This window comes from Tepidibacillus fermentans (assembly GCF_004342885.1).
In the GTDB taxonomy this organism is placed as follows: domain Bacteria; phylum Bacillota; class Bacilli; order Tepidibacillales; family Tepidibacillaceae; genus Tepidibacillus; species Tepidibacillus fermentans.
The window spans coordinates 1-93,971 of sequence record NZ_SMAB01000008.1; the positions used below are offsets into that span (position 1 = coordinate 1).

Here is a 93,971-nt window from a genome sequence, read left to right on the forward strand (position 1 = left end):
TCGTAAGACGTGTAGGGAAAGTGCAAGCACAGGCCGATAAAGAAATGGTGATGGAATTAGAGGAAGCCGCATCTTTACCTGACGGCAAAAAAGTGGACTATCTATATGTCGAAGCTGATGTGATTGACAAAATTTTATAGCTGGAGTATTATAACATTAACAGAGCTCACCACGCCTCTTAACAATGCGTACCAAGGTGGGACTTTTTATTTTGTGAGGGTTTTTTATGGTGACTGATTTGTCAGCAAATAATAATATAAAAAAACCTACCACATTTGAGGAACAAATTGAAATATTAAAAGCGCGAAACATGGTTATTTCAGATGTGGAGAAGGCAAAAAATATCTTAAAAAGAATAAGCTATTATCGCTTAAGTGCATATATGCTGACACTAAAAGAAAATGACAGGTTTTATGACGGTATTTCTCTTGAAGATGTTTATAACCTTTACGAATTTGATAAGAAATTAAGAAATTTGTTGTTGGGTATGCTCGAAAGCATAGAAATAACTTTCAGGACTCATATAGCATATTTACTTGCGCATAAATATGGACCTATAGGATATCTAGACAAAAACAATTTCCAAAATGATCAATATCACAATGACATGATTTTACAAATTAACAAAGAAATAGACAGAAGTGATGAATTGTTTATCAAGCACTATAAGGATAAGTATAAAGGAATATTTCCAATATGGGTTGCAATTGAAGTTACATCCTTTGGATTATTGTCAAAGATTTTTTCAAATATGAAAAATGTAGACAAAAAAGAAATAGCCGAAAGTTATTATAATATTCCCTATAGGTATATAGAAAGTTGGTTATATGTCTTTTCTACTATTAGAAATATTTGTGCCCATTATGGTAGGCTTTATAATCGTAAACTGACAATTACACCTCGTTTAGATAAAAAAGATAAAATGAAAGGCATTAACAATAATAGTATTTTTTCAGTTTTATATATAATGGGAAAGGTCTATTTAAACAAGCCCGCATGGGAGTCTTTTGTAACTAACATTAAGGCATTAATCGAAGAATATGAAAATGTAGATATAAAGCTGATGGGTTTTCCAGCAAAATGGGAAATGTTATTAAGACAGGTACAGTAAAAGTACAGTAAAGTGCCAGTGAGATGTCGTTTTTTTAGTGTTAAAATTTAAACTGAAAAAATATAGCTGTAGCTCTCGGAAGCCATCCGGGAGTTTTTTATTGCTCAAAAACGGAGAGATACATATGTGCAAGTGCAAAGGCTGTATTTGGGGAACATGGCTGACACGCCGGAAGGTGTTGTGCATGTTCCCCGTTTGTTTCAAAAAAAGGATAAGCTGGTGAAGCCTGATGCCAAGAAGACCTAAACGAACCTGCAGCCACCCTGGTTGCCCAGCCTTGACCGATGGACAGTATTGTGACCGACACAGCAGGGAGGAATATAAAAAATATAACCGTTTCAAAAGGGACAATTTCAGCAAGCGGTTCTATAACTCACACCAATGGCAGCGGCTTCGAAAACAGAAGATTGCCATAAACCCCCTGTGCGAGCACTGCGAAAGAGAAGGCAAGATAACGCCTGCAACGGTTGTGGACCATATTGTACCTATCAAGGAAGGTGGTGCTGCCTTGGATATAAATAACTTGCAGAGCCTGTGCAAACGCTGCCATGATTCAAAAACGGCGCGGGAGGACAGACGCTGGGGAAAAAACAGGTGAGCTTCTACAGCTCACCTAGGGATATAGCTATTAAATTTTGATCCCATGCTTTCTTAGTAAGTCATCTGTTGCCTTTCTCACTTTGAGATAATCGTGGTAGAAGAAAACCAGGATAGTTGTCAGTATACTCATTCATTTTAGGCCTGAGTTACCAAACAGAGTGCGTAGTTTCCAACAAGAATATGTTTATAAAGCCTTGCGCAGTAAGGCTTTATGAGCTTTTGGGAGGCTTCAATTCGCGGTGATAAAGCTAAACCGACTATGTTTCCATGGACGAAGAAAGATGTACTAATAGCATCAACAGACTAAAAAATATAAAAATAATATTTTAGTATATACATACTAAAATATTTATGATACACTACTATCAATGGAAGAATTTACACGTTTGGATGGGAAAGGAGGAAAATCGTGAACCCATCAATAGATATTTTTATTAATTCGTTTGCTGTGCGCGGTATTACCTCCCGAGAGCAATTATTGAACGAAATGTTACGCGTCAAACTTACAGCGCGAGCCGTGAAATCACAGAAAAAATCTCTACAGGATGGAGAGCAGCTTTTCGAATTAATGAAGCATTCTACCGAAAGTACAATCCTGGGATACTTTCCGGGCGACAGGGATTTCTTTTCTTCTATTTATAAGGTTGCACAAGAAATTGATCTGATTGAGTATACACTTAAACTATACCAAAACGACCGTTTCGGACAAATATTCTCTCCAGCTTATTTGACGGAATATGTCTGTAGCCTGATAGATGATGCAAGATCACAGTCAATACTTATTGCTGAAGCAGAAAAAAGCCTATCAGGTCTTAAAGGCTTGGTGGAGAAGCATCAGTCAAGCAATATAACCTTTACCACATCTAATGTACTTATGTTTATGCTGCTTAAGCTTGTATTTGAAGAATATGAGAACGTCAGTATTCTTAATCAGTCGATATACCAAGAGCTCCTTGTTGACGCACGTTTTGACTTTATCTATTCACTGCCTGACTTTGGTGGCAAGATTGAAGGCGTTAACAATAAATTTATGTCCTCAAGACCAGATGTTGTGGCAACGCAGAATTTACTTCGACACTTATCTGACAGAGGCAAGCTGGTGACTGTACTCCCTGCTAAGATTACATTTGCAAGTGGTTCTGAAGCAAAGCTGCGTGAGCATATCATGACCCACTATCAATTGGAGGGTCTTTATAGTCTTCCCGAAGGTACTTTTAAGCCCTACGCTGCTATAAAAACCTATATGCTAACTATAGGCGCTGTAAAAAAGGAAAATGTGAGCGTGGGATATTTAGGTTATGATAATGGTCTTTATGTCGATAAAGTGAAGGTGGTGTCTAACGAAGATTTTGCCGCTCATGAGGATTGGCGAATTGAGCTTATACTCGCGGATGATGACGAGAATATCAGAAAGTATAAGACATCAACTCTTGAAAGAGTGAAACTTCATGAAGTTGCAGAGGTTTTTAGGGGAAAATCAATCCTGAAAAAGGATGTTAAGCCTGGAAAAATTCTGGTGCTAAATATTTCAAACATTACCGATACCGGCATTGATTATTCCAATATGGACAGTATTGATGAAGAAGAACGAAAAATTAAAAGATATGAGCTGATAGACGGAGACATAGTCTTGTCCAGTAGAGGGTCGGCAATTAAAACAGGTGTATACCGTAAACAAAAAAATATCGTTATCGCCTCGGCCAATGTTATCGTTATCAGACCCAATAACAGGGTACTGAGCGATTACCTTAAGATATTCTTTGAGAGTCCTGTCGGAATAACGATTATAAAAAGTTTTCAACGAGGAACGTCCATTGTAAATATAAATCACACTGACATTGCGGAAATGGAAATACCGCTGTTGAGTATAGAGGAGCAGAAAGAGCTGGCAGCTCACTATGAAGCTGAAAGCACCCTGTATCGAGAAACTATCAGCAAGGCTGAGGAACGCTTTGCTGCTGAAAAAGAAAAAATCTATGAGAGACTATTATAAGAAAGGGGATAAAAAATATGGCGATTAAAGAATTTGAGTTTATGCATGGTGGAGTTATAACTAGATTATTAAGAAAAGATGTACCGATGCAGTTAACCCTAGTAGAAACAAATTCAAATGATAGCAAAGCAGTTTATAAACTTTTAACGCAAAAAAATAATGAGCTGATCTTATACATAAAATATCGATCTAAACCAGAGCAAAGGAAAAAAGAAGGGTATACATGGATCTTTAATTTTACACAAAACAATCTAAAAGAGTTGTGCTCGTATAAAGATGGTAATTTTATGGTTGCGCTCGTATGTGGCAAAGAAGAACAGTTAAATAATAGCGAAGTATGCTTATTAGATAAACAGCAGGTTACAAGTAGCATTGATATCCATTCTAAATCTAGTCAAACAATAACTGTTAAGCTTCAGGCCCGTAAAGGTTTCAGGGTTTACGGTACGATGACAGTAGGTGAGTCAATAATCGTTCCAAGAAATAAAATAAATACAATTGAAGTTTAAAGGAGGATGAAAAATGGCAACAGTAAATTTGGGGTTTGAAAATAATCTATGGGAAATGGCAGATAAACTGCGCGGCAACATTGAGGCTTCAGAATACAAGCATGTAGTACTGGGACTTATTTTCCTTAAATACATTTCCGATGCTTTTGAAGAGAGATATAACGAATTAGTCGCAGAAGGCGAAGGTTTTGAGGAAGACATAGACGCCTATACCGAGGAGAATATATTTTTTGTTCCAAAAGAAGCCCGTTGGGATTACATAAAAGCCAATGCCAAGCAGCCTACTATCGGACAGATTATCGATGAAGCAATGATAGCTATTGAAAAGGAAAACGCCTCTCTAAAAGGCGTACTGCCGAAAAACTATGCCCGTCCCGAAATAGATAAAACAAAACTTGGTGAGCTTATTGACCTCTTTTCCTTTAAGGTTGGCGATAAAGAGGCAAGAGCAAAAGATGTGCTCGGCAGGGTCTATGAATACTTCCTTGGCAAGTTTGGTTCGTCGGAAGGCGAATTTTACACTCCGCCATCCATCGTGAAACTGCTTGTTGAAATGATTGAGCCCTATAAAGGCAGGGTTTATGACCCATGCTGCGGGTCCGGCGGTATGTTTGTGCAGAGCCAAAGATTCGTTGAAGAACACAGCGGAAGAAAGGACGACATCTATATCTTTGGACAGGAATACACTGCTACCACCTGGAGGCTTTGCAAAATGAACCTTGCGATCAGGGGTATTGACGGAAACCTTGGTGAGCGGGATGCGGATACCTTTTCCAATGATCTCCACAAGATGCTGAAGGCGGACTATATACTTGCCAATCCACCCTTTAATATCAAGGACTGGGGAGCTAACAGGCTTGTCGATGATGTCCGTTGGAAGTATGGCATGCCTCCAGCGGGGAATGCCAACTATGCATGGATACAGCATATTATTTCCAAGCTCTCGCCAAATGGTGTAGCGGGCTTTGTCATGGCAAACGGCGCTTTGTCTACCAATACAACCAGTGAAGCCGAGATAAGGAAGAATATTATCGAAGACAAACTAGTGGACTGCATCATCACCCTGCCGCCCAACCTTTTCTATAATGTAACTATTCCTGCTTCTCTATGGTTTTTAACAAGGAATAAGAAATCGGCAGGCAGGGATCGCAGCAACGAAATCCTCTTTATTGATGCCCGTAAGATGGGTACGATGGTTGACCGCAAGCACAGGGAACTTGACTATGAGACAGAGATAAAATATATCGCCGATATCTACCACAAATGGAAAAAGGGCGAAGGTTACGAGGACATCAAAGGATTCTGCAAATCTGCCACTTTGGATGAAGTGCGCTCCCATGAATATATTCTCACCCCCGGCAGGTACGTGGGCATTGAAGAACGGGTCGATGACGGGGAGCCTTTTGACGAAAAGATGACAAGGCTTACCGGTGAGCTTGCCGAGATGTTTGCAAAGCGCAAGTCTCTGGAGGAGGAAATCCGCAAAAGACTGGGGGCAATTGGGTATGAGTTTTGAAAATAATTCCGAAATATTAATGTACCAGACTGAAGATGGGAAAACAAAGATTGAAGTGAGAATGGAAGATGAAACGGTCTGGTTGACTCAGGCTCAAATGGCTGAACTTTTTCAGACCAGTAAACAGAATGTTAGTCTGCATATCAATAATGTATTTAAAGAAGGCGAACTTGATGAAATTTCAGTTGTCAAGGAATACTTGACAACTGCTGCTGACGGTAAGAAATACAAGACGAAATTTTATAACTTGGATGTTATTATCTCCGTCGGCTACCGCGTTAAATCCCACAGAGGTACGCAGTTCAGGATTTGGGCAACCCAAAGGCTTAAGGAATACATCATCAAAGGATTTACAATGAATGATGACTTGCTGAAAAAAGCAGGCGGAGGCAATTATTTTGAGGAATTGTTGGAGCGTATCCGGGATATTCGCTCCAGTGAAAAAGTCTTTTATCGTAAGATTTTAGATATTTATGCCACCAGTATTGATTATTCACCGGATGCGGCCATTTCACAACAGTTTTTTCAAACGGTCCAGAACAAAATGCACTGGGCGGCCCATGGGCATACTGCGGCAGAAATAGTGTATCTGAGAGCTGATAGTACAAAGCCTTTTATGGGAATGACCAACTTTACCGGTTCTAAGCCTACCAGGTCAGAATCCCAGATAGCCAAAAACTATCTTACAGAGGATGAACTGGCTGTACTAAACCGCATCGTCAATGCTTATATCGAATTTGCCGAGCTTCAGGCAATGCGCAGAAAACCCATGTACATGGCCGACTGGATAGAAAAATTGGATGATTTCCTTAAAATGAGCGACAGTGAGATTCTTACGCATGCAGGCAAAATCAGCCACCAACAAGCCACTCAAAAGGCAATAGAAGAGTATGAGAAGTATAGGGAACAGATCAAAAATGAGCTTTCAGAGGTCGAGAAGCACTTTTTAGAAAGCATTGACAAGACGGCTAAGGCGCTGAAAGGAAAAAAGGATAGTGCTGGAGGTGATGGGGTGTGAGTTTTAGTGAGTGGAGAGAAACGAAATTAGATGAAGTCCTTAATTTTTACAACGGTAAGAAAAGACCAACGGAAACAGGATGAAATTGGAAGATTGGCAAAGGCCATGAATGAAGAAACATGCACTAAAACAAGCGGAAGAAGACGAAAAAAAATTTTTACAAAGTATCTCGCATGACTTGAAGACCCCGGTAATGGTGATTATGAGTTATGCACAAGCGATTATTGATGGCATGTATGTAGATTCTACAGAAAATACGGCAATGATTATAAAAAATGAAGCGGTTCGGTTAGAGAAAAAAATAAAACAAATTTTATATCTAAATACGCTTGATTATATTTTAGAGCATGATCAGGAACAGGATGAAGTGTATCTGGACAAATTATTGACTTATCTTGTTCATAATTTTCAACAAGTAAATCTTGATTTATCATGGGAGTTGAATATAGAAACAAAACCAGCCATCGTCATAGGCAACCCGGATAGTATAAGAGTTTCGATTGAAAATATTTTGGAAAATCAACTTAGATATGCAGCTAAGAGTATCCGAGTTTCTTTGCGTGAAAATGGGCCATATTGGGCAATCGAAATAGGCAATGATGGACCTCCGATTCCAGAAAAAGATCTAGAGCAGATTTTTGAAAATCTTTATAAAGGAGATAATGGAAAATTCGGACTCGGTTTAGCGATCTCTAAAAAAATTATTCATTATTATCATGGCAAAGTACATGCGGAAAATAAAAATGGTCAGGTCCGCTTTACGATTAGTTATCCAAAAAAATAAATATCTATTTTTCTGTACTTAGGCTTAAATTAAGAATGAAAAAAGTGAATATTTCGGTTCATCAAGCATTAAAGGCATTAAGAGCTTTTTAAATTTGCACGATAAGTAATACAATAAATATTGTTTTTACTTTGTGAGGTGAAAAAAATGGAACAAAAGTTTTATAAAAAAATATACTCAGTTCAAGAATTTTATGTAATCCTATATAAAGGGTTAAGAACAATCAAGTATATGATAAAAAGTAAGAAGAGCAAGGAACTGACTCCCGATTTTATTGAAAGGATTATGTTGGCTGTTACTGAGGTTAATGGCTGTGAAGTATGTACGTATGGGCATACAAAAATGGCTCTAGAGCAGGGAATGAGCAATGAAGAAGTACAGATGCTTTTATCAGGTATTACCGATGGCATTCCAAATGAGGAAGTCAAGGCTATACTTTTTGCCCAGCATTATGCTGATAGCAGAGGGAATCCTACGGTGGATTCCTGGAAACGAATCGTTGAAGCTTACGGAACAACAAAAGCTTTGGGGATTTTAGGTGCGATACGGGCTATTATGATTGGAAATGCTTATGGTATCGCTTTGAGTGCATTTCGTAGCCGCCTGAGAGGTAAGCCTATTCAAAAAAGCAACTTGCTATACGAAATTAGTATGATTTTGAGCATCATGGTGTTCTTGCCGGTTGCTTTTATACATGGTCTCATCTCTGATATATTGAGAATTCCGATTATTCGGGTTGAATAAATAGGCAAATAAGCAAGAAAGACAAAGAGGATTCTAGATATGGGAAAAAGTAGAGTTGAACTTAAAAAGAAAATTTTTCAGAGGATAAGGCTGTTCCAAAAAGTCATAAATGAATGACTTTTTGGCGACAGCCTTTTTGCGAAAGATAAATAATAAAAGAATTGCCCTTTTTGGTATAATTAAGTTGCTAGACCAAACTTAAAATTTATCTTTTTCATGCGCTCAAGGCATGTGGAGAGTGTCTCACGACTAGTGTTAAAAAATGATTGAGCGTGTTTTTCAAATAATATTCTTATATGAAAGGGAGAGGGTTATGGAGGTATATAATTATATGGAAGAATTAGTTTATCGGTATATTGATGAAGTATTGAAAAAGTATAACAATGTGTGTAAATGTGAAAAATGCAGGCTAGATATGGCTGCATACGCATTAAATAATTTACCACCGCAATATACTGTAACAGAAAAAGGTAAATTATTTACTAAGGTTAAGGAAATGGAATCTCAATATGGAGTAGACATTATTAGAGAAGTAACGAAAGCAATAGAAGTAGTGTCTGAAGAACCACGACATGAAACTCACTAGCGTTGCATTATTACATCATGAACTGGATAATGTGCAGAACCACAATTGGAATAAACAAATTATGCTCCTCTTTTTCTTCTCTTAAAAAAATAATTTTGTTAACTAGAAATGAAAAATATCATGAAAAACAAAGAAATTTGTTGAAATATGTTGACAAAAATATAGTAAAAATTTAGATTAATATTAACATATATTAGAAATGCGTGTATAACAACAACGTATATATAAACAGATATACTAAGGGCAAACCTGCCGAAAGACGGGGACGCAAAGCCAAGGGCCTAAGGAGTAACATAATTCTATGGCAGCCGGTTGCATGAAAGCCTCTATGCAATTCGTGCACAGGGGCTTTTAGTGTATGCAGATGATTTGATTAAAGCTTAAAGTGAAATTTAGCCTAGATGGTGAAACATAAGATATTGACAGTGGAATTTGCGGAGCATAAGACCAAATGGAAGGACTGATTTGGCAATGAAAACGATTGAATACATAAATAGAACATACAGAACACTCGTTCCCTTGCGGGGGAGGGGGTAATACCTGTATTAATTTCAAAAAATCGGAAATCTATTTTTTGTTATGCAAATGTAAAACATAAACTCAAATATAAGGAAGGCCTATTTTCTCCAGCTGGAAAAATATGTAAATTTCAGCAGTGTAAAATAGGTCTTTTGATTTTTATTTAATTAATCTGTTGGGAAACATCATCCCCGTAATCAACCTCAAAATAGATTTAACCTAGTGATCGTAAATAAAAAGATTCGGACGCTAACCTTCTGAAAAGAAAGGGGTGGACAGGATGAATGAAAAGATGATGCAGATGAAAACCATGGAGAAAAAGGAAAAAGAATTGTATAAAACTATCTTTCTTTCCATCGGCGAAAGGGTGGTCACCACCGACCAGACAGGCTGGATAACGGCCCTTAACTGGGTAGCGGAGGAAATAACTGGCTGGAGTGAGGAGAAGGTAAAAGGCAGTCGCTTTGCTGAGGTTTTTAAACTTGTCAACGAGACCACAGACGAAGAAGCAAAAGCCATGGGCGATACAGCAAATAGAAAAGTCTCAGAAAGTCTTGAGCAAGTCATTAAAGAAGCCGAGGAATGGATGTACAGGCGAAAATTAATAGAGGAAAAAGGCTACCGCAAGGCTTTGATTAATACCCTACTTGTCACCCTATATGTTAAAAGTACGGAAACGATGGAGCATTCTCAGCGCATGAAAAATGATTGCCTGATGATAGGAAAAAGAATGAACCTTTCCGCAAAAGAGCTGGATGAACTGGCTCTTCTGACAGTGCTGCACGACATCGGCAAAGTGGGTATCAGGGGAAGTATCTTGCATAAGCCCGGTCCTTTGACAGCGGAAGAATGGGTAGAAATGAAAAAACATCCCGAAATCGGTTACCGCATTGCTCAAAATACCCCGGAACTGGCGGCTATTGCCGAATACATTTTGTATCACCATGAACGCTGGGACGGCAAAGGCTATCCCCGGGGCTTAAAAGGGGAAGAGATACCTTTATTCTGCCGTATTTTGGCTGTGGCAGACGCCTATGATGCCATGACCAATGACAGGACATACCGAAAAGCGCTGAGTAAGGAGGAAGCAATTGCTGAAATAAGAAGGAATGCAGGGACGCAGTTTGATCCGCAAGTAGTAGAAATATTTTTGCGCATAATGGTACAAGAACATAATATGAAAAAGAGGCAAAGCAGAGAAAAATAAGGGATTTATTTTTATCTTTATTAAAAGAAGTGGTTGCCTCTGTTGCGAAAACCAGCGCTTCCAGCCAAGAACTCTCCGCCACGGTGTAAGAAGCCAGCGCCTAGGTACAGAACGTCAATGCTTCGGTGGAACAGATTGCTTCAAGCATATTATCATGATGAATTGTAAAGGAGGGTGTGTTAACATGCCATTTTTTATATGGAAAACAACCCAAAGTTCAGCCGACCATTTTGATTATCATTCCGATTACGACAAACTCTATCAGTGTTTGACTAAATGTGATTTCACCAAGCCAATTGAAGTGGACATTCCCTCATCCAGTCCCCTCTATTTCGTAGTCGATATCTTAAACCGTGTTATCAACGAACGACAAGCTTCAGCCTCTACTACCTTAGCAGATTTAGACGTGATAGTCCAGCGACTGACCAATATGACATCTATTCGGCAGATGATTGTGAAAATTGGCGAGCAGACGAGCCAGCTTGCCAGCATGTCGGCTCAGACTGAGGAATTGAGAGCCGCCACTAATCAGGTCGCTGATTCTGCAACCAACTCCGCCACCTTCGTAGAACAGGCGGCATCAGTGGCGGCTTCTGGGGGAGAAAAAATTCAACAGGCGATTCAATTTGTCGAGCATTCCTTTGATGAATTTGCCAAGGTCAGCCAGCAGGTTCAAGACGTGCTTCACTCTATGAAGGAGATTGAACAGATCGTGGGGGTTATTGCAGAGGTGGCTGACCAGACGAATCTTCTTGCTCTCAATGCTGCCATTGAAGCGGCTCGTGCGGGCGAGCAGGGTCGAGGGTTTGCTGTCGTGGCGGATGAAGTCCGTAAACTGGCGGAACACACTAAAATATCCGTGACGGATATTCGTCAAAAGATAGCTGGACTGAGTCAGAATTCCGTGGTAACCGCCAACAATATCGTATCTCTCTCTCAAACGATGCAAAGCGGAAAAAGCATCATGCAGGAAGCGGCAGAATCGTTGCAGGAGATTATTCATAATTTTAGTTCCATTACTGAGGATATTCAGAATATTGCCGCCAGCAGTGAAGAACTAAGTGCCGCCATTCAGGAATCAGCCAGCAGTGTCTCCGCGATTGCGATGGCGGCGGAAGAACTTAACCGCACTGCCAAAGTGACAGGGCAGGGCATCTATGACATCAGTCAATCTTTACAAAAGATACGGGCAGAACAAATTGAACGGAAGCCTAAACTGAAAACGCACCAAGTCTTGGAACTTTATAAGACCGACCACCTGCTCTGGACTTGGCGAATTTACAACATGATTTTAGGGTTTGAACACTTGAAATCCAGTGAAGTTGGCAATCACCACGAATGCCGCTTAGGGCGCTGGGTGGATAGTCAGGATGCTGCACAGTGTCGTTTGTTACCTGCGTTTAAACAATTGGAGGCTCCGCATAAACAGGTCCATGAGTTGGCACGGGAGGCAGCGGTTGCTTATGAACAGGGGAATATTACCAAGGCTGAACAGATCCTAGAAAGGATGTCTCAGGCTTCTGCCGAGGTCGTCCAGATCTTGAATGAGTTGCAGCAGCAATGCTAAGCCTAAGCATGTAGTTTAAGGGATATAAAATCGAAAAAATTAAGCTATAATGGTGAAATTCCTGAATCCATAGGTGAGGTCAATACGGCCATGGAAGGCGTGGCGGCAGCCATTGAAGAAGCCACAGCTTCTTCCCAGAAAATCAGCAACAATACTACAGAAACGGCAAAAGCCTTGGAAGAGGTAGCCAAAACTGCTCAAGCCCAGGCGGAAATGGCAGAGAAGCTGAGTTCCCTAGTGGCGAGGTTTAAAGTATAATATGCTAAGATATTAACGTAAAGGGATAATTGCAGGTGATAAGAAATGCGTAAAAATATACGCGAGAAAAAGAAAAAGATACTGCTGGTGGAAGATAGTCGCTTAACTGCCTTGGTCGTCGCTGAGTATCTAAACAAAAACGGCTATGAGACGGAAATCGTCACGACAGGGGAAGAAGCGGTGCAAAAGATAAGTGGCGGCTTTCCACCAGACCTAGTTCTGATGGATATCGAATTGGCAGGGGAAATGGACGGGATAGAGGCTGCGCGAAAAATAATTAAATTAAGGAATATCCCCGTGGTATTTCTTACTGCCAACACATCCGAGGAAATTATTGAGAAAATAAAAGAGGTTAGGGCTTATGGGTTCGTGTTAAAAAATACGGACAAGGCTGTCTTGCTGTCAACTGTGGAAATGGCTATAAAACTACATGAAGCAAATACCCATGCTAGGATGTTTGAGTGGCTTTTTGAAAACTCCCTGAATGAACTCTATGTTTTTCATCCGAAGTCCCTAAAATTCGTAACAGTAAACCGCGCTGCAAGAAGAAATCTTGGATATACAATCGAAGAGCTGAAGACCATGACTCCCCTTGATCTTAAGCCCGAGCTTGACCTGCAGAGCTTCAGAGAACTACTTAATCCGCTGGTCAGCGGGGAGCAGGAGCAGATCCAATTTAACACAGTACATCGTCGAAAGGACGGTTCCCTGTATCCTGTGGAAATAAATTTACAGCTTTTCGATTACGAAGGAGAAAAATTATGCATGGCACTTGTGGTTGATCTAACCGAAAGGAAACAATTAGAAGAGGAAAAAAGACGCAAAGAGGATCAGCAACGCTTGATGCTGGAGGCTATCCCCAGTCCGGCTTGGCTGGTTTCAAGGGAGCGGCGCATATTGGCACAGAATAAAGCGGCAGTATCATTATTTGAGACAAAAGTTGGTGATTATTGCTGGAAAAGAGTCCTTAGCGGGGGAAATCTTCCGGATAAATACAGGGAGGCAATTGAAAAATCAGGTTCACCACTGCCCGGAACAAAATGCTATTTCTGTCGTGCAGACGAAGCCTTTGATAGAAACGAACCGTTAAACAGCGAAGTCGAATTGTCAGGTACAATCTGGGATACTTGGTGGATCCCGCTGGGGGAAGATATTTTTCTTCATTATGCTAATGATGTTACAAAATATAAAAAAATGGAAGAGGAGTTGCGTTCGTTATCTGTTACCGATGTTTTGACAAATGCCTATAACCGCCGCTATTTTATACAAAAACTAGAAGAAGAAATTGAGCGCGCTAGACGGAACGGAAACAAGTTTTCCTTGGTCATGTTGGATATAGATCGATTCAAAAGCATTAATGACCGCTTCGGCCATAACGCCGGTGATTTGGTCCTTAAACGCATAGCTGAAATGATTAAAAATCGGATCCGCAAAATTGATATCCTGGTTCGCTGGGGCGGAGAGGAATTTATTATACTTCTGCCGGATACAACGGTAAAAAATGCGGCACGTTTAGCGGAAGAACTTCGGGTAAATTTAAGCCGTATGGACATACCGGGTGTGGGCAGAGTTACTGCCAGCTTCGGAGTGGTTAGTTACTGCTTGGGAGATACGGTTGACTCATTGGTGAATAAGGTAGACAACATGATGTATGAGGCAAAGGCTGCTGGCAGGAATTCTGTACGTGAGTTGATTGAATGTGAGTAGGCGGTTGCCTAACTTTGAATGCAAATGATAATAGCTTTATTTTGTTGATGCAATCCACTGGGCACACATACAAGAGCCTTTCCAATACTGGAAGGGCTCTAATTTTGCTCTTGTCTTGATCTCCTATTAGCTTTGGAAAACAATGTATTTTTTCCTTTTAAAAAAGATCAATCTGCGTTAGAATGAATTTATACTATGTTACTTTAAAGCTGTTTAGTTTAAAAGCTGAAAATCGCAAAAGCAACTAAAAATAAAGAAATGGGAGTGGAAGCAAATGTTGAATATTAAGTTTTATAATGAAGAAAAGATTCCGTTAGAGATGCATAAGGTTCGAATTGTACAGAAGTTAAATTTACCCCCAATCGAGCAACGAGTAAAAGCAATAGAAGAAGCAGGATATAATACATTTCTTTTAAAAAACCGCGATGTTTATCTAGATATGCTTACAGATAGCGGTGTCAATGCCATGAGTGATAAGCAACAAGCGGCTATGATGGAAGCGGATGATAGTTATGCCGGTTCTGAAACTTTTACGAGGTTAGAGAATAAAATTAAAGAAATATTTGGGAAAGAGTATTTCTTACCTGCTCATCAAGGGAGGGCTTGTGAGAATATTATTGCTCAAACCTTTGTTGAAAAAGGTTCAATCATTCCAATGAATTATCATTTTACCACAACCCTAGCACATATTGTGTTAAATGGTGGTTCTGTTAAAGAACTATTTACGAATGAGGCGTTAAAGGTTCGAAGTGATTATCCTTTTAAAGGAAATATGGATATTGCTAAACTAAGAGATTTGATAGAAACATATGGTGCTGAAAAAATTCCATTTGTTCGCTTAGAAGCGGGTACGAATTTAATTGGTGGCCAGCCTTTTTCGCTTGAAAATATGCATGAAGTTCGTAAAGTCTGTGATGAGTTTGGCATTTTGCTCGTATTAGATGCGAGCTTGTTAGCAGATAATCTTTATTTTATTAAGGAAAGAGAAGAAAAATACAAAACAAAAAGCATTCGGGAAATTACACGGGAAATAGCAGATCTCTCAGATATCATCTACTTCTCTGGAAGAAAACTCGGATCTGCACGAGGTGGGGGGATCTGCACCAATAGTAAAGAGATCTATATGAAAATGCGTGAGTACGTCACCCTTTACGAAGGGTTCCTCACTTATGGTGGAATGTCTGTTCGTGAGATGGAGGCTATAGCGGTAGGGCTTGAAGAAACGATGGATGAAAATATGATCAATCAAGGTCCACAATTTATTGCATATATGGTGGAAGAGCTTCAGAAAAAAGGGGTACCTGTTGTCACACCGGCAGGAGGATTGGGATGTCATATTGACGCAATGGAGTTTGTCGATCATCTTCCGCAAACCGAATATCCCGCTGGTGCGCTTGCTGCTGCACTATATATTGTTAGCGGTATTCGTGGAATGGAAAGAGGAACTCTATCGGAACAAAGAGACGAAAACGGAAATGAAACATTGGCCAATATGGAACTCTTACGTCTTGCCATGCCTAGACGGGTTTTTACATTATCCCAAGTGAAATATGCCATCGACCGTATCTTATGGCTTTATGAAAATCGGAATCTAATTGGGGGCTTAAAGTTTGTCGATGAGCCAAAGGTTTTACGTTTCTTCTTTGGAAGATTGACTGCGACTTCTGATTGGCCATCTAAATTAGTAAATAAATTTAAAGCGGATTTTGGAGATAGTTTGTAAGTTAAATGACAATCCTTAGACAGTTTCTCTTAAAGAAGAGAAGCTGTTTTAATGTGTTCATAACCTACTAAGCATCATCGTTTTCTTACCTATAGCATTGATTCATGGCTTAATTTCGGACTTGCTTAAAGTTCCTATTATTCATTTTGATGGGAAAAAATTGAACTCCATTATATGCTTTTTTATCTCTTGTATTAACCCATCTCACCGAGGACACTGCAATAGCTGAATTCTCCCGTGTCAGGAAGCTTTACAGCAATGATTTGATTGGCTGACAACCATTTCTACGGCTTCAACTTCTTGAATTGAATCGCGTAGTCGAAGAGCTGCTGACCCACACATCATGGGTGTGGGTCTAATTAACTTATTTTAGATGATTCCTTCTGCCATCATCGCATTAGCCACTTTTAGAAATCCGGCAATATTAGCACCTACGACAAGGTTATCAGGATGGCCATATTCTTCAGCTGCCTTAACACTATTCTTATAGATATTGGTCATAATTTCCTTTAATTTCGCGTCGACTTCTTCAAAAGACCAAGCATATCTCATGCTGTTTTGTGCCATTTCTAAAGCGGATACGGCTACACCACCTGCATTAGCAGCTTTTGCTGGAGCAAAGAGTATTTTATTATTTAGAAATACATCGATGGCTTCTAATGTGGAAGGCATATTGGCACCTTCACCAATTGCTTTTACTCCATTCTTGACAAGGATTAATGCAGCTTCTTCGTTGATTTCATTTTGTGTTGCACATGGTAACGCAATATCACAGGGCACGTTCCAGATACCTGAACAACCTTCATGATATTCTGCATGTGGATGTTCTTTGACATACTCACTAATTCTTTTTCGTTCGACTTCTTTTAGTTTTTTCACCGTTTCTAAATCAATTCCATTGGGATCATAAATATAACCATCCGAATCGCTACAAGCGACCACTTTTGCGCCTAATTGTTGGGCTTTCTCAATGGCATAGATGGCCACATTTCCAGAGCCAGATACAACGACTGTGCTTCCTTCAAAGCTTAATCCTTTTGACTTTAACATTTCTTCAACAAAATAGACAGTGCCATAACCTGTAGCTTCTTTTCTTGTTAGACTACCACCATATTCTAGACCTTTACCAGTTAAGACACCTGCTTCAAACCCTCCTCGAATTCGTTTATATTGGCCAAATAGATAACCAATTTCTCTCGTACCAACACCTATATCTCCAGCAGGAACATCTGTGTCTGGTCCGATGTATTTATAAAGCTCCGTCATAAAGCTTTGAGCAAATCTCATAATCTCTTGATCAGATTTTCCCTTAGGGTCGAAGTCTGAACCACCTTTTGCACCACCAATAGGTTGCCCTGTCAATGAATTTTTAAATATTTGCTCAAAACCTAAGAATTTAATGATACTGGCGTTTACGGATGGATGGAATCGAAGGCCGCCTTTATAAGGCCCAATTGCACTGTTGAATTGTACACGGAATCCGCGGTTCACTCTCACTTTTCCTTGATCATCGACCCATGGTACACGAAAGATAATCATTCTTTCAGGTTCTACAATTCTTTCAAGAATACCGTTTTCCATATATTGAGGATGTTTTTCAAATACAGGTACTAGCGAATCTAGAATTTCTTTTACAGCTTGGTGAAACTCACTTTCATTGGGGTTACGCCTTTTTACAGTCTCAAACACATGATTGACATACATCCTAGCTCGTGTAAGGTTTTTATTTTCGTTTTGTTCAATATTTTTATAAGTCATTACCATAACATCATCTCCCCAATCCATTTTATTTACTTGAAAATCCTTCATAAGTTCAAACTTTCACAAATTTTACTTTTATACGGTATAGCTTTAATTTAAGAATATATCTTTCATAGTTGAATTTTATATTTTCAAATTTATCGAAACAATATAAAATTTAGATAACATTTATGCCGAATTGAGATGAATGCGGAAGGTGAGGAAGAAGATGGAGTTAAGACAGATCGAATATTTCATAGAAGTTGCAAAACGGGAACATGTAACAGAAGCTTCTTATCATTTAAACGTTGCTCAATCAGCTGTTAGCCGTCAAATCGCTAATTTAGAAGAAGAATTAGGGGTTAAGTTATTTATCCGTGAAGGACGGAACGTGAAGCTTACATATATCGGGAAAATATTTCTTGAATATATGCAACAAGCGATAAAAGTGATCGAAAAGGGTAAATTAGAAATCGAAGAATTTCTCGATCCGGAGCGAGGAACAATACGTGTGGGTTTTCCTAGTAGTCTTGCTAACTATATGTTGCCAACGGTCATCTCTGAATTCCGAGAGAGATTTCCACATGTTCAATTTCAACTCCGCCAAGGTTCTTATCGCAATCTAATCGATTCGGTGATAAAAGGAGAGATTGAATTAGCATTACTAGGACCTGTTCCAAGAAATGAAAAGCAATTAAAAACTCACATCCTTTTTTTAGAGAGTATGGTTGCACTTCTTCCATCTGGTCATCCTTTGGCGAATAATTCCTCTATCCAGTTAAGTCAGTTACGTCATGATTCGTTTGTATTGTTTCCAGAGGGATTTATATTACGAAAGATTGTTGTAAATGCTTGTCAACAAATCGGATTTGAACCTAAGGTATCTGTTGAAGGAGATGATACGGATACGATTAAAGGTTTAGTCGCAGCAGGGCTAGGTGTTACTATTTTGCCAGAGATAACCCTTTATGATAATATTCCTAGAACAACGGTTAAGATCCCTATTAGTGAACCAAAGGTAACACGTACGGTAGGTATGATTATTTCTAAAGAACGAAAGCTTTCGCCGTCAGAACAACTATTTTATGATTTTTTAAAAAGATATTACGCTGATTTAAGTAGATTTGAGTAGTAGAATATGACTTGAATAAAATTGACAATCAGTTTGGATTCGATTAATATTTTAACGAAGTATATTTTGGTTTTTTGGGGTGAGATGAAATGATTTTGTCTGGACGCCGCAAGCAATTTCTGCAAAAAATAATCGATCTGTACAAAAAAACAAATGTACCAGTTCATTATGAGACATTAGCAAAAGTGATAGGCGTCAGTAAATGGACAGCATACGATATGATGATGGAACTCGAAAAAAATGGCTATCTCATCCGTGGTTACTCAGTGAATCCTGGTGAAAAAGGGCGATCCCAAGTTGTTTTTCAACCATCAACAAAGGCTACAAACCTATTTGATTTTAAGCATTCTGATAACATATCTCAAGAGGAATGGAATAAAATAAAAAAGAACATTTATGAATTTTTGAATAATAAACACCATTATAGTTTTCGGACTACGATTGAAAAGATGTTAGAAGAAATTTCAAAAGTTCAGGTTCAAATATCATTTAGTGCATATATTATTGGACTTTTTCTTGTTTATCTTAAAAATATTGGAGGAGAAATCGAGTCATTAATCAAACGCATGGTTCATAATGCTCCAACAAATGAAATGGGAGTCACTATGTTTGTAGGGACGGTGGTTGGTACAATCATCCAAACAATGAATCATGAAATAGGCATTGAAACCACTGATTTGGTCGTAAAGTTTCTAAAAACGATCAATGACCTTTCTGAGGATGAGAGGAGAATGCTCTCTCATTTTCTAAATGAAGCTCTTGCTTAATGGTCAAGGTATATTACTTGACCATTTGTTAGATTATTTTTTGGGTCTTTTGTGTTATTTTTGTTTTTATTGAAAGATCAATCAGAGGAGGTGGTATACGTTTAGTGGTTTGAAAAAGCTAAAAATTTTATTTCTTTGGGTAGGTGATTTCTATGCTTGAAGCTTTTGGAAAATTCGTAGTGAAAAGTAAACTATTTATTATTCTCTTTTCTATCATCCTTGTATTTCCTGCCTTGATTGGAATGATGAGAACACCAATCAATTATGATATTTTTGCTTATCTTCCAGAAAACCTTCCTTCTGTACAAGGCCAAAACATTATGAATAAAACGTTTGGATATGGCGGTACAGGTATATTGATGGTGAAAAATAAAACAGATGTAGAAGTGGAAAATTTAAAAGAAAAAATAGAAAAAGTAGATGGCGTGGAAACGGTCAACTGGATTACCGATTTGGCTGATCTTACTTTACCTCGTGAATTTTTACCAGAAGATTTGGTTAATCAATTTTACGCTAATGATAGCACAATGATGCAGATTCAATTTCAAGAAGAAGCTGCGTCGGAAAAAACCTATCATTCTGTACAAGAAATTAAAAAAATTCTAGGGCCAAATGTATACTTTGCGGGTACTCCACCTATGCTAACCGAACTACGCCAACTGCTTGAAAGTGAAATGTTTGTTTATTCGGCATCAGGAATTGGATTTATTTTGGTGCTTTTGGGATTGACCTTGCCGTCGTTTATCATCCCTATTCTTTTCTCAATTGGGGTTTCCATCATCTACAACTTAGGCTTCCCATATTATATTGGTAGTTCAATGTCATATATCACTGCGGCGATTGCTGGAGCCTTGCAACTAGGGGTGACAATGGATTTTTCCATTTTTCTCGTTCATCGATATGAAGAAGAACGCAAGAATAAAGAAAAGAATGAAGCGATGATCGTTGCGATTAAACGTACAGCATTGGCTATTTTGGCGAGTTCGGCAACAGCAGTAGCTGGTTTCCTTGCCATGGTTCCAATGGCATTAGGGATTGGTCAAGATTTAGGGATTACAATGGCAAGAGGTGTAATATTTAGCGTTTTATTGATTTTGACATTATTGCCGTCATTAATCTTAGTATTTGATAAGTGGATTCAAAAAGTGCAACATCCTGTGTTTATCCCTAGTTTTCAACGATTGGCCCAAGTGGTGACTCGTAAATATAAAGTGATATTTGTCGTCTTTTTGCTATTGTTTATTCCAGCAGTCATTGGGTTGAAAAACGTCAATGTTATTTATGATATCGATCAACTTATGCCAAAGAGTTTAGATTCAATTAAGAATCTGGATGTTATTAAAAAAGATTTCCCATCTACTGATTCGGCTTTCTTGGTTATGGATCAGACTCTTTCTGATCAAGATCGGATCACTATAAAAAAACAAGTTGAGAATATGGATGGGATCAAGAAGGTAATTAGCTATGATACGTTTGCAGATCCAACGATTCCTACAGAATTTATTCCTGAAAATTTAAAAACGATGTTTATGAGGGACAATTACATTTATATGTTGGTACAAATGGAGTATGGATCGTATGACGAACGAACCACTCAGGCGATTCAACAGATCAATAACATGATTAAACCCTATGAAGGTCATATCTATCTCACAGGTCAATCGGTGTTACAAAACGATCTAACAAAAACTGTACAAGATGACATTAAAAAAGTAGATTTGATTTCTATAGTGGCCGTATTATTAATCATTGCTTTAGCCCTTCGCTCGATTGCATTGCCGGTGATATTGGTGGGTGGAATTGAGTTAGCCATCTATTTTAACCAAGGACTTGATTTTTACCTTGGACGCTCGATGCCGTTTATCGGTTCATTCGCCATCGGTGCGATTCAACTTGGAAGTACGATCAACTATGCCATTTTGCTAGTGACCCGTTATAAAGAGGAATTAGAAAATTTATCAAAGGTAGAAGCGATGTATCGGGCTTTAAAAGCGAGTGGAAAAGCAATCTTAAGTAGCGCTCTTGCTTTATTTGCTGCAGTGATTGGAATTTATATATTCTCTGACATTAGTTTACTGAGGGACTTAACATTTATGATTGCTCGTGGTGCGATTATTTCTTTAGCTGTCATTCTTATCTTGTTACCAGCCGTATTGCTTACATTAGAAACATTTACATCAAAACTAACGCTTGGCTGGCCAAAAAAAACAATTAAAAAGCAACAAAAGAGGACAATAGAATCTATTGATTTAGCAAAATAATGATTTGAATCGGCAACGGTTTTTGTGAAATCAACATATATGGAGAGGAGAAATGAACATGAAAGTGATAAAAAAAGCAATCCCTGTATTAACGGCTTCTATCATTTTCTTAACGCCCGTAACTGGAACTTTTGCTGCATCTTCTACAGATGTGACCGATCGAGAAACCGTTTATAGTTTGCTTAATCCTGATGGTACAGTGAAGAAATCGATTGTTGTCGATTGGTTGCAAATAAGGGGAAATGGAAATGTAACCGTGAAGGATATTGGACAGTTAAAAAATCTCAAAAATGTGAGTGGTACAGAGAAACCTACGGTAAAGGATGGACAAATTATCTGGAATACTCAAGTTAATGGCGAAAAGTCTATTTATTATTCTGGTGAAACCAACCAACAACTCCCGGTTGATGTATCCATTAGCTATTATCTAGATGGGCAAAAAATGGATGCTGCCTCCATCGCGGGGAAAAACGGTACGGTTAAAATTGAAGTAAAGTTAAAAAATCATCTTAATCAAAATAAAACGATAACTTATCAAGGATACAATGGAGCAAAGCAAAGCATAAAGACAGATCTAGTGACACCAATGTTGTCCCTTGTATCGATTAATATTCCAAGTGATCATTTTACAGATATGAAACTTGGGGATGCCATCACAGTGATGACAGGAAAACAGATAAATGCGACCTGGATGGTTGTACCTAATCCTGAAGAAACGATAACCTTTGAAATGAAGGGGACAGATATTGAACTTGAACCTATAACGATTACTATTATTCCAAAACTCCCTTCAGTACCAGAAGTGCCAGTAAAAGGACAATTGGAACAATTAACTAGTGGTGTTCAACAAATTTCTACCGCGTTAGAGCAATTTGGCAATGGGGCGACTCAATTAGCAAATGGTCATCGTCAGTTAAAGAATGGTTTAAATGGACTATCACAAGGGATTAATCAGCTGATTCAAGTAAATCAGGCGCAAACTGCCCTTTTGAAGCAGTCGCTCGATACGAATCAGCAAATTCTTGCTATAGCACAACAATTAGCTGCACAAAAACCAGAAGATCAAAGTTTACAGATGCTTCTTCAAGCGGTTCAAGGAGAGCAACAAATGTTAACGGTACTAGCTAATGGAGGAATGTTGCAAGGACAACCATTTCCTGGTTTAAATACGATGAATGAAGGATTAAATCAATCGAAAAATGGAGTGGATCAGTTAGCGACTGGTGCAGATCAATTGGAGAAAGGGATTCTTGATTTTGGAACTGGAATCACGAAATTGTCGGGTGGAGTCGCTGAAATGAAGAGTGGATTGATCACTGGATTGGATAAACTATATGAAGGAGAAGCAATTTTGGATCAATCCAAAGCAGCTGCTGAACAATATAATACATTTCTTGGTAAACCAGAGGGAGCAAATGGTGAAGTACGTTTCATCTTAAAAACAGATGCGATAAAGAAAGAACAAGCAAAAGGATTACCAGAGCAAAAAAAAATTGGAACAACGGAGAATAAGAAAGTGGAAAGTACCTCATTCTTAGGTAAAATCATTAAATTTTTTACAAATTTATTTTAAGCATTTTGCATAATTATAAAAGATCTACAAATTTTTAGTAACGAAAGGAAAGAATCAGCATGAAAGTGGGAATCGCATTAGGGGGTGGAGCGGTACGCGGCTTATCTCATATAGGCGTGTTAAAAGTGTTTAAACAGTATCAAATTCCCCTTGATTTTATTGTTGGTACCAGTATGGGTGGTGCCATAGGTGGATTGGTTGCCGCGGGAATCGATATTGAAGAAATTGAGGAATTTGTTCTTTCAACTCCATCCTATCGGTTAATCGATATTGGCATTTTAAAGCGTGGAATTTTTGCCGGAAACAAAATTTACTCAACACTCATTCAATTATTGGAACAAAAAGGACTTGGAGATCTTAAAATCGAAGACCTGAAGATTCCCTTTCGTGCTGTATCTGTGGATTTGATTAAAGGAAATATTTTTATTTTTGAAAAAGATAGTCTTGTTTTAGCAATACGGGCGACTACATCAGTGCCAGGCATTTTTGCCCCTGTTCATTATAAAGATATGGTGTTGGTAGACGGGGGAGTTTTGAATAACCTCCCAGCAGATTTATTGCGTGCAGCTGGTGTAGACATAGTTGTCGCCGTTGATGTTGAAAAAGAACATGAAGAACAAGAACCTCGTAATCTTTTGGAAGTCATTTATCGGTCATATACGATCATGACAACAGAACAACGACGAACAAATCTTAAATATGCGGATGTAGTGATTCGACCAGAAGTTGGACATATTTTAGCGTTTGACATTGGAAAAATTCGTGAATGTATAGAAGCAGGAGAACGAGCAGCTCAAAATAAAATTCATGAAGTGATCTCATTGTTAAAATAAATCTTAACTTGACTATTATACTTCAAAAGGAATGGGTTCGATTCCAAAATCCTTGTAATACGTCTCCGCTGTACTTGTAATATTCCCTTCTAGTAACATCGTAAGTTGATCATTGGTAATCGGAAATTGTGGTATCTTTTCCATGATTGGAACAATATATTTCATTAGCGTAATAGGAACATGAATTTTTCTAAGTCTTTTATCTAGTGAATCCGCAATCAAGCTTAGGATTTTCAAATAAGAGATTTGCTCTGGTCCTCCAAGCTCATAGGTTTTGCCTATTGTTTGCTTTAGTTCTACCCCCTTTGCAAATCCGTCAGCTACATTCTTGATTGATACTGGTTGAAGTAAAGAAGAACCATCCCCGATGACAGGTACAATTGGGGCATTTTTGACTAAATCACGTAATTGGTTAACAAAGTTTGGACCTGGTCCACCCTCACCGAAAATCACCGATGGTCGAAAAATCGTATATGATAGTCCTGATTCTCTCACGATTTGTTCAGCTTCCCACTTTGATTGATGGTAGGCTGTATGTGAGTTTTGCTTAGCACCTAGTGCACTCATGTGCAAGAAACGATTGATTCCAGCTTTTTTGGCCTCAGTAACAATATTTCTTGTTCCCTCTACATGTATCCTATTCATCGTGATCCCTTTTTTAGAGACCTCACGAATAATTCCAACTAAATGAATGACAACATCGTAACCATCCATTACACCTGAAAGAGATTGAGGATCAGTAATATCACCATAGACATAAGTGACTCGTGGTTCATATAGTAGCTGCCCTTCGACTGAACGGATTAAAGCAACAACTTCATGTCCATGTTCAAGAACTGATTGCATGACTTTATAGCCGACATAACCAGAAGAACCTGTAATAAACACTTTCATAATAAGTCCTCCAGAATCCAATTCATACTTTTAAACAAATCGTACTATATTTCTGAATATTTTGCCAACAGTTTGTATTACCTCAACATTTTTTACATTGGGCCATCTTCATTTAAAATATCCTTGATTTTAATCTAATAATTCGAAATAATAGCAATATTCAAAAACGATGTGTCAGATTATAAGGATATGATCTTTCATAAATATTTTCATCATATTGATTTGATGTTAGTATAGTTTCATGGGCATAGATAAGTTAAGTCCTTTACAATAAAAGTGAAAGGACGTGTCCATTATGATTTAATTAAGGGCAATGCTAGTGAAGAATTATAATAATAATAATAGATTTATCCATCTAGGAGGTATAGCATGATTAAAGTATTATTTGTTTGTTTAGGGAATATCTGCCGCTCACCTATGGCGGAAGCTGTTTTTCGCGATATGGTTAAGAAAGAAGGTTTAGGAGACAAAATCACCGTTGATTCAGCAGGTATCGGTCATTGGCATGAGGGCGAACAACCTCACCATGGTACAAGAAGCATTCTTGACCAGTATCAAATTAGTTACAAAGGAATTTTTGCAAGGCAAATTCGTCCAAGCGACTTAAAAGAGTTTGATTATATTATTGCAATGGATGAGGGGAATTTGGATTCATTACGGCAATTGGCAGGTGGAAAAGAAACAGGGTATATTGCAAGATTACTTGACTTCGTTCCTCATTTAAATGAAAAAGATATTGAAGATCCTTACTATACTGGCCGGTTTGACTATGTGTATCAGTTGGTGACAAAAGGGTGTAAACATTTGCTGGATTTTATCAGGGAACGCCAAGAAATATAACCTTTTTTAAAAAAAGCAGGAAAATGTAGAACTATGTCGAATTTATGTTTAATTAGAATAAAGATAGATACAGATACAGATATACTACTTATTATGGAAGGATTATATTGAATGGCGAAGACATTATATTCTCGTTTATTGCTTTTTGCTCTGTTTATTAGTATGGTCCCGATGATCTTTGTCGGATATATCTCCTACCAAGCGCATAAAGAATCATTAACAAAAGAAATGGATCAGAATTTATTTCTATTATCTAATAATCTAGCTGTTGAAATTGAGAATTTTATCTCAGAACGATTAATGGATGTAAACCTATTACAAGAAAATGAGTTATTAAAAAAAAACAATGCTTCTATAGAGGATATTAAGAGAGAATTAAAGAAATTCGTTCAGATTCATACCATTTATGAGGGTGCAATCTTAACCGATGATCAAGGGATCGTTATTTATGATACCAATGAAGGAGTCATCGGCAAAGATTTAAGTAAACGAAGTTGGTTTCAACCTGCAATTCATGGAAATATATATATATCAGATATTTACTTATCTCCTGCTTTAAATAAACCCCTTTTAACATTAGTTGGTCCGATCACCAGTCAAAAGGGAGAGATCATTGGGGTTGTCTCCCCGGCAATCAATCTTAATCAATTATATAAAACGATGGATCAATTTGCGAATGAAAGCAAAAATGTGAATTTATCTGCTTATGCGTTCTTAATTAATAGGAATGGTGACTATATCGCACACCCTAACCGAGCAAAAATTTTAAAAGAAAATTTCTTTAAGAAGAACCATCTTGATCTAAATCAATTAGAGGAGCTTAGTAAAAACAAACAAATATTCTATTCGACTACGGGAAATACGGTGAATGCTTTTACTCGTATTAAACCGACAAAGGGATTCCAACAGGATTGGTATATTGGTGTTTCTGTAGCCAAAGATGAATTTTATGCTCCATTAAAACAACTATTAATAAAATATCTCATTTTATTTGGTGTCATGTTGACATTGATCATACTAGCTGTAATTCCTTTGGCTCGATCAATTGTTTTACCAATTAATCAGTTGGTAGCAGCAACTTCTGATTTTGCGAAAGGGAAAAAGGTGAAACCATTAAATCTAGATACATATCAAGAATTAAATCAATTAAACCATACATTTAACCTTATGACAGAACAACTAAAAGAGCGGGAAAAACAACTGATTCGATCGGAAAAGCTGAAAGCAGCTGGGGAGTTGGCAGCTGGTTTTGTTCATGAAATTCGCAATCCCATTACCACGATTCGAGGTTTTCTCCAAATCATGAAAGAAGAAAAAATAATGCAGGATAAACCTTATTTCCCCATTATCTTTCAAGAAATCGATCGCGTAAATCGAATCATTACTGATTTTCTAACCTTTGCAAAACCTAACACTTCGTTTCATAATGTACCGACCGATCTTAATCAAGTGATTGATGAAGTATTATTACTGTTTGAATCACAAATGCCAATGAAGAATATTCTAATTGATAAAAATTTAATGCCCATTCCAAAAACGGTGCTTGATCCAACCTTTATCAAACAGGTCTTTATCAATCTCATCCAAAATGCAATCGATGCAATGCCACATGGGGGCTCCCTAACTATCTCAACACGATATGAGATGACAAATCAGCAAATTGAGATCATTTTCCAAGACACAGGAATCGGGATGAATAAAACAACCATTGAAAAGTTAGGTACACCTTTTTTTACAATGAAAGAGAAGGGAACTGGTTTAGGTTTGATGATCAGCTATCGAATCATTCAAGAGTTAAATGGGAAGATCACGGTAGATAGTCAACAAGGCTTAGGGACAACATTTACGATTCATCTTCCAATAACCAATCAAAATAGAAAATCAGAATAAACCTTCGCTAGACTATTGTTTTTTTACAAAGTTTAAAATTTTAGATAAGGAGCTTGTCGGCATACGCTTGGCATGCTCCTTTTTAATGCTCCCACTGTTGAAATTCCCTTTTCTTCCAATTGTTGTAATAAACACTGAAAAAGTTTAGCAGTCATCTTTGCATCGCCAAGTGCGGTATGACGATCGACAATTGGAATCTGATAAAATTCTAACAATCGGTCTAAGTGATGAGAATCTAACCTTGGAAGGAGATGAAAAGCGATATTCATGGTATCAATAATGGGATGTCGTATTTTCAACCCTGTGTGTTTTTTAAGAGCTATATTTAAAAAGTGAAGGTCAAAATCGGCACCATGCGCAACTAAGTAGGATTGATAAGCAAATTGCAGAAATTGATATATTGCATCTAAAATCAAAGGTTGATCTTTTAATTGTTGGTTCGTGATTCCTGTTAGAGTTTCAATTTCCTTGGGAACTTCTCTTAAAGGGTTTACATAAGTATGAAATGTTTCTGTGATTTGCCCTCTGACAAGCTTGACTGCCCCTATTGCAATAATCTGATCCCCTGCATAAGGATGAAAACCTGTTGTCTCCGTATCAAAGACGACATATTCGATTTCTTTTAAGCGATGATCAGGGTCGACCATTTCTTTTTTAGGAATGAGTAATGGTTGAATCTCATGAAAAAGTTGATGATTTTTCTTTAACAATGCCATACATTAAAACCCCCTCAAATGTGAACCAGGCATTGCCAGATGACGAATGGACCATTGTTGAAACCAACGGGCTGTCATTAATGCTTTTTTTAGTTGAATCCGTTCTTTTTTTGATAAATGGTGAGGATCGATAAAGGAATCAACATATTTTATTCGCAAAATGATGAAATCATCAAAGGCTTGAGTAATTTCATCTGCTTCATCGAAAGTGAGTATTCCTTTTTCTTTTAATGCCTCAATTCTTTCCCAAGAACTCGTTTCCATAATTCCATATTTAAAAGCTAACATTCGTAAGCCATTGATTATATGCAGGATCCCACCATGTTTCATATCGATTTTCCCTTGATGTTCTCCTTTTCTGGTTATAAATCGACCAAAACGATTGATTGGGACTTCAATTCTCGATTCATCTTCAGCAAGTAAGTGAAGGAAAATAGGTGGCTGTGATTGATCGAGGAAAACATTTCGAATTTGTTCAGCTAGATAATAATCTCCATAAATCGGACGAAAATCAAAGAAAATAGTAAATTGGCGAATCATATCTGGACTGCGTTTTTGATACCATAAATGAATCGAGTTGATCCATTGACTAAGGCTCTTTCTCCATTTAGGATTGGTTGCCATGACTCCACCTGTACATTTGGGGAAACCATATTGGTCTAAGTAGGTGACAATCTTTTCAGCTAATTTTGTAAAATATTGATCAACCTTTTCTTCCTCTTTTTCTGGGACATCGGCATAAACAATGGCATTATCTTGATCCGTTTGTAAGGTTTGTTCTTTACGCCCTTCACTTCCTAGACTTAACCAACAAAAAGATACTGGTGGAGTACCATACCCATCCCTTATCATCTCTTTTTCAGCAAACGAAATGATTTTCTTCGTCACCCGTTCATTCATCTCTGTAATAATGGCGGCTAATTCTTTAGGAGTAGCATGTTGTTGGATCATTTCTTGTAGCATTTGATTGACTTGTGATTTCATTGGCAAAAGTTCTTCTAACGAAGTCGTCGATTCAATTTCTTTGATCAAGCGAAAACTATGATTCGAAAAGGAATGAATTAAATTTTTGGTGGAAACAATCCCTATTACAGTTTCTTGATCAACAACAGGTAAGTGTTTAATGTTATGTTTTAACATGAGATGTAAAGCATCATAATAAAAAGCATCAGGGGAAATAGTGATAAGTGGGGATGTCATCACTTCTTCTGCCTGAACAAAAGTCTTACATTCCCTGCCTTGGTGATATTGATATAGAGTAGTAAAAGCTTTAATCAAATCTTTTTCCGTGATAATACCAATTGGAGATTGATGTTCATTAAGAACGATGATTGACCCAACTCTTTGGTCAAGAATGGTTTGCGCTATTTCTAAAAGATAATCATCTTTCTGACAAGTAAGGATAGGTTGACTCATGAATTCAATCACTTTTTTCCGATAAGGGGATCCTTGTATGCTACTAAAAGCTATGGATGTTTCTTTTTCTAACTGTTTATATAATTCACGAAGGCGAAGGGTAATTAACCGAGCCACTTCTTCCATAAAAAATGGATATTTTGACATTAATGATTCAAAAATTGTCAAAGGAACTAACAGAAATTCTACTTCATGAGCAGCTCGGATCGTATAAGAGAACCCTTCTCCTGACATCGCATGAATCAGTCCAAAAACTTCACCTTTACCATAGGTTTTAATTGTGATCTCTTCTTGGTCTTCATTGATGATAATATTTTTGGCTAATCCATTTAAAACAACAAAAAGATGATCTATTTGTTTATCGTTTTGATTTACTACAATTTGATGATCAGTGAACCGAGCTTGTTTAGATACAGAAATTATTTTCTGAATATCCTCATCAGGTAAATGGGAAAATAGAGGTATGCCTTTTAAAAATGGAAGTAACGAATTTTCCACAAATAACCCCCCTAATTTATAATTTATATCGCACATGATTTATGTTATAGTACAAATCGGTTTACGATTTTTTCTAAAGATAATGCTTGATTTTTCAAATTCTCCGCATCCTTTGCTAGTTGGATGACATCATGACTATGTTGTTCCATCGTTAGACTTACTTCTTTAGCGGCATTCGTAAACGAGTGAGAAATCTGCATGATTTCATGAATTGAGCGTTCTATATTTCGATTATGTTCAATTAATTGATAGGATTGAGACTTGTTTTGTAATACATTATCTTTTGTATTGATGACAACATCGTTAAGAAGAGTGATGGCATTTCCAGCTTTTTTCACCATGTTCATTCCTATTTCCATCTCTTCTACCCCGCGCTCAACGGATTCTAGTGACATCTTACTCTCATGGTTTACTTGTTCTAAGAGATCAAGAACCTCTTTTGCAAAGCTTGTTGTTTCTTCTGCTAAATCCCGTACTTCTTCCGCGACTACGGCAAATCCACGGCCTTCTTCTCCTGCATGAGCAGCTTCAATCGATGCGTTTAGTGCCAAAAGATTGGTTTGTTTCGCTATTTTGGTGATCGCAGAGACTTTTTGTGATATTTCTGTTATTCGCTGGTTCATTCTATGACTCGCAAGAGATGAATCATAAATGAGTTTCTTTATTTTTTCCATTTGGTTTGAAGTTTGTTGTACAGCTTCTGTACCATTCATTGCAGTAATTGAAGCGTTTTGCGAGAGTTCAACACTCGTTTGAATGGAAGATTGAATAGACTTGGTGATCTGAAGTACATCTTGAATATTTTGTTCCATATTAGCGAGAGATTGTAATTGAGTCTCAGTTCCAGCACTAAATTCTTCCATTGTAGCTGTTAGTTCTTGAAATGATCCAGATAATTGCTCCGTATATTTTGCTTGTTTCATGATAAATGATTTCGTGTGATATGCAGCATTTTTTAACTCAGTTAAGATTGAATGGATACCGATTGCGATTTTATTTAATTCATATCCGATTTGATGAAATTGATCTCGCCAAAACGTTTTCTTTACTCTTTTTGTTAGATTTCCTGTAGAAATGAATCTGGTGATCTTAAGCCATTCTTCTACAGATTTAACCATTGATATTTGAAACCACGTAGAAAAAATGAGAGAACTAATCATTCCCAGAAGAAGGGAAAGAAAGATCTTGTCAAAGCCAAAGAGGAACAAACTAACGAAAGTCACCAACAAGGGTAACAATCCTAACGCATAAAGGAATGTATGTAAATATGATTTGTTGACAATTCGCCCTAATCTTAAGTTATAAGAATGCTTTTGATCTTGATAAATAGGGCAGGAGGCATCGATCATGATTTCCCCTGTATTTCGTTGATAGATTTGTAATAATGGTTCTTTCGTTTTGGCTGATTTTAGCCCAACTTCATCATTAAAAAGCATACCCTCTCGCAGTCGGTTGGTATGAATTTTTCCCCAACCATTCTCATCAACGATAACAAAATATTCATCTTTTTCTAGAGACTGATCCAAAAGATTCCGAATTACTTTTTCATTTGTGATAAGTGCTGGATCTTTTTCAAGAAGAGGAGAAAGCTTTTCCCCGATCTGAACAACTTTTTTTAGTGCTTGTTTAGCTTGTTTGCTTTGAAGAATTTTTTTTTGATTCATTACCACCTCTCCTTTTTTTGTTTTATTATATGATTAAATTCTGGATAAAAGTAAAATTTCCTTCATTATATTTTTAATATTCTGAATTTTATTTGATATAAAAAAAAAAAGAGATGACAAAAAGGTCATCTCTTTTAGCAAACATTTATTAGCTTTGTGAGTCGTTTGTTTACGCTTGGCTTAATTCATTTTTCATTTGTTGAATATCTTGTGGGGTAGCAGGTTGTGCCGGTTTATAATACCCTTTTTGTGTAGCAATATTAGCTAAATCAAACTGAAATTGTTCGTCAGAATTACGAATTTGTTGCAGGGTTTGTCTCAATTGAGGATTTGAAGTTTCAGCAATCACACGTGCATAATTTTCTAGGCTTCCCTTTAGTTGATTTAAAACGTCATTAACAATTTGTTTTTCTTGCATATAGATCCCCCTATTGTAAGAATGACATTAATTTTTGTTTGGTGTTTTGTGCAGATTGAGCAGATTGTTGTAACATTTGTTTGATCTGTGGATCAGTGACTTGGTTGGCATATTCTTGTAATTTTTGATAACCTAAACTGTGAGCATTGATTAATTCTCTTAAGCTTTGTAATTCCATTTGTGTTAATTGTTGATGCATACTCATAATCTCCTTTCTGACTGAGAATACAAATGTAATTTGCGAAAAAATGTTGTATTTTATACCTACTATAGGATATTTTTGGAGGGAAAAAATGTTTGACCCGACAATTTTTGACAATATTAAAGTGATTTTAGAAGGAAGGATTTATGATCTAGATCTAGAGGGGAAGATTATTATTGTACAAAGAAACGACTGGGTTGATTTAGCGAGGATGTCTAGGAAATACCGTATTCAATTTCGTTTATTGGCAGGGAATCAAGAAGAAACAGCTGAAGTTACTCTAAGTGCAGGTACAGAAGATTTGACAATGGAAATTCTAGAAATAGAAAATGAAAATAAGCCGGGATGTGAAATTTCTATTCGTTTTTACACAGTCATCGAAAATCCAGATCAACAATGTAAGCATATTGAAGAAAAGATTAATCAGATCTGGAATTATCGGCCAATACTCACCCAAACCATTCATTATATATATCCCAATACAGGGAAGATGAATAATGAGATTCTACTTCAGTTTGGAAGAAAAATTGATGAGGATAATATAGAAGACATACCAGAATTGATTGAATATACCTTAAAAACATTGGAGGCTTTATCTTTATTGAACAAAAAATAAAAAAGAAGGGGAGAAAATGATTAGAATTAGAGGACACCATCTACTCTGTATTCATGGTTTTCAAGGAATGGGCTATAGTGAATCATTTGTAAAGGAAATGGAAAAAATTACAACAATCTTGCGTGATGATTTAACTAATCCAGAATTATTGATTCAAGTTGTCAATCAATTAGATGATGTCTGTCAAGGTTGTCCACACAATGGAAAAGATAAGTGTAATGCAGATGAGAATTCAAATCAACATGTGATGGAAATGGATCAAAGAGTCATAAAAAAGTTAGGGATCGAAGCGAATAGTGTCTATACCAAAAAAGAATTATTACTAAGAACACAAGAAAGGGTAGAAGCAAGCGATTTAGATGTGATTTGTGAAGGATGTTCTTGGCTAACGTATGGGGTTTGTAAAGAAGGAATCGAGCGTTTAAAAAGGAGAGAACTTATTTTTAAACTGTAGCAAATTTTTTAACCATAGGATTATTTTTCAATTTGTTATAAAATAAAATCGATGATAACATCAAGGAGGATAGATTCCCATGTCAACACCAATATATGACAAGAAAAAACAACTTCAATATATCAAAGATAAATTACAATTAATTACTTATATGGTGAACCAAATCGATTCCGATTCCATTGAATTGGAAGATTTTCAATATCTGGCTGAAGAATTAAAAGATTTACTTGTAAAAACCAATATGTTTCATTTTCGAAATGAAACGGTTCAAAAAGAAAAAGGAGTACCTGTAAAATAGGCAACTCCTTTTTAATATAGAGTAGTTTTCATCTGGCACATTTGGGAATTAGATTATGCCTGTTTCTTCCTTACATTTCCCCACCATGTTCGAATATAAGGAATGACCCAACGGTCCAAGCCAATACGACCTGCATTGTAACCAGCAACAATTACAAAGATACTGAGTAATACCATTTGTGGATTATGGCTAACCGTACCACTGAAGAGGAAAGAGAAATTCATCATCATTCCAAAGAACATAGCTGCCGTTGTCAAACAACCAAGAATGAGTCCTAAACCTACTAAGAATTCACCCCAAGGAATCACAAAGTTAAAGAAACCGACATTTGGTAAAGCAAAATTCTCAACGAAGCTACCCCACCATTGAGAAACGGATGGATGATCTCCGCCCATTTTCTGTAATGCACCTTTTAAGAATCCTGATGCATCAAATGGACCATCACCTGTTAGTTTTTCCCAACCAGCTGAAATCCATTGCCATCCAAGGTACAATCGAAGAACCAATAGGATAAATGAAGCATAAAGATTTTCACGAAGCCAACGTACCATAAAATCTCCTCCTATTTTATTTGATTTTACAAGGGATAATTTTTTATTTCCTTGCACTATATATATAAGAAAGGCTTTTCAAACCTAGCACCATCTTCGCTTTTAAGCCATAAATTGTTCACAAACTTTTGAACAAATCGTTACAATTTTAAATTACTATAAAAAAATTGTTTTGGATGTAAAGTAATAATTGTAGCGAAAAAAAGGAGGAATCTTTCATCATGAAAAATCACACAAAAATTGTTGTTATTGGAAGCGGTGCAGTGGGTTCAACTTTTGCCTATACTGTTCTTTTAAAAGGATTAGCCAATGAATTAGTAATTATTGACAAAAACAGAGATAAGGCTGAAGGGGATGCTCTGGATTTAAACCATGGTTTACTTTTGGCCCAACCGATGAAAATCTATGCTGGAGATTATTCAGATTGTAAAGATGCAGATATTATCGTGATTACGGCAGGGGCAGCACAAAAACCAGGAGAGACTCGCCTTGATTTATTACAAAGAAACGTCTCCATCTATCATCAAATCCTTTCAGAAGTCACGAAGTTTAATCAAGATGCGATATTTTTAATTGCTACGAATCCCGTAGATATTCTCACATATATCAGCATAAAGCTAACCAATATACCCAAAGAACGAATCATTGGTTCTGGCACACTACTAGATAGTGCACGTTTTCGTTATTTGATATCGGAAAAAATAAAGATTGACCCGAGAAGTATTCATGGTATGATTATTGGAGAACATGGGGATACCGAACTTGCTGCATGGAGTTTATTAAATATTGCAGGGATCAACCAAGTAAAAGCTGATACAACTTCTCGATGTTATTTGTCACCAGAAGATAAGGAAGAGATCTATCAACAAACAAAGAATGCTGCTTATCAGATCATTGAAAAGAAAGGTTCAACCTATTATGCGATTGCCTTATCGTTGGCAAGAATATGTGAAGCCATTTTACATGATCAAAAGTCTATTTTGCCTGTTTCTACTTATTTAGAAAACTATAAAGGAATTCGTGATGTTTGTTTAGGAATTCCTAGTATCGTTGGAAAGAATGGAGTTGAAGAAATACTTGATCTACCTTTAACATCGGAAGAGGAGGAAAAACTTTTACATTCAGCTCAACAATTAGGGAACTTTATTCGGCAAATTCAATTACCAAATTTTTCGCCCGCTTCTTAATCAATTATAGATAGGGGAAAAGATAAGATAGGGAAGGAAAAAATCGATGTCAATCAAACTTTTTACCGATAGTAGTTGTGATTTACCTGAAGATATCATGAAACATTACAATATTCATGTGATTCCATTACACATCTCCTTCCGAAGTGAGCATTTTCTTGATCGCGTCAATTTGGGGGTAAACGAATTTTATCAAAAAATGAAAATTGAAGAAGAGCTACCGAAAACGGCAGCACCATCTCCTCATGATTTTCTTCATCACTTTGAAAATGTCATGGGATCGGAGGATCAAGGGATTGTGATTACCTTATCTTCACAGCTAAGTAGTACATATCAGAGTGCGAAAATGGCTGTTGAGATGTATAAAGAAGAACATCCTCATGTAAAAATGGTTGCTCTTGATGCAAAAAATGCTTCGATTGGCTTAGGAGTGATTCTTATTCAAGTAGCCCAACTCATTAAGGAAGGGCATACATTTGAGGAGGTTGTTGCGAAAACCAAACATATTATTGATCATTCACATATTCTGATTTTCTTAGATACCTTAGAAAATGTAATCAAAGGTGGTAGATTGGACCGGGTAAGAGGCAAAATTGCATCAGTTCTATCGATCAAATTACTAATGAAAAATAGCTTTGAAGGCTCCTTAGAAGTCGTAGATAAAGTAAGGGGCACAAAGAATGCGATCAAACGACTCATTGATTTAATTGAGGAATATGGAGAGAATTTGGAGCAAAAGATTTTAGGGATTGCCCATTCACAATGCGAGGAAAAAGCGTTAATGATCAAAGAGATAATTGAAAAAAGGTATCGATTCGCTCGAATTATCTTAACGGAAATTGGTCCAACGATTGGCACTTATGCCGGTGAAGGCGGGTTACTAATTTCATTTTAGTTGAAGGCAAAATTATAGGCTTGTATATTTTCCAACAATGGAATCTATACAAGCCTTTTTAATCGTACGATTAAAGTGTAAAGTAAGCTTGTATCAAGAAAATATGAAGAAAGGTAAATATACTTATTTGCAGAATGTTCATACTCAGATAGAAAAATGTAAACAATAATAGAAATATATTATAAAAAGAGTGAGTGGGAGAATGATGAATTTTCGAATTCCATTAGAGCATGGCATTGATTTTGTAGGAGATGTACATGCTTGTTATGACGAACTAATAGAAGGAATGGAACGATTAGGTTACCAAAAACAAGTGGATGGAACCTATGTTCACCCTAACCAAAGAAAAATTTTATTTTTAGGGGATATGATGAGTCGTGGGCCATATTCATTAAGAGTAATGCGGTTGGTTATGGATTTGGTGAAAAACAACCTAGCTTATGCGATTGATGGCAATCATAATTGGAAAATTGCCCGTTATTTAATGGGGAGAAATGTCAAAATGGCACATGGTGATGAACGATTCGTTGAAGAACTGAAACTGTATGAAAAAGAAAATGGCAAACAAAAAACAGAAGCGTTCAAAGAAGAAATGAAAGAATTCTTGTTGTCTTTGCCCTCTCATTACATCATTACAGATAAAGGAAAGGATGTAGCAGTTGCCGTTCATGCGGGGATTCGTGATCAAGACATTGGTAAGGATTCTCCTGCAATTCGTTCGTTTACCCGTTATGGAGATACAGCAGGTCTTGATGAAAAAGGAAAGCCAATTCGCAGAGACTGGACGATTCATCATCATAATGACCTTTTGATTATTTGGGGACATGATCCCAGCCCTTCGGCAAAAGTCATCAATAATACGATTAACCTTGATCAAGGATGCGTCTTTGGTGGACGATTAACATTTCTTCGTTATCCCGAAATGGAGATTGTCCAAGTTGATGCGAAAGAGAATTATGCCAATGATCAAGAACACCCGATTAGCAAACACTTTGGTAGAGTGTAAACATTTTTTAAACCTATGATACAAAAAGAAAAAGTGGTATGATGGGGATAACAAATTTTAACAATTCTTTTGGAATAAGGAGGAAAAGTGTCATGTCAGAACAGCGGAAGAAATCCTTACCAAAACGGAATGAAATTGATCTAAAATATAAATGGGATCTTGAAGCAATCTATGCCAATGATCAAGACTGGGAACATGATTTTAAAAAAGCAAAAGATTTGGCCGATCAATTAAAAAAATATGAGGGAAAACTTGAGAACTCACCTCAAGATTTGTTACATGTTTTAAAATTATCGGATCAGGTTTCTGAATTGGTTGGTCGGATTTTTGTTTATGCGAGAATGAGAAAAGATGAAGATAATACTAATGCCAAATATCAGGCACTTGCAGATCGAGCTAATAGTCTTAGTATCGAGGTCAATAGTGCAAGTTCCTATATTGTTCCCGAAATTTTAGCGATTTCAACAGAGACGTTAAAAAAATATATTCAAGAAGAAAAAGGACTACAACTCTACCAACAATATTTAGATGAAATTATTCGGATGAAGCCTCATGTTTTATCAACAGAAGAAGAGAAATTATTAGCCCAAGTAGGAGAAGTTGCGCAAGCACCAGATAATATCTTTGGGATGTTAAATAACGCGGATATTAAGTTTCCTACAATCAAAGATGAAAATGGCGAAGAGGTTGAATTAACCAAAGGTCGTTACATTCAATTCATGGAAAGTGCTGATCGTCGAGTGCGTAAAGATGCGTTCACAGCGTTATATCAAACTTACGGTAATTTAAAGAATACTTTTGCAGCGACATTAAATGCGAATGTGAAGAAAAATGTTTTTTATGCCAAAGTAAGGAAATATCCATCTGCTTTGGTCGCTTCATTGGATGATGACAATGTCTCTCAAGAGGTTTACGATAATTTAATCGCTACTGTACATAAAAATATGGATTTGATGTATCGTTATGTGAAACTACGTAAAAAACTTCTTGGTATGGACGAACTTCATATGTATGATCTATATACACCCATTGTGAAAGATGTGAAAATCCATGTTCCTTATGAAAAGGCACAAGAAATTGTGATAAAGGGATTAGAACCATTGGGAAAAGATTATCTGACTCAATTACAAAAAGGCTTTGAATCTCGTTGGATTGATGTGTATGAGAATCAGGGTAAAACGAGTGGAGCTTATTCCTGGGGGGCATATGGAACCCATCCGTATATTTTGTTAAACTATCAGAATAATGTGAACGACATGTTTACATTGGCTCACGAACTTGGGCATTCCATGCATTCCTTCTATTCCCATGCGAACCAACCTTATGTGTATTCCCATTATAAAATCTTTGTTGCTGAGGTCGCATCCACGTTAAATGAAGCTTTGCTGATGAACTATTTATTAAAAACAACCACCGATAAAAATGAAAAGCTTTATTATCTTAATCACTATCTCGAGCAGTTCCGTGCGACCGTTTATCGTCAAACGATGTTTGCTGAATTTGAGAAGATGATTCATGAAAAGGTAGAGTCTGGTGAAGCATTAACGCCTGAGCTACTCAATCAAATGTACCATGAATTAAATATGAAATATTATGGTCCAGAAATGGTGGTTGACGATTTGATTGATTTGGAATGGGCAAGGATTCCGCATTTCTATATGAACTTCTATGTGTATAAATATGCGACAGGTTTCTCAGCAGCAATAAGTCTATCTCAACAAATCCTTGAAGAAGGGCAACCAGCTGTCGATCGTTATCTTACTTTCTTAAAATCGGGTAGTTCCGATTATCCGGTGAACCTTTTGAAAAAAGCAGGAGTGGATATGAATACCCCTGAACCTGTTCAGAAGGCCTTAGATGTATTTAAGGAAATTCTAGATCAAATGGAAGCGTTATTGGCAGAAAAGTAACCGATAACGTCCACATAGCCATCCATCAAGATTAGATCAATATGGTGAAGCTCTAAATCAAGAGTTTGCAAAGGATTTTGGTGTCGTCTCCAACAAAGAGGCAAAGAATCAGCAAAAATAAGAGAAATGAATTGTAAAGTATGGGGCTAGTCGTAGCCCCTTTTCTCAATCATACCTTTGATTCCACTTTCCCTAGACTTGAATTTATTTTTTCGTCTAGTAAAATTTTCTTTGTACCATTTATTTGGATGTTTTAATATTATTGGAGGTGTCAAGGTGAGTAAACCAGTAAAATTTGACTATAGTCAAGCAAATTCTTTTCTAAAGCAACATGAGCTTGACCAAATGAAAGACATGGTCAAAACTGCTCATCAGATGTTACATAACAAATCGGGTGCAGGAAACGATTATGTCGGTTGGGTTGATTTACCCGTAATCTATGATCAAGAAGAATTTGAACGCATCAAACAAGCAGCTAAGAGAATCCAAGAGAAATCGGATGCATTTGTAGTGATTGGTATTGGGGGTTCGTATCTAGGAGCAAGAGCAGCGATTGAAATGCTCACCCACAGCTTCTACAATCAATTGCCAAAGGATAAACGGAAAACCCCTGAAATCTATTTTGTAGGTCATCATATTAGTTCTACTTATACCAAGCATCTCTTAGAAATCCTTGAAGGTAAAGACATTTCCGTTAACGTTATTTCGAAATCAGGAACAACAACGGAACCCGCCATTGCCTTCCGTATCTTTAAGGATTACCTTGAAAAGAAATATGGAAAAGAAGAGGCCAAAAAAAGAATTTACGCTACTACGGATAAAGCAAAAGGAGCATTGCGTAAGTTAGCTGATGAAGAAGGATATGAAACCTTTGTTATCCCTGATGATGTGGGAGGAAGATATTCCGTATTAACAGCAGTAGGATTACTGCCAATCGCTGTTGCTGGACTAGATATCGAACAAATGATGGCTGGAGCAAAGAATGCTTACGAGGAATATTCCAATGACGATCTTACTCAAAATGAGGCTTATCAATATGCGGTTGTGAGAAATGTTCTTTATCGTAAGGGAAAAACCATTGAGATCATGGTCAATTATGAACCAAGCCTACATTATTTCTCTGAATGGTGGAAACAACTCTTTGGTGAGAGTGAGGGAAAAGATCATAAAGGAATCTATCCTGCATCTGTCGATTTAACAACGGACCTCCATTCGATGGGACAATATATTCAAGAAGGTCGTCGTGATCTCATGGAGACCGTGTTGGTAGTAGAACAACCAAAAGAAGAGATCACCATTGAAGAAACTACAGATAATTTGGATGGATTAAATTATCTGGCAGGAAAGACGATGGATTTCGTCAATAAAAAAGCGTTCGAAGGAACATTATTAGCTCATACCGATGGAGAAGTGCCAAATCTTGTGGTAAAACTTGACCAGCTAAACGAATTCACCTTTGGTCATTTAGTCTATTTCTTTGAAAAGGCCTGTGGAATTAGCGGATATCTATTAGGAGTCAATCCATTTGACCAACCTGGTGTAGAAGCATATAAGAAGAATATGTTTGCTCTTCTTGGTAAGCCAGGATATGAAGAGGAAAAAGCAAAATTAGAAGCACGTTTGAAGTAAGATTAAAGTTTAATATAATATGGAGAATTAGAAAAAGGACTACTCGGCTTGTTTGCTTGGTAGTCCTTATGCATAAAATAGTGTTGAAAAATAATATCTGAAAAAATAAAAAATAACAAATTTTTATCTTGACGAACTGTTCATTTCGTCATAAAATCAATCATAAAATCAAAGTTTTTAACGTTGCAATTCTTTAAACAATAAAAACATGGAAACAACGAAGAAGGAAAGTTTTGCTGAACGAGGATTATAGAGAGCCAGTGGGTGGTGCGAACTGGTAGAATCGACAGCAAAATAGCGCTCTGGAGTTGTCAAGCTGAACCAGAAGTAGGTTTGATCGGTGAAAGCCGTTATCGTTGTAGATAGTGTTATTAACACTACCTACCGAGGTCGTTATTGCGAAATAATGACGAATTAGGGTGGTATCACGGAAACTTGCCTTCCGTCCCTATTGGTGAAGAGACCAATGTGGGATTGGAAGGCTTTTCATTTATATTCTATCTTTAACACTGCACCAATGAGGCGTGCGAAAGATTAATGGAGAAGAGGAGTGAAGAGGATGTTTAAAGAGTATCAACAATTGCGTATTCCTGGACCAACACCCATTGCACCAGAGGTTCAACGGGCAATGGAACGTACAATCTTAGGACACCGGAGTGGAGAGTTCTCCAAGATTTTTGCCGAAACGATCAAGAAAGCAAAACGAATTTTTCAGACAGAACAAGATGTATTGATTGTCGCTTCTAGTGGTACAGGGGCATTAGAAATGGCTGTAGCTAATGTTGTTGAACCAGGCGACAAAGTTCTCGTGGTTGTAACCGGAGTATTTGGTGGGCGATTTGCGAAAATCGCAAAGGCTTATCATGCGGAAGTATTAACAGCCGATTTTGAATTTGGAACAGCTGCAGATCCCAATCAAATAAGAGAAATTCTAAAACAACATCCTGATATTAAAGCCGTCTTTGCAACCCATTGCGAAACCTCAACAGGAGTTGTCAATCCCATTCAAGAATTAGCTCATATCGTTAAAGAGACAAATGCTGTCTTTGTTGTCGATAGCGTCTCTGCACTTGTGGGAATGGATCTAAAGTTTGACGAATGGGGAGTCGATATCGCAGTTACAGCGTCGCATAAAGCACTTGGATTACCTCCCGGGTTGGCTTTAATTGCTGTTAGCCAAAAAGCGTGGAGGGTGATCGATGAAAATCAAGGTACTCGCTTCTATTTTGATTTACGTTCTTATCGAGATAATGCAGCCAAGGATACAACACCATTTACCGGGCCCGTTTCCCTCGTTTTTGGACTTTCCAAATCTTTAGATTTGATCGAAGAAGAAGGATTAGAACAAGGATTTAAACGCCATTTCTTATTACGCAATATGGTTCGTGCAGCCGTTACCGCTTTAGGTTTAGAATTATTCGTGAAAAATGATCGAGACGCTTCCTGTACGGTAACAGCCATTAAGGGAAATGACCAATTAGATCCTGAAAAATTAAGAAAAGTATTGCGTGAAGATTATAAGATTGTAGCAGCAGGTGGACAACAACATCTAAAAGGGCAAATTTTCCGCATAGGTCATATGGGGTATACCCATCCAATGGATATCTTAACTACAATTTCTGGATTAGAATTAGCATTAAAACAAGTTGGTTATCCAGTAGAATTAGGTGCAGGAGTAAAAGCAGCACAGGAGGTATGGGCAAATGAAAAAAATCTTGGTTAGTGATCCCATTTCTGAGATTGGTTTAAAAAAACTAAGAGAAGCAGAGGATATTGAACTCGATATCAAAACAGATTTGTCGCCAGAAGAGTTAAAGAACATCATTGGAGAATATGATGGGCTTTTAGTACGTAGTCAGACAAAGGTAACGAAAGAGATCATAGATGCAGCGACAAAATTGCAAGTGATTGGCCGAGCAGGGGTTGGTGTTGATAATATCGATGTAAAGGCTGCAACAGAAAGAGGGATTGTAGTCATTAATGCTCCAGATGGGAATACCATTTCCACTGCTGAACATAGCTTTGCGATGTTAATTGCCATGGCCAGATGGATTCCTCAAGCTCATCAGGACTTAAAACAAGGGATCTGGAATCGGAAGAAATATGTTGGGGTTGAATTGAACCGGAAAACATTAGGAATTATTGGGATGGGGAGAATTGGTTCAGAAGTTGCAAAACGAGCAAAAGCGTTCAATATGAAAGTTATTGCCTATGATCCCTATATCACGAAAGAACGAGCAGACAAACTAGGAGTAACATTAGGTACTGTTGAAGATGTAGTGAAACAGGCCGATTTCATTACCGTGCATACACCTCTTACAAAAGAAACAAAGTATCTCATTGATGACAAGGAATTTGCCATGATGAAAAAAGGCGTACGAATCATAAATTGTGCTAGAGGTGGTATTATTCGCGAAGAAGCTTTACTTCGGGCATTAAATGATGGCACAGTCGCTGCAGCTGCCCTAGATGTGTATGAACAAGAACCGCCAATGGAGAATCCATTAATTGCTCACCCGCATCTAGTTACAACTCCTCATTTAGGTGCTTCGACTGAGGAAGCTCAATTAAATGTAGCAATCGACGTGGCTGAAGAAGTATATAACAAGCTAACAGACCAGCCTTTCCGTAATGCTGTGAACATGCCATCACTATCACTTGAAATATTGAATCATGTTCGTCCATATATTCAATTAGCTGAGAAATTAGGTATTCTTGTTGCAAACGTAGTCTTTGGAGCCATTGAAAAAGTAGAAATCAGTTTCTCTGGTGATATTGCGGAAAAAGAGATTGATATTCTAACAAGAACCGTTTTAAAAGGAATTCTCTCTCAGCATTTAGGTAGTGTAGGAGAAGTGAATGATGTCAATGCACCAGTCTTAGCAAAAGGAAGGGGGATTGACGTAGTAGAAAGCCGTTCCTCCAAAACTCATGGTTTCACCAACTTAATGACGGTAAAAGTGAAAACGAATCAGGATGAAAAGTATCTGTCTGGTACATTACTCAATGGCTATGGAGCAAGGATTGTGAACTTTAATGGCTATACGGTAGATTTAATCCCTGAGGGTCATATCATCATTATGGAACATTTCGACCAACCTGGAATCATTGGAAAAATGGGTACGATCTTAGGCAATGCGAACATTAACATTGCAACGATGCAAGTAGGACGCAACGAACTCGGCGGAAAAGCAATCGCCTTCCTTGGAGTGGACAAAGAAGTAGGGGAAGATACGATTGAACAATTAAAACAAGTAGAAAATGTTCAAAATGTTTATCAAGTAGAATTGTAGTTTGTGTATTTAGGCTTGAATGGTTCTATATAAGCGCTATCTGAGCGCGTGAGAACATTCAAGCCTTATTTTTGGAAATATTGCCTACCCCAACGGGACCATTTTCCGTTTTCTTTGCTCAAAAATACTAACCTCATTCACACCATAACTCCGCAGATAATCAATTCCCTTATCATAATCTTCTCCAACATGTTCAGGGCGGTGAGCGTCAGAATTGATCATCATCGGAACTTGCGCCTTTGTTAACCGTTCCATTAATAGGGGGGCTGGGTATAACTCCCCTACAGGTTTTCTTAAACCAGCAGTACTCATTTCTACAGTGATTCCGCTTTGTTGAATCAACGGAACAAGACGGTCATAAAGAGCTAACAGCTGTTCTTGTTCCTCTTCACTTGGCCGATGGCCAAACACCTTAATGACATCAACGTGACCAAGAATATCAAATTGCATCGACTCCAATAGTCGTTCAACCCGCCAAAAATACTCTTCATATACTTTCAGGATTGATCGTTGATTCCACTTTTCTCTCATTTCGGTTAAATCAAAACCCCAATCATCAATCCAATGAACAGAACCGATCACATAATCCCAAGGATAAGGCTTTAAGAAATCCTCAATTTCTTTTTCTTTACCAGGGATAAAATCTAATTCTATTCCTAATTTCACATCAATCCCTTTTTCCTTCGCTTGTAAGATCAAGTTGACATATTCATTGATATCTTCTGTCTGACGCTCTGCAATCCAAGGATTGTAAAGGATGGCTTTTGATTGTTTGAATCGATAGCCGTGTTCGGAAAACCCTAAATCAGTAATTCCCCGCTGTATCGCAACTTCTACATACTTTTCTAACCATTCGATTGTATATGGCCCAGTTTCTAGGTGAACATGATAATCCGTAATCATACGTTAATTTCCCCTTTACTTTTTTCATTCATTCTACCAAAAGATTTAAGAAATTTCGAACGTTTCCTTTTTTAAATTTTCCTTGTTGCCATCAGACGATCAAAATAATCGGTATCGACGAAGATTATTTTATTTGGATCGAAAGGTTCGTGAATTAAGAAGTTTGGGTAAAACGTATAAAAGATCGATTTCTAACCATAATAGATATCTAGACGATAAGGAATATTTCATTGCTTGATTAAACAAATAGGGAGCTTTTTCACATGAAAAAAATCATCTTAATCCTTATTGATGCACTTATGCCTGAGGCACTAGAGAATGGAATAAAGTCTGGGAAAACTCCCGGCCTTAAATTTCTGATGGAAAATGGGGTGTATCAGCCTCATTGTGTAACCTCATTTCCAACGATGACAGCTACTGTTGACTCCTCCTTAATGACGGGAACTTATTCAGATCAGCATAAGATCCCTGGATTGGTTTGGTATGACCCTAAAGAAAAACGCATCATCAACTATGTCAATGGAGCAAAAACGGTCCTCGCTTTAGGTATTCGAAAAGCTGCAAAAGATGTCCTTTATCATCTTAATCAAGTTCATCTTAATTCAAAAACAAAAACCATTTATGAAGAATTAGCCGATCATGGGAAAACCTCTGGTGCAGTTAATTTTATCATTCATCGGGGTCGAACCGTACATACCTTAAAACTGCCTTTTCTTTTAAATCTGATTACTAGGTTTTCGTTACAAAATAAGAAAATAAAAGCTGCCGATATTCTGAGTATCGGTGCATTGCATAAACCCCGTTTTCCTGGCAGAAAAATCTTTTGGAACTGGAATCAATCAGTATTTTCACATTTTGGAATCAATGACAATTATACAACGGAAGTGGTGAAATTTATTATTGAAAGTGGGCACCAACCAGATTTTTTAATGGTTTATCTTCCTGATCACGATCATTATTTACATAAACATATTGATCAGCCTTTACCCAGTTTAGAGAAAGTCGATCAAAAAATTGTTCAGATCTTAAATTTATTTGGTACTTGGGAACAAGCTTTAAAACAGAACACGTTTATTATTATTGGCGATCATGGTCAAACAAAAATTGGAAAAACCCAAAACCATAATATTGATTTAGATCAAATCTTAGCCCAATTTCAAGTCGTGAAATTAGGGAAAAAAGTTCATCCTAACGACCAGCTAGTGATTGGAAATAATGAACGAATGGTGTATCTTTATCCATTAAAGAAAGAGATTGAAAAGGATCTATTAAACGTTTTACTGCAAGATGAGCGAATTGATTTTATAGCAAGAAAAGAAGAGGAAACCGTTATTGTAGAAAATCACAAGGGATTGAAACTTCGTTTTGCCAAAAATGGAGCTTATCAAGATCCCTATGATGTCAATTGGCATGTGCATGGAGATTTAGCGGTTTTAGATGTGAGGCTTGATGGAAATACGATAGAATTTGGCGATTACCCAGATGCTTTTTCTCGTTTATACGGGTCACTATTCTCCCAAGATATTCAAATGCTTGTTCTCAGTGCTAAACCTTCTTATGAATTTATTACGAAGACTTTTCCTGTTCATCTCGGGGGTGGAAGCCATGGTTCTTTACATAAGACAGATTCAATTGTCCCTTTATTGGTAGCTGGTGCAAAGAAATGGCCAAAACCAAACACAAGGATTGTTGATCTTAAACAATATATTCTTGATTTGTTAGAGGTTCCTACAACATAATCAATAGCGGTAGAACATACAAGCCTAAATGATCTGAACTTGTACAGAAATGGGATAATGATCAGACAGGTTTATTTTGAACACATCGTAATCAATGACGCGAATGTTCGCTGAATGAAAGATATAGTCAATCCGCTGTTTAGAAAAGGGCATCGTGGGTAAATGCCCTTTTTTCATCATTAGAGCGGCGTCAAAACAACCAAAACGATCAAGTGAGAGAGAGGGTGTATTGAAATCCCCCATCATAAGAAATGGGGAAGTAAGTGCCTGAATATATTCAGTGATTCGCTGAAGTTGCTGAATTCTCTCTACATAAGACAAGCCTAAATGGGTATTTAAAATATGAACCTTTCTCTCGTTTACCTGTATTACAGTATCTAAAAGGCCCCGTTGTTCTTTTTGACTAGGGAGTAAAAGATGTGAAGTAGACAAGATAGGAAAACGACTAAAAGTAGCTAGGCCATAGTTGCCATTGCCAATAGGTACATGGGGGGCAAAACGGCCTGTAAGTTTGAGGGCGTTTTGTAAAGCGGTAAATTGGTGTCCTCGTTTATTATTTTCATTAATCTCTTGGATGGTAATCATATCGGCATCTTGATCGGCTAAAAAACGGATTAAAGAGCGAAATGTCGGGACTAGCCAAAAATTCTTTCCACTATGGATATTGTAACTTATGATTTTTAACAGGTTGTGCTGGTTAACCATTTGTTGAATCTCCTTCCCATAGAAGAACAATCATACTATACTATAGTATGAGTATAGGGTTATGATACCATTCAATCATAGATAGGAGCTTTGGGCCATGAGAAGGATTCAAGTCATTGCACATCGTGGAGCTTCAGCCATTAGTCCAGAAAATACAATGATTGCTTTTCAAAGGGCGATTCACATTGGGGCAGATGCCATAGAGACTGATGTTCAAATGACAAAAGATGGTCATCTCGTTCTCATCCATGATGAGCGTGTAAATCGAACGACAAATGGGAGTGGATTTGTAAAAGATTATACGTTAAACGAACTTAGAAAACTTGATGCAGGAAGTTGGTTTTCCTCTGTTTACCAGAACGAAAAAATACCGATGATCGATGAATTTTTTACTTTGATCAAATCAACCGATATATGGGTAAATGTTGAGATCAAAAATGGCTACTTTATGTACCCGGGAATCGAAGAAAAGTTAATTGGAAAAATAAAAGAATATGATTTGCTTTCCCGTGTTGTTGTTTCTAGTTTTAATCATTATTCTTTATTAAAAATCCATCAAATCGCCCCTTACATCAAAACGGCAATCCTTTATATGACAAACCTATTTGAACCATGGAACTATGCGCGAATGATTGGCGCAAGTAGTTTGCATCCATATAAAAAATCCTTGTCGAAAGAGATCGTTGATTATGCCCATCAAATGGGATTCACGGTCTATCCTTTTACTGTTGATGACAAGGAAGAGATGAAGAATTTAATTCAAATGGGAGTCGAAGGTATCATGACGAATGTGCCAGACCGATTGATTTTGTTCATTCGTGAATTAGGAGGAGAAGCATGAGACTACGCAAAAAACCTTGGGTAAAAGATGAAATTTTTCAGTATACATCTTATTCTGTAAAAGAACCAAGGGAATGGAAAGGAAAATGGAGGACATTATTTGGAAATGATTATCCCATTCATGTCGAGTTTGGAACGGGAAGGGGTAATTTTATCACGACACTTGCGAAGCAAAATCCAGAGATCAATTATATCGCGCTCGAACAAAAACAAGAAGTACTGGTTCAAGCGGTACGTAAAGCAGTAGCCTTAGAATTAAAGAACATTCGGTTTATCTTAGGGAACGCCAATTTTGTATTGGATTTCTTTTCAGATGATGAAATCGCAAGAATTTATTTGAATTTTGTTGATCCGTGGCCAAAAAATCGGCATGCAAAACGCCGGTTAACCCATCAAAATTATTTAAATATGTATCAACAAATTTTACAAAAAAATGGCTCGATTCATTTGAAAACCGACAATGAAATTCTTTTTGAATTTTCATTAAATGAGTTGAGTCTTCATCCGTTCTACCAATTGCATGATATCTCGCTAAACTTATATCGGAATGAAGAAAATCTAGAAAAACATGTGCAAACTGAATATGAGCTGAAATTCCTTGAACAAGGCAAACCCATCTATCGACTCGAGGCGACATTGATCTAGTTAAGAAACTGGCTTGTATGATTCTATAAGCTGCGACTTTCGTGAGCGAGCTTTCCCACTTACTGTTTATTCATGGAAAGCCGCGAGGGATCGGAGCAGCGTTAAAACATACAAGCCTATTTTTACCGCAAACTATTTCGTTGTAAGATTCTGTGGATCACTGACCGATGCAATAATGGATGGTAATTTTTCACCATTTAAGATTTTTTTTGCTCGATTTTCGTCAAATTCTTTTTCCCATTTTGCAACAACAATGGTAGCGACACCATTACCGATTAAATTGGTGATCGCACGAGCTTCTGACATAAAGCGATCAACACCTAGGAGCAGTGTTAATGCGGCAACAGGTAATGTATGAATACTAGATAATGTAGCAGCAAGTGTAATGAATCCGCCGCCAGTAACTGCTGCAGCTCCTTTTGATGTTAACATGAGTACAGCTAAGATCGTTAATTCTTGACCAAGTGTTAATGGTGTATTGGTTGCTTGTGCGATGAAGATTGCAGCCATGGTTAGATAAATTGATGTTCCATCAAGGTTGAAGGAATAACCCGTTGGAATCACCATACCGACAACAGATTTGGAAGCACCAAGTTCCTCCATCTTGGTCATCATTCGCGGAAGAACTGATTCAGAAGATGAAGTTCCTAGAACGATAAAGATTTCTTCTTTAATATATTTTAAGTACTTCCAGATGCTAAAACCATTCATTTTGGCAATTAGACCAAGAACGACAAATACAAATAATGCACTTGTTGTATAAACCCCTGCCATTAATTTACCAAGGGACAAGAGAGTATGAATTCCATATTTTCCAATCGTAAAGGACATCGCACCAAAGGCGCCTAAAGGAGCTAATTTCATAATCATACCGACAATACCAAATAATCCATGGGAGAATTGGTCGATGATTTTGACCAAAGGTTTTGCTTTTTCTCCCATTGCAGATAAAGAAAGCCCGAGCAAGATCGAAAATAATAAGACCTGTAAAATCTCTCCTTCAGCAAAAGCACCCACAACATTTGAAGGAATGATATTCATTAGGAATTCGGTTGTACTTAAATGTTTCGCTGCATTCGTGTAACTTGCGATTGCCGAAGCATCCATTGTTGAAACATCGGCATTGATTCCAGCACCTGGTTGATAAATTTTCACAACGATTAATCCTATGAAAAGTGCAATAGTAGTAACCACTTCAAAATAGATCAATGCTTTTAGTCCGACACGCCCTACCTTTTTCATATCTCCCATATTGGCAATTCCCACAACAACGGTAGAGAAAATAATTGGAGCAATCAACATTTTGATCAATTTAATGAATCCATCACCTAATGGCTTCATTTTCACCGCTACCTCAGGATAGAAGAAACCAAGGAGTATTCCGATGAGGATAGCGACTAAAACGCGAAAATAAAGACTGTGATAAATTTTTTTCTTTTTTGTTTGTTCCATACTTACTCTCCCACTTTTCAATATTAGGCGTAAAATTTAAAAAATTTTCTCTCTTTCTAATAGTATTATAATACATAGGTTCTTGTTTTGTACATGTAAATTATATGAATTATATATATTTTATTGTTATTCAAAAATAAATAATATTCATAAAATAACATAATTATTGAAATACTTAAAAAAATATTGCGTAAATTAATTTTCAGAATATATAATAAAAATGTAAAGGTTAGGTGGTCAGGACACCTAATGGTTGATCCGATAATAGCGAGGGAAGAAACTAGATTTTCTTAGGAGAGTTTTTATGATTTTTGAACCGATTAAAAAGAAAAGAGTTTATCAAATTGTTATTGAACGAATAAAATCTTCCGTTGAATCTGGGCAATTAAAGCCCGGAGATAAATTGCCTTCAGAAAGAGAAATGGCCAAATTACTACAAGTGTCTCGTTCTGCAGTTAGAGAAGCCCTTAGTGTTATGGAATACTATGGAATGGTGGAAATTAAAACAGGAATAGGGGTTTTTTTAGTTGAAGGTCAAATTCATCAACTATTAAATAAGATGAACATTCTACTGTTTGATGATGGAATACAATTGGTAGAAGTATTAGAAGTAAGACAAGGGATTGAATCACAAGCTGCTTATTTAGCTGCTAAAAGAGCCACTTTAGAAGATTTGACAAAGATAAAGAAAGCGCTTACAAAACTAGAAAAAGCTGTAATAGAAAATAAAATTGCGGCAAAAGAAGATTACGAATTTCATCGTGCTGTTGTTCAAGCCAGTAAAAATCAAATGCTAATGCAAATGATTTATCTTATTGCAGATTATTTTATCCTAGGACTAAACAAAAGCAGGGGGGAGTCTTTAAAAATACCAGGTAGAAGTCAACAAATTTTAAATGAACATAAAGAGATATATGATGCGATTGTCGCAAAAGATCCAAATCTTGCTAGTAAAAAGATGTGGGACCATTTAGAACATGTGAAGTCGAGGTTTAATTAAAGGGGAGGGATAAATAAAAGTTTTAAGAAGGTGGTGACTTTTTTATTCATTCAATTTTATTAGAGGAAATTTTAAGCTTATTATTCTAATGCCAAATTAAAATAAAAGAGAGGGAGAATGATGAGGAAAAAAGGGTTGAAAATTATAGCAATGATCGTAATGATCAGTATGATGGTTAGTCTGATAGGATGTTCATCATCATCCACTTCAGGTAATAGTGGGGACGGTGTAAAATTTATTAATATTGCTACCGCTTCAACAGGTGGAACCTATTATCCAATTGGAGTAGGCATGGCGACCTTATGGACAGAAAAGTTGAAAGGGGTTAATGCAAGTGCCCAATCCTCGGCAGGTTCAGTAGAAAACATTGAACTATTAAGAAATGGGGAAGCACAACTGGCGATTTTTCAGGGACTAATTGGTTCTATGGCTTACCAAGGAAAAGGTATCTTTGAAGGGAAAAAATATGATGGATTGCGTTCAATTTCCATGCTTTGGCCAAATGTTGAACATTTTGTTTTAAAAGAAAATCTAGCTAAAACAGGAAACATTCTCGATTTAAAGGGATCGAATTTTTCCGTGGGACCGCAAGCAAGTGGAACAGAACAATCCACAATGGTTATCTTTGAAGGAGTCGGCCTTTCAAAAGCAGATATTAAACCTGATTATCTTGGTTATAATGATTCAGCTGAAGCTATAAAAGATGGTAGAATAAGTGGTGCATCAATGCCAGCAGGTATTCCCGTAGCAGCAGTTACTGATTTATATGCAAGTAAAGCCGGTGTCAAGGTACTTGAGTTCACAGATGAACAATTAGCAAGTATTAACAAGTTGTATAATACTTGGTTCCGTTTCGTCATTCCTGTTGGAACCTATCCAGGTCAAAAAGAAGAGATTAAAACAATTGCTCAACCTAACTGGTTAGGTGTAGCCAATACAGTAGATGAAAAATTAGTTTACGATTTAACGAAGACTTTATTTGAAAATTTAGATTATATGTACTCTGTGCATAACAGTGCTAAGAATATTAAGTTGGAAACGGCCTTAAATGGTTTGCCTGTACCATTACACATCGGGGCATATAAATATTTTAAAGAAAAAGGACTCAAGATTCCAGAATACCTAATACCGCCAGAAGCTAAATAAACGAAAATTAAAGGGTGGCATAAACCACCCTATCACCATCTTTATTTAGGAGGACATAGATAAATGGAATCTAAAAAGACGGGAAAAGAAAAACAGGAAGCATTAAATTTTCAGCGTCAATTGACTGGATTTCAAGGGAAAATCGTTGCAGTGATTGCCGTTCTTTTTTCTATCTTTCAGATCTATGCCAATAGTATTGGTACAATTCAAGAAATTCACCGAAATGCGATTCACTTAGGATTTTTATTGGTTTTATCCTTTTTGCTATATCCAAGAAATAAGAAATCGAATATCCATAAATTTAGCCTATGGGATATTCTTCTAGCTATTGGCGGGGTTATCGTAGGTTTATATATCGTTATCTTTTATAAAGATATCTTTGTTGTCCGAGGTGGGCAAGCCAATTTACTAGATTATGTTGTGGCGGGATTAGCAATTGTCCTTACCCTAATTGCTGGAAAAAGGACGATTGGTTGGTTTATACCCATTCTTGGTATCATATTTTTACTCTATGCTAGATTTGGTGAATTTTCCTTTTTAGGAATGTTTGCTCATCAAAACTTTACAACAGAACGTTTACTTTACCGTATGTATATGACAACAGAAGGATTGTTAGGAATAACGATTTCTATATCATCTACTTACATCTTCTTATTTATTTTATTTGGTGCCTTTCTTAGTGCTAGTGGTGCCGCTGATTTATTTAATGATTTAGCCTTAGCGATAGCAGGTAAGAGACGTGGTGGCCCTGCTCAGGTAGCTATTCTTTCTAGCGCGATGATGGGGACATTAAGTGGAAGTGCTGTAGCAAATGTAGCTACTACAGGTACATTTACGATTCCCTTAATGAAAAAGATCGGTTATGCACCACATTTTGCTGGTGCAGTAGAAGCTGCGTCTTCTACTGGCGGGATGATGATGCCACCAATCATGGGTGCTGCCGCTTTTATTATGGCAGGTTTTGTAGGTGTTCCTTATTCAACAGTAATGTTGGCTGCTGTGATTCCGGCCTTGCTTTATTATGCAGGGGTAATCATTATGGTGGATATAGAAGCTAAACGTTTGGGTCTTAGCGGATTAAGTGATGAAACATTACCAAGAGTTTGGGATGTTTTAAAAAAACGGGGGTTACTATTATTACCAATTGTTGTGATCGTATGGACACTTATAGAAGGAAGAACCCCGCTATTTGCTGGTTTTGCTGGAATTATTTCCACCATTTTAGTAAGTTGGTTTCATAAAGATACAAGGATTGGCCCGAAGAAAATTTTAAAAGCTTTTGAAGAGGCTGGAAGAGGCGCTATACAAGTTGGTATTGCAACAGCTGCAACTGGAATTATCGTCGGTGTAGTGGGTATGACAGGAGTAGGATCTGTACTTGCTTATAACATCTTAAAAATTTCCTTTGGCCAAGTATCGGTTGCTTTAGTATTAGTTATGTTAACGGCGATCGTTTTAAGTTTAGGATTACCTTCAACTGCTTTATATATTGTGGTTGCGGTTACAGCAGCACCCGCATTAATAAAAGCAGGTATTCATCCCCTTGCAGCACATTTTTTCGTCTTTTGGTTTGGCGTATTATCTAATGTTACACCTCCTGTCGCATTAGCATCTTATACGGCTGGAGGAATTGCAGGAGCCGACCCGATGAAAACAGGATGGACAGGATTAAAATTAACAGTTGCAGGCTTTATTATCCCGTTTATGTTTGCTTATAATCCTGTCATTTTGATGCAAACGCCAGATGGAAGTCCTGTTCCGTTTGATAAAGTTATCTTGGCAGCTATTACTGGAATAATCGGAGTATTTGCTCTTGCCGTTGCTGTTCTAAATTACTATCGTACATCTTTAAATTGGCTGGAAAGAATTCTATTCTTCTTAGCAGCGATTTTTATGATTAAACCTGGGATGATTACTGATGCTATTGGAATTGGGTTACTCGCTATTGCTTTATTTATCCAGATAAAGAAACAAAAAGATATCAATAGAGGTGCCAATCATGAATACTTGGCCTAAGATATACAAAATCAAACAGACTTTTGCCAATCAACCTATTGTAAAGGATATTGAAGAAACGATTATTAAAGAAGTAGACTATGTGATGAATCAAAGTCAACTACCAGTAGGATCAAGCATTGCAATTCCTGCTGGTAGTAGAGGGATATCCAATATTGTCATCATTTTAAAAACGATCGTTACAAAATTAAAGGGGATGGGGTATCACCCTTTCCTTTTTTCTGCAATGGGTAGTCATGGCGGAGGTACAAGTGAAGGGCAAAAAAGTATATTAGAAAGTCTTGGTATTACAGAAGACGTGATGAAATGTCCAGTTATCTCCTCTTCAGAGGTAGTTCAACTTGGAAATACAGATCAGGAGATAACAGGGCTACCTGTATATATAGCCAAAGAAGCAGTAAAAGCAGACGGAATACTTGTCGTTAATCGAATAAAAGCCCATACTTCTTTTACAGGAACATATGAAAGTGGATTACTCAAGATGATGGCAGTAGGGATGGGAAGAGCAAAGGGAGCATCAATGGTTCATTCATTGGGTGCGGAGTATCTTGCTAAGTCCATTCCTTCGATTGCCAAAAAGATGATAGAATTAGCCCCGATTATTGGGGGTATTGGGATTATAGAAAATGCGTTCGAAGAAACAGCAATGATAAAAGGTTTATCTAAAAATGAGATTTTAAAAGAAGAAAAGAAACTGTTACAAATAGCAAAATCCTATATGCCTAAACTTCCAGTAAAAGATATTGATTTAGCCATTATTTTACAGATGGGCAAGAACTATAGCGGTACAGGAATGGATACGAATGTCATTGGTAGACTTCGGATCGAAGGAGTACCAGAACCTACTCATACGAATATCCGCTATCTTGCTGTTTTAGATTTATCTGAAGAATCTCATGGGAATGCAACTGGTATTGGTTTAGCTGATTTTACAACAGAAAAGTTAGTGAGAAAAATCGATAAACAGGCAACCTATCTAAATTGCATGACAAGCGGTTTTGTTACTAGAGCTGCAATACCTATGACTTTCCCGGATGATAAGACATTATTTGAAGGGATTGCAAAAGTATTTAAACGAGATGATTTATCATTTTTAAAAATCGTCATTATAAAAAATACCTTACAAATTGATGAATTATGGGTTTCGGAAGCAATATTTCAAACTTTGAAAGGAGAAAGAAATATTGAATTACTGGAAGGTCCCCTAAGTATAAAGTTCGACGAAACGAATTCGATCATCTTAAATTAAAAGTAAAGAGTAAGCAGTGGTGAGGAATGTCTTTATGCAAGGCAATTTTGGGAGGGGATAATAATGGAAAATAGAGTAATAGAGGAGATCAAGAGATTAATACCCGATCCGAAAAGAGTCATGACCGATATTTCCGACTTATATAGTTATTCTTATGATGCTTCTTTTGGCACGTATTTACCAGATATCGTTGTTCAGCCGAAAAGTACAGAGGAAATTGTTCGTCTCGTCCAATTAGCCAATCAAGAGAAGTTCCCTATTTACCCTCGAGGACAAGCAACGGGTTTAAGCGGTGGGTCTTTGCCAGTCAAAGGGGGGCTTGTTCTTGATTTATCGAAAATGAACCAAACCCTGATTATCGATCCTGATAATTTAGTGGCAATCGTCTCCCCTGGAGTCTTAACAGCAGATATTCATAAAGCGGCCGAACAATATGGTTTGATGTACCCGCCTGATCCCAGCAGTTCCAATGTCTCAACAATTGGCGGTAACTTAGCGGAAAATTCGGGTGGCCCAAAGGGATTAAAATATGGAGTAACCAAAGATTATGTAATTGGACTTGAAGTAGTAACCCCTGAAGGGAAAGTGATTCGTACAGGTGGGAAAACGGTGAAAAACGTTACGGGGTACGATTTAACCAAGCTGATTGTTGGTTCAGAAGGTACACTTGGGATTATCACCGAAGCCATCCTACGATTAATCCCCAAACCACCAGCGACAGAAACAGCGATGGTCATTTTTGACGATATTGTCGATTCAGGTCGAGCGATTTCGAAAATATTAACAAGTGGTATTTTACCTTCCAAATTAGAATTAATGGATCAGGCATCCATTCAAGCTGTTGAAGACTATGAACCTGTAGGCCTTCCCCGTGACGCTGAAGCGATTCTCCTTGTAGAAGTAGACGGGCACCCTTTAGCAGCGAAAGATGAAATTGAAAAAGTAAAAGCAATTTGCATAGGGCTTGGAGCGAGAGAAGTGAAAATCGCCACGACCAAAGAAGAACGTGAAGAACTATGGCGGGCGAGAAAACTGGTTTCTCCAGCAATTGTAAAAATTAAACCAACCAAAATTTCTGAAGATGCAACGGTTCCAAGAAGCAAAATTCCAGAGATGTTTAAACGGTTAAAAGAAATTAAAGAAAAATATCAGCTTCATCTTGTGATTTTTGGCCATGCTGGTGATGGGAATCTTCATCCCAATATTATTACGAATAAATTAGATAAAGAAGAAATGAAACGGGTAGAAAAAGCCGTAGAAGAAATCTTTCGTGCCACAATTGAACTTGGGGGAACACTCTCAGGTGAACATGGTATTGGAACCATGAAGGCTCCCTTTATGGAAATGGAATTAGGTGAAGTCGGTTTAGTGATGATGAAACGGATTAAAGAAGCATGGGATCCCAACAACATTCTTAATCCAGGTAAGATTTTTCCTGAACCTGGACAAAAGTTGGTGTTAAGTGAATGATTCCACTTACTGAATTGCAGAAAGAGTTGCGTTATGATTTAACCAATGCCTGTGTTCAATGTGGGTATTGTTTACCGGTTTGTCCCACATACATGACGATGGAAAGAGAAACTCAATCTCCACGGGGTAGAATTAATCTTGTCAAAATGGTGGCAGAGGGACGAATTGAAAATATTAGCCAAATTATGGAACCGCTTGAGCTATGTGTGGGTTGTCGTGCTTGTGAGACGGCCTGTCCAACAGGAGTTCAATATGGAAAAATTCATGAAGCCGCTAAAAATGCTCTGGCCAAACACAAGAAATATTCACCAACAGTAAAAATGATTCGAAATGTCTTATTTAAAAAGGTATTTCCTAAACAAAAAGTGATGGTCTCATTGGGTAATTTGATTTGGCTTTATCAAAAATCGGGACTGCAAAAGGTGTTGCAAAAAACCCAAATATTAGACCGATTTCCCAATCATTTAGGCGAATTCGAAAGAACGCTTCCACCATTGCCATCGATCAAGGAAAGAAAAATGGTAGGAAAACATATCTTACCAGAGCAAAAACCAAAGTTAAAGGTAGCCTTCTTTCAAGGATGTGTCATGGAAGGGATTTACCAACGAATTAATCGTTACACGATCGAATTATTAAAATTAGCAGGAGTAGAAGTGATTATTCCTAAAAAACAAACCTGTTGTGGAGCTTTACATGCTCACTCTGGCGAGCATAATCAGGCAATAGAATTGGCAAAACAGAATATTGATGTTTTTTCCCAACTTGATGTGGACTACATTGTGAATAATGCCGGAGGTTGTGGAGCAGCCTTAGTCGAATATGACCATTTATTAGAAAATGACCCTGATTATAAAGAAAAAGCGAAAGTGTTTGTCTCAAAAGTACGAGATATTAGTCAAATCTTAGTAGAAGCAGGGAATTTACCATTACAATATCCAATCAATGAAACTGTAACCTATCAGAGGTCTTGTCATATGACCAATGTACAGAAAGTAAAAGATGAGCCTTTACAGTTAATCCAATCAATTCCAGGCTTAAAATTGGTAGAAATGGAAAGACCCAATATGTGCTGTGGTTCAGGAGGAATCTATAATCTGATTCATTATGAAGAATCGATGAAAATTCTTTCATTAAAAATGGACACGGTAATAGATACACATGCTACTACAATAATCACAACGAATCCAGGCTGTTTAATCCAGATGCAAAAAGGAATTTTAAATGAAGGATTAAAAGGGAAAGTTCGTGCGGTCCATTTAGTAGAGCTGCTTGCTGAATCTGCAGGGATTGAATAGTGGCTTGTACGTTCTAACGCTGCTCCTAACCTTACGGCTTTCCGTAAATAAGGTCGGTGGGAAAGCTCGCTCTAAAGAATCAGCTTATAGAACATACAAGCCAAGAACACGGAAATGTGGGTTTGTATATTCCATAAGAGCGTTGGAATATACAAACCTATTTTGCTACCATTTTACATTTAACATTGACTGTAAGATGTGAACTGCTTGCCACCAAGGAAGATTTGGACTCTGAAATTCTTCTTTAAGAATATGATCGATATCTCGATCATCCAGTTCTATTTCTTCAATCCCTGAGGGCGTTCTCTCAATGAAAGTTTTATTTTTCAATGTAATATGGCGTTTTTCTTCTATTTTGTTCAGATATAGATTTTGCATGAAGCGATTTTTTTGATCATAGGATTTTTCGAGAAAAGGGATGATTTCTTCCCAAGTAAGAGGTTCAGGATATAATACCTTTTTTTGTGTGATCTCACCAAACATTTTTCTCGTCAGTCTCCAACGTTCAATCGTAGGGTCATAATCATAAATCACTTCATCCCCTAAGTAAGTTTGCTGATAAGGTTCGTTCAAGCGATAGGGCCTGAGAAAAGGATAATTAAATCCTACATCAATGAGATATGATTGATCTAAATCGACTTGAATCACAACATGGTTTGGATCAAAGAAACGAAACGACGTCTGAAACCCTAATTGATCAAGAAGTTGTTCTAAACTGTAGGTTTGATAAAAACAATTGCCACCAGATTTCCATTGATAGAGTCGATCAACAAAAGTTTCAACTGGTGGAACCCATTGTTGCTCTTGTAATACTTTAGGATATTGAATGATTTTCGTTATATTCTCAAAGGGTATCCGTCTTAAATGGGATTGGTAGATTGCATGTAAATAAGAATATGTTGGTTGTTGGACAGGTAATTGTAAATATTGTAAGTATGAATAAACCCATTGTGGTAGTATTGTCAATGGTGATTCCTCCCTAAGAGACCTCTCCATTTTTCATTTCTTGTTTAATTGTATCTTCAATATCTTTTAATTGCTTTTCATAAAAAATTTCCCATTCCACTCGTTGTGGCCCAGGTAATAAAGTTACTGTAAGATCAATGTCTACCTGCCGTAATTGATTCTGTTTCCATTTTAGATAGCTATAATACAAAAGTCTTGTTTCAAAAAGTGGGTATTCAAACCCTTTTGATATTAACTGAATTTGGGTTTGTTCATCTTTTTCTTTTAATTCGGGTATATGATGAAAGATATCTTCTAACCGTGAGAATGAACGTAGGAGGTTAGAAGGGACGTGCAAAGAATCAGACTCTGGATTGAAAAATGATTTGAAATAGGTTTCACTGGCAACTGGCATATAAGAATGGTAATCTTCGATCTGGAATTTTATACCACGTTCCAATGCTTTCGTTACCGCTTTATCTAAAGAATGAAAAAAAGTACTGTCATCTACATGCTGATATAAGGGCTTTATTCGATATAGTAGATTCATATAATAGTATTTTAGGTTCATAAATGCATCTTGATTACCTTGAAGTGTTTGTTTCCATAGTTGGTTTAGTTCCAAATTCGAATAATTAGACTTTTCTTTCATGCGTTGTTCCATTGCCTTTATATCCATCGTCAAACCTCATTTCCAATAACAGATCTTTTTATTTTCTTTCAAAATATTATAGCAGAACTCCCACGATTATGACATGTTAGGCGCAAAATGGTTTAATAAAAAAAGAGTGCCCCCAAATTGGAAGCACTCAGAAAAAGGGGGTTAACCCAAGATTGAGTTCTGTTTTTGCCTTTCGATTCTTCGTTGTTCTTGGAATCGTTTCGTTTCGGCGACAATCACTCCACTTAAACCAATAAGACCAATTAAGTTAGGAATCGCCATCATTCCATTCATGACATCAGCAATATCCCAAACCGTATTTAATTCAATAGTAGTACCAACAAAGACAGCAATGGTAAATATTAAACGATAGAAAAAGATTGATTTGGTACCAAAAAGGTATTCGAAACTTTTTTCACCATAATATGCCCAACCTATAATCGTAGAATAAGCAAAAAGAATAATTCCGATGGAAACAATCCATTGACCAATATGAGGTAAGAACATTTCAAACGCTCTAACCGTTATTTCGGCGGCTTGAGGATTCTTAAGATCTACGCCAGAATAGAGGCCACTCATCACTAAGACTAAACCAGTAATGGAAGCTACAACAATCGTATCTAAGAATGTACCTGTCATCGATACAAGAGCTTGACGCCCAGGCATATCTGTTTTGGCTGCAGCAGCAGCAATTGGTGCAGATCCGAGACCAGCTTCGTTTGAAAATACCCCCCTTGCTACCCCGTAGCGGATAACTGTACCTAAAGCTCCACCGGCAGCAGCCTTACCAGAAAAAGCATTACCAAAGATAAGAATTAAAGTTTCTGGGACTTTATCTAAATTCATGAGAATGATAATGATGCCACCAGCTACATAGAATAAAGCCATTACTGGAACTAAAAAAGAGCTTACTTTACCAATACTTTGTATTCCGCCGAGTAAGACAAAGCCAGTAAAAAGAGCAAGTATAAGTCCTGTTACCCAAGGAGTCACACCCATTGATTCTTTTACAGCATAGGCAACAGAATTCGACTGCACCATATTACCAATTCCAAAAGCTGCTATAGAAGCAAATATTGCAAATAAGATACCCAACCATTTCCAACCAAGACCCTTTTCAATGTAGTACATGGGTCCTCCTGCCATTTCTCCTCTAGCATCTACGGTACGATATTTGACTGCAAGAATCGCTTCAGAATATTTGGTAGCCATACCAAATAAGGCAGTCATCCACATCCAAAAAACGGCACCTGGCCCACCAAAAATAACAGCCGTTGCTACACCGGCAATATTACCTGTACCAATAGTTGCCGCTAACGCGGTCATTAAGGCAGCAAAGTGAGAAATATCTCCCTCTGATGAATGATCTTGATCTTTGGAGAATGCAAGCTTTAATGCGTATGGGAGCTGGTGAAATTGCAAAAATTTTAAACGAATTGTAAGAAAAAGTCCTGTACCAACGATAAGTATCAACATTGGTGGGCCCCAAACAAAATCACTAATCTTTCCAATTAAATCATTAAACATTCCTTTTACCTCTTTTCATTTTCCGAAAAATTTAACTATTATTTTTTATTCAGTTTACCTGAAAATTGCTCGTTCGTAAATAGATAACAGCTTTAAAAGATAAATGTTTTACAGCGTAAAAGTAAAAGTGGTGTCTTAGATGATTTGTTTAATAAATTGTGCTAAATTTAGAGATGCTTAATATTAAAACATGAACATAAAATGATCGAAATGGAGCAATAAAAAGATGAAGCAAAAAATAAAAACTTCGTTTCATATTGGTCAAGTAGTTGAAGTGGAAATTAAAAAAATTGGGATTAATGGTGAAGGAGTTGGTTACATAAATCGCCAAGTCCTATTTGTGCCAGGAGCATTGCCTACGGAGATTGTGGTAGCAAAAATAGAAAAGGTTGAAAAAAACTTCGTGATAGCGAAACTGATCAAAATTAAAAAAAGGTCAAAACAAAGAATAAAACCCCTTTGCTCAGTATACGAACAATGTGGAGGATGTACGCTGCAACATTTAGACTATGAAGGTCAATTAGATGCAAAGCGAGAACTAGTGCGGGAAGCGGTTGAAAAATATGCAAACCTTAAAGAAGTGGAGATTCGGCCAACGATCGGAATGGACAATCCTTGGGATTATCGTAATAAGGCTCAACTTCCTTTACGAGAAATCAAAGGAAAAGTATTGACTGGTTTATATGAGATGGGGAGTCACCGATTAGTAGACATTAGTTCTTGCCCCATCCAACATCCTAAAGTCAACGAAATGATCCAAGTAGCAAGAGATGTGATCCAAGAATTAGGAATCCCTATTTATGATGAACGAAAACGAAAAGGGATCATCAAACACCTCGTGGCAAGGGTAGGCTTTGAAACCGAAGAAGCTCAACTCACCCTGATTACAGCCACGGAGGAAATTCCAAGGATTAAAGAACTGATTCTTGAATTGCGCTACCGTCTGCCTTATCTAAAAAGTATTATGCAAAATATCAATCCGTTAAAGACATCGATTATTTTTGGCAATAAGACAAAAATTCTTTGGGGAGAAGAAAGAATCATTGAAAGATTAAATGAGATTGAATTCTCCTTATCACCAAGAGCCTTCTTCCAACTTAACCCAGAACAAACGGTGAAACTCTATACGGAAGTAGAAAAAGCCGCTGCATTAACAGGAAACGAAGTGGTTATCGATGCTTATTGTGGAGTAGGTACCATTGGTTTATGGTTGGCCAAGTCAGCCAAAGAGGTTCATGGAATGGACATTATTAAAGAAGCAATAGAAGATGCGAGAAAGAATGCAGAAGCTGGTGGTTACACCAATGTAAAGTACACCTTAGGAAAAGCAGAAGAAATACTCCCAAAATGGGTGAATAACGGCTTTCAAATCGATGTATTAATTGTCGATCCTCCAAGAACAGGACTCGATTCCAAATTACTTGAGACGATTCTCCAAGTGAAACCAAAGCGCTTCATCTATGTTTCTTGCAATCCTTCTACATTGGGAAAAGATCTGGCGATCCTGTTAAAAGGAGGCTATCAAGTCGAATATATTCAACCGATCGATATGTTCCCACAAACGAGCCATGTGGAGAGTGTGGCGAAGATCGTTTTGACAGGGTAAACACCAAATAAACTCGTTCCACTCCAAACATACTCGTTCATGAAGAAAAATAAAGTTGAACTTTGGATGAATTTTACTGGAAAAAGAAATCGTTTGTCTCCCGCTCCTTATTTGAAAAAGAGGGAGAGGAAAATAAAGAGAAAAAGCGGGAGAATCATTGAAATATCAAGGAAAAAGGGATATGAGAGAGAAACAAGAGGGGAGAAAAGCCCACGTTCTTCCCTTTTTCTTTTTCCAAAAATCGAAATAAAGTTGGTCCGTTTTAAGGAAAAAAGCGGGAAAAAAACAGAGAAAAAAATCGAAAAAATCGGGGGAGGACGAACGAGTTTATTTCAAATGGGAAGAAAAGGAGACGTAGGAATGCGGGTTGGAGCAGGGGGGAGGAAGGAGTTTATTAGGAATTTACAGAAGTTGTAGAGCATAAATAAACTCTTGCCATTCACAATAAACTCTAGCAAAAATCAAAACAAAGTTGTGCAAAAAGGCATGGGAAAGGAGAGAGGAGAAAAGGAAAACCCTTGTTCCTCAAGCCTTTCTCCTCATTCCCTGTCACAACTTTATTCTTAGTTCATAATAAAGTTATGGCAGAAAATATCGAATCAAAAATCGAGAAAATGAGCGATTCGTGAGCGACTTTATTATGAATGGATTTTACGCTGTTCAAAAAGTGACAAGCCCTCTCGATTATAGGAAGGGCTTGTATAGATATGATGGAATATTTTGTTGAAAACACAACCTTATTCAATATTATTTTATTCGCCAAGCTCTAATGAAAAAAATAATTGCACAGACTAACGGGAAAAATGCTAAATAATTCTTGTCAATAGCTTGGAACAATGCAGTTATTGTAAGAATGATCCCTATGACATATAAAAAAATAATTTTATAGTTCCGTTTCATAACCTTTTCCCTCTTTTGTAAAACTTGTCTATTTTACTGCCCCTTGACAAAGAGAAGTTATATCAATGATACTTCAAAAGCTTTGCAAGGAGTCAACTCCATTTTAATTAAAAATCTCTTTTTGTAAAAATTCGTTCTGAAATTAGATACGATAATAACGTAACAACAAAAGAAAGAATGGCAACTGTAAGGACTGGACGCTCTAATACAATAGATGTTGGCTCCGTATTAATAGACATTAATTTTCCAAAACCACTCGCAACAAGGAAAAATATGATAATTCCAACTAAATTAGATACTCGATAACCAAACTTGAAGTGAATAGGATAGAAAATTGAAGCCAAAAGATAGGCAAAACAAAACGATAAAAGAGTTACATTTACATCAAAAGATAGATTAAGAGAGAGATGAAAAATTTCTTTTAAAATTACTATAAAAATATACGTAACGTATGAAATAAGCCACCATACACTAATCATTGCATATTTAGCATTAATTACAGTCCTTCTTGTAATGGGCAAACTGAGCAAAAGTCTATATTGCATTCTTTCACTTTCCCTTGTGTTAAAATTCGAAGTCATCATCATGAAAAATGCCATGTAAGCAATACTTAAACTAAAAATGAGATTTTCTATTAGAACAGTACTATTGATATCTTTCTCTTTTGTTATAAAAAACGCTATTAATAAAAGGGGTGCAACGTATGCACTTTTCCTTTGTGTGTAAATGTCTTTTATCATTAAACGGTACATTGGTTTTTTCTCCTTTCCTTTTATTAAACCTTTTGATATTATTAAACCTTTTGATAAAAACGAACTTATCCCGTCATAAACGCGTATTTTGGGATTTTACCAAGTAATACATAATGTCCTCTAAAGTAGGTCGGTCCAAACTTAACTCGATTATTGTTTCTAACTGATTCGCTTCATTCCTTTTCAAAAATGCCTCAAATCCAAGTGATGTTTCTTTCAACATAATAGGCTGAAGCTGTTCGATCTGGTCTTTTAGCTTTTTTGGTCCTTTAACCAATACATAGTTATCTAAAAGTGTCTCTGTTTCTTCTGATAAAATAATTTTTCCATCGAGAATGAACGTAATATAGTCAGCTACTTGTTCAAGGTCTGTTGTAATGTGTGTAGAGAAAAAGATTGCTTTGTTTTCGTCTTGGATAATATCCAATAAAATATCTAACAATTCTTTTCTAAAAATAGGGTCAAGACCTGATGTTGGTTCATCCATAATGATAAGTTCCGCATGATGGGAAAGGGCGATGGCTAAAGCAAACTTCATTTTTGTTCCCTTTGATAAAGATTTAATGGGCTTTTTTAGTGGAACCTCGAACTTTTTGATATATTGATAGAACACATTATCATCCCATTGTTTGTAAAATGATGAGATAATTTGTTTGTTTTTTTCGACCGTCAAGTCTTCAAAAAAGACATCCTGATCATAAACAAAGCCAATCCGTTCTTTTAATTCCTTCATATGTTCATGATAATTCATGCCAAACATCCTAATTTCCCCGCTATTGATATGGGCAAGGCCCATAATGCAACGGATCGTTGTACTTTTACCAGATCCATTGGGCCCAATAAACCCCATAATGAATCCTCTTTTAAGCGAAAAACATAAATCATCTAAAGCAAAATCGTTGTATACCTTGCTCACATGATTCAGTTCTAAAATGTTTTCCATTTTCAGTCCTCCTTGTAAAACATTTCAATCATTTCGATTAATTGTTCTAGGGTAATATCATATTTTTTGCTATCACTTACAATAAGTTTTAACTTGTTCTGGATCATTTCTAACTGTTTTTGTTTTAATATCTTTTTGTTTCTCAAGGATACGAAGGAGCCTTTTCCCACAACGGTATCAATGTATCCTTCTTTTTCTAATTCTTCGTATGCCCGTTTTGTTGTAATGACACTTATTTTCAATTCTTTGGCAAGACTTCTTATTGATGGAAGCTGTTCTCCTTCCAACAATTGCCCCTTCATGATTTGCTCAATTATTTGGTCTTTTATCTGCTGATAGATTGGCAAATCAGACGTATTTAAAAGTATAATATCCATTCGCAACACCTAATTGTATTAATTGTATATATTCATTATATACACTTGGTTTTAATGTGTCAATTTTCAAATAAGAATCTTACGATAATGTTCACTTTTTAAAGGTGCGGTTTTATAATTTGAAGTTTACATGGTTACTCGTAAAACCCATCTTCAATTTATGGAGTTGCAGAACTAAAGCAGGGAAAAAGTCAAATTCTCACCAAATCTCTGTCTTTAGTGTTGCAAAAAACAGGAGGTTGATAAGTTAAAGAAGTGTAAATGAAATGATGAATTTGATTATTGACTTTTATCTTGGGTAATAAATTACTCTTGGGTTAGGAGGCGAGAAAAGATGAAAATAAGTGAGGTAATGAAAGCAACTGGTCTTTATATAACCGACGAGCAACATTGAACAGTTTTCGCTAAATAAGAGTGAACACTTTTCTGGAAATTCCAGCGTAAACCTTGTCACTTGACATGGAGCCTCTGCGTACAAGATACTTCCTAAAAAACGAGCAATAATAAGAATCAGCTGCATGAAATGAGGCTATCATGTACGCCATTCTAAAGTGCGTGTTTCTAACTGGTAAAAAACTGTTCAATTTAATCAATCGAATTCTGTCCAGTTTTATTTAGCGGTCACATCGGTTACATTAATAATCCTTGATCCTTTTCCCTTGTCCTCTTTACTATGTAAACCAAAAATAAACTTCTGCTTTTAAAAACAAACCATTGCCGAAAAAGAATAAAGTCCTGCCGTGAGGAAATGGAATGGAAAAGGGACAAATGCCGATGTCTCAAGCCTTTTCCTTTTTTCATGATCCGAAATCTTCCAAATTCGAAAATAAAGTGTTGACGGAGAGAGGAAAAACATGGAGAAAAAAGGAGGAAAAATGCGTGAAAAATGGGCGATGTGTGCAAATGTTTATTTCAAATGGGAAGAAATGGGGACGGAAGAATGCAGGTTGGAGCGGGGGAGGGAGGAACGAGTTTATTAGGAATTTACAACAGGGTAATTCAACAAGAAGACCACCTTATTTATATAGGGTGGTTATTTCTTTCAAAAAAGTCTATTACAATTCTAATCTTTTCTTTAGTTTGTTGATTTCAACATCGTGCTTTCCTGCTTTTTCACTCAAATAGTCAACATCAATACGAAGACTTTTGATTTCATCGGCAACATTTAGAAAACTATTATAGCTGATTCAACCTTAAAATCTGTAAAGATCAATGTATTTCACCATGATAAACTCGGCAAAACGATTATTTTGCGCTAATTGTTCCATTGATCGATGATGACTTCGATAGAAGTTTCTTTAATGGATGGATTTCTTCTGGAATCTTCCACCCATCACATCATTGACATGTTCAATCGCAACAAAAGCATTAGGATCTATTTCTTCTACAATTGATTTTAATTTTGCCACCTCTAGTCTTGTGACGATGACATATAATAATTCCTTGTCTTCTTTCGTATAACCGCCTTTTCCATAAATGTGAGTCACTCCTCGGCCAAGTCTAGCGATAATTTTTTCTGCAATCTCATTAGGTTGATCCGAAATAATCGTGACTGACTTTGATTCATCAATACCAGCAATCACAATATCAATCGTTTTAAAAGCAATAAAATAAGCAACTAATGAATACATAGCACTTTCCCATGTGAAGACAAGACCTGCTCCAGTCATAATAAAAACATTAAAAAACATGACAATCTCACCAACGGAAAAGCCAAAGCGTTTATTGGCTAAAATAGCAATGATCTCTGTTCCATCAAGGGACCCGCCATTTCGGATAATGAGACCTACACCTGCTCCTAAAATAATGCCGCCAAAAATGGTAGCCAGAAACATATCTCCTGTAACTACGTTAAAATCGTCTACATAAGAAACAAATAAGGATAAAAAACCTACCGAAACGAGTGTTGTGATCGCAAACGTTTTTCCAATCTGATTGTATCCAACAAACAAAAAAGGAATGTTTAATAGTACAATAAAGATTCCAAGCGGGTAATTAGTAAGTTCACTAAAGATAATTGATATACCGATAATGCCACCATCAATGATTTGATTGGGAATGAGAAATGTTTCCAATCCGATGGCAACAAGAAATGTACCGATAATGATAAAAAGATAGCGTTTTACCCATCTTTTAAGCCATCTAACATTCATGCTTGTTTTCTACCTTTCTGTATTTATTTGTAAAAATTATGTAACTTTTCTCAAGGATGCCAAAAAACTTATATTGATATCATCGGATGTATTATGTAAACTTATGGACGAGTCTTCCCTATTACTTAGTGCCTAAAGACCAGAAAAAGTGGCCATAAAGCTTAAGTAAGAAAGGAGAATTTCGTCATGAACAATAAATTAAAAAAGATATTTATTCCTATCTTGATTTTGACGTTAGCTTTCACATTCATTCCAATAAACCATGTAGCCAATGCCCAATCACCATCCATTTTAAAGTATGGAAGTAGTAATGGTGATGTGTGGGACTTACAATATCGTTTAAAACAGCTGAATTATCTAGTAAAGATTGACGGTTACTATGGTTATCAAACCATCAATGCGGTTAAAAAATTTCAATCCGATTATGGAATTACGGCCGATGGAATAGTCGGTCCAATCACTTGGAAGGTATTAAAAAAACACAGTTTATCACAAAATGAGTTTAATCTATTGGTCCATTTAGTATACAGTGAGGCTCGCGGCGAACCATATAAAGGTCAAGTCGCAGTTGCAGCTGTTGCTCTTAATCGTCTCGATTCGAAGCAATTCCCAAATACTCTTCGAGAAGTTATTTTTCAGGAAGGAGCTTTTACAGCCGTTAGCGACGGTCAATTTTGGTTAACCCCAAATGAAACGGCCCGATTAGCAGCGTTAGATGCTGTAAGGGGATGGGATCCATCCCAAGGTACATTATATTACTTTAACCCAAAAACAGCAACATCTGCTTGGATTTGGTCAAGGCCACAAATTCTTAAAATAGGGGATCATATTTTTACAAAATAATGGATTTTATTTCTGAAATTGGTATCTTTTTCTCAGTTCGTTTTTATGCATCGTACTAAAAAAGAGGGAAATTGGTCCCTCTTTTTTTTGTTACTTTATATAATGAATGTTCAATTTTGTTTCGTTACAATTTTTAAAGTATATAAAAAACGATAGGGAGGAGAAATCTGACAATGAGTGATTTTGCCTTTGAGAAAGAAGGCTTTTTTGATGAAATTGTTCAGATTCTTTATGAAGAAACTGGACAGCATGTCAATATTATGGGGGAAAAAGGGATCATTACAGCATCTACACGCCCTGAGAGAATTGGAACGGTCCATGAAAGTGCGAAACAGATTATGTTAGGCTTAATCGATGAAGCATTGGTTACAGAAGAAGAAGCTGCCCAATTACAGGGAGTTCGGGCGGGAGCAAATCTTCCGATCGAATACGAAGGAAAACGAATTGGTGTGATTGGAATGACAGGTGACCCGCATGCTATAAAACCGATTGTTCGTATCGCTGCTCGGACTGTAGTTTTATGGCTAAAGAACCATGAACAAATGATAAAACAACAAAAAGCTGCAGAAGAAGTGTATGGGCAACTTCAGAATATGGCAGCGACAATTGAGGAATTAGCAGCTAGCTCGGAAGATTTCGCTGCTTTTAGTAAACAAGCCTCAAATGAAGTTGCGAGAGGAGAAAAACAGATAAAAGACGTGTCCATCGCCTTAAAAATTATCCGTGAGATTGCTTCACAAAGTAAATTGATTGGCTTAAATGCGGCGATCGAAGCATCTAGGGCAGGAGAAGCAGGTAGAGGTTTCTCGATAGTGGCCAATGAAATTCGTAAATTAGCAAGCAATAGTGAAGATTCGGTCAAAGAGATTCAGCAAACCCTTGAACAAGTAAACCAAGTGTTCACAAAAATTTTGCTCGATGTTCAAACCAATGAACAAAAAGCAAATGAACAATCCATAGCATTACAGGAACTCGCAAAATATGTAGAAAAAGTAGAAAAGATGATGGAAAAATTGGCACAAAACGAATAGCCTCAAATGAAAACCCATCTAGGGTTCTAGATGGGCAAATTCTACAATATGGTATTCACTTGTTCAATCGAATAATCCACATTTTCCAGTACATTTTCGTTTAGTAATTGATGTAAAAGATCCTCAGCATGTTCTTTTTTGTTAAATTTCTTCACAATGTCTCTTTGAATCAACTTTTCGCCTTTTTTTGCCTGATAAACGTCTTTGTAGACCACCCACATGAATAATCCCCCCTTTATGAAGAGATGTTCTCAATTTAATTTTACTTTATTACAGAAAAGGTATTCAAGTTATTTTTTAAATTTTAGGAATATTTATTATTCACATAATATTTTTTCTAAACTCTCCATTTTCTATACACGGTAAATGAAAGAAATGATTTGATCGTAAAACATCGAAAGTTTGCATACAAAATAACTTTTTACAATAAATACACTTTATATACTTTTTAGTTGACTTTATAAAATAAATCGTGCATAATGAAAGAAAGGTAAGTTTTACCACATCTATTTGTATATTTTATAAAGGAGTAGGCAACATTAAATTAAGGTAAGATCTTACATATTTTTGAGGAGGTATGTATCAATGAAAAAATTTGAATTACCACCACTACCATATGATTATAATGCATTAGAACCACACTATGATGAGCAAACCGTTCGTTTACACCATGATATCCATCATAAAGGATATGTGGATGGCTTAAATAAAGCGATGGAGAAATTAGAAGAAGCACGTCAAACTGGTGATTTTGCCCTAATTAAACATTGGGAAAGAGAAGCAGCTTTCCATGGTTCTGGTCATTATTTACACAGTATTTTTTGGACGAATTTAACTCCTAATGGTGGGGGCGAACCTACTGGAGCAATTGCTGAGCAAATTCAAAAAGATTTTGGTAGTTTTGAAGCATTTAAAAAGCAAATGTCTGCAGCTACTGTAGCGGTAGAAGGTTCCGGTTGGGGAATCTTAGGATGGGATCGTACTGCTGAACAATTAGTGGTTCTTCAAGCAGAAAAGCATCAAGACTTAACCATTTGGGGTGTTGTTCCTGTACTTGTCATGGACGTTTGGGAGCATGCTTACTATCTCAAATATCAAAATAAACGTGCGGCATTCGTAGATGCACTATGGAATATCATTAACTGGGACGATGTAAATCGCCGTTTTGAAGAAGCAAAGAAAAAATAATAAAAGTCAAAACTAATTCAGACAAAAGGTGGCTCAAATTGAGTCACCTTTTGATCTATCTTCATATTTATTTTACTTCTTTTGAATTCACGATCCATTGATCATTTTGTTTTATTAAACCATATGTAACGGTCTTTCCATTATCAGTAAAAGAAACAGTTGCTTTATTATTTTCTACTTTTACATCTGCTTGTTGGCTTTCTAATTTCACATAATCCTCAGATAGTTGCAATACAGGTACTTCTGTATCACCTACTTTTTCCATTTTTACATAGCTATCCACTAATTTTTGTGCCATTTGTTCAGTATAATATCCGGTTAAGAATTTTTTTACATCATCTAGTGTTTTGTAACGTGGTTTTGCCACGAGAACATCATTATCATTAGGTTCAAAAATAAGAGTTAATTTGTTCTCGGCGACTAGTACAGCAGATTTTACGTCGGATTTTACTTTTTCCATATCTTGTTGTCCAGCCTGGTTTTGATTTGCTTGATTACAACCAGAAAAAGAAATTGCCATCACGATCAATAATGCGACCATGAAAATGGAAATCATTTGTTTTCTTTTCATTTATATTACCCCCTTGTGTATTACATTGAATTTAAATACCGCTTCTATCATAATGCAGAGTTTGTAAAAATTCAATCATATTATGTAAACTAATTATATTACAAAAAAAAGGAATATTACAATAATATTAATAAATTAACGCTTTATATCGGTGAATCGTTGCAAACTGTTTATGTATTATGTAAACTTAGTAGGGACTCGATCTTTTTTGATAATTGTTTTTGATTATAGACCCAACCTACATAGGAATCGATAATTTGATAGGATTCATTTAATAAAACAATCGCCAAAAAAGGGTAATGATCCTGGAAACGATACCGTAAATCGATCCATTTTACTTCATAGCCATAGTCTGTTTTTTTCCAAGTGGGATAGGCATAATTAGTAAAATAGAGGAAGTTTCGGACTTTTGGATCTTGTTTGGCAGACCGAATAGAGGGATGCTCCTCTATTTTTATTTTTTCATCTACCCATTCTATGTTTCGATTTCGGAGAACTCCCATACGATATTTTTGTGGTAATTCTTCGATAAGATTCCAAACAGACCAGCGGATGGTAGGAAGTAGGGTTACATTTCCCTCTAACTTCTTCTCTAGTTTTATTTTTTTTAATAAGTTATGATGAGTGATGAATCTCCACCCAATATAAGTAAAAGTAATGAGGTAGACAAGGATAAAGACGGTAACAGGTCGCCCGATATTCGTGATCCATAGAAAGATACCTAAAATATGGGTTAGAAAAATAAAAGGGTCAAAAATGTTCATTACATTGAGAGCAATCCATTTTTCGGAAAAAGGACGCAATACTTGGGTGCCATACGCATTCAATATATCGAGTAAAACGTGGAGAAAAACGGCCAAAAACGTCCACAACCATAAATGGGGAATCGGTATATTTGGATAAAAAAATTGGATCACAAATGTGATGAGACTTGGCCAAATCAATAAAAAGGGCAAAGAATGGGAAATTCCCCGATGATGTTTGATATAATTCGCGGTTCCACCAAAAAAGCGAGTGATACCATCCAAATCAGGAGCCTGTGATCCGGCAATTGTACCCATTAAGACTGCTTGTGCGAATAAGAGCTGAAATTGAACCACTGGATCGAAATGGGCGAGACCTGCTAAACTTACGCCAATGACAAAATGAGTTCCAGTATCCACCAACTCTACCTCCTTAATATTCATTCTATCCATTATTATAGACGAGAAGTAACTCTCTCAACCATTTATCTAAACGATAGAAAAGGTGATGGTATTCATGGATATTGAACGTTTTCAAGAACAATTACTTAGATGGTTTAGGCAACAAAAACGAGATCTTCCATGGAGAAAAGATCAAGACCCTTACCATATATGGGTATCTGAAATCATGTTGCAGCAAACGAGAGTAGAAACGGCGATTCCCTATTACGAAAAATTTATTGAACAATTTCCTACGGTAGAAGATTTGGCACAAGCGAAAGAAGAAGAGGTTCTAAAGGCTTGGGAAGGATTAGGATATTATTCACGGGCAAGAAATCTTCATCAAGGAGTCAAAGAGGTACGGGAAAAGTATGGTGGGAAAGTACCTGATGATAAAGAAGAGATTCTAAAAATCCCTGGTATTGGTTCGTACACGGCGGGAGCGATTCTAAGTATTGCCTATGGAAAAAAGGAACCAGCAGTTGACGGAAATGTGTTAAGGGTTTTCTCAAGATTATTAAATTCTTTTGAAGATATATCAAAGATGAAAACGAAGAAAATAATCGAAGAGAAAGTAAAAGAGTTGATTCCTGACCATGCCGCTTCTGATTTTAACCAAGCATTGATGGAATTAGGTGCTACTGTTTGTACACCTAAATCTCCTTTGTGCTTGTTATGCCCTGTGATGGATTTTTGCGAAGGGAGGAAAGAAGGGAACCAGGATCAATTACCGGTCAAAGCAAAAAAGAAAGGCCAAAAAATCGTTTATCGGGTAGGACTTATCATGCAAAAAGAGGGTAAGGTAGCTTTCGTAAAACGACCAAGCGATGGGCTATTAGCCAATATGTGGGAATTGCCTTCTTTAGAAAGTGAAAATCCTTTGTCGAATCAAGAATGGCAAGAGAAAATAAAAGAAGAGTTCGGAATCGAGTTGACCTTGAATCAACCATGGATGACGATCGATCATATCTTTAGCCATCTGAAATGGAAATTGGTGATCTATAGGGTGGATGATTCACAACCTTTAGCAAATATATCAAAACAGTCAAAGAATTGGAATTGGATGAACCAATCGGAGATTGAAAAGCTTTCGTTCCCCAAAGCATACAAACAAGTCATTGATCTTCTGTGGATCGAGTAGTTGATCGTGCTAGGAGATAAAAAAATTAACGCTAACCCCGAAAATACCATAGAATATAGAAAATGAATTGATGTGAAAGGGGTGGGAAAATGAAAATACAGGTTCCTAGATTGATGAGGAAAAATCCCTTTGGAACAAGAGGAAATTATTACCTCGGGATTTATGATCGTCAAACTCAAAAAACCCCCATTGTTTTTGTCCATGGTTTACATAGCCATGCAAAAAAATGGTTTACAAGAACCAATTATTACGGGAAAAACGATATGTATGAATTAGCCTCATCATATGGTCATCCCACTGCTTTTGTTGATTTAAGTACGAGAAAATATGGAATCTGGGAGAATGGACAATTGCTTGCGACACAGCTGAAAGAAATTTATCACCTTTTCGGCCAGAAAAAGTTAGCGATTGTCGCTCATAGCAAAGGTGGGATTGATTCACAGGTAGCTTTATTTCATTATAAAGTCTATCCATATGTTCAATCGCTAATCACGTTAGGTACTCCCCATTATGGTTCGCCGTTAGCAGATTTGGCTTTTAGTCCTAAGGCGAAAGCTTTGGCTCGAATGACTGGTTTTCTTGATAAAGGCACATTTCAAATGCAGACAGGCTACATGGAGAAACTTCGTTCTGACATGGATTCGCAGATCCGCACGCATTCTATTCCTCATTTTACACTTGTTGGTGTAGATCAAGCAGAACAATTGAATTCGATCTTATCAATGGGTGGAAAATACTTAAAACAGTATGGGGAGAATGATGGAGTAGTCGTCGCTAAGGATGCGATGTTACCATATTCGAAGTCGATTCTAGGGTATTGGAACCATGATAATATTCGTTTAGGAACGGCAACATTTCCGTTGCTCGAAGAATTAATCGAAGGAGATTATTCAATCCGTCGTATGACTAGGCATAGCCAAACAAGAGCAAAAATTGTTCAGCCTTGTTTACTGCATGGTGGATATACAAGTTTTCAACAAAAGGAGGTTGAACTACTGGTTCCTCCAGCGGAAAGGGAATTCTGGATTCAACTGTTAAGCTCTTCAAAGAATCTGAGGATCGAAGCCCATTCACCTGATGGAAAAAAAGAAGAACTAGAATATAAGGGGTTTGTTACTGATGTTCCATTTTTTCCAAATACTCATCTATATTACTTTCAAGTCCCAAACCCAAAGCAAGGAAAATGGAAAATACAAATTCATGATCATGGAAGGAATGCCTATTTTCTCATTTCTTCCTTTACGTCTTTAAAGGAGGAAGCAATCCGGATCAAAAAGGAAGATATTTGTCAAGGTCTTGCTACTCTACAATTCAGCATACAAATACCTGATGATTGGAAACGGGATCAGATTTCCATCCATGTAATTACAGATTCTCAAAAACATAAAAGAATTGAACCAATTCCTATCCATCAATTAAAAAAAACCTCTCAAAGAGAGGTTTTGGCAGAATTAAAAGTTCCCAAATATGAACCAATTAATCATTTTCATTTTCAGGTGATAGGGGAATCTAAATTAGGCGCAATTGTAGAGAGAGATTATGTAACATCATTCCATCTATGAATACATCCACTGTAAAATCATCATTGTTAGAAAACTTCCAAGAACGATGACGATCAAATTTTGATAAAACCAAGCGATTAGAAAGGCCACCAGACCAGCAACTAGACCGAAAAAAACATGTTGAGGGTCTACGGTCATAATTCCAGGGAAAATTAACGCTCCTAAAATTGCATAAGGGACAAATGTTAACCAATGATTGAACCAATGGGGAAACTTTAATCGTTTAAACAACATGGGAAACATTCGGGGAATGAACGTAACGAGGAACATCCCAAAGATTAAGACCCATATTTTCATGAAGATTTCACCTCTTCAACAGGTAAAATTGAACCAATTGTTGCAGCAATAATTGTTGACAATATAATTACCCATCCATTTGAAAGTTGTGGAAATACGAGAGTTAATCCCCAACTTAATAGTCCCCCTAGAATCGCAATAAACGAGATTTTCCTAGACTTCTTCATAGAAGGTACGAGTAAACCAATAAACATGGAATATAATGCGATGCTCATTCCTGTTGCCCAATCCTTAGGAATCAGTTCTGAAAAAGAACTGCCAATAAAAGTGCCAAAAACCCAACCGCTATAAGCAGTTAGTGCAAGTCCCAAAAAATAGGATGGAGAAATCGAAGTGTTTTCTTGGTTGACACTCGCTACAACAAAAGTTTCATCGGTAATTCCAAAAGAGAGTAATGAACTTAAAAAAGGGCCAGTTTGTAATTTTCTTGAAAGAGAAGTACTCATCAAAAGATGACGAAGATTTAAAATAAATGTGGTAAGAATAATTTCCGTTATGAGTACATGGGATTGAAGAAGATTAATGGCAATAAATTGGCTTGCTCCAGCAAAAACCCAAATGGACATTCCCGTTGCCTGAAGTGGTGTTAACCCTGTTTGCACAGAAAGAATTCCAAAGGTTAAGGCAATAGGCAAATAGCCAATTGCAATGGGCAAACCGTCCTTCATTCCTTTTGGAAATTCACCCATAAATAGGCCCCCCCTTTCTGTATCTCTCAAACATTTTCTTTTCTATCAGACTTCTTATCTCTATTTGACGAACGTTTGTAACGTAAAGTTGTTTAGATATGATGGGTATAATAACTATCAATTAACCGTTCTAAATGATCAAGGCGTCTACCATAATCCTGAATCGATCCGAACAATGTGACGAGTTCAAGAATGCTATGCTCATTTGTAGTTAACTGACGTATCTCTTGAAATAGTGTCCAAAGATTATCGTGTAAAACAGGATCAAGTGTATGATGAGAAGATGGGTTAATTTTTCCACCGTATTTCGAATAAATTTTATCCTGATAATAAGCCAAATAGAGCAGTTGTTCTTTAAAAAGTTGTTGAACATGATCTTCAAGGGAATATAGGATATTTTGATATTTTTGTACCATATAAATCAATTCGATACCATTTTGCGCTGTCTTCAACATATTCTTAAAAATGACCAATTTTCGGGAGGAAGAGAAAGGGAATCTTCTTTTTAGATAACTTTTGGCTTCCTCTTCAAAATGATAAAACTCCCATAATTTTTGTAGTTCATCTTGGATTGAATCTAATGTTTGCTTAATGGTTTGTTCATTTTTTTCTTTATCGAGCACAATTCTTAATATAGATGCCATTTGTTCTTCAATATTCTTTAATTTTTTCGTTAATTTTTGTTCATATCGTGGCGGGAACAATAAACTATTAACGAGAATAGCTGCAAAGATTCCAATTAAAATGAGTAAGAAACGGTCGACGGCAAAATAAAAAAAGTGTTCTTGTTGGCTTCCTTCCATAATCGATAACACAGTTACAATCGATAATGGAATACTTCGTTCAAAACGTAATTGAAGGTTGATTCCAATGACAATCATGACAACAAAAGCGGTGATAATGAGATTTGAACTTAGAAATGTTGCAGTAAGTGTAGCTACCGTAGCGCCAACTAGATTGGATTGTACTTGTTCAACCCCATATCGCCAAGAACGGTAAACAGATGGTTGAATCGCAAGAGTAGCTGCGATCGCAGCGAAAATCTCCGGTTGTAAATGAAATAACCGAGTAAGTAAAATTGCAAAAACCAGCGTGATTCCCGTTTTTAAAATTCTAGCGCCTATTTTCATTCATAAAACCTTTCTGTCAAGTTGTTTTATTATCAATTCGTTAAATTATTATATCAATTCAATCGTTGAAATCAATAGATTGTTTTATCTTTACAAGCTTATCGCAAAATGAAAAAGAGGCGAATGCCTCTTTTTCATTATTCTGTGGTATCAACGGATAGAATCGCCTCTTTTTTCGGGATGATTCGAACAAAATGTTGATCAAGGTTTTCTAGGAGGTGACTCACTTTGGCTGCAGCTTCGTTTTGACCCGATTTTGATAATTGAATCACGTATTCACTCAACAATTCAGTTAAATCATTTCTTCCTTTTTCATCCAGAGGAAGAATCATGACTGATGCACCTTTTGCAATCCTTCGTTCTATCGCTTGTTGATCCAATCCAAACTCTGGTACAAGGCGTTGGTAGACAACCCCACCAGTCATTCCAGAGCAAATCCATGGACCAGGATCACCAAGGACCACAGCACGACCGTTGGTCATGTATTCAAAAGCAAATCCTTTAATATTGGCTCGTTCTCCGATTGCTCCGAGATGGTCTTGAATGGGTGAAGTAATTTCTCCGCCGATAATTACATCAGCACCAGAAAGTCTGATTCCTGCTCGTGAATCTGCATTTCCCTGGATAATAAAGAGTCCTTTCTGAGCACCATAACAACAACTTTTCCCAACAGAGCCATTAATATAAACTCCATTTTTATTTTTTGTTTTGAGGATGGTTACTTTACCACCATAAGCCGTTTTCGCCATTCCATCTTGTCCGCCACCATGTATTCGGATGTTTACACCAGCAGCTAGATAAGAAGCAAGACCATTTCCAGCTACAGAACCATGCTTAAATGATAATTTCACAGGGGGAAAAGCCCGATAGCTGCCATCAAGATGAGGACGTACCCGATCACCTGAGATCCGACTCCCGATCATTCGATGAGTACTATTGATCCACCTCGAACTCAATTCAAAATTGTGATAGGCAGTGACTACTTCTGGATCCATCTGCTCGGCACCAGCAGCAACTGAAAGTTGAGTTTCTTGCTGATTCATTTGCACAAGTCGTTCTTTGATTGGTATGGATTGGATTAATGGTGTTAGATCGATCCGATCTTTAAGACGATGTTGGATGAGTAAATCTGAACGTCCAACCAAGTCTTGCAAATGAGTAGCACCGAGTTGACTTGTCAGTACCTTAACCTCATGTCCGATTGCTTGGAATAAGCGAACCAACTGTTCAATAGCTAGTTCATACTGTCTAGGAGTAAAACGTTTGACCCCTCTTGTAATTGCTTCAGTGATCGACTCAATTTGTGTCGCAATACCTACATGACAGGTATCTAAATGACAACCGCGACAAGCCGTACACCCAATTGCCATCATCGCCAATGTTCCAAACCCAACTCGATTTGCTCCTAGGAGAATTAGTTTGACGACATCTTTTCCACTTCTAACTCCACCATCCGCCCATATCTCAACGGTTTCTCGCAATCCAGCATCGATTAAAGATGTGTGTGCAGCCTTTACCCCAATTTCAACTGGTAAGCCAACATGTTGGATGGCATGGGCTCTTGCAGCTCCAGTTCCACCATCATAACCACTCAGAGAAATCACGTTTGCACCTGCTTTAGCGATTCCTACTGCAATCGTACCGATATTTGGCACAACAGGTACTTTCACAATAATCTTAGCAAATCGATTGGCCGTCTTTAATTCGGAGATAATTTGCGCGAGATCTTCAATAGAGTAGATATCATGATTGTTAGAAGGCGAGATTAAGTCGCTACCTGGAGTAGCATTTCTTGCTGCAGCTACTTTTTCCGTTACTTTACTACCAGGTAAGTGTCCACCTTCGCCAGGTTTAGCCCCTTGGCCAATTTTGATTTCAATCCAATGGGAAGAGTTGATTAATTCAATATTTACCCCAAACCTTCCTGAAGCAATCTGCATTCCACGGTGGTTAGGATATTTTCCTAACATATCCTTTATTTCTCCACCTTCACCATTTAAACTCATCATATTCAATTGGTATGCGGCTTCAGCATAAGCGCGAAATGCAGTTTCACTTTGGGAACCAAAAGACATCGAACTAATGACAAAAGGATAGGAATGCTGGCCAATTCCTATATTCACTTTATCGATAGGGGTTGCCTTTTCAATCGTTCGAAAATCTAAAAGATGGCGTAGGGAAATAGGATGATCTTCTTCTAATTCCGTCAGTTTTTGTGAATATTCCTCGTAAGCAATTGTTCCATTTGCAACTTGTTGAATCGATTTCCAGATTCTTGGGATTAAATGGAAATGATTTGTGATTCTTGGTGCATCAGCATAGAGGTCAATCTGTCGTTGTTTTGCACTTTCCTCAAGCTGGGAGAAGGAATAGCCCGTTTGATCATTCCCATAAAAATTCGTTATATTTAAGACTTTTGCAATTTCATCATGAAGTCCAATCGCGGAAAATAAACGCTCATAACCCCTTAATTCGTGAATTCCTAAAGTAGAGATGACTTTCTCAATTCCTTTATTTAAACTGTCATACATGTTTTTAATTGCTTGTTGATTCCCTTCTTTTGCGACAGTAGCAAATAAAAGATAAGGAGAAACGGCATCTGCTCCTAAACCAATCGCTGTTACTAGATCGTGGAGATGACGAATGGATGCGGAACGTAAAATAATGCTCACTTTTCTACGGAGACTCTCTCCGTACTCTAATTTTTCCCGTAAGGCAATATCTACAGAAGAAACTGCTAAATGGGGGTCAAGCCACAAATAGTTTTTACTGGAATACAAAAGTTCATCATCAAGAAAAAGGATTTTTGCCCCATTTTTTACAGCTTCAACTGCTTCTCGATTTAATTCATCTAAACGCTCTTTTATCGTTTGATTCTTATTAAAACTTAAGGATAAAGTAGCGATATAGTTTGGTGATAGATTGGAAAAATAGTTGATGATTTTTTCTAACGAAGTCGTTCCCAATTCTTCGACAATATCTTGTGCGATTTCCCCTTCAAGTAAAATCGGTGTTCGTATTTCAAAAGAGATATCTCCTACTTGATGAGGGGTAAAGTCTTCTCGGCCACCTATGATCATTCTCGTTGAAAAATGTTCAATCTCTCTTTCACGATCAATTGCGGGATTCGTTACCACAGCAACTGTCTCTTTTAAGAAATCCGATAGATTAACCCGTTCTTTCGATAAGATGGCCAAACTTCCATCGTAGCCAAGAGAACGTATTGGTTCTTTTCCTGTCTTAGCCATTTGTTTTGCTAGATCAATATGTTCTTTTTCCCAACCAAAGTGAAGGTAAATACCATTGGATATCTCAGCGAATTGCGGAAGAGCAAATACATGATCTATAAAATGAGGAGGTTCTAATTTATTGCGATAATCATGGATTGGAAAGCGTTTTGCTAGGTTATTCAGATTCATTTGTTGTAATTCATGATGGGGAATTACCTGTATCGGTGAATCGTTCGTCAGAATAACCCCAATTTTCTCCCCTGGAGCAAGAGGTTTAGGGTCATTGATCATCTCTTGGGCGGGGATAATGCCTTGTTCAGAGGAAAAGTACAATGTATCCTCGGTTTCTACTTTCCACAAAGGCCGCAATCCTAGAGCGTCAACACTAAACAATCCTTGATTTTCGAAGCGAGAAACAATACCAGCTGGGCCTTGAGCAAATGGCCCCCATAAATGTCTCATAAAGGTATATAGGTCTTGAAGTTGTTCATTGACACGACGAATTTCGTTATAGATCGGTGGGAAGATGATTTCCATCACTTCAAACAGAGAAAAATTATATTTGGTCATTAAGCCTTCTATAATTCGATTTAGATCTTGTGAATCACTACCTCCATATACCAATGGGATATTTAACATCGTTGCTTCATCGCGGAGACGTTGAATAGTATTGATTTCTCCGTTATGCCCTAATAAAGAGAAAGGTTGGACACGAAAGAAATGAGATAATGTATTGGTAGAATAACGATTATGGCCAATTGTCATTCGTGATTCAAACAATGGATCTCCTAAATCATGAAAATATTCTTTTAAAACATTAGCCGCACCCATTACCTTGTAGACAGCAGAATATTGACTGAGTGATGCGACATGCACCAGTTTCTCTTGTTCAATTTCTGTCATCAATTGAAACAATATAGGTCTGATTTCCGAATTAGACCGGTAAATCGCAGCAATTTGCCAAAACAAAGGTTCATTTCTTTTACCATTAGGCCCTAGATATTGGGAATGAACCTTACCTTCTTCTTCTAACAAGATATCGAATTGATGGTTCGCAAATTTTTTGCGAATTTCTGCTTGTTCTTGAACAATTGAATTGATCTCACGATCTATAAAAATATGTGCAACAACAAAATTTGGATCATAGGCGAATTGAGGGGATATGTTATGTTTTTGTAGTTTCGCAGCCCATAATTTCCTTGGAATATCTGTGAGAACTCCAGAACCATCTCCTTCACCATTGATAAATCCGGAACGGTGTTCCATTTTTACCAAAGCATCAATCGTTTTCATTAGATTCAGATTGGTTGGATTTCCATTTTTTTCAATAACTGCAATAATACCACAACTGTCATGTTCCTCATAAAGGAGGTTTGAAAAATTCTTTTGGTTATGCTCTTGTTTCATCATCATAAACACCTCCTACAAAATTTGAATTAGTTACATAGATAATGGTAGGAAAAATAATTATTCTGAAAATTAAATAAAGCATATCACGGATTTAGCAAGAATACAATACATTTTTCGGTTTTTTATGCATTTGAAAGCGTTTTTATTCAATGAAAGCGCTTTATAAAAAATAGTAAACGCTGTCATAACAGTAAAATAAAAAACAAGGTGGTAAATTCTCCACCTTGCTTATACAAAAATTATGCAAAACGGTGTAGTTTATAGTTTGGACATGACTCGATCAACCGCTTGCAAAGTATCGTCAATATCTTTTTGCGTATGTGCAATGGTTAAGAACCAAGCTTCATATTTGGAAGGAGCGATTAATATTCCTTCGTCAAGTAATCCTTTAAAAAATCTTGCGAACTTCTCAGTATCTGTTGTTTTAGCATCTTGATAATTTTCTACGGTATGATTGGTAAAATAAACGGTAAATCCTCCACCAAGACGATTGATTACAATATTATGGCCATATTTTTTTGCTGAATGAAGAATTCCCTCTTCTAATTGAGCGCCTAGATGATCCATTTGCGCATACCAATGTCTTTCCGATAAAACTTCTAATGTAGCAATTCCTGCGCGAATTGAAGCAGGATTTCCTGCCATCGTTCCCGCTTGATACGCAGGACCAAGCGGTGCCACTTGTTCCATTATTTCTTTTCGTCCACCATAGGCACCAATCGGCAAACCACCACCAATAATTTTACCTAATGCGGTCATATCAGGAATCACATCTAAAAGATTTTGAGCACCACCATAATGAAAGCGAAAAGCGGTAATGACTTCATCATAAATCACTAATGCTCCATATTGATGAGTGAGTTCATTCACTTTCTCCAAAAATCCTGGTTTCGGCTTGACGATGCCAAAGTTACCAACGATCGGTTCCACCAATACAGCTGCGATTTCATGACCCCATTTTTTTAATGCATCTTCATATGCTTCAATATTATTAAAAGGAACGGTGATTACTTCATTAGCAATACTTTGGGGGATACCAGCACTATCAGGAATTCCCAAAGTAGCAGGACCTGAACCGGCTGCAACTAAGACAAGATCGGAATGTCCATGATAACAACCCTCAAACTTAATGATTTTTGTTCTCCCTGTGAATGCCCTTGCAACACGAATCGTTGTCATTACAGCTTCAGTACCGGAATTCACAAAACGGATTTTTTCCATCGATGGAATGGCTTCACGAATCATCGTGGCAAATTGTACTTCCCAAGGTGTAGAGGTGCCATATAATGTTCCTTCCATCGCTGCTTGGGAAATTGCTTCAACCAGTTTTGGATGTCCATGTCCTAAGATAAGTGGGCCGTAAGCTGCTAGATAATCAATATAACGGTTTCCATCAACATCCCACATATATGGTCCTTTTGCTTTTGCAAAAAAAGTAGGGGTTCCTCCACCTACAGCTTTATAGGAGCGAGAGGGACTATTTACTCCCCCTACAATCACATCTAAGGCTTCTTGATAATATCGTTCTGATTGTTCTCGATTCAATTCTTTCACCATCTTTCCTAAAATAGAGATTGTATGTACTTCTTTCATTTTAACATAAGGAAATCTGTTTGAACGTATAAAGAAAGTTAAGATTTTAAAGCAATAGCTCCCTTACTAAGAAGAAATGTCTTGTATTTTTATCATAAAAGTAAAAGTGTCAGAAAAAACACTCCAATTCTAACTTTCTAACTATTCTTTTGTTAATATGAAAGAAAAACAACTCTTTTTGTATAAAATAGTGGAAGTTATTCATAATGAAAGAAAAAAGAATATAGATGCTAAAGAATAAGGTGAGGAGGGTTTATGATGCAAGGCGAATTTCGAATTTCGAGGGATTCATTAGGGGAAGTAAAAGTTCCAAAGGATGCTTATTACGGCGCACAAACACAAAGGGCGATCGAAAATTTTCCAATTAGTGGGCTACGTTTACCACGTCGATTTATTCGCGCTCAAGGAATTATTAAGTATTCTGCAGCTTATGCAAATTCTACGGTAGGTGATTTAGATCAGCGACTAGCCGAAGCTATCATGAAAGCGGCTGAAGAAGTGATTGAAGGAAAATGGGATCACCAATTTGTGGTTGATGTTTATCAAGCAGGGGCTGGTACATCACAGAACATGAATGCCAATGAAGTCATCGCAAATCGAGCAATCGAGCTTATGGGCGGTGAAAAAGGAGATACATCGATTGTCCATCCAAATGATCATGTCAATATGGCTCAGTCAACCAATGATACCATTCATGTGGCGATTAATATTGCAGCGGTAGAAGCGGTGTATCATGATCTCATTCCAGAGTTAGATGGATTAATTGAGACGTTAGAACAAAAAGGTAGAGATTTTTATCATATTATTAAATCAGGACGAACTCATCTACAAGATGCGGTGCCCATGAGATTAGGCCAAGAGTTTTATGGATATAAAGAAACCTTGGTTGAAGCGAAAAAGACGATCCTAGAGAGCTTAGACTTACTATATCAGATTGGGTTTGGTGGAAATGCAGTAGGTACGGGAATCAATGCTCATCCAAAATATTCCGAATTAGCGATTGAAAAGGTAGCTGAGATTACAGGATTCCCATTTCGAAATCCTAGTAACCGGTTTATGTTTATGCAAAATACTCAAGGTGCGATTAAATTAAGCGGGGCGCTGAAAAACTTAGCGATTCATCTGATTAAAATTGCTAGTGATTTGCGTTTGTTAAGTTCGGGGCCGCGCACAGGGCTAGCAGAAATTACTTTGCCACCTGTCCAACCAGGTTCATCGATTATGCCAGGAAAAGTAAACCCTGTCATGGCAGAGATGATGAATATGATTGGTAGCCAAGTGATTGGTAATGATGCAACCATTACTTCAGCTGGTCAAGCCTCACAATTGGAGCTAAATGTGATGATGCCTGTGATCGCTTATAATCTTTTACATTCACTGCAAATATTAAGTAATGGAATTAAGGTCTTTAATGAAAGATCGGTCAAAGGAATCATGGCCAATGAGAAAAGATGTAATGAGTTAATGGAACAAAGCTTAGCATTAGCAACAGCATTAAATCCAGCGATTGGTTATGACAAAGCAGCAGAAATTGCTAAAAAAGCTTATGCGAAAGGGAAAACGATCAGAGAAGTCGTTCGTGAGGAAGGTATACTGTCAGAGGAACAGATTGATTACTATTTAGACGTGAAAAAGATGGTTTAATTTCATTCTTTTTTATTCATCTTACCCTTTTAGGAAGTTTGATCCTAAAGGGTATTTTTTTTGTAAAAAAACAAAATCTAAAAGTGATAAGAATAGAAGGAGGAACCTTTTTCATGGAATGGCTCAAAATCATTGGAATAAGCTTTACCATGATTTCGATTGGTTTTATTATCTTACGAGTGGTAGCAAAGAGGAATTTTAGCGAAATGTCTCCTTTTCATATTTTCCTCGTTCTCATGTTAACCAACATTCTTTCTGAACCGATTAAGACCGATCATTTTGCAGAAATTATTATTCCTACACTTGTGATCGTTTTCTCATTTTTTCTATATTCTTATTTACAAACATCAAATCGACTAAGTAAAGGGATTAAAGCAAAACCGATTGTCCTTGTTCGCCATGGAAATATCGATGAAAAAGCATTGAGTCAAGCGAAAATCACATTATCCGAAATGTTAGCAGAATTACGAGTAAAAGGTTATAGCCATGTTCAAGATGTAGAATTTGCCATATTGGAAGAAACGGGTAAACTAAGTGTTATTCCAAATTCAAGCAAAAGGCCTTTAACCCCTAGTGATATATCATATGTTCCTAGTTATGAAGGACTTCCTGTACCTCTAATTATGGACGGGGTTATTCTCTATGATAATCTTGCCAAGATCAAGATGTCACCGAAAGAATTACTCAATCGATTAAGTCTTCAAGGCTATGATCAACAAATGATAAAAACCATTTCTTTGGCAGTATTAGATGAAAGAAACAATCTCATCATCGATCAAAATGACGATACCAATCAAGGGAATATCGCTCAACAACAACAAACCATCTGGTCAAAAATCTATGAAGATATGCATGCACAGCGTAAATCGCCAGAAGAAAAAGATTTAGGAATTGTCGATGATTATATAAAACCAAAACCGTAGAGGTGATTTTTTATGGATGAAACTATCGTGTCGGTTGTTCGATCAATTATTGCCTTTATGACATTACTGATTTTCACAAGATTATTAGGAAAACAACAAGTTGGTCAACTTACAGCGTTTGAATATGTCGCTGGGATTACGATTGGATCCGCAGCTTCATCACTGAGTATCGATTTGTCCATTAAACCTTTTCCTCAATGGTTAGCATTAGCAACTTGGGTCATTCTTGTTTGGGGGTTACAAAAGATATCTTTAAAACAACGCTGGATAGCAAAAGTAATGGGGGATCAACCCACAATTTTGATTCAACATGGGAAGATTCTCGAAAAGAACCTTGAAAAATTACGATATCGTTATGATGAACTGATGTCACAACTGCGTGATAAAGATATTTTTGACATTACTCAGGTAGAATTCGCTTTATTAGAACCTAATGGAAATTTATCTGTCTTAAAAAAGGCAGAATATGAACCTATTACATCATCCGATCTACAAATCGTACCAAAACAAAATGGTTTAATGATTGAAGTGATTATGGATGGAGTTATTATCGATCAAAATTTAAAAAATGCGAATAAAACTGAAGAATGGTTGTTGCAACAACTACAAGCACAAGGGATCAAAGATTTAAAAGAGGTTAATTTCGCTGTGATTTTACCGAATGGACAATTATATGTTGACCGCTTCAAGGATAATCTAAAGGAAATTGATATTGGTGATTTTCATGGGCCATATTAAAGAAGGGGGGAATAATCATTGAGAAAGAAAGTTATTATATTGGGATCAACAGCGATTATTCTTTTATTTATCGCAATTATGGTTAGTGGTACCTTCTTAAAAAGGCCATTGACCAAAGATGATAATGTAATTGGGCAAGTGAATTTTATCGAAGCCTCTGTGAAGCAAAAGGATTGGCAACTTGCTAATGAACATTTAGAACAAGGCATAAAAGCATGGGAAAAAGTTAAAAATCGGATCCAATTTAGTGTAGAACGAGATTTTATTACTGAAATAGATAATAAATTGGCAACATTAAAAGGTGCAATCAAGGCAAAGGATGATAAAATGATTATTCTAACTACAGAAGAGTTAAAATTCGTTTGGCAGGAGCTTGGAAAATAATACTTTAATTTTTATTCGACTATATTATAATGAAATTTGAAAAATGAATATACGATACAAAGTATATTCCTTCAGGGCAGGGTGCAATTCCCGACCGGCGGTGATCTATTTCCTAAATAGTAAGCCCGCGAGCTATATATCAGCAGGATTTGGTGGAATTCCAGAGCCGACAGTAAAGTCTGGATGGGAGAAGGATGTCTAGATTGGTGTATGCCATTATAGGATAGAGTATGTTATTCTCTATTCTGTTTTAAGTAATTACTCTGCCCTTGGAGAGAATCCAAGGGTTTTTTTATACACCAATATATAAGGCATCTCATTAAAAAATATTTAATGAGAGGAGAAATAGTATGAACAAATCGAATCAAAAAAAGAGACCATTAAACCAGCTTGTATTTACTGCAATCATGGGAGGACTTGCATTTGTGATTATGTTTTTTGACTTTCCATTGCCCTTTATCCCCGCTGATTTTCTAAAGTTTGATTTTAGTGAGATTCCTGCGCTTATTACAGCTATCTTTTTTGGCTCTGCGGCAGGAGTGATGGTTGAATTCTTAAAAAATGTCTTGCACTTCATTATGAAAGGCGGAGGTGCGGTACCATTAGTTGGTGAATTGGCGAACTTTCTCGCAGGAACATTGTTTATCTTAGGAATGACATGGATCTTTAATAAATTTCGTACGAATACAGGACTATTCTTAGGTCTTTTACTTGGAAGTCTTTTAATGACGGTGATGATGTCTTTAGCAAACTATTTTGTGCTCTTGCCACTATACGGAATAAGTGGAGTGCAAAAACTACCATTGATCACCTCGGCGATCGTTCCTTTTAACCTTTTTAAAGGGGCCTTGATTACAATCGCGATGATGCCGATCTATGTATCCCTAAAATCAGTAGAACCAAGATTGCGATTACAGTGAAATTATAAATAATCCGGGGACTGACTCATAAGAATGTGATGGCTGATCCTTTACTTTTGGGTCAGCCCCGTTTTTTCTTCTAGGAGTTGAAATTTGCTTTAGGTTAACAAGCTTGATACAATGATAACACTGATAATGATATAGAAAAAAGGAGAGAGTTTTTATGGCTAAAACAGACGAAATCTTTACAATTGGACAAAAAGCACCGGATTTCACCCTTCCAGCAAGTAATGGTGAACAAGTAAGTTTGCATGATTTCAGGGGGAAATATGTCGTTCTTTATTTTTATCCCAAAGATAATACCCCTGGGTGTACAACAGAAGCTTGCTCCTTTCGCGATTATCATGAAGAATTTAAAGGTTTAAATGCAGTGATTCTTGGTGTAAGTCCTGACCCACTAAAGTCTCACGCCAAGTTTATTGAAAAATATCAACTTCCCTTTTTATTGCTATCTGATGAAAATCACAAAGTGGCCGAAGCCTATGGTGTTTGGAAATTGAAGAAAATGTATGGAAAAGAATATATGGGAATTGAACGCTCTACATTTATTATTGATCCTGAAGGTAATCTTGTTAATATTTATCGAAAAGTAAAAGTTAAAGGTCACGTTGAAGAAGCTTTAGAATTTATTAAAAACCAGATAAAGGGTTAAAAGAAAAAGCAAAAACCACTGTCTTAAGGCAGTGGTTTTTGCTTAAAACATTTTGGCGCAAATCAAATACAAGCTACAACAGCTTTGTCTATTCCAGTGCTTTGGTTGTTCGTGAGTCCAAAACGATTGTTTTCACGAAAAGGAAAAGGAATTTTTTGAATGTTTAAAGAAATAAAAAAATAAACTCTAGAATAAAGAAGAGGTGAATATCGTGAAAATCGTTTTCTCGGCTAAAATTAGCGAAAAACATCAAATCACATTGAAAGAACAGTTTCCAAATAGCGATTTTTATTTTTATGCAAATATAGATGAAGCAAAAAATGAGATTGCAAGTGCGGAAATTTTCGTAACCTATGGAGAAGATCTAAATGATGAAATCGTTCAAAATATGAATCAGCTAAAATGGATACATGTAGTGAGCGCTGGATTAGATAAGATGCCTTTTCAATCATTACAAGAAAGGAAGGTAATCGTTACCAATTCAAAAGGTATTCATCGAGTTCCAATGTCAGAGTATACAATGGCTGTTATTTTACAATTAGTGAGAAAAACGAATCAATTCTTTGAAAAGCAAAAAGAGGGTCTTTGGGATCGTACGATTCGTGTTTCTGAGGTTTATGGAAGTACAATTGGAATTATTGGGTTGGGAGCAATTGGCCTAGCGATTGCAGAAAAAGCAAAAATTTTTGGTATGACAGTGATTGGTACAAATACAGATGGTCGACCTATCCCAGGTATAGACAAAGTATACCCTTCATCTTCATTAAAAGAGGTACTTTCTAAGAGTGATTACGTCGTTGTTATTGTCCCTTTAACAGATCAAACTTATCGCATGATAGGACGAGAAGAATTATTGGCGATGAAAAGGTCAGCTTACTTAATTAATATCTCCCGAGGAGATGTCATTGACGAGCAGGGATTATTAGAAACATTACGAAATCGAGAAATTGCTGGGGCTGTTTTAGATGTTTTTTCTGAAGAACCGTTACCAAGCAATCATCCATTTTGGGGGTTAGATAATGTTATTATTACTCCCCATGTCTCGGGAAGATCGCCGAAATATATGGAACGAGCACTAGAAATATTCAAAAACAATTTTCTGTTTTATCTAAATCAGGATTTTTCACAAATGAAAAATTTAGTTGATTTGCAAAAAGGATATTAAATTTAAAGTGGGGTTATTTCAGTGAAAATCTATACGAAAACTGGAGATCAAGGATATACGTCTTTAACTGGTGGAGAAAGAGTGGAGAAGAACAATCCCCATGTCGAAGCCTATGGCACGGTAGACGAAGCCAATTCGATGATTGGATTGGCAATTGCAAAGATCGATCAAATAGAGCAAAAATCCTTAGAAAAGATCATTCACATGTTAAATCAGGTACAGCAAGATCTATTTCATGTTGGATCAGAATTATCAACTCCAAAAGGAAAAAATGTGTATTGGCCAATCACAGACGACCAAGTAGTTAGACTCGAGCAATTTATCGATGAATTAGAAAAGGATCTTCAACCACTTCAACAGTTTATTTTACCTGGTGGTTCTGAAGCAGGAGCCATTCTTCATTTGGCAAGAACCATTATCCGTCGTGCTGAACGGCAAACCATCTACATTAAGGATCGATTGTCATCAGGTAGAGCGATTACCTATCTAAATCGTTGTTCTGATTTTTTGTTTGTGGCTGCGAGATGGGTGAATCTAAAGTTGGGTTATATCGAAACCCCATTTATACTACCGTCGAATCATTAAGTAAAATCCTTCCCTTATTTTCCATTCACTTTTACGTATGACCATTTTTATCAAGGTAATACTAAGGCTTGTGAAGGAAAGGGGGGAAAGAAAATGCCAAAAAAGAATAAACAAATGCAAAATACTGCTCAACAAAATGCTTTACAACAGGGTGTAACCCAAAATGCGAATCAAGAAGCACCAGCACAATCTTTTACTCAAAGTACTGGTACTCAAGAAGAGCGTGGAGAAAACCGTCAACCATAATCACATAGCTATATATATCACACATAAAAGAGTACAGGCGATCCTGTACTCTTTTATTTTTATGATTGTTTCACATATTTTCTAATTTATTATTGTCTATAATTATCGTTATAATATAAAAAAAATACAAGTTATTATTTTTACATCATGATTACTAAATTAAAGTTGTCAAAATTTAGACGTTTTTATGTAACAAAAATTCTTATTTCGCATGATATACTACAAAGTAGAAAAGGTGAAAGTATGAAGGATAAAAAGGTGAAACTGCCAAATCGAGTACCCACAAAACAAATACTAAAAATACTCTCTTCCTTATATCCTGAAGCAAAATGTGAGTTATTGTATCGAAATCCTTTTGAATTGTTAATCGCTACGATGTTATCGGCTCAAGCTACAGATAAAAAAGTGAACCAAATCACTCCATTCCTCTTTCAAAAATATAAAGCACCTGAAGATTTTTTAGCATTATCTCAACAAGAACTAGAAGAAGAAATTAAGCAAATAGGTCTTTATAAAACGAAAAGCAAGAATATTTTGGAAACATGCCGAATTCTTGTTGAAAAATATAATGGTGAGGTTCCTAAAAGCCGAGAAAAGTTAGAATCCCTTCCTGGAGTAGGTAGAAAGACTGCAAATGTCGTACTAAGTAATGCTTTTGGAATCCCAGCGATTGCTGTAGATACACATGTCTTCCGTGTTTCTAATCGTATCGGTTTAGCAAAAAGCGATCAAGTATTAGAAACGGAATTACAATTAATGAAAAGAATTCCTAGAAATCTCTGGTCAAATGCTCATCATTGGTTGATTTGGCATGGAAGAAGAGTATGTACGGCTAGAAATCCAAAATGTGAAATTTGTTCACTACAACCGTATTGTCAATATGCAAAAGAAAATAAAATAGTACAACTTAAGAAAAACTAGGGGAAAAACTAGGATTATATGGTCTAACGCACTCCGATTCCTCGTGACATATAATCCATACAACGTTTTAATTATGAAAAGAAAGGGAGGAGACCTATGAACAAAGAAAAATTAAAAGAAGCGTTCGATTTATTAAAAAATAATGGGATAAGAATGACTCCGCAAAGGCATGCAATTTTAACCTATCTTTATCAAACAAATTCACATCCAACAGCGGATGAGATTTACAAAAAATTAGAAGGAAAATTTCCTAATATGAGTGTAGCAACTGTATATAATAATCTAAGGGTATTTAAAGAAGCCAATTTAATTCAGGAATTGTCATTTGGTGATGATTCTAGTCGCTTTGAAGCGAATATGTCCAAACATTATCATATTATTTGTAAGAATTGTGGTCATATTGAAGACTTTTCCTATCCTTGTATCACAGATATTGAAAAAGTTGCTGAAAAAGAAACAGGATTTAAAATCGAGTCTCACTGTGTTGAAATCTATGGAATTTGCCAAGACTGTCAATCCGTTAGCGTTGAGTGAGAATCGGTATATTAAAGATTTTACTTAAAAAAATTATAAAATATAAAAAAATTCCTCTCTCACAATCGTAAGAGAGGAAAATTTATTTTATGATCAATATTCAGGAAGAGTAAAAAGAAATGCACAATTAGTATTATATATATTATTTTTAATGTGTCAATAGTGTAAAAGTGGATATTGAAAATGCGATTCATAAAAAATGATAAATTTTTTGATTGACATGAACAAAGTATTTATGTTACTATTTTTTTCGTTGTCTCGTTACGAATTGATCGGACGAACTGACGAAAAAAGAAACAAAAAAGTTGTTGACAATCAACAACGAAATATGATATGATACTATTTGTCGCTGCGAAAAGCAGTTATCGAAAAAGTTGTTCTTTGAAAACTGAACAGTGTCAGCTTAGCGTAAACCCTTCAATTCAGAAGGAATTATTAAATGAGCGATATCAAACAATCTTTAATGGAGAGTTTGATCCTGGCTCAGGACGAACGCTGGCGGCGTGCCTAATACATGCAAGTCGAATGACAGGTGTCAGAT

The 93,971-nt window shown here is 36.8% G+C and carries 85 protein-coding genes, 1 rRNA gene, 1 pseudogene, 2 riboswitches and 1 other annotated feature; of the genes and pseudogenes, 60 read left to right on the forward strand and 27 right to left on the reverse strand.

Going from position 1 to position 93,971, the window contains the following annotated elements; all coding sequences use genetic code 11:
* Window positions 1-226 precede the first annotated feature (226 nt).
* The 15 genes and pseudogenes from EDD72_RS06575 (at window position 227) to EDD72_RS06635 (ending at window position 15,842) form a co-directional block, all read left to right on the forward strand.
* Window positions 227-1,111 (forward strand): Abi family protein, encoded by an 885-nt coding sequence (locus EDD72_RS06575; RefSeq protein ID WP_132768531.1) that lies wholly within the window; start codon window positions 227-229, stop codon window positions 1,109-1,111.
* Between the two features lie 229 nt (window positions 1,112-1,340).
* Window positions 1,341-1,709, forward strand: coding sequence for an HNH endonuclease signature motif containing protein (locus tag EDD72_RS13075; RefSeq protein ID WP_132768534.1), 369 nt, complete (start codon window positions 1,341-1,343; stop codon window positions 1,707-1,709).
* Window positions 1,710-2,120: 411 nt separating this feature from the next.
* Window positions 2,121-3,704: a restriction endonuclease subunit S gene (locus EDD72_RS06585; RefSeq protein ID WP_132768537.1), complete on the forward strand. Its 1,584-nt coding sequence runs from the start codon at window positions 2,121-2,123 to the stop codon at window positions 3,702-3,704.
* Between the two features lie 17 nt (window positions 3,705-3,721).
* Window positions 3,722-4,213 carry a hypothetical protein gene (locus EDD72_RS06590; RefSeq protein WP_132768539.1) on the forward strand — a complete coding sequence of 164 codons (492 nt, stop codon included), beginning with the start codon at window positions 3,722-3,724 and terminating at the stop codon, window positions 4,211-4,213.
* Window positions 4,214-4,226: 13 nt separating this feature from the next.
* Complete coding sequence (locus EDD72_RS06595) at window positions 4,227-5,729, forward strand: type I restriction-modification system subunit M (protein ID WP_132768541.1); 1,503 nt, start codon at window positions 4,227-4,229, stop codon at window positions 5,727-5,729.
* Window positions 5,719-6,747 carry a virulence RhuM family protein gene (locus tag EDD72_RS06600; RefSeq protein WP_132768543.1) on the forward strand — a complete coding sequence of 343 codons (1,029 nt, stop codon included), beginning with the start codon at window positions 5,719-5,721 and terminating at the stop codon, window positions 6,745-6,747. Before EDD72_RS06595 ends, EDD72_RS06600 begins: the two co-directional genes overlap by 11 nt.
* Window positions 6,748-6,856: 109 nt before the next feature.
* Window positions 6,857-7,531, forward strand: a complete 675-nt coding sequence (locus tag EDD72_RS06605) for a sensor histidine kinase (RefSeq protein ID WP_132768545.1) — start codon at window positions 6,857-6,859, stop codon at window positions 7,529-7,531.
* Window positions 7,532-7,678: 147 nt separating this feature from the next.
* Window positions 7,679-8,275 carry a carboxymuconolactone decarboxylase family protein gene (locus EDD72_RS06610; RefSeq protein ID WP_132768547.1) on the forward strand — a complete coding sequence of 199 codons (597 nt, stop codon included), beginning with the start codon at window positions 7,679-7,681 and terminating at the stop codon, window positions 8,273-8,275.
* Window positions 8,276-8,606: 331 nt separating this feature from the next.
* Entirely contained in the window at window positions 8,607-8,861 is a 255-nt protein-coding gene (locus EDD72_RS06615; protein ID WP_207893659.1) for a late competence development ComFB family protein, read from the forward strand.
* Between the two features lie 232 nt (window positions 8,862-9,093).
* Window positions 9,094-9,181: riboswitch (cyclic di-GMP riboswitch) on the forward strand.
* Window positions 9,182-9,660: 479 nt separating this feature from the next.
* Window positions 9,661-10,587 (forward strand): HD-GYP domain-containing protein, encoded by a 927-nt coding sequence (locus EDD72_RS06620; RefSeq protein ID WP_132768551.1) that lies wholly within the window; start codon window positions 9,661-9,663, stop codon window positions 10,585-10,587.
* Between the two features lie 490 nt (window positions 10,588-11,077).
* Window positions 11,078-11,632, forward strand: a pseudogene (locus EDD72_RS13080) (methyl-accepting chemotaxis protein); the annotation flags it as partial.
* Between the two features lie 60 nt (window positions 11,633-11,692).
* Window positions 11,693-12,154, forward strand: coding sequence for a CZB domain-containing protein (locus EDD72_RS13085; RefSeq protein ID WP_424565538.1), 462 nt, complete (start codon window positions 11,693-11,695; stop codon window positions 12,152-12,154).
* Between the two features lie 90 nt (window positions 12,155-12,244).
* A complete protein-coding gene (locus EDD72_RS12515; protein WP_165894992.1) occupies window positions 12,245-12,412 on the forward strand; it encodes a hypothetical protein in 168 nt (55 codons plus the stop codon).
* A 45-nt stretch (window positions 12,413-12,457) separates the two neighbouring features.
* Window positions 12,458-14,119 carry a diguanylate cyclase gene (locus tag EDD72_RS06630; protein WP_132768555.1) on the forward strand — a complete coding sequence of 554 codons (1,662 nt, stop codon included), beginning with the start codon at window positions 12,458-12,460 and terminating at the stop codon, window positions 14,117-14,119.
* Between the two features lie 274 nt (window positions 14,120-14,393).
* Entirely contained in the window at window positions 14,394-15,842 is a 1,449-nt protein-coding gene (locus EDD72_RS06635; protein ID WP_132768557.1) for a tryptophanase, read from the forward strand.
* A 194-nt stretch (window positions 15,843-16,036) separates the two neighbouring features.
* Here EDD72_RS06635 and EDD72_RS13090 read toward each other — a convergent pair whose 3' ends face one another.
* Both EDD72_RS13090 and gdhA read right to left on the reverse strand, forming a co-directional pair.
* Complete coding sequence (locus tag EDD72_RS13090) at window positions 16,037-16,120, reverse strand: hypothetical protein (RefSeq protein WP_424565539.1); 84 nt, start codon at window positions 16,118-16,120, stop codon at window positions 16,037-16,039.
* A 91-nt stretch (window positions 16,121-16,211) separates the two neighbouring features.
* On the reverse strand, window positions 16,212-17,606 hold the full coding sequence (gene gdhA / locus EDD72_RS06640; RefSeq protein WP_132768696.1) for an NADP-specific glutamate dehydrogenase: 1,395 nt from the start codon (window positions 17,604-17,606) through the stop codon (window positions 16,212-16,214).
* 205 nt (window positions 17,607-17,811) lie between these two features.
* On the opposite strand from gdhA, the gene gltC reads away from it, so the two are divergent.
* The 5 genes from gltC to EDD72_RS06665 all read left to right on the forward strand — a co-directional run bounded on the left by gltC (window position 17,812) and on the right by EDD72_RS06665 (window position 24,148).
* Window positions 17,812-18,714 (forward strand): glutamate biosynthesis transcriptional regulator GltC, encoded by a 903-nt coding sequence (gene gltC / locus EDD72_RS06645; RefSeq protein ID WP_132768559.1) that lies wholly within the window; start codon window positions 17,812-17,814, stop codon window positions 18,712-18,714.
* 89 nt (window positions 18,715-18,803) lie between these two features.
* Window positions 18,804-19,481 (forward strand): helix-turn-helix domain-containing protein, encoded by a 678-nt coding sequence (locus EDD72_RS06650; RefSeq protein ID WP_132768561.1) that lies wholly within the window; start codon window positions 18,804-18,806, stop codon window positions 19,479-19,481.
* A gap of 152 nt (window positions 19,482-19,633) precedes the next feature.
* Entirely contained in the window at window positions 19,634-21,742 is a 2,109-nt protein-coding gene (locus EDD72_RS06655; protein WP_207893660.1) for an efflux RND transporter permease subunit, read from the forward strand.
* A gap of 58 nt (window positions 21,743-21,800) precedes the next feature.
* Complete coding sequence (locus EDD72_RS06660; RefSeq protein WP_132768563.1) at window positions 21,801-23,315, forward strand: hypothetical protein; 1,515 nt, start codon at window positions 21,801-21,803, stop codon at window positions 23,313-23,315.
* A gap of 59 nt (window positions 23,316-23,374) precedes the next feature.
* Window positions 23,375-24,148, forward strand: a complete 774-nt coding sequence (locus EDD72_RS06665) for a patatin-like phospholipase family protein (RefSeq protein WP_132768565.1) — start codon at window positions 23,375-23,377, stop codon at window positions 24,146-24,148.
* A gap of 15 nt (window positions 24,149-24,163) precedes the next feature.
* Here the strand turns inward: EDD72_RS06665 and EDD72_RS06670 are convergent, their stop codons facing one another.
* Entirely contained in the window at window positions 24,164-25,042 is an 879-nt protein-coding gene (locus tag EDD72_RS06670) for a complex I NDUFA9 subunit family protein (RefSeq protein ID WP_132768567.1), read from the reverse strand.
* Window positions 25,043-25,411: 369 nt separating this feature from the next.
* On the opposite strand from EDD72_RS06670, the gene EDD72_RS06675 reads away from it, so the two are divergent.
* Window positions 25,412-25,882, forward strand: a complete 471-nt coding sequence (locus EDD72_RS06675) for a low molecular weight protein-tyrosine-phosphatase (protein WP_132768569.1) — start codon at window positions 25,412-25,414, stop codon at window positions 25,880-25,882.
* 111 nt (window positions 25,883-25,993) lie between these two features.
* The gene (locus EDD72_RS06680; RefSeq protein ID WP_132768571.1) at window positions 25,994-27,772 is read left to right on the forward strand and encodes an ATP-binding protein; all 1,779 of its coding nucleotides are present in this window, start codon (window positions 25,994-25,996) and stop codon (window positions 27,770-27,772) included.
* A 32-nt stretch (window positions 27,773-27,804) separates the two neighbouring features.
* Here the strand turns inward: EDD72_RS06680 and EDD72_RS06685 are convergent, their stop codons facing one another.
* The 5 genes from EDD72_RS06685 to EDD72_RS06705 form a co-directional block, all read right to left on the reverse strand.
* Window positions 27,805-28,488 (reverse strand): 3'-5' exonuclease, encoded by a 684-nt coding sequence (locus EDD72_RS06685; protein WP_132768573.1) that lies wholly within the window; start codon window positions 28,486-28,488, stop codon window positions 27,805-27,807.
* 3 nt (window positions 28,489-28,491) lie between these two features.
* Window positions 28,492-30,402 (reverse strand): DUF294 nucleotidyltransferase-like domain-containing protein, encoded by a 1,911-nt coding sequence (locus EDD72_RS06690; RefSeq protein WP_165894993.1) that lies wholly within the window; start codon window positions 30,400-30,402, stop codon window positions 28,492-28,494.
* A gap of 44 nt (window positions 30,403-30,446) precedes the next feature.
* Entirely contained in the window at window positions 30,447-32,066 is a 1,620-nt protein-coding gene (locus tag EDD72_RS06695; RefSeq protein ID WP_132768577.1) for a methyl-accepting chemotaxis protein, read from the reverse strand.
* Between the two features lie 169 nt (window positions 32,067-32,235).
* Window positions 32,236-32,484, reverse strand: coding sequence for a spore coat protein (locus tag EDD72_RS06700; protein WP_132768579.1), 249 nt, complete (start codon window positions 32,482-32,484; stop codon window positions 32,236-32,238).
* A gap of 10 nt (window positions 32,485-32,494) precedes the next feature.
* Window positions 32,495-32,683 (reverse strand): hypothetical protein, encoded by a 189-nt coding sequence (locus EDD72_RS06705; RefSeq protein ID WP_132768581.1) that lies wholly within the window; start codon window positions 32,681-32,683, stop codon window positions 32,495-32,497.
* A 94-nt stretch (window positions 32,684-32,777) separates the two neighbouring features.
* Here EDD72_RS06705 and EDD72_RS06710 point away from each other — a divergent pair, with 94 nt between their 5' ends.
* The 3 genes from EDD72_RS06710 to EDD72_RS06720 all read left to right on the forward strand — a co-directional run bounded on the left by EDD72_RS06710 (window position 32,778) and on the right by EDD72_RS06720 (window position 34,054).
* Window positions 32,778-33,302 carry a hypothetical protein gene (locus EDD72_RS06710; RefSeq protein WP_132768584.1) on the forward strand — a complete coding sequence of 175 codons (525 nt, stop codon included), beginning with the start codon at window positions 32,778-32,780 and terminating at the stop codon, window positions 33,300-33,302.
* Between the two features lie 16 nt (window positions 33,303-33,318).
* Window positions 33,319-33,756 (forward strand): DUF1284 domain-containing protein, encoded by a 438-nt coding sequence (locus tag EDD72_RS06715; RefSeq protein ID WP_132768586.1) that lies wholly within the window; start codon window positions 33,319-33,321, stop codon window positions 33,754-33,756.
* Window positions 33,757-33,835: 79 nt separating this feature from the next.
* Entirely contained in the window at window positions 33,836-34,054 is a 219-nt protein-coding gene (locus tag EDD72_RS06720) for an SE1561 family protein (RefSeq protein WP_132768588.1), read from the forward strand.
* A gap of 53 nt (window positions 34,055-34,107) precedes the next feature.
* Here the strand turns inward: EDD72_RS06720 and EDD72_RS06725 are convergent, their stop codons facing one another.
* On the reverse strand, window positions 34,108-34,605 hold the full coding sequence (locus EDD72_RS06725) for a DoxX family protein (RefSeq protein WP_132768590.1): 498 nt from the start codon (window positions 34,603-34,605) through the stop codon (window positions 34,108-34,110).
* 221 nt (window positions 34,606-34,826) lie between these two features.
* On the opposite strand from EDD72_RS06725, the gene EDD72_RS06730 reads away from it, so the two are divergent.
* The 7 genes from EDD72_RS06730 to serA all read left to right on the forward strand — a co-directional run bounded on the left by EDD72_RS06730 (window position 34,827) and on the right by serA (window position 44,525).
* Window positions 34,827-35,792 carry an L-lactate dehydrogenase gene (locus EDD72_RS06730; protein ID WP_132768593.1) on the forward strand — a complete coding sequence of 322 codons (966 nt, stop codon included), beginning with the start codon at window positions 34,827-34,829 and terminating at the stop codon, window positions 35,790-35,792.
* Between the two features lie 46 nt (window positions 35,793-35,838).
* Complete coding sequence (locus EDD72_RS06735; RefSeq protein ID WP_132768596.1) at window positions 35,839-36,687, forward strand: DegV family protein; 849 nt, start codon at window positions 35,839-35,841, stop codon at window positions 36,685-36,687.
* 205 nt (window positions 36,688-36,892) lie between these two features.
* Window positions 36,893-37,693, forward strand: coding sequence for a bis(5'-nucleosyl)-tetraphosphatase PrpE (prpE, locus tag EDD72_RS06740; RefSeq protein ID WP_243643793.1), 801 nt, complete (start codon window positions 36,893-36,895; stop codon window positions 37,691-37,693).
* Between the two features lie 92 nt (window positions 37,694-37,785).
* Window positions 37,786-39,603: an oligoendopeptidase F gene (gene pepF / locus EDD72_RS06745; RefSeq protein ID WP_132768601.1), complete on the forward strand. Its 1,818-nt coding sequence runs from the start codon at window positions 37,786-37,788 to the stop codon at window positions 39,601-39,603.
* A 276-nt stretch (window positions 39,604-39,879) separates the two neighbouring features.
* Window positions 39,880-41,232 carry a glucose-6-phosphate isomerase gene (locus EDD72_RS06750; protein ID WP_132768604.1) on the forward strand — a complete coding sequence of 451 codons (1,353 nt, stop codon included), beginning with the start codon at window positions 39,880-39,882 and terminating at the stop codon, window positions 41,230-41,232.
* A 208-nt stretch (window positions 41,233-41,440) separates the two neighbouring features.
* Window positions 41,441-41,685: a binding site (T-box leader), on the forward strand.
* Window positions 41,686-41,791: 106 nt separating this feature from the next.
* A complete protein-coding gene (locus EDD72_RS06755) occupies window positions 41,792-42,955 on the forward strand; it encodes a pyridoxal-phosphate-dependent aminotransferase family protein (protein WP_132768607.1) in 1,164 nt (387 codons plus the stop codon).
* Entirely contained in the window at window positions 42,936-44,525 is a 1,590-nt protein-coding gene (gene serA, locus EDD72_RS06760; protein WP_132768610.1) for a phosphoglycerate dehydrogenase, read from the forward strand. Before EDD72_RS06755 ends, serA begins: the two co-directional genes overlap by 20 nt.
* Before the next feature lie 84 nt (window positions 44,526-44,609).
* On the opposite strand, the gene EDD72_RS06765 is transcribed toward serA, so the two are convergent.
* Window positions 44,610-45,428, reverse strand: a complete 819-nt coding sequence (locus EDD72_RS06765; protein WP_132768612.1) for a histidinol-phosphatase HisJ family protein — start codon at window positions 45,426-45,428, stop codon at window positions 44,610-44,612.
* Between the two features lie 263 nt (window positions 45,429-45,691).
* Here EDD72_RS06765 and EDD72_RS06770 point away from each other — a divergent pair, with 263 nt between their 5' ends.
* Window positions 45,692-47,167 (forward strand): alkaline phosphatase family protein, encoded by a 1,476-nt coding sequence (locus EDD72_RS06770; protein ID WP_132768614.1) that lies wholly within the window; start codon window positions 45,692-45,694, stop codon window positions 47,165-47,167.
* Window positions 47,168-47,191: 24 nt separating this feature from the next.
* Here the strand turns inward: EDD72_RS06770 and EDD72_RS06775 are convergent, their stop codons facing one another.
* Window positions 47,192-47,872 carry an endonuclease/exonuclease/phosphatase family protein gene (locus EDD72_RS06775; RefSeq protein WP_132768616.1) on the reverse strand — a complete coding sequence of 227 codons (681 nt, stop codon included), beginning with the start codon at window positions 47,870-47,872 and terminating at the stop codon, window positions 47,192-47,194.
* Between the two features lie 97 nt (window positions 47,873-47,969).
* On the opposite strand from EDD72_RS06775, the gene EDD72_RS06780 reads away from it, so the two are divergent.
* The gene (locus EDD72_RS06780) at window positions 47,970-48,713 is read left to right on the forward strand and encodes a glycerophosphodiester phosphodiesterase (RefSeq protein ID WP_132768618.1); all 744 of its coding nucleotides are present in this window, start codon (window positions 47,970-47,972) and stop codon (window positions 48,711-48,713) included.
* Window positions 48,710-49,357, forward strand: coding sequence for a tRNA (guanosine(46)-N7)-methyltransferase TrmB (trmB, locus tag EDD72_RS06785; RefSeq protein WP_132768620.1), 648 nt, complete (start codon window positions 48,710-48,712; stop codon window positions 49,355-49,357). Before EDD72_RS06780 ends, trmB begins: the two co-directional genes overlap by 4 nt.
* A gap of 132 nt (window positions 49,358-49,489) precedes the next feature.
* On the opposite strand, the gene EDD72_RS06790 is transcribed toward trmB, so the two are convergent.
* Window positions 49,490-50,809 carry a dicarboxylate/amino acid:cation symporter gene (locus EDD72_RS06790; RefSeq protein ID WP_132768622.1) on the reverse strand — a complete coding sequence of 440 codons (1,320 nt, stop codon included), beginning with the start codon at window positions 50,807-50,809 and terminating at the stop codon, window positions 49,490-49,492.
* A gap of 304 nt (window positions 50,810-51,113) precedes the next feature.
* Between EDD72_RS06790 and EDD72_RS06795 the strand changes: the two genes are divergently transcribed.
* The 6 genes from EDD72_RS06795 to EDD72_RS06820 all read left to right on the forward strand — a co-directional run bounded on the left by EDD72_RS06795 (window position 51,114) and on the right by EDD72_RS06820 (window position 58,985).
* Window positions 51,114-51,809 (forward strand): FadR/GntR family transcriptional regulator, encoded by a 696-nt coding sequence (locus EDD72_RS06795; RefSeq protein ID WP_132768624.1) that lies wholly within the window; start codon window positions 51,114-51,116, stop codon window positions 51,807-51,809.
* Window positions 51,810-51,929: 120 nt separating this feature from the next.
* Entirely contained in the window at window positions 51,930-52,955 is a 1,026-nt protein-coding gene (locus EDD72_RS06800) for a TAXI family TRAP transporter solute-binding subunit (protein ID WP_341539468.1), read from the forward strand.
* A 63-nt stretch (window positions 52,956-53,018) separates the two neighbouring features.
* Window positions 53,019-54,971 (forward strand): TRAP transporter permease, encoded by a 1,953-nt coding sequence (locus tag EDD72_RS06805; protein ID WP_132768628.1) that lies wholly within the window; start codon window positions 53,019-53,021, stop codon window positions 54,969-54,971.
* Window positions 54,955-56,220, forward strand: a complete 1,266-nt coding sequence (locus EDD72_RS06810) for a nickel pincer cofactor-dependent isomerase, group 22 (RefSeq protein WP_132768630.1) — start codon at window positions 54,955-54,957, stop codon at window positions 56,218-56,220. Before EDD72_RS06805 ends, EDD72_RS06810 begins: the two co-directional genes overlap by 17 nt.
* A 63-nt stretch (window positions 56,221-56,283) precedes the next feature.
* A complete protein-coding gene (locus tag EDD72_RS06815; RefSeq protein ID WP_132768632.1) occupies window positions 56,284-57,690 on the forward strand; it encodes an FAD-binding oxidoreductase in 1,407 nt (468 codons plus the stop codon).
* Window positions 57,687-58,985 carry a (Fe-S)-binding protein gene (locus EDD72_RS06820; protein WP_132768634.1) on the forward strand — a complete coding sequence of 433 codons (1,299 nt, stop codon included), beginning with the start codon at window positions 57,687-57,689 and terminating at the stop codon, window positions 58,983-58,985. Before EDD72_RS06815 ends, EDD72_RS06820 begins: the two co-directional genes overlap by 4 nt.
* A 165-nt stretch (window positions 58,986-59,150) precedes the next feature.
* Here the strand turns inward: EDD72_RS06820 and EDD72_RS06825 are convergent, their stop codons facing one another.
* The 3 genes from EDD72_RS06825 to EDD72_RS06835 all read right to left on the reverse strand — a co-directional run bounded on the left by EDD72_RS06825 (window position 59,151) and on the right by EDD72_RS06835 (window position 62,118).
* Complete coding sequence (locus tag EDD72_RS06825) at window positions 59,151-59,951, reverse strand: arylamine N-acetyltransferase (protein WP_165894994.1); 801 nt, start codon at window positions 59,949-59,951, stop codon at window positions 59,151-59,153.
* Between the two features lie 13 nt (window positions 59,952-59,964).
* A complete protein-coding gene (locus EDD72_RS06830) occupies window positions 59,965-60,609 on the reverse strand; it encodes a hypothetical protein (protein ID WP_132768639.1) in 645 nt (214 codons plus the stop codon).
* Window positions 60,610-60,753: 144 nt separating this feature from the next.
* Window positions 60,754-62,118: an alanine/glycine:cation symporter family protein gene (locus EDD72_RS06835; protein WP_132768641.1), complete on the reverse strand. Its 1,365-nt coding sequence runs from the start codon at window positions 62,116-62,118 to the stop codon at window positions 60,754-60,756.
* Between the two features lie 226 nt (window positions 62,119-62,344).
* Here EDD72_RS06835 and rlmD point away from each other — a divergent pair, with 226 nt between their 5' ends.
* Window positions 62,345-63,724 (forward strand): 23S rRNA (uracil(1939)-C(5))-methyltransferase RlmD, encoded by a 1,380-nt coding sequence (gene rlmD, locus EDD72_RS06840; RefSeq protein WP_132768643.1) that lies wholly within the window; start codon window positions 62,345-62,347, stop codon window positions 63,722-63,724.
* 1,007 nt (window positions 63,725-64,731) lie between these two features.
* Here the strand turns inward: rlmD and EDD72_RS06845 are convergent.
* The 3 genes from EDD72_RS06845 to EDD72_RS06855 all read right to left on the reverse strand — a co-directional run bounded on the left by EDD72_RS06845 (window position 64,732) and on the right by EDD72_RS06855 (window position 66,696).
* Complete coding sequence (locus tag EDD72_RS06845) at window positions 64,732-65,376, reverse strand: ABC-2 transporter permease (protein WP_132768645.1); 645 nt, start codon at window positions 65,374-65,376, stop codon at window positions 64,732-64,734.
* A 73-nt stretch (window positions 65,377-65,449) separates the two neighbouring features.
* Window positions 65,450-66,319: an ABC transporter ATP-binding protein gene (locus EDD72_RS06850; RefSeq protein WP_132768647.1), complete on the reverse strand. Its 870-nt coding sequence runs from the start codon at window positions 66,317-66,319 to the stop codon at window positions 65,450-65,452.
* 2 nt (window positions 66,320-66,321) lie between these two features.
* A complete protein-coding gene (locus EDD72_RS06855) occupies window positions 66,322-66,696 on the reverse strand; it encodes a GntR family transcriptional regulator (protein ID WP_132768649.1) in 375 nt (124 codons plus the stop codon).
* A 753-nt stretch (window positions 66,697-67,449) separates the two neighbouring features.
* Between EDD72_RS06855 and EDD72_RS06860 the strand changes: the two genes are divergently transcribed.
* Window positions 67,450-67,821: a hypothetical protein gene (locus EDD72_RS06860; protein WP_132768651.1), complete on the forward strand. Its 372-nt coding sequence runs from the start codon at window positions 67,450-67,452 to the stop codon at window positions 67,819-67,821.
* 173 nt (window positions 67,822-67,994) lie between these two features.
* Here EDD72_RS06860 and EDD72_RS06865 read toward each other — a convergent pair whose 3' ends face one another.
* Entirely contained in the window at window positions 67,995-68,849 is an 855-nt protein-coding gene (locus EDD72_RS06865; protein ID WP_132768653.1) for a YitT family protein, read from the reverse strand.
* Window positions 68,850-69,035: 186 nt separating this feature from the next.
* On the opposite strand from EDD72_RS06865, the gene sleB reads away from it, so the two are divergent.
* Both sleB and EDD72_RS06875 read left to right on the forward strand, forming a co-directional pair.
* The gene (sleB, locus tag EDD72_RS06870; protein ID WP_132768655.1) at window positions 69,036-69,692 is read left to right on the forward strand and encodes a spore cortex-lytic enzyme; all 657 of its coding nucleotides are present in this window, start codon (window positions 69,036-69,038) and stop codon (window positions 69,690-69,692) included.
* Between the two features lie 173 nt (window positions 69,693-69,865).
* Entirely contained in the window at window positions 69,866-70,723 is an 858-nt protein-coding gene (locus tag EDD72_RS06875; RefSeq protein WP_132768657.1) for a sugar diacid recognition domain-containing protein, read from the forward strand.
* A 41-nt stretch (window positions 70,724-70,764) separates the two neighbouring features.
* Here the strand turns inward: EDD72_RS06875 and EDD72_RS06880 are convergent, their stop codons facing one another.
* Window positions 70,765-70,944 (reverse strand): hypothetical protein, encoded by a 180-nt coding sequence (locus EDD72_RS06880; RefSeq protein ID WP_132768659.1) that lies wholly within the window; start codon window positions 70,942-70,944, stop codon window positions 70,765-70,767.
* A gap of 364 nt (window positions 70,945-71,308) precedes the next feature.
* Here EDD72_RS06880 and EDD72_RS06885 point away from each other — a divergent pair, with 364 nt between their 5' ends.
* Window positions 71,309-71,911 (forward strand): superoxide dismutase, encoded by a 603-nt coding sequence (locus EDD72_RS06885; protein WP_132768661.1) that lies wholly within the window; start codon window positions 71,309-71,311, stop codon window positions 71,909-71,911.
* A 67-nt stretch (window positions 71,912-71,978) separates the two neighbouring features.
* On the opposite strand, the gene EDD72_RS06890 is transcribed toward EDD72_RS06885, so the two are convergent.
* Together EDD72_RS06890 and EDD72_RS06895 are read right to left on the reverse strand one after the other, a co-directional pair.
* On the reverse strand, window positions 71,979-72,482 hold the full coding sequence (locus EDD72_RS06890; protein ID WP_132768663.1) for a hypothetical protein: 504 nt from the start codon (window positions 72,480-72,482) through the stop codon (window positions 71,979-71,981).
* Window positions 72,483-72,652: 170 nt separating this feature from the next.
* On the reverse strand, window positions 72,653-73,645 hold the full coding sequence (locus tag EDD72_RS06895) for a metal-dependent hydrolase (RefSeq protein ID WP_165894995.1): 993 nt from the start codon (window positions 73,643-73,645) through the stop codon (window positions 72,653-72,655).
* A gap of 97 nt (window positions 73,646-73,742) precedes the next feature.
* On the opposite strand from EDD72_RS06895, the gene mutY reads away from it, so the two are divergent.
* Both mutY and EDD72_RS06905 read left to right on the forward strand, forming a co-directional pair.
* The gene (gene mutY, locus EDD72_RS06900) at window positions 73,743-74,807 is read left to right on the forward strand and encodes an A/G-specific adenine glycosylase (RefSeq protein WP_243643794.1); all 1,065 of its coding nucleotides are present in this window, start codon (window positions 73,743-73,745) and stop codon (window positions 74,805-74,807) included.
* An 89-nt stretch (window positions 74,808-74,896) separates the two neighbouring features.
* Entirely contained in the window at window positions 74,897-76,369 is a 1,473-nt protein-coding gene (locus tag EDD72_RS06905; protein WP_132768667.1) for an esterase/lipase family protein, read from the forward strand.
* Here the strand turns inward: EDD72_RS06905 and EDD72_RS06910 are convergent.
* The 5 genes from EDD72_RS06910 to EDD72_RS06930 form a co-directional block, all read right to left on the reverse strand.
* Window positions 76,364-76,666 carry an AzlD domain-containing protein gene (locus tag EDD72_RS06910; RefSeq protein WP_132768669.1) on the reverse strand — a complete coding sequence of 101 codons (303 nt, stop codon included), beginning with the start codon at window positions 76,664-76,666 and terminating at the stop codon, window positions 76,364-76,366. The genes EDD72_RS06905 and EDD72_RS06910 overlap by 6 nt on opposite strands.
* Window positions 76,663-77,355 (reverse strand): AzlC family ABC transporter permease, encoded by a 693-nt coding sequence (locus tag EDD72_RS06915; RefSeq protein WP_132768671.1) that lies wholly within the window; start codon window positions 77,353-77,355, stop codon window positions 76,663-76,665. The genes EDD72_RS06910 and EDD72_RS06915 overlap by 4 nt, the downstream gene beginning before the upstream one ends.
* A 92-nt stretch (window positions 77,356-77,447) precedes the next feature.
* On the reverse strand, window positions 77,448-78,485 hold the full coding sequence (locus EDD72_RS06920; RefSeq protein ID WP_132768673.1) for an FUSC family protein: 1,038 nt from the start codon (window positions 78,483-78,485) through the stop codon (window positions 77,448-77,450).
* Window positions 78,486-78,622: 137 nt separating this feature from the next.
* Window positions 78,623-83,122, reverse strand: coding sequence for a glutamate synthase-related protein (locus EDD72_RS06925; protein ID WP_132768704.1), 4,500 nt, complete (start codon window positions 83,120-83,122; stop codon window positions 78,623-78,625).
* 261 nt (window positions 83,123-83,383) lie between these two features.
* Complete coding sequence (locus tag EDD72_RS06930; protein WP_132768706.1) at window positions 83,384-84,670, reverse strand: glutamate-1-semialdehyde 2,1-aminomutase; 1,287 nt, start codon at window positions 84,668-84,670, stop codon at window positions 83,384-83,386.
* Between the two features lie 306 nt (window positions 84,671-84,976).
* Here EDD72_RS06930 and EDD72_RS06935 point away from each other — a divergent pair, with 306 nt between their 5' ends.
* From EDD72_RS06935 to EDD72_RS06985, 12 genes are all read left to right on the forward strand, one after another.
* Window positions 84,977-86,362 (forward strand): class II fumarate hydratase, encoded by a 1,386-nt coding sequence (locus EDD72_RS06935; RefSeq protein ID WP_132768675.1) that lies wholly within the window; start codon window positions 84,977-84,979, stop codon window positions 86,360-86,362.
* Between the two features lie 113 nt (window positions 86,363-86,475).
* Entirely contained in the window at window positions 86,476-87,285 is an 810-nt protein-coding gene (locus EDD72_RS06940; RefSeq protein WP_132768677.1) for a DUF421 domain-containing protein, read from the forward strand.
* Window positions 87,286-87,297: 12 nt separating this feature from the next.
* Window positions 87,298-88,023, forward strand: coding sequence for a DUF421 domain-containing protein (locus tag EDD72_RS06945; RefSeq protein ID WP_132768679.1), 726 nt, complete (start codon window positions 87,298-87,300; stop codon window positions 88,021-88,023).
* Between the two features lie 18 nt (window positions 88,024-88,041).
* Window positions 88,042-88,407: a DUF4363 family protein gene (locus EDD72_RS06950; RefSeq protein WP_132768681.1), complete on the forward strand. Its 366-nt coding sequence runs from the start codon at window positions 88,042-88,044 to the stop codon at window positions 88,405-88,407.
* Window positions 88,408-88,470: 63 nt separating this feature from the next.
* A riboswitch (FMN riboswitch) is annotated at window positions 88,471-88,606 on the forward strand.
* 151 nt (window positions 88,607-88,757) lie between these two features.
* Window positions 88,758-89,327 (forward strand): ECF transporter S component, encoded by a 570-nt coding sequence (locus EDD72_RS06955; RefSeq protein WP_132768683.1) that lies wholly within the window; start codon window positions 88,758-88,760, stop codon window positions 89,325-89,327.
* 163 nt (window positions 89,328-89,490) lie between these two features.
* Window positions 89,491-89,979, forward strand: a complete 489-nt coding sequence (bcp, locus tag EDD72_RS06960) for a thioredoxin-dependent thiol peroxidase (RefSeq protein ID WP_132768685.1) — start codon at window positions 89,491-89,493, stop codon at window positions 89,977-89,979.
* Window positions 89,980-90,190: 211 nt separating this feature from the next.
* Window positions 90,191-91,144 (forward strand): D-2-hydroxyacid dehydrogenase, encoded by a 954-nt coding sequence (locus EDD72_RS06965; RefSeq protein WP_132768687.1) that lies wholly within the window; start codon window positions 90,191-90,193, stop codon window positions 91,142-91,144.
* A 21-nt stretch (window positions 91,145-91,165) separates the two neighbouring features.
* Entirely contained in the window at window positions 91,166-91,729 is a 564-nt protein-coding gene (locus EDD72_RS06970) for a cob(I)yrinic acid a,c-diamide adenosyltransferase (protein WP_132768689.1), read from the forward strand.
* Between the two features lie 93 nt (window positions 91,730-91,822).
* A complete protein-coding gene (locus EDD72_RS12520) occupies window positions 91,823-91,975 on the forward strand; it encodes a hypothetical protein (RefSeq protein WP_165894996.1) in 153 nt (50 codons plus the stop codon).
* A gap of 243 nt (window positions 91,976-92,218) precedes the next feature.
* Window positions 92,219-92,896 (forward strand): endonuclease III, encoded by a 678-nt coding sequence (gene nth / locus EDD72_RS06975; protein WP_132768691.1) that lies wholly within the window; start codon window positions 92,219-92,221, stop codon window positions 92,894-92,896.
* A 96-nt stretch (window positions 92,897-92,992) separates the two neighbouring features.
* Window positions 92,993-93,430: a Fur family transcriptional regulator gene (locus EDD72_RS06980; RefSeq protein WP_132768693.1), complete on the forward strand. Its 438-nt coding sequence runs from the start codon at window positions 92,993-92,995 to the stop codon at window positions 93,428-93,430.
* 460 nt (window positions 93,431-93,890) lie between these two features.
* A 16S ribosomal RNA gene (locus EDD72_RS06985) occupies window positions 93,891-93,971 on the forward strand; the annotation flags it as partial.

Excerpts from the sequence above, each read along its gene's own strand:
- EDD72_RS06575 (WP_132768531.1), top strand. The coding sequence starts at position 227 with ATGGTGACTGATTTGTCAGCAAATAATAATATAAAAAAACCTACCACA.
- EDD72_RS13075 (WP_132768534.1), top strand. The coding sequence starts at position 1,341 with ATGCCAAGAAGACCTAAACGAACCTGCAGCCACCCTGGTTGCCCAGCC.
- EDD72_RS06590 (WP_132768539.1), top strand. The coding sequence starts at position 3,722 with ATGGCGATTAAAGAATTTGAGTTTATGCATGGTGGAGTTATAACTAGA.
- EDD72_RS06595 (WP_132768541.1), top strand. The coding sequence starts at position 4,227 with ATGGCAACAGTAAATTTGGGGTTTGAAAATAATCTATGGGAAATGGCA.
- EDD72_RS06600 (WP_132768543.1), top strand. The coding sequence starts at position 5,719 with ATGAGTTTTGAAAATAATTCCGAAATATTAATGTACCAGACTGAAGAT.
- EDD72_RS06605 (WP_132768545.1), top strand. The coding sequence starts at position 6,857 with ATGAAGAAACATGCACTAAAACAAGCGGAAGAAGACGAAAAAAAATTT.
- EDD72_RS06610 (WP_132768547.1), top strand. The coding sequence starts at position 7,679 with ATGGAACAAAAGTTTTATAAAAAAATATACTCAGTTCAAGAATTTTAT.
- EDD72_RS06615 (WP_207893659.1), top strand. The coding sequence starts at position 8,607 with ATGGAAGAATTAGTTTATCGGTATATTGATGAAGTATTGAAAAAGTAT.
- EDD72_RS06620 (WP_132768551.1), top strand. The coding sequence starts at position 9,661 with ATGAATGAAAAGATGATGCAGATGAAAACCATGGAGAAAAAGGAAAAA.
- EDD72_RS13085 (WP_424565538.1), top strand. The coding sequence starts at position 11,693 with ATGGCGGCGGAAGAACTTAACCGCACTGCCAAAGTGACAGGGCAGGGC.
- EDD72_RS12515 (WP_165894992.1), top strand. The coding sequence starts at position 12,245 with ATGGAAGGCGTGGCGGCAGCCATTGAAGAAGCCACAGCTTCTTCCCAG.
- EDD72_RS06630 (WP_132768555.1), top strand. The coding sequence starts at position 12,458 with ATGCGTAAAAATATACGCGAGAAAAAGAAAAAGATACTGCTGGTGGAA.
- EDD72_RS06635 (WP_132768557.1), top strand. The coding sequence starts at position 14,394 with ATGTTGAATATTAAGTTTTATAATGAAGAAAAGATTCCGTTAGAGATG.
- gdhA (WP_132768696.1), bottom strand. The coding sequence starts at position 17,606 with ATGGTAATGACTTATAAAAATATTGAACAAAACGAAAATAAAAACCTT.
- gltC (WP_132768559.1), top strand. The coding sequence starts at position 17,812 with ATGGAGTTAAGACAGATCGAATATTTCATAGAAGTTGCAAAACGGGAA.
- EDD72_RS06650 (WP_132768561.1), top strand. The coding sequence starts at position 18,804 with ATGATTTTGTCTGGACGCCGCAAGCAATTTCTGCAAAAAATAATCGAT.
- EDD72_RS06655 (WP_207893660.1), top strand. The coding sequence starts at position 19,634 with ATGCTTGAAGCTTTTGGAAAATTCGTAGTGAAAAGTAAACTATTTATT.
- EDD72_RS06660 (WP_132768563.1), top strand. The coding sequence starts at position 21,801 with ATGAAAGTGATAAAAAAAGCAATCCCTGTATTAACGGCTTCTATCATT.
- EDD72_RS06665 (WP_132768565.1), top strand. The coding sequence starts at position 23,375 with ATGAAAGTGGGAATCGCATTAGGGGGTGGAGCGGTACGCGGCTTATCT.
- EDD72_RS06670 (WP_132768567.1), bottom strand. The coding sequence starts at position 25,042 with ATGAAAGTGTTTATTACAGGTTCTTCTGGTTATGTCGGCTATAAAGTC.
- EDD72_RS06675 (WP_132768569.1), top strand. The coding sequence starts at position 25,412 with ATGATTAAAGTATTATTTGTTTGTTTAGGGAATATCTGCCGCTCACCT.
- EDD72_RS06680 (WP_132768571.1), top strand. The coding sequence starts at position 25,994 with ATGGCGAAGACATTATATTCTCGTTTATTGCTTTTTGCTCTGTTTATT.
- EDD72_RS06685 (WP_132768573.1), bottom strand. The coding sequence starts at position 28,488 with ATGGCATTGTTAAAGAAAAATCATCAACTTTTTCATGAGATTCAACCA.
- EDD72_RS06695 (WP_132768577.1), bottom strand. The coding sequence starts at position 32,066 with ATGAATCAAAAAAAAATTCTTCAAAGCAAACAAGCTAAACAAGCACTA.
- EDD72_RS06700 (WP_132768579.1), bottom strand. The coding sequence starts at position 32,484 with ATGCAAGAAAAACAAATTGTTAATGACGTTTTAAATCAACTAAAGGGA.
- EDD72_RS06705 (WP_132768581.1), bottom strand. The coding sequence starts at position 32,683 with ATGCATCAACAATTAACACAAATGGAATTACAAAGCTTAAGAGAATTA.
- EDD72_RS06710 (WP_132768584.1), top strand. The coding sequence starts at position 32,778 with ATGTTTGACCCGACAATTTTTGACAATATTAAAGTGATTTTAGAAGGA.
- EDD72_RS06715 (WP_132768586.1), top strand. The coding sequence starts at position 33,319 with ATGATTAGAATTAGAGGACACCATCTACTCTGTATTCATGGTTTTCAA.
- EDD72_RS06720 (WP_132768588.1), top strand. The coding sequence starts at position 33,836 with ATGTCAACACCAATATATGACAAGAAAAAACAACTTCAATATATCAAA.
- EDD72_RS06725 (WP_132768590.1), bottom strand. The coding sequence starts at position 34,605 with ATGGTACGTTGGCTTCGTGAAAATCTTTATGCTTCATTTATCCTATTG.
- EDD72_RS06730 (WP_132768593.1), top strand. The coding sequence starts at position 34,827 with ATGAAAAATCACACAAAAATTGTTGTTATTGGAAGCGGTGCAGTGGGT.
- EDD72_RS06735 (WP_132768596.1), top strand. The coding sequence starts at position 35,839 with ATGTCAATCAAACTTTTTACCGATAGTAGTTGTGATTTACCTGAAGAT.
- prpE (WP_243643793.1), top strand. The coding sequence starts at position 36,893 with ATGAATTTTCGAATTCCATTAGAGCATGGCATTGATTTTGTAGGAGAT.
- pepF (WP_132768601.1), top strand. The coding sequence starts at position 37,786 with ATGTCAGAACAGCGGAAGAAATCCTTACCAAAACGGAATGAAATTGAT.
- EDD72_RS06755 (WP_132768607.1), top strand. The coding sequence starts at position 41,792 with ATGTTTAAAGAGTATCAACAATTGCGTATTCCTGGACCAACACCCATT.
- serA (WP_132768610.1), top strand. The coding sequence starts at position 42,936 with ATGAAAAAAATCTTGGTTAGTGATCCCATTTCTGAGATTGGTTTAAAA.
- EDD72_RS06765 (WP_132768612.1), bottom strand. The coding sequence starts at position 45,428 with ATGATTACGGATTATCATGTTCACCTAGAAACTGGGCCATATACAATC.
- EDD72_RS06770 (WP_132768614.1), top strand. The coding sequence starts at position 45,692 with ATGAAAAAAATCATCTTAATCCTTATTGATGCACTTATGCCTGAGGCA.
- EDD72_RS06775 (WP_132768616.1), bottom strand. The coding sequence starts at position 47,872 with ATGGTTAACCAGCACAACCTGTTAAAAATCATAAGTTACAATATCCAT.
- EDD72_RS06780 (WP_132768618.1), top strand. The coding sequence starts at position 47,970 with ATGAGAAGGATTCAAGTCATTGCACATCGTGGAGCTTCAGCCATTAGT.
- trmB (WP_132768620.1), top strand. The coding sequence starts at position 48,710 with ATGAGACTACGCAAAAAACCTTGGGTAAAAGATGAAATTTTTCAGTAT.
- EDD72_RS06790 (WP_132768622.1), bottom strand. The coding sequence starts at position 50,809 with ATGGAACAAACAAAAAAGAAAAAAATTTATCACAGTCTTTATTTTCGC.
- EDD72_RS06795 (WP_132768624.1), top strand. The coding sequence starts at position 51,114 with ATGATTTTTGAACCGATTAAAAAGAAAAGAGTTTATCAAATTGTTATT.
- EDD72_RS06800 (WP_341539468.1), top strand. The coding sequence starts at position 51,930 with ATGAGGAAAAAAGGGTTGAAAATTATAGCAATGATCGTAATGATCAGT.
- EDD72_RS06805 (WP_132768628.1), top strand. The coding sequence starts at position 53,019 with ATGGAATCTAAAAAGACGGGAAAAGAAAAACAGGAAGCATTAAATTTT.
- EDD72_RS06810 (WP_132768630.1), top strand. The coding sequence starts at position 54,955 with ATGAATACTTGGCCTAAGATATACAAAATCAAACAGACTTTTGCCAAT.
- EDD72_RS06815 (WP_132768632.1), top strand. The coding sequence starts at position 56,284 with ATGGAAAATAGAGTAATAGAGGAGATCAAGAGATTAATACCCGATCCG.
- EDD72_RS06820 (WP_132768634.1), top strand. The coding sequence starts at position 57,687 with ATGATTCCACTTACTGAATTGCAGAAAGAGTTGCGTTATGATTTAACC.
- EDD72_RS06830 (WP_132768639.1), bottom strand. The coding sequence starts at position 60,609 with ATGGATATAAAGGCAATGGAACAACGCATGAAAGAAAAGTCTAATTAT.
- EDD72_RS06835 (WP_132768641.1), bottom strand. The coding sequence starts at position 62,118 with ATGTTTAATGATTTAATTGGAAAGATTAGTGATTTTGTTTGGGGCCCA.
- rlmD (WP_132768643.1), top strand. The coding sequence starts at position 62,345 with ATGAAGCAAAAAATAAAAACTTCGTTTCATATTGGTCAAGTAGTTGAA.
- EDD72_RS06845 (WP_132768645.1), bottom strand. The coding sequence starts at position 65,376 with ATGTACCGTTTAATGATAAAAGACATTTACACACAAAGGAAAAGTGCA.
- EDD72_RS06850 (WP_132768647.1), bottom strand. The coding sequence starts at position 66,319 with ATGGAAAACATTTTAGAACTGAATCATGTGAGCAAGGTATACAACGAT.
- EDD72_RS06855 (WP_132768649.1), bottom strand. The coding sequence starts at position 66,696 with ATGGATATTATACTTTTAAATACGTCTGATTTGCCAATCTATCAGCAG.
- EDD72_RS06860 (WP_132768651.1), top strand. The coding sequence starts at position 67,450 with ATGGAAAAGGGACAAATGCCGATGTCTCAAGCCTTTTCCTTTTTTCAT.
- EDD72_RS06865 (WP_132768653.1), bottom strand. The coding sequence starts at position 68,849 with ATGAATGTTAGATGGCTTAAAAGATGGGTAAAACGCTATCTTTTTATC.
- sleB (WP_132768655.1), top strand. The coding sequence starts at position 69,036 with ATGAACAATAAATTAAAAAAGATATTTATTCCTATCTTGATTTTGACG.
- EDD72_RS06875 (WP_132768657.1), top strand. The coding sequence starts at position 69,866 with ATGAGTGATTTTGCCTTTGAGAAAGAAGGCTTTTTTGATGAAATTGTT.
- EDD72_RS06880 (WP_132768659.1), bottom strand. The coding sequence starts at position 70,944 with ATGTGGGTGGTCTACAAAGACGTTTATCAGGCAAAAAAAGGCGAAAAG.
- EDD72_RS06885 (WP_132768661.1), top strand. The coding sequence starts at position 71,309 with ATGAAAAAATTTGAATTACCACCACTACCATATGATTATAATGCATTA.
- EDD72_RS06890 (WP_132768663.1), bottom strand. The coding sequence starts at position 72,482 with ATGAAAAGAAAACAAATGATTTCCATTTTCATGGTCGCATTATTGATC.
- mutY (WP_243643794.1), top strand. The coding sequence starts at position 73,743 with ATGGATATTGAACGTTTTCAAGAACAATTACTTAGATGGTTTAGGCAA.
- EDD72_RS06905 (WP_132768667.1), top strand. The coding sequence starts at position 74,897 with ATGAAAATACAGGTTCCTAGATTGATGAGGAAAAATCCCTTTGGAACA.
- EDD72_RS06910 (WP_132768669.1), bottom strand. The coding sequence starts at position 76,666 with ATGAAAATATGGGTCTTAATCTTTGGGATGTTCCTCGTTACGTTCATT.
- EDD72_RS06915 (WP_132768671.1), bottom strand. The coding sequence starts at position 77,355 with ATGGGTGAATTTCCAAAAGGAATGAAGGACGGTTTGCCCATTGCAATT.
- EDD72_RS06920 (WP_132768673.1), bottom strand. The coding sequence starts at position 78,485 with ATGAAAATAGGCGCTAGAATTTTAAAAACGGGAATCACGCTGGTTTTT.
- EDD72_RS06925 (WP_132768704.1), bottom strand. The coding sequence starts at position 83,122 with ATGAAACAAGAGCATAACCAAAAGAATTTTTCAAACCTCCTTTATGAG.
- EDD72_RS06935 (WP_132768675.1), top strand. The coding sequence starts at position 84,977 with ATGCAAGGCGAATTTCGAATTTCGAGGGATTCATTAGGGGAAGTAAAA.
- EDD72_RS06940 (WP_132768677.1), top strand. The coding sequence starts at position 86,476 with ATGGAATGGCTCAAAATCATTGGAATAAGCTTTACCATGATTTCGATT.
- EDD72_RS06945 (WP_132768679.1), top strand. The coding sequence starts at position 87,298 with ATGGATGAAACTATCGTGTCGGTTGTTCGATCAATTATTGCCTTTATG.
- EDD72_RS06955 (WP_132768683.1), top strand. The coding sequence starts at position 88,758 with ATGAACAAATCGAATCAAAAAAAGAGACCATTAAACCAGCTTGTATTT.
- bcp (WP_132768685.1), top strand. The coding sequence starts at position 89,491 with ATGGCTAAAACAGACGAAATCTTTACAATTGGACAAAAAGCACCGGAT.
- EDD72_RS12520 (WP_165894996.1), top strand. The coding sequence starts at position 91,823 with ATGCCAAAAAAGAATAAACAAATGCAAAATACTGCTCAACAAAATGCT.
- nth (WP_132768691.1), top strand. The coding sequence starts at position 92,219 with ATGAAGGATAAAAAGGTGAAACTGCCAAATCGAGTACCCACAAAACAA.
- EDD72_RS06980 (WP_132768693.1), top strand. The coding sequence starts at position 92,993 with ATGAACAAAGAAAAATTAAAAGAAGCGTTCGATTTATTAAAAAATAAT.